Origin of the sequence: Pseudomonas sp. FP1742 (assembly GCF_030687145.1) — a bacterium.
GTDB classification, from domain to species: domain Bacteria; phylum Pseudomonadota; class Gammaproteobacteria; order Pseudomonadales; family Pseudomonadaceae; genus Aquipseudomonas; species Aquipseudomonas frederiksbergensis_D.
Genome location: NZ_CP117460.1, coordinates 5,778,774 through 5,892,099, shown reverse-complemented (window position 1 = coordinate 5,892,099; position 113,326 = coordinate 5,778,774). Strand labels below are relative to the sequence as shown.

General features: G+C 60.4%; 102 protein-coding genes and 2 pseudogenes (1 of these 104 running past the window's edge). 51 read left to right on the top strand and 53 right to left on the bottom strand.

Annotation, left to right across the window (positions count from 1 at the left end):
• Positions 1–219: 219 nt before the first annotated feature.
• Positions 220–1,365, bottom strand: a complete 1,146-nt coding sequence (locus PSH64_RS26700; RefSeq protein ID WP_305479183.1) for a Fic family protein — start codon at positions 1,363–1,365, stop codon at positions 220–222.
• Positions 1,366–1,642: 277 nt separating this feature from the next.
• Here PSH64_RS26700 and PSH64_RS26695 point away from each other — a divergent pair, with 277 nt between their 5' ends.
• From PSH64_RS26695 to PSH64_RS26665, 7 genes are all read left to right on the top strand, one after another.
• Positions 1,643–2,437 carry a YfaP family protein gene (locus PSH64_RS26695; RefSeq protein WP_305479181.1) on the top strand — a complete coding sequence of 265 codons (795 nt, stop codon included), beginning with the start codon at positions 1,643–1,645 and terminating at the stop codon, positions 2,435–2,437.
• A gap of 35 nt (positions 2,438–2,472) precedes the next feature.
• A complete protein-coding gene (locus PSH64_RS26690) occupies positions 2,473–4,194 on the top strand; it encodes a DUF2138 domain-containing protein (RefSeq protein WP_305479180.1) in 1,722 nt (573 codons plus the stop codon).
• A complete protein-coding gene (locus PSH64_RS26685) occupies positions 4,164–4,829 on the top strand; it encodes a DUF1175 family protein (protein ID WP_064620638.1) in 666 nt (221 codons plus the stop codon). Before PSH64_RS26690 ends, PSH64_RS26685 begins: the two co-directional genes overlap by 31 nt.
• 11 nt (positions 4,830–4,840) lie before the next feature.
• Entirely contained in the window at positions 4,841–9,400 is a 4,560-nt protein-coding gene (locus PSH64_RS26680) for an alpha-2-macroglobulin (protein WP_370694459.1), read from the top strand.
• A gap of 1 nt (position 9,401) precedes the next feature.
• Positions 9,402–11,021, top strand: a complete 1,620-nt coding sequence (locus PSH64_RS26675; protein ID WP_305479178.1) for a DUF2300 domain-containing protein — start codon at positions 9,402–9,404, stop codon at positions 11,019–11,021.
• Between the two features lie 3 nt (positions 11,022–11,024).
• The gene (locus PSH64_RS26670) at positions 11,025–11,831 is read left to right on the top strand and encodes a YfaP family protein (RefSeq protein ID WP_305479177.1); all 807 of its coding nucleotides are present in this window, start codon (positions 11,025–11,027) and stop codon (positions 11,829–11,831) included.
• A 322-nt stretch (positions 11,832–12,153) separates the two neighbouring features.
• Positions 12,154–13,584 (top strand): PLP-dependent aminotransferase family protein, encoded by a 1,431-nt coding sequence (locus tag PSH64_RS26665; protein ID WP_105343546.1) that lies wholly within the window; start codon positions 12,154–12,156, stop codon positions 13,582–13,584.
• Here PSH64_RS26665 and PSH64_RS26660 read toward each other — a convergent pair.
• The 16 genes from PSH64_RS26660 to PSH64_RS26585 all read right to left on the bottom strand — a co-directional run bounded on the left by PSH64_RS26660 (position 13,565) and on the right by PSH64_RS26585 (position 29,661).
• Positions 13,565–13,903 carry a hypothetical protein gene (locus PSH64_RS26660; protein WP_146114690.1) on the bottom strand — a complete coding sequence of 113 codons (339 nt, stop codon included), beginning with the start codon at positions 13,901–13,903 and terminating at the stop codon, positions 13,565–13,567. The two genes, PSH64_RS26665 and PSH64_RS26660, sit on opposite strands and share 20 nt — an antisense overlap.
• A gap of 73 nt (positions 13,904–13,976) precedes the next feature.
• Positions 13,977–14,756, bottom strand: coding sequence for a class I SAM-dependent methyltransferase (locus PSH64_RS26655; RefSeq protein ID WP_105343550.1), 780 nt, complete (start codon positions 14,754–14,756; stop codon positions 13,977–13,979).
• 106 nt (positions 14,757–14,862) lie between these two features.
• Complete coding sequence (locus PSH64_RS26650; protein WP_105343552.1) at positions 14,863–15,762, bottom strand: DMT family transporter; 900 nt, start codon at positions 15,760–15,762, stop codon at positions 14,863–14,865.
• Positions 15,763–15,826: 64 nt separating this feature from the next.
• On the bottom strand, positions 15,827–16,450 hold the full coding sequence (locus PSH64_RS26645) for a 2OG-Fe(II) oxygenase (protein ID WP_105343554.1): 624 nt from the start codon (positions 16,448–16,450) through the stop codon (positions 15,827–15,829).
• 3 nt (positions 16,451–16,453) lie between these two features.
• Positions 16,454–17,692 carry a hypothetical protein gene (locus PSH64_RS26640; protein ID WP_305479176.1) on the bottom strand — a complete coding sequence of 413 codons (1,239 nt, stop codon included), beginning with the start codon at positions 17,690–17,692 and terminating at the stop codon, positions 16,454–16,456.
• Positions 17,692–18,681 carry a hypothetical protein gene (locus PSH64_RS26635; protein ID WP_105343558.1) on the bottom strand — a complete coding sequence of 330 codons (990 nt, stop codon included), beginning with the start codon at positions 18,679–18,681 and terminating at the stop codon, positions 17,692–17,694. Before PSH64_RS26635 ends, PSH64_RS26640 begins: the two co-directional genes overlap by 1 nt.
• Positions 18,682–18,895: 214 nt before the next feature.
• A complete protein-coding gene (locus tag PSH64_RS26630; protein ID WP_181150672.1) occupies positions 18,896–19,636 on the bottom strand; it encodes an SDR family NAD(P)-dependent oxidoreductase in 741 nt (246 codons plus the stop codon).
• Positions 19,637–20,185: 549 nt separating this feature from the next.
• On the bottom strand, positions 20,186–20,932 hold the full coding sequence (locus PSH64_RS26625; protein ID WP_105343565.1) for a helix-turn-helix transcriptional regulator: 747 nt from the start codon (positions 20,930–20,932) through the stop codon (positions 20,186–20,188).
• A gap of 214 nt (positions 20,933–21,146) precedes the next feature.
• Complete coding sequence (gene ppa / locus PSH64_RS26620; protein WP_105343567.1) at positions 21,147–21,674, bottom strand: inorganic diphosphatase; 528 nt, start codon at positions 21,672–21,674, stop codon at positions 21,147–21,149.
• A 112-nt stretch (positions 21,675–21,786) separates the two neighbouring features.
• Positions 21,787–22,599, bottom strand: coding sequence for a zinc-dependent peptidase (locus tag PSH64_RS26615; RefSeq protein ID WP_105343569.1), 813 nt, complete (start codon positions 22,597–22,599; stop codon positions 21,787–21,789).
• 6 nt (positions 22,600–22,605) lie between these two features.
• The gene (locus tag PSH64_RS26610; protein ID WP_105343571.1) at positions 22,606–23,262 is read right to left on the bottom strand and encodes a DedA family protein; all 657 of its coding nucleotides are present in this window, start codon (positions 23,260–23,262) and stop codon (positions 22,606–22,608) included.
• Between the two features lie 366 nt (positions 23,263–23,628).
• The gene (locus PSH64_RS26605; RefSeq protein WP_018925733.1) at positions 23,629–24,090 is read right to left on the bottom strand and encodes an N-acetyltransferase; all 462 of its coding nucleotides are present in this window, start codon (positions 24,088–24,090) and stop codon (positions 23,629–23,631) included.
• Positions 24,091–24,203: 113 nt separating this feature from the next.
• A complete protein-coding gene (eutC, locus tag PSH64_RS26600; RefSeq protein ID WP_105343573.1) occupies positions 24,204–25,028 on the bottom strand; it encodes an ethanolamine ammonia-lyase subunit EutC in 825 nt (274 codons plus the stop codon).
• A gap of 8 nt (positions 25,029–25,036) precedes the next feature.
• Positions 25,037–26,431: an ethanolamine ammonia-lyase subunit EutB gene (locus PSH64_RS26595; protein WP_305479175.1), complete on the bottom strand. Its 1,395-nt coding sequence runs from the start codon at positions 26,429–26,431 to the stop codon at positions 25,037–25,039.
• Positions 26,432–26,549: 118 nt separating this feature from the next.
• A complete protein-coding gene (eat, locus tag PSH64_RS26590) occupies positions 26,550–27,920 on the bottom strand; it encodes an ethanolamine permease (RefSeq protein ID WP_105343577.1) in 1,371 nt (456 codons plus the stop codon).
• A 220-nt stretch (positions 27,921–28,140) separates the two neighbouring features.
• The gene (locus PSH64_RS26585; RefSeq protein ID WP_105343579.1) at positions 28,141–29,661 is read right to left on the bottom strand and encodes an aldehyde dehydrogenase family protein; all 1,521 of its coding nucleotides are present in this window, start codon (positions 29,659–29,661) and stop codon (positions 28,141–28,143) included.
• A gap of 479 nt (positions 29,662–30,140) precedes the next feature.
• Here PSH64_RS26585 and PSH64_RS26580 point away from each other — a divergent pair, with 479 nt between their 5' ends.
• The 4 genes from PSH64_RS26580 to PSH64_RS26565 all read left to right on the top strand — a co-directional run bounded on the left by PSH64_RS26580 (position 30,141) and on the right by PSH64_RS26565 (position 34,479).
• On the top strand, positions 30,141–32,054 hold the full coding sequence (locus PSH64_RS26580; protein ID WP_305479174.1) for a sigma-54-dependent Fis family transcriptional regulator: 1,914 nt from the start codon (positions 30,141–30,143) through the stop codon (positions 32,052–32,054).
• A 169-nt stretch (positions 32,055–32,223) separates the two neighbouring features.
• On the top strand, positions 32,224–33,573 hold the full coding sequence (gene mpl, locus PSH64_RS26575; RefSeq protein ID WP_305479173.1) for a UDP-N-acetylmuramate:L-alanyl-gamma-D-glutamyl-meso-diaminopimelate ligase: 1,350 nt from the start codon (positions 32,224–32,226) through the stop codon (positions 33,571–33,573).
• Positions 33,570–34,202 carry a flavin prenyltransferase UbiX gene (gene ubiX, locus PSH64_RS26570; RefSeq protein ID WP_007937469.1) on the top strand — a complete coding sequence of 211 codons (633 nt, stop codon included), beginning with the start codon at positions 33,570–33,572 and terminating at the stop codon, positions 34,200–34,202. Before mpl ends, ubiX begins: the two co-directional genes overlap by 4 nt.
• On the top strand, positions 34,195–34,479 hold the full coding sequence (locus tag PSH64_RS26565; RefSeq protein WP_105343585.1) for a YceK/YidQ family lipoprotein: 285 nt from the start codon (positions 34,195–34,197) through the stop codon (positions 34,477–34,479). Before ubiX ends, PSH64_RS26565 begins: the two co-directional genes overlap by 8 nt.
• A gap of 127 nt (positions 34,480–34,606) precedes the next feature.
• Here PSH64_RS26565 and PSH64_RS26560 read toward each other — a convergent pair whose 3' ends face one another.
• The 3 genes from PSH64_RS26560 to PSH64_RS26550 form a co-directional block, all read right to left on the bottom strand.
• Positions 34,607–35,248 carry an oxidoreductase gene (locus PSH64_RS26560; RefSeq protein WP_105343587.1) on the bottom strand — a complete coding sequence of 214 codons (642 nt, stop codon included), beginning with the start codon at positions 35,246–35,248 and terminating at the stop codon, positions 34,607–34,609.
• Between the two features lie 27 nt (positions 35,249–35,275).
• Complete coding sequence (locus PSH64_RS26555; RefSeq protein ID WP_305479172.1) at positions 35,276–36,991, bottom strand: C13 family peptidase; 1,716 nt, start codon at positions 36,989–36,991, stop codon at positions 35,276–35,278.
• 113 nt (positions 36,992–37,104) lie between these two features.
• Positions 37,105–37,560: a MaoC family dehydratase gene (locus PSH64_RS26550; RefSeq protein WP_105343591.1), complete on the bottom strand. Its 456-nt coding sequence runs from the start codon at positions 37,558–37,560 to the stop codon at positions 37,105–37,107.
• A 193-nt stretch (positions 37,561–37,753) separates the two neighbouring features.
• Here PSH64_RS26550 and PSH64_RS26545 point away from each other — a divergent pair, with 193 nt between their 5' ends.
• Genes PSH64_RS26545 through PSH64_RS26535 form a run of 3 tightly spaced genes read left to right on the top strand, consistent with a single transcriptional unit; the run spans position 37,754 to position 39,430 of the window.
• On the top strand, positions 37,754–38,116 hold the full coding sequence (locus tag PSH64_RS26545; RefSeq protein ID WP_105343593.1) for a CidA/LrgA family protein: 363 nt from the start codon (positions 37,754–37,756) through the stop codon (positions 38,114–38,116).
• Complete coding sequence (locus PSH64_RS26540) at positions 38,113–38,829, top strand: LrgB family protein (protein WP_105343595.1); 717 nt, start codon at positions 38,113–38,115, stop codon at positions 38,827–38,829. Before PSH64_RS26545 ends, PSH64_RS26540 begins: the two co-directional genes overlap by 4 nt.
• 10 nt (positions 38,830–38,839) lie before the next feature.
• A complete protein-coding gene (locus PSH64_RS26535; RefSeq protein WP_305479171.1) occupies positions 38,840–39,430 on the top strand; it encodes an LON peptidase substrate-binding domain-containing protein in 591 nt (196 codons plus the stop codon).
• A 24-nt stretch (positions 39,431–39,454) separates the two neighbouring features.
• Here PSH64_RS26535 and PSH64_RS26530 read toward each other — a convergent pair whose 3' ends face one another.
• Positions 39,455–40,771 (bottom strand): bifunctional DedA family/phosphatase PAP2 family protein, encoded by a 1,317-nt coding sequence (locus PSH64_RS26530; protein ID WP_105343598.1) that lies wholly within the window; start codon positions 40,769–40,771, stop codon positions 39,455–39,457.
• Positions 40,772–40,964: 193 nt separating this feature from the next.
• Positions 40,965–41,663: a DNA-3-methyladenine glycosylase gene (locus PSH64_RS26525; RefSeq protein ID WP_105343600.1), complete on the bottom strand. Its 699-nt coding sequence runs from the start codon at positions 41,661–41,663 to the stop codon at positions 40,965–40,967.
• A gap of 187 nt (positions 41,664–41,850) precedes the next feature.
• On the opposite strand from PSH64_RS26525, the gene PSH64_RS26520 reads away from it, so the two are divergent.
• The 13 genes from PSH64_RS26520 to PSH64_RS26460 all read left to right on the top strand — a co-directional run bounded on the left by PSH64_RS26520 (position 41,851) and on the right by PSH64_RS26460 (position 54,425).
• On the top strand, positions 41,851–43,122 hold the full coding sequence (locus tag PSH64_RS26520) for a glutamate-5-semialdehyde dehydrogenase (protein WP_305479170.1): 1,272 nt from the start codon (positions 41,851–41,853) through the stop codon (positions 43,120–43,122).
• Position 43,123: 1 nt separating this feature from the next.
• Positions 43,124–43,807, top strand: a complete 684-nt coding sequence (gene nadD, locus PSH64_RS26515) for a nicotinate-nucleotide adenylyltransferase (protein WP_105343604.1) — start codon at positions 43,124–43,126, stop codon at positions 43,805–43,807.
• Between the two features lie 72 nt (positions 43,808–43,879).
• Positions 43,880–44,374: a ribosome silencing factor gene (rsfS, locus tag PSH64_RS26510; protein ID WP_105343606.1), complete on the top strand. Its 495-nt coding sequence runs from the start codon at positions 43,880–43,882 to the stop codon at positions 44,372–44,374.
• Positions 44,375–44,383: 9 nt separating this feature from the next.
• On the top strand, positions 44,384–44,851 hold the full coding sequence (gene rlmH, locus PSH64_RS26505; RefSeq protein WP_003185785.1) for a 23S rRNA (pseudouridine(1915)-N(3))-methyltransferase RlmH: 468 nt from the start codon (positions 44,384–44,386) through the stop codon (positions 44,849–44,851).
• 10 nt (positions 44,852–44,861) lie between these two features.
• Entirely contained in the window at positions 44,862–46,757 is a 1,896-nt protein-coding gene (gene mrdA, locus PSH64_RS26500) for a penicillin-binding protein 2 (protein WP_105343608.1), read from the top strand.
• Positions 46,758–46,788: 31 nt separating this feature from the next.
• Positions 46,789–47,892 (top strand): rod shape-determining protein RodA, encoded by a 1,104-nt coding sequence (gene rodA / locus PSH64_RS26495; protein ID WP_181150679.1) that lies wholly within the window; start codon positions 46,789–46,791, stop codon positions 47,890–47,892.
• Between the two features lie 17 nt (positions 47,893–47,909).
• Positions 47,910–48,920 (top strand): lytic murein transglycosylase B, encoded by a 1,011-nt coding sequence (mltB, locus tag PSH64_RS26490; protein ID WP_105343612.1) that lies wholly within the window; start codon positions 47,910–47,912, stop codon positions 48,918–48,920.
• The gene (locus tag PSH64_RS26485; RefSeq protein WP_105343614.1) at positions 48,920–49,930 is read left to right on the top strand and encodes a septal ring lytic transglycosylase RlpA family protein; all 1,011 of its coding nucleotides are present in this window, start codon (positions 48,920–48,922) and stop codon (positions 49,928–49,930) included. The genes mltB and PSH64_RS26485 overlap by 1 nt, the downstream gene beginning before the upstream one ends.
• 181 nt (positions 49,931–50,111) lie before the next feature.
• Complete coding sequence (locus PSH64_RS26480; RefSeq protein WP_305479169.1) at positions 50,112–51,269, top strand: D-alanyl-D-alanine carboxypeptidase family protein; 1,158 nt, start codon at positions 50,112–50,114, stop codon at positions 51,267–51,269.
• An 80-nt stretch (positions 51,270–51,349) separates the two neighbouring features.
• Entirely contained in the window at positions 51,350–51,625 is a 276-nt protein-coding gene (locus PSH64_RS26475; protein ID WP_105343618.1) for a DUF493 domain-containing protein, read from the top strand.
• Positions 51,625–52,272 (top strand): lipoyl(octanoyl) transferase LipB, encoded by a 648-nt coding sequence (lipB, locus tag PSH64_RS26470; RefSeq protein WP_105343620.1) that lies wholly within the window; start codon positions 51,625–51,627, stop codon positions 52,270–52,272. The genes PSH64_RS26475 and lipB overlap by 1 nt, the downstream gene beginning before the upstream one ends.
• A 1-nt stretch (position 52,273) precedes the next feature.
• Entirely contained in the window at positions 52,274–53,296 is a 1,023-nt protein-coding gene (gene lipA, locus PSH64_RS26465) for a lipoyl synthase (RefSeq protein WP_007946663.1), read from the top strand.
• 178 nt (positions 53,297–53,474) lie between these two features.
• A complete protein-coding gene (locus PSH64_RS26460) occupies positions 53,475–54,425 on the top strand; it encodes an LD-carboxypeptidase (protein WP_105343621.1) in 951 nt (316 codons plus the stop codon).
• A gap of 116 nt (positions 54,426–54,541) precedes the next feature.
• Here PSH64_RS26460 and PSH64_RS26455 read toward each other — a convergent pair whose 3' ends face one another.
• Positions 54,542–55,864 carry a lytic murein transglycosylase gene (locus PSH64_RS26455; protein WP_105343623.1) on the bottom strand — a complete coding sequence of 441 codons (1,323 nt, stop codon included), beginning with the start codon at positions 55,862–55,864 and terminating at the stop codon, positions 54,542–54,544.
• A 242-nt stretch (positions 55,865–56,106) separates the two neighbouring features.
• On the opposite strand from PSH64_RS26455, the gene PSH64_RS26450 reads away from it, so the two are divergent.
• Positions 56,107–57,072, top strand: coding sequence for a halovibrin HvnA (locus PSH64_RS26450; RefSeq protein WP_146114691.1), 966 nt, complete (start codon positions 56,107–56,109; stop codon positions 57,070–57,072).
• 58 nt (positions 57,073–57,130) lie between these two features.
• Here PSH64_RS26450 and arfA read toward each other — a convergent pair whose 3' ends face one another.
• The 4 genes from arfA to leuS all read right to left on the bottom strand — a co-directional run bounded on the left by arfA (position 57,131) and on the right by leuS (position 61,917).
• On the bottom strand, positions 57,131–57,295 hold the full coding sequence (gene arfA / locus PSH64_RS26445; protein WP_065908951.1) for an alternative ribosome rescue factor ArfA: 165 nt from the start codon (positions 57,293–57,295) through the stop codon (positions 57,131–57,133).
• A gap of 244 nt (positions 57,296–57,539) precedes the next feature.
• Positions 57,540–58,577, bottom strand: a complete 1,038-nt coding sequence (gene holA / locus PSH64_RS26440; protein WP_105343627.1) for a DNA polymerase III subunit delta — start codon at positions 58,575–58,577, stop codon at positions 57,540–57,542.
• Positions 58,578–58,616: 39 nt separating this feature from the next.
• Positions 58,617–59,222 (bottom strand): LPS assembly lipoprotein LptE, encoded by a 606-nt coding sequence (lptE, locus tag PSH64_RS26435; RefSeq protein WP_105343629.1) that lies wholly within the window; start codon positions 59,220–59,222, stop codon positions 58,617–58,619.
• A gap of 88 nt (positions 59,223–59,310) precedes the next feature.
• Positions 59,311–61,917, bottom strand: coding sequence for a leucine--tRNA ligase (gene leuS / locus PSH64_RS26430; protein WP_105343630.1), 2,607 nt, complete (start codon positions 61,915–61,917; stop codon positions 59,311–59,313).
• 280 nt (positions 61,918–62,197) lie between these two features.
• Between leuS and PSH64_RS26425 the strand changes: the two genes are divergently transcribed.
• Positions 62,198–62,518, top strand: a complete 321-nt coding sequence (locus tag PSH64_RS26425) for a hypothetical protein (RefSeq protein WP_007937410.1) — start codon at positions 62,198–62,200, stop codon at positions 62,516–62,518.
• Positions 62,519–62,624: 106 nt separating this feature from the next.
• Entirely contained in the window at positions 62,625–63,404 is a 780-nt protein-coding gene (locus PSH64_RS26420; RefSeq protein WP_105343632.1) for a YdcF family protein, read from the top strand.
• 34 nt (positions 63,405–63,438) lie between these two features.
• Here PSH64_RS26420 and lnt read toward each other — a convergent pair whose 3' ends face one another.
• From lnt to miaB, 5 genes are all read right to left on the bottom strand, one after another.
• Positions 63,439–64,962 (bottom strand): apolipoprotein N-acyltransferase, encoded by a 1,524-nt coding sequence (gene lnt, locus PSH64_RS26415; RefSeq protein ID WP_105343634.1) that lies wholly within the window; start codon positions 64,960–64,962, stop codon positions 63,439–63,441.
• Positions 64,963–64,976: 14 nt separating this feature from the next.
• On the bottom strand, positions 64,977–65,816 hold the full coding sequence (locus PSH64_RS26410) for an HlyC/CorC family transporter (protein WP_007909641.1): 840 nt from the start codon (positions 65,814–65,816) through the stop codon (positions 64,977–64,979).
• Positions 65,817–65,821: 5 nt separating this feature from the next.
• Positions 65,822–66,316 (bottom strand): rRNA maturation RNase YbeY, encoded by a 495-nt coding sequence (gene ybeY, locus PSH64_RS26405; protein ID WP_105343636.1) that lies wholly within the window; start codon positions 66,314–66,316, stop codon positions 65,822–65,824.
• Positions 66,309–67,313 (bottom strand): PhoH family protein, encoded by a 1,005-nt coding sequence (locus PSH64_RS26400; RefSeq protein WP_105343894.1) that lies wholly within the window; start codon positions 67,311–67,313, stop codon positions 66,309–66,311. Before PSH64_RS26400 ends, ybeY begins: the two co-directional genes overlap by 8 nt.
• 216 nt (positions 67,314–67,529) lie before the next feature.
• Positions 67,530–68,858 carry a tRNA (N6-isopentenyl adenosine(37)-C2)-methylthiotransferase MiaB gene (miaB, locus tag PSH64_RS26395; protein WP_019581336.1) on the bottom strand — a complete coding sequence of 443 codons (1,329 nt, stop codon included), beginning with the start codon at positions 68,856–68,858 and terminating at the stop codon, positions 67,530–67,532.
• A gap of 134 nt (positions 68,859–68,992) precedes the next feature.
• Between miaB and PSH64_RS26390 the strand changes: the two genes are divergently transcribed.
• Positions 68,993–69,322, top strand: coding sequence for a DUF1820 family protein (locus PSH64_RS26390; protein WP_007894425.1), 330 nt, complete (start codon positions 68,993–68,995; stop codon positions 69,320–69,322).
• Between the two features lie 137 nt (positions 69,323–69,459).
• Here the strand turns inward: PSH64_RS26390 and PSH64_RS26385 are convergent, their stop codons facing one another.
• The 4 genes from PSH64_RS26385 to PSH64_RS26370 all read right to left on the bottom strand — a co-directional run bounded on the left by PSH64_RS26385 (position 69,460) and on the right by PSH64_RS26370 (position 72,992).
• A complete protein-coding gene (locus PSH64_RS26385; protein ID WP_018925768.1) occupies positions 69,460–70,014 on the bottom strand; it encodes a tetratricopeptide repeat protein in 555 nt (184 codons plus the stop codon).
• Positions 70,015–70,238: 224 nt separating this feature from the next.
• Entirely contained in the window at positions 70,239–71,522 is a 1,284-nt protein-coding gene (hemL, locus tag PSH64_RS26380; RefSeq protein ID WP_105343637.1) for a glutamate-1-semialdehyde 2,1-aminomutase, read from the bottom strand.
• A gap of 16 nt (positions 71,523–71,538) precedes the next feature.
• Positions 71,539–72,162: a thiamine phosphate synthase gene (gene thiE, locus PSH64_RS26375; protein ID WP_105343639.1), complete on the bottom strand. Its 624-nt coding sequence runs from the start codon at positions 72,160–72,162 to the stop codon at positions 71,539–71,541.
• 32 nt (positions 72,163–72,194) lie between these two features.
• Positions 72,195–72,992: a hydroxymethylpyrimidine/phosphomethylpyrimidine kinase gene (locus PSH64_RS26370; protein WP_030129523.1), complete on the bottom strand. Its 798-nt coding sequence runs from the start codon at positions 72,990–72,992 to the stop codon at positions 72,195–72,197.
• Between the two features lie 428 nt (positions 72,993–73,420).
• Between PSH64_RS26370 and PSH64_RS26365 the strand changes: the two genes are divergently transcribed.
• The 4 genes from PSH64_RS26365 (at position 73,421) to PSH64_RS26350 (ending at position 79,885) form a co-directional block, all read left to right on the top strand.
• Positions 73,421–75,778: a hybrid sensor histidine kinase/response regulator gene (locus PSH64_RS26365; protein WP_305479168.1), complete on the top strand. Its 2,358-nt coding sequence runs from the start codon at positions 73,421–73,423 to the stop codon at positions 75,776–75,778.
• Between the two features lie 95 nt (positions 75,779–75,873).
• The gene (locus tag PSH64_RS26360; protein WP_105343643.1) at positions 75,874–77,523 is read left to right on the top strand and encodes an acyl-CoA dehydrogenase family protein; all 1,650 of its coding nucleotides are present in this window, start codon (positions 75,874–75,876) and stop codon (positions 77,521–77,523) included.
• Between the two features lie 149 nt (positions 77,524–77,672).
• Positions 77,673–79,172: an AMP nucleosidase gene (gene amn / locus PSH64_RS26355; RefSeq protein ID WP_181150673.1), complete on the top strand. Its 1,500-nt coding sequence runs from the start codon at positions 77,673–77,675 to the stop codon at positions 79,170–79,172.
• Between the two features lie 71 nt (positions 79,173–79,243).
• Positions 79,244–79,885, top strand: a complete 642-nt coding sequence (locus PSH64_RS26350; protein WP_305479167.1) for a pseudouridine synthase — start codon at positions 79,244–79,246, stop codon at positions 79,883–79,885.
• Here the strand turns inward: PSH64_RS26350 and PSH64_RS26345 are convergent.
• Together PSH64_RS26345 and PSH64_RS26340 are read right to left on the bottom strand one after the other, a co-directional pair.
• Positions 79,880–80,089 carry a DUF2788 domain-containing protein gene (locus PSH64_RS26345; protein WP_007937369.1) on the bottom strand — a complete coding sequence of 70 codons (210 nt, stop codon included), beginning with the start codon at positions 80,087–80,089 and terminating at the stop codon, positions 79,880–79,882. The two genes, PSH64_RS26350 and PSH64_RS26345, sit on opposite strands and share 6 nt — an antisense overlap.
• A gap of 217 nt (positions 80,090–80,306) precedes the next feature.
• Entirely contained in the window at positions 80,307–80,786 is a 480-nt protein-coding gene (locus PSH64_RS26340) for an Lrp/AsnC family transcriptional regulator (RefSeq protein ID WP_007937367.1), read from the bottom strand.
• A 435-nt stretch (positions 80,787–81,221) separates the two neighbouring features.
• Here PSH64_RS26340 and PSH64_RS26335 point away from each other — a divergent pair, with 435 nt between their 5' ends.
• Positions 81,222–82,301 carry a DUF6515 family protein gene (locus PSH64_RS26335; protein WP_305479166.1) on the top strand — a complete coding sequence of 360 codons (1,080 nt, stop codon included), beginning with the start codon at positions 81,222–81,224 and terminating at the stop codon, positions 82,299–82,301.
• Here the strand turns inward: PSH64_RS26335 and PSH64_RS26330 are convergent.
• Both PSH64_RS26330 and PSH64_RS26325 read right to left on the bottom strand, forming a co-directional pair.
• Positions 82,295–83,194, bottom strand: a complete 900-nt coding sequence (locus tag PSH64_RS26330; RefSeq protein WP_105343648.1) for a cation diffusion facilitator family transporter — start codon at positions 83,192–83,194, stop codon at positions 82,295–82,297. The genes PSH64_RS26335 and PSH64_RS26330 overlap by 7 nt on opposite strands.
• A gap of 29 nt (positions 83,195–83,223) precedes the next feature.
• Entirely contained in the window at positions 83,224–83,643 is a 420-nt protein-coding gene (locus PSH64_RS26325; RefSeq protein WP_105343650.1) for a polyribonucleotide nucleotidyltransferase, read from the bottom strand.
• 109 nt (positions 83,644–83,752) lie between these two features.
• Here PSH64_RS26325 and hrpB point away from each other — a divergent pair, with 109 nt between their 5' ends.
• A complete protein-coding gene (hrpB, locus tag PSH64_RS26320) occupies positions 83,753–86,269 on the top strand; it encodes an ATP-dependent helicase HrpB (RefSeq protein WP_305479165.1) in 2,517 nt (838 codons plus the stop codon).
• Between the two features lie 125 nt (positions 86,270–86,394).
• On the opposite strand, the gene PSH64_RS26315 is transcribed toward hrpB, so the two are convergent.
• Positions 86,395–87,474: an endonuclease/exonuclease/phosphatase family protein gene (locus PSH64_RS26315; protein ID WP_305479164.1), complete on the bottom strand. Its 1,080-nt coding sequence runs from the start codon at positions 87,472–87,474 to the stop codon at positions 86,395–86,397.
• A 74-nt stretch (positions 87,475–87,548) separates the two neighbouring features.
• Positions 87,549–88,223, bottom strand: a complete 675-nt coding sequence (locus PSH64_RS26310; protein WP_305479163.1) for a YciC family protein — start codon at positions 88,221–88,223, stop codon at positions 87,549–87,551.
• Between the two features lie 177 nt (positions 88,224–88,400).
• Here PSH64_RS26310 and PSH64_RS26305 point away from each other — a divergent pair, with 177 nt between their 5' ends.
• The 3 genes from PSH64_RS26305 to PSH64_RS26295 all read left to right on the top strand — a co-directional run bounded on the left by PSH64_RS26305 (position 88,401) and on the right by PSH64_RS26295 (position 90,450).
• Positions 88,401–89,177, top strand: a complete 777-nt coding sequence (locus PSH64_RS26305; RefSeq protein WP_105343898.1) for a DUF2076 domain-containing protein — start codon at positions 88,401–88,403, stop codon at positions 89,175–89,177.
• A 159-nt stretch (positions 89,178–89,336) separates the two neighbouring features.
• Positions 89,337–89,816, top strand: a complete 480-nt coding sequence (locus tag PSH64_RS26300; protein ID WP_305479162.1) for an NYN domain-containing protein — start codon at positions 89,337–89,339, stop codon at positions 89,814–89,816.
• Positions 89,817–89,838: 22 nt separating this feature from the next.
• Complete coding sequence (locus tag PSH64_RS26295) at positions 89,839–90,450, top strand: PolC-type DNA polymerase III (RefSeq protein ID WP_018925784.1); 612 nt, start codon at positions 89,839–89,841, stop codon at positions 90,448–90,450.
• Between the two features lie 18 nt (positions 90,451–90,468).
• Here PSH64_RS26295 and PSH64_RS26290 read toward each other — a convergent pair whose 3' ends face one another.
• Complete coding sequence (locus tag PSH64_RS26290) at positions 90,469–90,921, bottom strand: Lrp/AsnC family transcriptional regulator (protein WP_096479505.1); 453 nt, start codon at positions 90,919–90,921, stop codon at positions 90,469–90,471.
• 163 nt (positions 90,922–91,084) lie between these two features.
• On the opposite strand from PSH64_RS26290, the gene yedA reads away from it, so the two are divergent.
• Together yedA and PSH64_RS26280 are read left to right on the top strand one after the other, a co-directional pair.
• Complete coding sequence (yedA, locus tag PSH64_RS26285) at positions 91,085–92,017, top strand: drug/metabolite exporter YedA (protein WP_105343664.1); 933 nt, start codon at positions 91,085–91,087, stop codon at positions 92,015–92,017.
• 65 nt (positions 92,018–92,082) lie between these two features.
• Entirely contained in the window at positions 92,083–93,417 is a 1,335-nt protein-coding gene (locus tag PSH64_RS26280) for a DEAD/DEAH box helicase (RefSeq protein ID WP_105343666.1), read from the top strand.
• A 124-nt stretch (positions 93,418–93,541) separates the two neighbouring features.
• Here PSH64_RS26280 and PSH64_RS26275 read toward each other — a convergent pair whose 3' ends face one another.
• A complete protein-coding gene (locus PSH64_RS26275) occupies positions 93,542–94,783 on the bottom strand; it encodes a TIGR03862 family flavoprotein (protein ID WP_181150675.1) in 1,242 nt (413 codons plus the stop codon).
• 281 nt (positions 94,784–95,064) lie between these two features.
• Complete coding sequence (locus tag PSH64_RS26270; RefSeq protein WP_305479161.1) at positions 95,065–95,985, bottom strand: histone deacetylase; 921 nt, start codon at positions 95,983–95,985, stop codon at positions 95,065–95,067.
• Positions 95,986–96,059: 74 nt separating this feature from the next.
• On the opposite strand from PSH64_RS26270, the gene PSH64_RS26265 reads away from it, so the two are divergent.
• The 3 genes from PSH64_RS26265 (at position 96,060) to PSH64_RS26255 (ending at position 98,195) form a co-directional block, all read left to right on the top strand.
• Positions 96,060–96,629, top strand: coding sequence for a GNAT family N-acetyltransferase (locus tag PSH64_RS26265; protein WP_105343671.1), 570 nt, complete (start codon positions 96,060–96,062; stop codon positions 96,627–96,629).
• Positions 96,630–96,735: 106 nt separating this feature from the next.
• Positions 96,736–97,605: an acyl-CoA thioesterase II gene (tesB, locus tag PSH64_RS26260; protein WP_105343673.1), complete on the top strand. Its 870-nt coding sequence runs from the start codon at positions 96,736–96,738 to the stop codon at positions 97,603–97,605.
• On the top strand, positions 97,602–98,195 hold the full coding sequence (locus PSH64_RS26255; RefSeq protein ID WP_305479159.1) for an HAD family hydrolase: 594 nt from the start codon (positions 97,602–97,604) through the stop codon (positions 98,193–98,195). Before tesB ends, PSH64_RS26255 begins: the two co-directional genes overlap by 4 nt.
• Before the next feature lie 140 nt (positions 98,196–98,335).
• On the opposite strand, the gene PSH64_RS26250 is transcribed toward PSH64_RS26255, so the two are convergent.
• The 3 genes from PSH64_RS26250 to PSH64_RS26240 all read right to left on the bottom strand — a co-directional run bounded on the left by PSH64_RS26250 (position 98,336) and on the right by PSH64_RS26240 (position 102,096).
• Complete coding sequence (locus tag PSH64_RS26250; protein WP_305479158.1) at positions 98,336–99,295, bottom strand: alpha/beta fold hydrolase; 960 nt, start codon at positions 99,293–99,295, stop codon at positions 98,336–98,338.
• Positions 99,295–100,188 (bottom strand): neutral zinc metallopeptidase, encoded by an 894-nt coding sequence (locus PSH64_RS26245; protein ID WP_305479157.1) that lies wholly within the window; start codon positions 100,186–100,188, stop codon positions 99,295–99,297. The genes PSH64_RS26250 and PSH64_RS26245 overlap by 1 nt, the downstream gene beginning before the upstream one ends.
• 189 nt (positions 100,189–100,377) lie before the next feature.
• Positions 100,378–102,096 (bottom strand): FAD-dependent oxidoreductase, encoded by a 1,719-nt coding sequence (locus tag PSH64_RS26240; RefSeq protein ID WP_305479156.1) that lies wholly within the window; start codon positions 102,094–102,096, stop codon positions 100,378–100,380.
• A gap of 172 nt (positions 102,097–102,268) precedes the next feature.
• Here PSH64_RS26240 and PSH64_RS26235 point away from each other — a divergent pair, with 172 nt between their 5' ends.
• From PSH64_RS26235 to PSH64_RS26220, 4 genes are all read left to right on the top strand, one after another.
• The gene (locus tag PSH64_RS26235; protein ID WP_105343680.1) at positions 102,269–103,045 is read left to right on the top strand and encodes an IclR family transcriptional regulator; all 777 of its coding nucleotides are present in this window, start codon (positions 102,269–102,271) and stop codon (positions 103,043–103,045) included.
• 245 nt (positions 103,046–103,290) lie between these two features.
• Positions 103,291–104,346, top strand: a complete 1,056-nt coding sequence (locus tag PSH64_RS26230; RefSeq protein WP_305479155.1) for a Gfo/Idh/MocA family protein — start codon at positions 103,291–103,293, stop codon at positions 104,344–104,346.
• A gap of 2 nt (positions 104,347–104,348) precedes the next feature.
• Positions 104,349–105,164, top strand: a complete 816-nt coding sequence (locus PSH64_RS26225; protein WP_305479154.1) for a sugar phosphate isomerase/epimerase — start codon at positions 104,349–104,351, stop codon at positions 105,162–105,164.
• A gap of 92 nt (positions 105,165–105,256) precedes the next feature.
• On the top strand, positions 105,257–106,135 hold the full coding sequence (locus PSH64_RS26220) for a DMT family transporter (protein ID WP_105343685.1): 879 nt from the start codon (positions 105,257–105,259) through the stop codon (positions 106,133–106,135).
• Positions 106,136–106,141: 6 nt separating this feature from the next.
• Here PSH64_RS26220 and PSH64_RS30565 read toward each other — a convergent pair.
• From PSH64_RS30565 to PSH64_RS26210, 3 genes and pseudogenes are all read right to left on the bottom strand, one after another.
• Positions 106,142–106,741, bottom strand: a pseudogene (locus PSH64_RS30565) (methyl-accepting chemotaxis protein); the annotation flags it as partial.
• A 303-nt stretch (positions 106,742–107,044) separates the two neighbouring features.
• A pseudogene (locus PSH64_RS30560) lies at positions 107,045–107,764 on the bottom strand (MCP four helix bundle domain-containing protein); the annotation flags it as partial.
• A gap of 96 nt (positions 107,765–107,860) precedes the next feature.
• On the bottom strand, positions 107,861–109,198 hold the full coding sequence (locus tag PSH64_RS26210; protein WP_105343689.1) for an MFS transporter: 1,338 nt from the start codon (positions 109,196–109,198) through the stop codon (positions 107,861–107,863).
• A 490-nt stretch (positions 109,199–109,688) separates the two neighbouring features.
• Here PSH64_RS26210 and quiC point away from each other — a divergent pair, with 490 nt between their 5' ends.
• Positions 109,689–111,590: a 3-dehydroshikimate dehydratase QuiC gene (gene quiC, locus PSH64_RS26205; RefSeq protein WP_105343691.1), complete on the top strand. Its 1,902-nt coding sequence runs from the start codon at positions 109,689–109,691 to the stop codon at positions 111,588–111,590.
• Between the two features lie 103 nt (positions 111,591–111,693).
• Positions 111,694–112,371 carry a TetR family transcriptional regulator gene (locus PSH64_RS26200; protein WP_105343693.1) on the top strand — a complete coding sequence of 226 codons (678 nt, stop codon included), beginning with the start codon at positions 111,694–111,696 and terminating at the stop codon, positions 112,369–112,371.
• Between the two features lie 53 nt (positions 112,372–112,424).
• Here the strand turns inward: PSH64_RS26200 and PSH64_RS26195 are convergent, their stop codons facing one another.
• Both PSH64_RS26195 and aroQ read right to left on the bottom strand, forming a co-directional pair.
• Entirely contained in the window at positions 112,425–113,279 is an 855-nt protein-coding gene (locus PSH64_RS26195; RefSeq protein WP_305479151.1) for a shikimate dehydrogenase, read from the bottom strand.
• 5 nt (positions 113,280–113,284) lie between these two features.
• Positions 113,285–113,326, bottom strand: partial view of a type II 3-dehydroquinate dehydratase gene (aroQ, locus tag PSH64_RS26190; protein WP_105343696.1) — the final stretch only. Its footprint extends 399 nt past the window's final position; 42 of the gene's 441 nt are visible here — the last part of the coding sequence; its start codon lies beyond the right edge, outside the window; the stop codon is at positions 113,285–113,287.

Below are 113,326 nucleotides of genomic sequence, written 5' to 3'. Positions count from 1 at the left end.
GACATGGGGGGTATGGGCAAATGAGCTGGGCCATTTGGAGCAGCAGTTCCGGGGTGACAACACACCTTGTGGCGAGGGGGCTTGCCCCCGTTGGGGCGCGCAGCGGCCCTCTAATCCAGGCGCCGCGATACATCAGACATACCGCATTCAGCAATTTGCGACTGCTTCGCAGCCGAACGGGGGCAAGCCCCCTCGCCACAGTAGTGGTGTTGATCACGATTAGTTCGTTGAGTTATCCGGATAGCTGACTTGATAGCGAGTGCTGCGCCCGCCACCGGGCAGGCGTTTCAGGCAGCCCTTCTCCAGCAGTTCGGTCAGATGACGGGTCGCGGTGGCTTTGGAAACCTTTGCCACTGCCTGGTATTGAGCTGCGCTGATTCCCTCCTCGAAACCACGCTCTGCGCCATCGAGTAAACGATTCAACACTTTGATCTGCTCAACCGACAGCTCGGACTCCCGATGTGCCTGCCAGAAGCGCGCTTTGGCCAGCACCAACTCGATCCGGTTCATGGCTTGCTGCAAACTACGCAGGAGCGTTCTTAGAAACCACTCCAGCCAATCGGTGATATCCAGCGTGGCTTTCTGGCTGGTTTCCAGCACTCGGTAATAGCCTGAACGATCCTCCAGGATGCTCGCTGACATGGCATAGAAACGGATAGCCTGAGCCTCACCCTGGGCCAGCGCCAGGTCGGTGATGGTTCGCGTGAGACGGCCATTGCCATCGTCGAAGGGGTGCAAAGTGACGAACCAGAAGTGTGCGATACCGGCCCGCAACAATGGATCGAGGCCGGCTTGATTTCGGCTGGCTTCAAACCATTTGAGGAATGTGTCCAGTTGCTGCTCAAGGCCTTGGCGAGGCGGCGCTTCGAAGTGAACGGTTGGCCTGTCGAGTCGCCCCGAAACCACTTGAATGGGCTCATCGCCGCGTAACGCGCCAACGTGGATTGGCCGGGCGGCGAAGTCTGTATCCTGATCAGGAAACACCCATTTATGCCAATCCAGTAGTCGCTCAAGCGTCAGTGCTTCAGCAAAATGCTGCGTAGCGTCGAGCATTAGTTGCGCCAGACCCTCACTGCGTTGGCTCACCTTATCGCCGTCGACCAGATTTAAACCTAACCGTCGTGCCAGTGAAGAGCGCACGGAACCAACATTAAGCTGTTCACCCTCGATAGCTGAAGACGTCACGATATTCTGCAATAACGCATCCAGTTCGTTCTGCGCGCTTAGTGAGCTACCCACGGAACTGGCCATGCCCATCAACCGACCTTGTGCCTGCACACACTCGCGTAATAACGGTGTCAGGCGCTCGGCTTGCCAGTTGAAATTTGGCCAATCAGGCCGTTGCCAGATCCAGTGAGGTGCCATGAACTCGGGTGCTCCAAGGTGAATGAGCCGAATAATAGTCTTATTCGGCTCACTTTATGAGCCGAATAAGACCGCTATTCGGCTCACGCCCAACAATCACCGTGATTTTCACCGCAAATATAGATGTATCTGATTGTTAAAAAACTGCCGAATGGCTAATCTTCGCGCCTTCTACGACCCTATATTCAGGGTCATTCTGACGAAACGCAGTTTTATCTATCTGTAACGCGCCGAGGATCGGGCGCCAGGTTTCGTTATGCATGGCAGGAGGCGTCACATGCGTTGGGTTATTTCACTGCTGATCACGCTGGTCTGCGCTCAGGTGGCGTGGGCCGAGCAGCCTACGGCCGAGTTGTCGGAACCGGTGGGCGGCTGGCGCTATCACGGTCTGCTGGACCGCAGTGAAAATCCTCGCGTCGCCTACCCCACGCCGCCCATCGACCGGGGTGTGCAGCGCAATCGCACAATGATCGAAGGCCAGCTCAAGGCCCTCGGCACCCTCCGACCACCGCACAGCCTGGCGGTGAACGGCAATCCGCTGAATCTGTACACCGACGATCAAGGGCGTTTTGCCCGGCCCTATGCGTTCGGCGCCGGTTCCAACAGCGTCGAAGTGCGCAGTTCCGAGGGCAAGTCGCTCAAGCGCGTTCAATTCTATGAAGCCAACAACCTGCGCACCCCGGCGCGGATTCGCGTGGTGCTGGGCTGGGACGACCCCAAGGCCGAACTCGACCTGCACATCATTACCCCCGACGGCCAGCACGCGTTCTGGGCCAGTCCGGCGATGAGCAACGGCGGTGGGCTGGACCCGGACGGTGTCGATGGCCCCGGCCCGGAAATGTTCACCATGACCGCGCCGATGCACGGTACCTATCTGGTTTACGTGAACTATTGGGGCAACTACGGCAGCGGCGGCTATAACTTCGATGAGAACAGCAACCAGAACGAGGTGATCACCTCGCAAATCAACCTGGTGCTCAACGAAAACACCGTCGACGAAAAACGCGAGACGTTCATCGTGCCCTTGCGGGCGATCGGCGACCTGCTGCTGGTCAAGACTTTCAACTATTAAACATCCCGCACCACGGATGAATTGGGTTTGTGAACATGAGTGATAACACGATTCCACCAGCCGCTTCCCCGGCCGCCGCACCCGCTGCCAAACCTCCTCGCCGCTGGCCAGCGCTGGTGATCGGGCTATGCCTGGTGGCCGGCGTGGCAGGCGGGTTGGGGTGGTTCCTGAACAAACCCAAGGCTCCGCCTGCGGAACTGGCCAGTGACAAACTGGGCATGAGCCGGCCGGACGGCTTGCTCGAAACCCATTCCTTGAGTCAGCTGCCCAAGGATCTGCTGGCCGTGCCGTTCCTCAAGGAAACCCTGACCGAAGATTTCGTCTTCTATTACGAAGCTCACGCCGACCGTCTCGGCTTGATCGGCAGCCTGCGGCGGATCATTTACGAGCATGACCTGAAGCTGCAGGACAGCCTGATCGAGCAGCTCTTCGATCAACCGGCGGATGTGGCGCTGTGGCGTGGGGCGGATGGGCGTCTCAAGGATTTCCTGTTGGTGATGGATCGCGGCGGACTGGCCAAGGTGCTGGAGCCGCTGGCGAAAGTGGCGCTGGATGATTCGCAGCTGAGCAAGCTCAGCGAAGTGAAAGTTGGTGCCGACACCGTCACCCTCTATCAGCTCAACTACAACGCCAGCAAGGCGTTGGTGTTCGCCTCCCATGGCGACAAGCTGGTGGTGCTGTCCAATCCGGCCAAACTCTACGATCCGGAAAACGGCGCCTTGGAGGAAACCGGCAGCGTTTCGACCAAGGCGATCGCTGCCTTGCTCAACGGCGACAAACTGTTCCCCGAAGCCTTCGGCCTGCCGCCCCGTGCGCCCGAGGTAAAACAACGCCTTTCGGTCAATTCCAGTGTTTTGGCCATGGGTTACCAGCGCTTCATCCCGAACTTCGCCGGCCTGCGTTTCGACATGGACGACAAGGGCTGGCACAGCTTCCTGGCCATGGACGAAGTGGATAACCAGCCGGATTTCGATTTCAAACCGGTCTGGCAAGCCATGCCCATGGGTGCCAGCGCCTGCGTAGCGTTGCCACTGGCCGCCGAACAACAGAAACCGTTGCTGGTGAAGCTCGGCGCCGACGAAGCCGTGGCCCAGTCCCTCACCGAACACATGGCCGGTGCCGCCGGCCTGTGCTGGTACGCCGACTCGCGGCTGTACACACCGCTGCTGGTGGCCAGCCTGAATGACGATGACGGCGCCAAACTCGACGGCGACCTGGGCAACCTGTTCAGCTCGATGGTCGGTGCTTACGAAGGCAACGTTGCCGAGCACGCGTTCCCGGTGGTCGAGAAACAGGACGGTAAAACCCATCAGTGGCAGCGTCAGGTCAGTTCCAACTTCGGTCCTTATAAGGCCAAGGATGCCGAGCAGCCAGACGCGATCACCGGCAAAGCCTTCATGCGCGTAAGCCTGGCGCGCCACGGTTCGACGCTGCTGTTCTCCCTCGACGACAAACTCGTCGACAAAGCGCTGGGCACCCTCGACAAACGCTTCCCGCCGTTGGCTGACGTGCTGCCCAAAGACCTGCTGATGCCGATCTATTTCGGCCCCGATTCCATGGCGCAACTGATGCAACAGGAAACCCTCGACAGCCTGCCGCAGGACATGGAGCCGGTGTTCTACAACGCCGCGCAAACCTACCTGATCCCGAAACTGCGCACCCTCGGCGGCTACGGCAAATATGCCCTGACCTTGCCCAAAGGCAGCGAGCCCGACGGCCACTGGCAATGGCTGCCGCTGGAGTGGAAAGCCCTGTGACCGCACTTATCCGAGGCCTTGGTCTGCTGGCGTTGCTGCTGGGGACGCGCACATTCGCCAGCGAAGCCGCCGCGCTCGACCCGCAGCAATCCCAGGTATTCCGCGCCTGGTTCGTGCGCATCGCCCAGGAACAATTGACCCAAGGCCCGAGCCCGCGCTGGTACCAGCAGGACTGCGCCGGGCTGGTGCGGTTTGCCGCCAACGAAGCGCTGAAAGTCCACGACGACAAATGGCTGCGCAGCAATGGCCTGTCCAACCGCTACCTGCCGCCGGAGTTGCAACTGAGCGATGCCCAACGCGGCCTCGCCCAGCAATGGCAGCAGGGCGGCGGCAAGGTCGGGCCCTACGTCAACGCGATCAAACTGATTCAGTTCAACAGCCATCTGGTCGGCCGTGATCTGGCCCAGGCTCGGCCTGGCGACCTGATGTTTTTCGATCAGGGCGATGACCAGCACCTGATGATCTGGATGGGCCGCTTCATTGCCTATCACACCGGCACCACTACCCCCACCGACAACGGCATGCGCTCCGCAAGCCTGCAGCAACTCATGACATGGAAGGACACCCGATGGATACCCGACGCAGCCAACCCCAACTTCATCGGCGTCTATCGACTGAACTTTCTCTCCCAATGATCGGTGCCCGCATGTTGCGCATTTGCTCAAAACTGCCTCTTTTGCTTGCGTTGGTTCTGCCTCTGTCGGCGGTCAACGCCGAAGACACCGTCGAGCCGAGCGGCTACACGCCGGTGGCCGGTGAGAGCTTTTTTCTCCTGGCCGACAGCAGTTTCGCCAGCGATGAACAGGCGGTGGTACGCCTCGAAGCGCCGGGTCGTGACTATCGCCGGTTTCGCATGGAGCCTTACGGCGGTGCGGACATTCGGGTGTATCGCATCGACAAGCCGCTGGATTTCCTCAAGCGCCAGAAGAACCTGCACCGCGTGGTCAGCGACGGCCAGTTCAAGGGCGAAGGCCTGTCGAACACCCTCGCGTACCTGTGGGACAACTGGTACCGCAAATCCCGTCGAGTGATGCAGCGGGCGTTTTCCTACGAGTCGCGCAAGCAAGTCACCGAGGAAGTGCCGGAACTGAAGATGGGCACCGCCATCGCCGCGCCAACGCCTTACGACGCTCAGCCACAATTCGCGTTGATTCCGGGTCTGCCGGTGGTCAGCCAATTCCGTTATCCGCTGTGGCAAGCCAAACCGATCCAGCCGCCTGAAGGCGTGAAACTGGTCGGTTCTTCCAGCGAGTTCGTCAGTGTCTCGCCGGGCAACGTGTACATCCCGTTGGGCAACCTGAAGCCGGGCCTGTACCTGGTGGAAGCGCTGATCGGCAAGTACCGCGCGACCACCATGGTGTTCGTTTCCAACACCGTGGCCGTGAGCAAGATTGCCGGTGATGAATTGCTGGTGTGGGCTGCGCGCAAACACGAAGGCAGTTCGGTGCCGAAGGTCAATGTGCTGTGGACCGATGGCCTGGGCGTGATGAGCAGTGGCGCCACCGATGCCGATGGTTTGCTGCGCCTGAAACACGTCAGCCCCGAGCGTTCGTTCGTGATCGGCGAAGACGAAGAGGGCGGGGTGTTCGTCTCCGAGAACTTCTATTACGACAGCGAAATCTACGACACCAAACTCTATGCCTTCACCGACCGACCGCTGTACCGGCCGGGTGATTGGGTGTCGTTGAAAATCGTCGGCCGCGAGTTCAAGAATGCCCGGGATTCCGTGGCACCGACTGCTGCCGATGTCAATGTGACGGTGCTCGATGCCACCGGCACGGCGTTGCAATCGTTGGCGTTGAAGCTCGATTCCAAGGCCGGTACTCAGGGCCGTTTCCAGTTGCCGGACAATGCGGTGGCAGGTGGTTATGAGCTGCGTTTCAGCTACAAGGATCAGGCCTACAGCAGTGCCTTCCGCGTGGCTGAGTACATCAAGCCGCACTTCGAGATTTCTCTGAACCTGGCCAAGCAGGATTACCGCACCGGCGAACCGGTCAAGGGCAGTCTGGTGTTGTTGTACCCGGACGGTAAACCAGTGGCCGACGCCAAGGTGAGCCTGAGCCTGCGCGCCCAGCAGTTGTCGATGGTCGATAACGAACTGCAATACCTGGGGCAATTCCCGGTGGAGCTGACCAGTGCCGAACTGACCACCGATGCCAAGGGCAACGCGACGCTTGACCTGCCCGCCGCCGAGAAACCGAGCCGCTACATGCTCACCGTATTCGCCAGCGATGGTGCGGCGTATCGGGTCAAGACTACCAAGGAAATCCTCATCGACCGGGGCGCCGCCAGTTTCCGCCTGAGCGCGCCGCAACGGTTCAGCGCGGTGGGCAGCAAGGTTGCCTTCAGCTATGCCAACGAAGGTGGCAGCGAGCAAAGCAAAGCGGTCAACCCGAGCAGCTACAGCTGGGTGCGACTCGAAGACCAGACCACTGGCGAAGGCAAACTTGCCGCCAAGGACAAAGGCTTCAGCCTGGCCTTCGACCGTCCGGGTACTTACAACCTGACGCTGAAGGATGATCACGGCCGCGTGCTTGGCGCGACCGGCCATTCGGTCACGGGTGATGGCGTCAAAGCGGTGCCCGGCACCGTGGAAATCGTCCTCGACAAACCCGAGTACAAGGCTGGTGACGAAGCCCTCGCGTTGATCACTTTCCCCGAGCCGGTCAGCGATGCGTTGTTGTCGCTCGAGCGCGACAAGGTCGAGGCCACGGCGTTGCTGTCCAAGGGTGGCGACTGGCTGAAGATGGAAAAACTCAGCGACACCCAATACCGCGCGCGCATCGCGGTGAAAGACAACTTCGCGCCGAACCTGACGTTCTCCGTGCTCTACACCAAGGGCGGTCAGTACAGCTTCCAGAACGCCGGTATCAAGGTGGTCGCGCCACAGATCGATGTGGCGATCACTACCGACAAAGAGGCGTATCAACCCGGCGATACCGTGTCCGTGGACCTCACCACCCAGTTCGCCGGCAAGCCGATTCCGGCGCACCTGACGGTCAGCGTGGTCGACGAAATGATCTACGCGTTGCAACCGGAAGTCGCGCCGACCATCGACCAGTTCTTCTATCACCCACGCCGTAACAACGTGCGCACCAGCGCCAGTCTGTCGTTCATCAGCTACGACGTGGCACTGCCGGGCAGTCCTGGCGCGCCGGGTAAAGCCAACCGCAGCGAGCGCGGGGTGAAAGTGCTGGAGCGGCCGCGTCGTGAGGACGTCGACACCGCCGCGTGGCAGCCGGAATTGATCACCGACGCCAACGGCAAAACCCGCTTCACCTTCAAGATGCCGGACTCCCTGACCCGCTGGCGCATTACCGCCCGGGCCATCGCCGATGACGGCCAGGTCGGGCAGAAGAAGCAATTCGTGCGCTCGGAAAAACCGCTGTACCTGAAGTGGAGCGGCCCGACCAAATTCCGCAGCGGCGACAAACCGGATCTTGGCGTATTCGCTTTCAGTCAGGCCGAGAAACCGGTCAAGGCTGAGCTGGTGATTCATTACGCCGGTGCCGAGCAACGTGTGCCGGTCACTTTGAACAACGGCATCAACTACATCCCGTTGCCGGCGTTCACATTGGCCAATGGCGATTGGACCGCCGAGCTGGTGCAGGACGGCAAAACCGCCGACGCACTGGCTGTGCGCCTGACCGCGACTGGCGAAGGCTGGCAGGTGACCCAGAGCCAAAGCCTGGACGCGGTCAGCGGCGACACGCCGTTGACCCTGCCGACGGATGCCACGGATATTCGCCTGCGTCTGGATGACAGCCCGCAAGCGGTGTTCCGCTCGGCCCTCGATGATCTGCTGAGCTATCCGTACGGCGGCGTCGAACAAACCGCCAGTCGTTTGCTGCCGCTGAGCATCGCCTATCCAACGCTGTCGTCGAATCCACAGATCCGCGATCGCTTGCGTTTGATCATGCAGAACAGCCGTCTGCGGCTGGTGCAAATGGCCGGGCCATCGGCGAGCTTCACCTGGTGGGGCTTTGACGGCGAGCCGGATGCGTTCCTCACCGCCTATGCGTACTACGCCGACTGGCACGCCAGCAAGGCGCTGGAACTGACTTTGCCGCCGGAGCATTGGCAGCGGGTGCTGGAGGTGTACGCGAAACAGGCACAGAACACGCCGCTGTTGCAGCGTGCGTTGATTCTGTCGTTTGCCAAACAGATGCAATTGCCGGTGAACACGTTGCTCAGCGGTTTGATGGATGATCTGGCGAAAGCCGGCGAGGGCAAAGCGGCGAGCGTCATGGACGATGGCGCAGAGAGCCTGGTCATGAACGATCCGGATTCGGCCTTGGGGCTGGCCAGTGCTCGGGTGCTGACCGCGTCTTTGGCGCGTCAGGCCAAGGTCAATCTGCCGCCGGCGTTCAGTCGCCAAGTGGACGCGGCGCAACAACAAGTGGCCGCCAGCGCCCAACCGTTTGTCGAAGCCCTGAACCTGTCGCTGCAAGCCTTCGATCAGGCCCACGCGCAAGCGTTGTTGCAACGTCTGTTGCCACAGCAATCGACCCTGGAACGCGCGTTGGCGCTGACCTGGTTGCAACGCAGCATCGAGCAGGCCTCTCCGACCATCGCACTGGCACCGGGTGAGGGCTGGAAGAAACGTTACAGTGATACCGGTGAGATGTATTGGACGTGGCAGGGCTCCTCGCCAGTGCCAGCGGCGTTGTCGCTGACCGGGACGCAAGAGCGCCCGCTACGCGCCATGTTGAGCTTCCAGACCAAACAACCGGCAATCGAACCGATGCCTGTGACCATCACCCGTCGCCTGTCGCGTCTGGTGCCGGGTGATGAAGCGTTCGAATTCAAACTCGAAGCGGTTGGCACCAAGCCATTGTCCAGCGACAGCCTGTACCTGGACGAAGTGATCATTACCAGCAAAGCGGCGAAACCGCTGCGCTACGGCATGCTCGAAGTGCCGCTGCCACCGGGTGCGGACGTCGAGCGCACCACGTGGGGCATCAAGCTGATGGGCAAGGCCGGCACCGAGCCGACCTCGCTGGAGAAGGCCCGTTTCGAGCCGGGGCAAATGGCCTATGCGGTGCCAGTGGATGCGCTGAGCGGCGAGTTGCGCCTGCGTCATCTGGTGCGCTTCTCGCAAAAAGGCCAGTTCAACCTGCCGCCGGTGCGTTTCACGCAGGTCTACGCGCCACAGCATCAGGCTCAGGAACAGAAACCGGCACTCGGTCAGGTCACGGTCAACTGACATGACCCGGCCTCTGGTCTGGTTACTGCTGTGTTTGATCCCTGTGCTGGCGACAGCGCAGGACGAACCGTTGCGCCTGGGCTTCAAGGGTGAATTGCTTGGGTTGAGCCGGACTCAGGTGATCTCGCGTGAGCCATTGCCCGCAGATTTGCAGACGCCGCTGGGCAGCCTGTGGAAGCTGTTTGTCTACGGTTGGCTGGTGGACACCGGCGCACGCGAGCCGGCTTATGAATGTCGCGGGCAATCGAAGGAAGAAGTTTATTGCTGCACGGTGGGCGGCACGATCGGGCGTGATCAGGCGTTGGTGAAGTCCTGCGGGTTGTACTTTGAGCCTGCACGCCTGGGCATTACCGGCACGCAGTGGCGCGAGTATTGGCAGGCGAAGCAAGCGCCGAAGTGGTTGCTGGACTTGCCGTCGTTGCAACCCCAGACCCGGGTTTCGGTGGCTGAGCTGCTGAAGGTGCTGGCCGTAATGCCCGCGCAGGATCAGGCCCGCAGGGTATTGCTCGATGTGGTGCTCAATGCCGCGGACGGCAATGTCGTGGGCGAACTCGGTGGTCGGTTGCGGGTGAAAACCTGGAGTTGGCTGGGGGATCAGGATCCTTCGTCACGCCAGGGCGGATTCGCAGGCTGGACGGCGGACGGCACGCCGATCTGGGCCGGTGGGCGCGGCACCAGCCAAATGGTGTTGCGCCATTATGGTCAGGCGCTGGCGACGGTGCTGCCCTCGTCATGGCCAGCCGAGGCTGGGAAGTGCGTAGAGGTCGGCCTGTTCGCGCGTTATCCACTGAAACGCGTGCTGTCGGGGGATCGCGTTGTAGCGCCCGGCCCTTTGCAAGGCGACTATCGCGTCGAGTTCGCCAACGGCAATCAACTCGATATCCACAGCGACGGCGAGTTGTTCTTGCTCAAAGACAAACTCATCGCCCGCCTCGATCGTGAAGAATACGTCGCCCGCGTCCTGCAGCGTGAAGCCAGGCCTGAACCCGTCGAAGCAGCCAAAGCCTTGGCCGTCGCGATCCGCACCTACCTGCTGCAAAACGCCACCCGCAATGGCGAGTGCCTGAGCATCGACGACAGCAGCAGCCGACAACGGGTTGCGCCACGTCCGGCTGCCAGCGAATCGCGCAACATCGCGGCGTGGACCAGCGATCTGGTCCTGGCCGGCACCGCCGTCACCTATCATTCCGACCTACCGGGGCCGGACAAACTCTCCTGGCAACAAGCCGTCGAACAGGCCAATGCCGGCCAACGCTATGACGCCATCCTGCTGCATGCCTATCCGCGCGCCAGCCTCAGCCGTTGGGACAACCCCGTCGCCTCCTGCGAAGCACTGCCCGCCGCGCAGGACTGGCTGCAAAACCAGCGCCGCGGCTGGCGCCAACGACTCGAAAACGAAGTTGGCTACAACGAAGTCAGCACGTTTGCGGTCTGCCGCCTGGCCTTTGGTCGTCCGTTTGTCGACCGCGAACGCCAGCGCATCTACGTGCGCGGCGTGCTGTCGTTGCAAGACCGCCTCGACCTGACCCACGAATACCTGCACCTGGCCTTCGAAGCACACCCTAACGGCCAGGATGAAACCTACATCGAAGGGCTCGCCCGCCACCTCTTGCTGGAATAGGCCATGAAACTCCGTTATCCACAGGTCTTGCTGTTCCTTTGCGCTTTTTGCGTACTGCCGGCGACATTTGCCGCCGTGAAACTTGATACGCCCATGGGAGGCTGGCGTACCGGCGCTCCTGAAGGCGATGGCGAAAACTTTCGTCAGACGGTCAATTACCCGGCTTCGTCGGTTAATACCCCGGTGGGCCAGGCCAACACGGCGCGCATTACCGGTCAGATCCAATCCACCCCCAAGAGCAATGAACCCGGCAAACTGATCGTCAACGGCGTCAGCATGCCGTTGAAAATTGACCCCGCCGGCCGTTTCGATCGCCCGTTCTCATTCCCCAAAGGCAGCAACAGCGTTGAAGTCCGCAGCCCCGATGGCCAACAACGCCACCGCACGCAGTTCCTCAATGCCAACGGCGGCGCCACCCCAGCCAAGTTGCGAGTGCTGCTGGCCTGGGACAGCGACGGCACGGATCTGGACTTGCACCTCATCACCCCCGATGGCGCACACATCTGGTACGGCGATCGTGTCGCGCCCAATGGCGCGGCGCTGGATGTGGACGTGACCACCGGCTACGGCCCGGAAATCTTCGCCATGCCGGCGCCGATCAAAGGGCAATACCTGGTGTACGTGAACTACTACGGCGGCGGGTATCGCAGTGATGACGAAGGGCAGGAAGAGGCTGTTCAACCGCTGACCACCGCGCAAGTGACGGTGATTACGGAGGAGGGGACGCCTGATGAAAAGATGGAGACGTTCCTGGTGCCGATGCGGGCGGTGGGGGAGTTGACGTTGGTTAAGGGGTTTAGTTATCCGTAAATGAGATAGTCTCGGCGCTGCTGAGACTTACCCTGGACCCAATACCTGATCATTCTCAACCGATATTTGGCAAACAGGACTTCTACCTTGATCCTTTGGATCAAAATGTCCGCTAACCCCATGAAAACCCATTCATATCCCTGAGCTTTTATCCGACGGAATAGACAAGGTGTTTTTCGAGCACTGGCGTAAACTTTGCTTACAAAAATTCCAGGTTACTATCTCGCACGCGAGTGCTTGCACGATGGCCTGTCGATCACCGGCCTGCTCTTTGCCAGGCATCAGGAAGACCATGGTGGCGGTTGTTCATTAAGGGAATGAGATGTTTGAGATAGATCGCAGCAGCAAGACGCTGTTGGTGGACCAGATCCGAAATGCAATTATTGCCCGTATTGAATCTTTCCAATGGGTTCAAGGCAGTCGGTTGCCTTCGGTCAGGGCGCTCTCCAAACAATTGGGCGTCAGTAACTTTACGGTGAGCAGCGCGTACGAGGACCTCGTGGCGCAGCACATTATCGAGTCCCGCCCCGGGGCCGGTTACTTCATTCTCGCGACCAGTCCTGCGGGAAGCCTCAAGGATCTGGACGAGTTGATTCCTCCGTCCAGCCTGCATGCGGGGTTTCTGTACCGCGCACTGGACCCTTCCCAATACGATATCCCGGTCAGTTCAGGTTACTTTCCGCCGTCCTGGCTGGCTGACGCTGTACCCGTTTCTGTTACCGGACGGCTGATACGTAACACGCTGTCTTGCAGCGTTCCGGCCCCCGCTGCGGGGAGTCAGCAATTGCGCTCGGTGATTGCGCGCAAGTTGCGAGAGGTTCAAATCGATGCCTCCAGCAACCAGATTGTGGTGACGGTGGGGGCTACTCACGCGTTCTCGCTGATTCGCAACGTCATGCTCAAGCCCGGTGATTACCTGCTGGTCGAAGACCCGAGCTACTTGTTGCTGCAGTTGAAGCTGATCAAGGGGCGGGATTTCAACATCATCACGGTGCCACGAATGGGGGACGGTCCGGATCTGGAGGCCATGGAGGCCATGCTGATCAAGTACCGGCCAAAACTGTTCCTGACCCAGACCCTGATCCACAACCCTACGGGCGGCAATACCTCCCCGGCCAAGGGGTTCAAGATTCTTTCGCTGGCCGAGAAGTATGATTTTCATATTGTTGAAGATGATATTTTCGGTTCGCTGTCCGCCAAGCAAACACTTCGACTGGCCAGCCTGGACGGTTTGAATCGCACCTTTTACATCAGCGGTTTCAGCAAGGTGCTCAGTCCTGCCCTGCGCCTTGGATATGTGGCGGCCCCACCGGCCTTTGTCGAGCGTCTGGTGGAGCAGAAGATGTACAACCTGTTGTGCGGCTCATCGATGGACGAAACCATCGTGACCTACACCCTGGAGTCCGGGCGCTATCAACATCATTTGGATGTTCTGCGCCAGCGGGTGATGCAGGAGCGTGTCAGGGCTCGGGAGTGGCTGGGCAAGGTAGGCGTGGTGTTTGATGAACCCAGCGTGGATGGTTTGTTTCTCTGGGGGCGTTTCCCCGCGCAGGTGGATATTCGCCGTCTGATCGAACGGGCCCATGACGCCCGCATCTTTCTGGCTCCAGGCTCGTTGTTCAGCAACACCCGGGATTACGATCAATATATTCGCCTGAACGTCAGCCACTGCAATGACATCCAGTTCAAGCGTTTCATCGATGCTCAGACCGGTAGCGAAATAGCCCGCGGAGTCACGGAACACAGCGTTTGAGACTTGGCCCCGGGTTAGCCTGATGCTTGTCGATCTTGCTGCCCGGCGGCGCGTCATGGGTGTCTTGCCAGCTTTTGAAGTACTCCGCCAGGGTGGCCACTTCCCCCAGGTCTTCATAGGAGTAGATGACGCCGTTGAGGATCTGGACTTCATCATTGTCGCGCAGTGATTGAATGAAAGAGTCTTCAACGATTTCCAAGCCGTTGACGGACAGGCTGATGTCATCGATCCAGAACAGCGGCTTGCCGTCCTGGTTCGACCACACCCGGGCGTCGGCGTAAAAAGATTTCAACGCTAATCCATTGGTTTTTATAGACATATCGTTAATTCCAGTTCGACGGTATTGCTGATTGATCCAGCGTGTCGCTCTTTTTCAGGCAGGTTCTGTGGGGCTATGCCTTTTTTTCAGCTCTGAAACGCAGGCGCGTGTAATCCACTGTCCATCGGCCATCGGAGTCCAGCAGGTCATTGGCCAATTCCTCCGTCACTTCCTCCAGAAAATCCGCGCGGGCTTCAACCGGCAGCACTGTCAGGTAAGGGCTACCAAAGGTTTGTATCCATTGGGCAATGGAGTAATCCAGCACCAGGGGTCGTTCGAACCAACTGATGAAGCTGACGTGAAACCCCGCGTTCTCCAGTACCCGCTGGTATTCTCCGGCGGTGGGCAGGTACCAGGGCTCAATGTCTTGCGCATCGACGGATCGGCGCTCCAGGGCGCCGTGGATCGCCCGTCGGATCAGCAGGGCATTTTCGGCACCGGCGAACTCACCGACGAAACGTCCACCGGGTTTGAGTGCCATAAAGGCCCCATGGGCGACTTGGTCGGCACGTCGCATCCAGTGCATGGCGGCGTTGCTGAACACTGCGTCGAATTCTTGGTGAAAGATCAGTTCTTCGGCATTACCCAACCTCACATCCAGGCCGCGCAAACGTGCGGCTTTCACCTGTTCCGGGCTGTAATCGAAACCCACCACCTCAGCGCCTTGCCGAGCCAGTTGCTCGCTCAGGTAGCCGTCGCCACAACCGATGTCCAAGACCCGCTCGCCAGCCTTGAGGGCCAACAGTTCCACCGCGCCGTTGGCGAGCTGAGCGACGAGACGGGCGTTGTTTTCATACTGCGAGGCGTCCCATTGTTGCTCTGAGGCGGGACGAAAAAAGCTCGAAGAAGTCATGGGCGGGTTTCCGTCTGGGTGTGGAGAGGGGGTAACAGCCGGGCTGAAAGCCCCCTCGAGGAACACGTGGATGGGAGCGCGCTGGTTAGCCGGCGCGCGACCCTGTTCAGATGCGCTTGGACAACCAGACCAGCACGATGACGATGGCGCAGACGGCCGGGGTCAGCCAGTTCCACAGCTCGCCCATCAGGAAGATCGAAAAGGCAAACGTGAAGAACGGTTGCAGCAACTGCAGTTGGCTGATGCGCTGGATACCACCCAGGGCCAGGGCGCGGTTCCATGAGAAGAAGCCCAGCAGCGAGTTGATCAGGGCCAGAAACAGCAGGGCGGCGACCCCTTGTGCAGGCAGGTTGGCGATGGTCTGGCTGTCATAGAGCCAGAGGCTGACCGGAAGCAGCACAGGCAGGCTGATGACCAGGGTCCAGCACATGACCTGCCAGCCCGGCAGTTCCTTGGAAAGTGCACCGCCCTGAGCGTAGCCAAAACCGGCCAGCAGCACGGCGCCCAGCAGCGCCAGATCGCCGATGTAGATGTCCGAGACATTCGACTTGATGACGGTGTAGGCCATCACCACCAGGAAGCCCAGGCTTGAGACCGCCCAGAACATTTTGGATGGGCGAGTGCCTGTGATGAGGGTACCGAAGATCGCAGTGGACAGCGGCAGTGCAGCGAGTACCACGCCGCCGTGGCTGACCGGAACGTATTGCATGCCGAGCGCGGTGAGGATCGGAAAGCCATAAACGATCCCGGTGGACGTCAGCAACATTCGCTTGATTTGCGAGCGGTTGGGAATCTTTGCCCGACCGATAAGCAAAAAGGGAATTGCCGCAAACGCAGCCAACACCGACCGGAAGAACCCGACTTGCAGGGCACTGAGGTCGCCGGCGAGCATTTTTGCCGCCGGCAAGGTCATGGCGAAGGCCGCGACCGAAATGAGCCCCAGGAAATAGGCTTGCAGGTCTTGATTCTTTGTTTCTTGAAAGCTGGCTACGTTGGTTTGCGTCATGGGACGTTTCCTTCTGGTTTCGCCGGTTGAACGTCCGCCCTGCAAGGGCGGACGCACCTACCGATCAGATCTGTTTGTTGTTGAGGTTGGGTTTGTCCAATGGGCTGGTGCTCAGGAAAAACACCAGGGACGAGCGTGTGCCGCTCTCTACCTTGCGCACGCCGTGTGGAATCTCGCAGCGATTGATCAGCACATCGGCATAGCCGGTTTTAAATTGCGACTCGCGGCCTTCATGCTCGATGAAAAACTCGCCGCCTTCGTATTGCTTGCCGAACTGAATCACCACGGAGTAGCGGTATTCCAGGTTGCTGTAGGTATCGATGTGCTTGCCGATGAAGTTGCCGGCTTCCAGCAGGTTGGACTGGCAGCGCCGGATAAAGCACTCGCCTTCCATGATGCCGTTGAAGAACTCACGGCTTTTTCCCGAAGAGAGGATCTCCACCACACGTTTGCCGTAGGGATCGTTGCGATACACGGGCAACTGGCCTTTTTGGTCCTCCATGAAGCGTCCCACCGCGAGAAAGTTTTCTTCGCCCACATCACCGATTTCGATGATGGTTTTGGGAATGACCTGGCACGCCGCTTCCATGTACTCCAGGTCTTCTTGAGAAAACAGCTGTGAGGCTTTGAGGGAAGCGTAGGCGTTGTTCTGCAGTTCGTGGTTCGCAGCTTGAATCGTCTCTTGCATTGCTCAGACTCCTTGAGAGGTGGACGTTGGGTACAGGCTGTTTTGGGTGTTGAGAGAAGCAGATTCCCGAGGGGTAAAAGGCTCGGCCACCCCTCGGCACAAATGGTCGCGAATCAGGTACAGCCCCGCCATGAACCCCCAGACTTCGAGGAACGGGCCATAAGGCGAGGGCTGTTGCTCGACGCTGGCGCGATAATTGGCGATATGCCGGTAATGGACGTTGGGGCGGCGGTGGTGCGCGTCGTGGTTGGGCAAGTCTTGCGGGTACACATACAAGCGCACCGGCAGATCGTAGAGCACGCACTTCAGTACCCAGGCGGCATGGGCGACGACCCCGCTTTCTGGTGGAGTACGGCCCTGGAAACGCCCCCAGGTCAGTCGGCCATAGTGGCTTTTCTCGGTGCTGTGGGCGTCCCGGTGGTAGAACCACAGGTGCTCGGTAAACAATTGCAGCCACATGGAGTGCTCGAACAACACAGCACGCGGGATCACATACATCAAGCCAAAGGCTTGCAACCCGCCTGCGGCCCACAGCAGCGTCAGCAATACGCCCCAGAACACCCAGCGAAACAGCGCTTCACGACGGTCAAGACGAACAAAGCTGTCGAGCAACGTCCCACGCCATTGGCGCATCAGGTAAACGGGGCGAAAGGGCGTGCAGCAAACCCGCCACCAGTAGACCGCTTCAGGCATCCCCGGGTAAAAACCTTGCTCGCGGATGAAGCGCTGGTCGGGATCCGTGTCAGAACACAACACGTGGATATTGTGGTGTTCGCGCACATGGCTCTGGTTATAGGTGTCCCAGTCCTGGTACAGCAGCGGCGTGGTCAGAAACAACCTGGCATAGCGCTGTGCGCGAGCCTTGTCCTTGAGCACCGCGCCGTGGGTCAAGTAGTGGAAGGTCGCTTGCATGCTGCGCAAGCGGTTAACCATCAGGACCCAGCCCACCAGTACCAGCAACACCGCCGTACCCGTGGAGAAGGCACCCTCCAGAACGGCCTGGCCGAGCATCACCAGAGCAATCATCACCGACCAGGTGAACAGCAAATGAACCACCAGAAAGCGCTCACCGTTCTCATTCATTGCGCGCTTTAACGCCTCGGGCGTGAGCGCCTGACCCTTGCCGGTCAGCCAGGTCCAGAAACCCTGGAAGGGCAGGTGGGCATAGCTGGCGCGGACATCGCCCTGTGGCCCGTACTGACAGTAGTGAGTGCATTGACCTGCACTTTCACGAGGGCTCATCAGTAAACCCTGGTCAGATAGAGGACGGGAATGGTGCTGTACAGCCAATAGAAGGGTTGCATGCGATTGTGATCCGCCCCGATGACAATCGGGTTGGTCCACTGCTGGGCAAACACCTTGCCGATGGCCGCATACTCCGCACCCTGGGCATACAGGATCTGCATCAGTTCTTCGTTGCTGCGTTGTTGATGCCAGGCCTGATAGAGCGGCAGTCGTGCACTGAAGATAGAGGCATAGTCGAGATCCTCCTCGACGATGCAGCCGTTGTCCTGATGTGCCAGGCGCTGCTGGGCCTCAGCCGTCAGTGCATGCCAGCAGTCCTCGCCACCGGCAGCTTCGGCGATCATGATCGACTCGGCGTCAGGGCCGAGAACGTCGAGGATCTTCTGCTGGCTGATTCGCAGTTTGCGAGCGAAGCCTTCGCGTGTTTCCTTGAGACGGTTCAGGGTACTGGCGTCAAACCCTTCAAAATCCCCGGCCGCCACGGCGATCCGGGCATCGATGCCATGCTTTTTCAGCACGGCTTGCAGGTCAGGCAGGGTCTTGACCACGCGTCCGGCCACCAGCCCGATGCCTTCGCCCAGATGTTCGAAGGTATAACGCAGGCGACCATTCTTGTTTTCGTAGCCGTAATCAGGGCACACCGGAGAGACTAGGGTAATGGTTTCACCGGCCAGTCCCTTGGCCAGGGCCTGGGCAAAACGCGCGACAAAGTGCGGGGCGGATTGGGTAAATGACAGGCGCTCAAAGGCCTGCTCAAGATCCACCACCAATTCGTCCGGTAGTTCTCGCATGGCGGGGTATCGCACTTTCAAGGCCGGCGTCGTGGCGGTGTTGTCGTTGATGGCACACAGCAGCAAATTCAATAGCGAAGGGCGGCTTTGGTTGATGTACGGCTTGTCCAGAATCAAGGTTTTCTTGCCTTGAGTGGAACGGACCTGCCATTGAAAGCCAGGGAACTTGGACTGAATGAAACGATAAAATGGCATGTAACGGGGAAGGCCCGTCTGGCCATCGTCCGAGTGTTGGAACTGGGCATAAACAGCTGACAACTTTGATACTTCACTTTCAATACAAAGTGCCTGTACCAAATCAGCCGGAGGTTGCTGGGAAAGTGAAATAGGTGACAGCACACGCTTGCTGATCAACTTATGTGTGAGTTTGTTTCTGACATAGTAATGGGCAAGAGATTGGCTCATGGGGTCACCGGTACGAAAGTTCCTGATCAGCAGGCATTAGTTCAATAAGATTAATATTGACGTGGGTGGGCTGATGCAGGGCCCAGAGGATCGAGTTGGCAACATCCATCGGCTCAAGCGGCGTCAGGGTGCTGTACACCCGGTCGGCTCTGGCTTGATCGCCGGCAAATTGAACCAAGGCAAATTCTGAGCGGGTTTTCCCGGGAGCGATGTTGGTCAGCCGGACCCTAGACCCCACCAGTTCGGTGCGCAGGCATTGTCCGAAGTGGTCGACAAAGGCCTTGGACGCGGCATAGACATGGCCACCGGCATAGTGATAGTGAGCGCCAATCGAAGTCAGGTTGATGATGTGCCCGCAACCGCTTTCTATCAGTTTGGGCAATACCGCCCGAGTGACATTGATCAAACCGTGGACATTGGTCTCCAGCATGGTGGATATTTGAGCGTCCGAGACTTCCAGTAACGTCCCTTGTCCCTGAAGCAAACCGGCGCTATTGATGAGTTTGCTGATAGTGGCAAATGCATCAGGAAGTTGTTTCAACTGTGTATTGAGTGAGTCGATGTCACGAACATCGCAGTTCAAGGGATAAAAACGTTCGCCCAGTTCGTCGCCAAGTGCATTGAGGCGCTCGGTTCTGCGCCCGATCCCAATTACCTTGTTTCCCTGTTCTATCAACTTTCTGGCGCAGGCCAGACCAATGCCTGATGTCACTCCGGTGACAACCACTGTTTCATCAGTGTTCAATTGAAACTCCTTTTCTATTGTATTTTTATGGGCCATTGGCGGGCTGAAGCGTGGGTGCCTTGGTGAACACCTGCAGATTAGGGAGCCTGGCGAAGGAAGTACCGGTACGGCGATGGGCGTGGGCAACGAACTGTATGGTTGCGCGACCATGACAGTTGAGGAGGGCGGTTTTTTGAGAGGGTGCTGGCGTACGGATCGATGCCTGGTGACAGGCCTTGCTTGGGGGATTGGGACAGGGTGGGATTTATTTCAGGCATTAAAAAGCCGGCTTGTGGCCGGCTTCTCGGGGACTGGCTTGGTTTATTTTTGGTAAACCGCGCCAGCCTTCAAAACGTACACCCGGATCTTGCGTCCGGCTGTGGGACTTGGCGAGAAAGTGATCTGCCTTGTCGGTGCGATCTGAGCCTTGGAAGGGTCGATGCGCAAATGTGGGGCGCAGCATACTGATTTTTTTGAGGAATTCCCAGCTTGGCGTGCGGGGTAGAGCGATGGCGCTGAGGCGTAGCAGCGCCGAACGCAGGCTTCGCCAGTTGCTACAGGGCTTCGTATTTACAGGAACGGTACGGACGGCCTGCGTTTGTTGAGCGTGGACCACCAGAACACCCATCCCAATACCCTGATGTTCTGCTTATCGATCTGCTCGGCACTGAATATCTCATCCGGGTACTCAGTACGGTTGTGACTGCGCAGCCGCAGCGCATTCCCCGGCATCCTGTGCAGGTACTTGATCCGCAGCATTCCGTCATGCTCGATCGCGTAGATCTCGCCATCGATGATCTGCGTCAACCCGCGATCAATGGCGAGGGTGGAACCGTCTTCAATTTTTTCGGCCATGCTGTTACCGATCATGTGGGTGCAGATGGCGTCGGCATGTTTGATTTCCAGGGAGTCGAGGTGGCTGTGGGGCAGGCGGATGGATTGGCCGGGGTCTTCGACGACATGGGTTTTATTGGAGCCGGGGGCGGTGGCGGTTTCTTTGAAGAACGGCAGTTCGACGTCAATGGACTCGACCACGGTGTAGACGCCGCGGATGGCCTGGGCGTCGAAGGTGTTGCCGGACTGGTCGAGTACGCGCAGGCGTGTGGACTCTTTCGGGCCTTCGCCGGTTTTCAGCCAGTCACTGTTGACGGACAACAGTCTGGCGACTTCTTCCATGCGGTAAGCGGGCACACCGCGGGTGTACCAGTTGTGGATATTTTGCGCTTCCGTGTCGAAGAAAGCGGCAAATCCTGTCGTTGTGATGTTGGCTGCTTCGAGGAGCGCTCTAAACCGTGGGCCGCTAGTGTTCTTTTTCATAAACACGAGTTTACGGGCGCAGGATGGGGGTTTGAATAAACGACCCGTTCAAATTTCGAGGGAAATTTAAGACTGGATGTAAGACGCTTTTGGTAAAAATTAAACAGGCAAACACCCAGGCCGAGCGGTTGAAAACCCCTTGTTAAAGGCGTTTCAGACGCCCACAAAAAACCCCGGATCAACCGGGGTTCTTGTTGACGCTTGCCGTGGCTTCTCAGCCTTTATAGGCAGCAGCCGACTTGGTGATCGCGGCGCGGGCGGCGTCTGCACCGTCCCAACCTTCGATCTTCACCCATTTGCCTTTTTCGAGGTCTTTGTAGTTCGCGAAGAAGTGCTCGATCTGCTGGATCAGCAGGGCTGGCAGGTCGGTGTATTCCTTCACGTCCACGTACAGCTGGGACAGCTTGTCGTGTGGAACTGCAATGACTTTGGCATCGCCGCCGCCGTCGTCGGTCATGTTCAGGATGCCGACTGGACGCGCGCGGATCACCGAACCTGGAGCAACCGGGTAAGGGGTCACGACCAGCACGTCGAGGGGATCACCGTCGTCAGCCAGGGTGTTCGGGATGTAACCGTAGTTGGCCGGGTAGAACATCGGGGTGGCCATGAAACGGTCAACGAACAGGCAATCGCTGTCTTTGTCGATTTCGTATTTGATCGGCGCGTGGTTGGCCGGGATCTCGATCGCGACGTAGATGTCGTTCGGCAGGTCTTTGCCAGCCGGAATCTTGCTGTAGCTCATTGGGCGGTGCCCCCGTTAGTTGACCAAAAATACTTGGCCGGATTGACCAAAAAGTGGCGGCGATTATAGGCATATTCTGCCAACGACGCCATGTACAGAGGTCGTAGAGACCTTAGTCATGAGCCCGATAGACCGGATCATCGGCCTGAAGTTGCGTAAGCCTTGTCAAAGGATCCTGCCGGTAAAACAGCCTCAACTGCTCGTAGACCTGTGGATAAGCCTCGTGCAGCAGATCCGGGGCGCTGAAGAAGTATTCGCTGGTGACCGCGAAAAACTCGGCGGGATTTTCCGCTGCGTAAGGGTCGATGGCGGTTTCAGCGTCCGGATTTCGCTCCAGTTGCCGGTCGAGGTCGTCGTAAGCCTCTTGCATCACCCTGGCCCAGTCGCTGACGCGCATATCGGCATGCAGCGGTGGCAGGCCATTGGCGGCGCCGTTGAGCATGTCGAGTTTATGCGCCAGTTCGTGGATCACCAGGTTGTAGCCTTCCCAGCCACCGCTGGCCATCACCCCAGGCCAGGCGAGGATGATCGGCCCTTGCTGCCAGGCTTCGCCGCTGTGTTCGCCGTCCCATTCGTGTTCGACGCCACTGGCATCGCGATGGCGCTGGGGGCTGAGGAAATCGTCGGGGTAGAGGATGATTTCGTGAAAGCCCTGATACCAGTTCAGATCGCCCAAATGCAGCAGCGGCAATTGGGCCTGGGCGGCGAGCAGCAGGCGTTGCTCCTGGTGGAGTTCGACGCCGGGCAGGGCGGTCAGGTGTTTGTCTTGCAGGAACAGCACGCAGGCTTCGCGCAGCCAGCGGTCTTCGGCCGCGCTGATGCCATCGAGAAAACTCAGGTGGTGACGCACCCGTTGCCACATGTCATCGGCAATCGGGTGCCTGGCCAGGGTGCGCCGGCGTCGCCAGGCGCTAAGGGACCACATCGTCAGTCAGCGGGGTTCGGCTTTGGACGCGGCGTTGGCGAGGCGGCTGCGGATCAGGCTGATGATCATCGGTAGCAGCGACAGCAGGATGATGCCCACCACCAGCAACGACAGGTTTTTCTTGATGAACGGTACGTTGCCGAAGAAATAACCGAGGGTTACCAGGCCGCCCACCCAGAGGATGGTGCCGAGGACGCTGAAGGCAAAGAAACGCGGGTAAGGCATTTTGCCGACGCCGGCGACGAATGGGGCAAAGGTACGGATGATTGGCATGAAACGCGCCAGGGTCACGGTTTTGCCTCCGTGCTTGTCGTAGAAGTCGTGGGTTTGCTGCAAGTAGTCGCGGCGGAAGATTTTCGAGTTCGGGTTGCTGAACAGCCGTTCGCCGACGGTACGGCCAATCAGATAGTTGGTGCTGTCACCGAGGATCGCCGCCAGCATCAGCAGGCCGCCCAGCAATACCGGGTCCATGCCGCCACCGGCCGCCACGGCCCCGGCGATGAACAGCAGGGAATCGCCCGGCAGGAACGGCATCACCACCAGACCAGTTTCGCAGAAGATCACCATAAACAGGATGGCGTAGATCCATGACCCGTAGTTAGTCACCAGCAAGTCGAGGTAAACATCGAGATGCAGGATAAGGTCGATCGGGTTGAAATCCATGGAAAGCACCTGTGGTGATGGCCCGACTCGGCAGGCCTGTGCGGATGGCTCTGCGTAAGACTACAGCAGGGTGTAATTTTTCTTACGAGCCGTGAGGTGTGGGCATTATACGGGGTGAAAAGTGAAAAACACGTCGAGTTTGTAGCGAGGAATGTCGATGGGTCGACCAGCAGTCTGTTGGCCTTGCACAATCCTTTGTGGCGAGGGGGCTTGTCGGAACGCCGCATCGCTCCGTTCGGCCGCGAAGCGGTCGTCAATCAGCAAATCAGTTTTGTCAGACAAGACGCCTGTCCGGGATTGGGAGCGCTTCGCACTCCAGCGGGGGTAAGCCCCCTCGCTGCAGGGTGCGCCTCGCCGCCAAGGTGTTTACAACTCGTCACTGATCGGCAACACGTAGTTCTTGAACTCGGTATCTTCCCTGAACCCTATGGATTCGTAGGTTTTCTGCGCGACTTCGTTGTTGCTGCTGGTGGAAACGCGCATGCGCACGGCATTGGTTTCCTTGGCCATTTTCTTCGCGGTGCGGATCAGGTTGTCGGCCACCAACTGGCGGCGGGCGTCTTCGGCGACGTAGATGTCGTTGAGGATCCACACGCGTTTGAGCGAAAGAGACGAAAAGCTCGGGTACAACTGACAGAAACCCAACAGTTTGTTGTTGTCGTCATCGGCCAGGGCCAGGTAGATCACCGACTCTTTGCGTCGCAGGCGCTTTTCGAGGAACGCCCGGGACGAGTCCGGATACGGCAGGGATCCGTAAAACTCGCGGTATTTGACGAACAACGGGGTCAGCAGGTCGAGGTGTTCGAGGGTCGCTTGAATAATCCGCATGGTAGGTCTCGTCTTCAAGTGGCTGTCTTACGTGGTGACGGCGATAGGAAACCCCTGGCGGCCGTGCATCGATCCTGCCTGAAACCGGAACAGAAACGCAATGCGGAAACGGTTCAGGCGTTCGACGGGCTGAGTAGGAAATTACCTTTCAAGTCTGCTCCTGTGTCCGACTCCAGCGTCTGAACCTGGGCTTCGTCCTTCAGACTGACCCCCGATAACTGCCGCCGACAGGCTTCGCGCATCAGATACAGCAAACGGTGTGCCGCCATGCCATAACTCAAGCCTTCGAGCCGGACATTCGAGATGCAATTGCGATAGGCATCCGTCAGTCCGACCTTGGGATTATAGGTGAAATACAACCCCAGGCTGTCCGGCGAGCTCAAGCCGGGGCGTTCGCCGATCAGTATGACCACCATTTTCGCACCGAGCAGCTCGCCAATCTCGTCGGCCACCGCCACCCGGCCCTGTTCCACCAGAATCACCGGTGACAGGGACCAACCTTCAATGGCTGTCTGTTCTTCCATGCGCGCCAGAAACGGCAAGGTGTGGCGATGAACGGCCAGTGCCGAGAGACCATCGGCCACCACTACAGCCAGATCCACCCCGCCAGGATTGGCTCGTGCGTAATCGCGCAGGGTCTGCGCCGACTCGTCACTCAACTTGCGTCCCAAATCGGGGCGCTGCAAATAGCTGTTCCGGTCCGTGGCGGCGCTGTGCAGCAGCAAGCTCTCACGTCCACGCTCGGCCAGTTGCGAACTGAGCCCCGGGTGATCGAATGGCAGGTGCACCGCGTCCCTGGCCTGTGCATGGGCATACTGGAAATCCAGCTGCGCGCGGGTCGGCATGCTGGTGCCGGTGCGACCCAGTGCAATGCGCGCCGGGGTCAGGCGACGCAGTTCCAGCAACGGGTTTTGCGGATCGAGGGGTGGCTTATCCATATAAACACTCATCCCAGTTGCGCCAATGCCTGGCGGAACGCCGGTGGCAGGCTGTTGCCGAAGTGAATCTTGCCGTCTGCCTGGGTGAAGATGCCCATCTTCGCCAGCCACTGTTCAAACTCCGGCGCCGGTTTCAGGCCCAGGGTTTGCCGGGCGTAAAGGGCGTCGTGGAATGACGTGGTCTGGTAGTTGAGCATGATGTCGTCGGAGCCGGGGATGCCCATGATGAAGTTGATCCCGGCCACGCCCAGCAAGGTCAGCAGGGTGTCCATGTCGTCCTGGTCGGCTTCGGCATGGTTGGTGTAACAGATGTCGCAACCCATGGGGACGCCCAGCAGCTTGCCGCAGAAGTGGTCTTCGAGGCCGGCGCGGATGATCTGTTTGCCGTTATAGAGGTATTCCGGGCCGATGAAGCCTACGACGGTGTTCACCAGAAACGGTTTGAAATGCCGTGCCACGGCGTAGGCGCGGGTTTCACAGGTCTGTTGATCGATGCCGTGGTGGGCGTTGGCCGACAAGGCACTGCCTTGGCCTGTCTCGAAATACATCAGGTTTTGGCCCAATGTGCCGCGATTCAGGCTCAAGCCCGCGTCGTAGCCTTCCTGTAAAACGTTGAGGTTGATGCCGAAACTGGCGTTGGCCGCTTCGGTGCCGGCAATCGACTGGAACACCAGGTCCAGCGGAACCCCGCGATTGACCGCCTCGATGGAGGTGGTGACGTGGGTCAGCACGCAGGCCTGTGTCGGAATGTCGTAGCGCTGGATGATCGCGTCGAGCATTTCCAGCATGGCGCAAATCGAAGCGATGCTGTCGGTGGCCGGGTTGATGCCGATCATCGCGTCGCCGTTACCGTACAGCAGACCGTCGAGAATGCTTGCGGCGATGCCGGCCGGTTCGTCCGTGGGATGGTTGGGTTGCAAGCGTGTCGAGAGCCGGCCACGCAGGCCCAGGGTGCCGCGGAACTTGGTGACCACGCGGATTTTCTGCGCCACCAGCACCAGGTCCTGCACGCGCATGATCTTCGACACGGCGGCGACCATTTCCGGGGTCAGGCCGGGGGCGAGGGCGCGCAGGCTCTGTTCGTTGGCGGCGTCGCTGAGCAGCCAGTCACGGAAACCGCCGACGGTGAGGTGGCTGACCGCTTTAAAAGCCTGTTTGTCGTGAGTGTCGATGATCAGTCGGGTGACCTCATCGGCCTCGTAAGGAATCAGCACTTCCTCCAGGAAGTGGGCCAGCGGGGTGTCGGCCAGGGCCATCTGCGCGGCCACCCGCTCGCCATCGTTGAGGGCTGCAACGCCGGCCAGAAAGTCCCCGGAGCGCGCCGGGCTGGCTTTGGCCATGACCTCCTTGAGGCTGTCGAAGCGGTAGGTCTGGGCGCCGACGGTATGGGCAAATACGGCCATGGGACGGTGTCCTCCTGATTCAATAAATATCTCAAATGCACCACTAACCCCTGTGGGAGCGGGTTCTGGTGCACTTCAATAGGGCAGGCGCCGGGAGTCAGCCCGGCGCCGGTGCATTTCAGACGCCTTCGAGCATCGCATCTGCCGGCGCATCGGCGCGTTGCTTGGCGGTCAGTTGGAAATACAGGTAACCGGCCACCATGAAACCGAGGAACACACAGCCGATCAGCGCGTTGAACCAGGCCATCGCCACCAGGCACACCACCGCCAGAAACAGCGCGATCCCCGGTACGATCGGGTAGCCCGGCGCGCGGAAGGTGCGCTCCAGGTTGGGTTCGGTTTTACGCAGTTTGAACAGGCTCAGCATACTGATGATGTACATCACGATGGCGCCGAATACCGACATGGTGATCATTGCAGCCGTCAGCGTCATGCCTTGCAGGTTGATCAGGCCGTCGCTGTAGATCGCCGCGATGCCGATCACGCCGCCCGCCAGGATCGCCCGGTGCGGGGTCTGGAAGCGCGAGAGCTTGGCCAACCCTTTAGGCAGGTAACCCGCGCGCGCCAGGGCGAAGAACTGCCGCGAATAGCCCAGAATGATCCCGTGGAAACTCGCCACCAGACCGAACAGGCCGATCCACACCAGCATGTGCATCCAGCTCGAATTGTTGCCGACCACGGCTTTCATCGCCTGAGGCAGCGGGTCGTTGATGTTCGACAGCTGACGCCAGTCGCCGACACCGCCGGCCATGACCATCACGCCGATGGCGAGGAACACCAGGGTCAGGATGCCACTGACATAAGCCTTGGGAATCGTGCGTTTCGGGTCCTTGGCTTCTTCGGCGGCCATGGCTGCGCCTTCAATGGCGAGGAAAAACCAAATCGCGAACGGGATGGCCGCAAAGATGCCGGGAATCGAGGCCATGCTGAATTCGTTGGCGCCCGACCAGCCGTTGAGCACGAAGTTACTGAAGCTGAAGCCTGGTGCGACCACACCCATGAACACCAGCAATTCGGCGACGGCGAGCACGGTGACCACCAGTTCGAAGGTGGCCGCGATGCTCACGCCGAGGATATTCAGGGTCATGAACACGAAATAGGCGCCAACAGCGGCGACCTTCGGGTCCAGTTCCGGGTATTGCACATTGAGGTAGGCGCCGATGGCCATGGCAATTGCCGGTGGCGCAAAGACGAATTCGATCAGGGTGGCGATGCCGGCGATCAGTCCGCCTCGTTCGCCGAAGGCCCGACGGCTGTAGGCAAACGGCCCGCCAGCGTGGGGAATGGCGGTGGTCAATTCGGTGAAACTGAAGATGAAGCAGGTGTACATCGTCGCCACCATCAATGCGGTGACGAGAAAACCCAGGGTGCCTGCGGTGCCCCAGCCGTAACTCCAGCCGAAATACTCACCGGAAATCACCAGGCCGACGGCAATGCCCCATAGATGCAGAGTGCCGAGTGTGGGTTTGAGCTGTGTTGTAGAAGTCATAGGTCCTCTCTGCGTGGTAGAAGTCATAAGTCCTCTCTGTCTTTTTTATTGTTTGATTTGTTGGACTTTCGGGTATGGCATTCAGCGTGTAGAGCGGGCGTGCAAAGCCCATGCCAGACCGGCAGAGCGATGAAGGAGGCGTTTAAGGGCACCATCGCGGGCTTGCCCGCGATGGCCTTCTGAAGGGCGATACAGAAATACCTGTATCGCCCCCCGGTTTTTAGAAGAAGCCCAACGGGTTGATGTCGTAGCTCACCAGCAGGTTTTTGGTCTGCTGATAGTGATCGAGCATCATTTTGTGGGTTTCACGCCCGACACCGGACTTTTTGTAACCGCCGAACGCGGCGTGCGCCGGGTACAGGTGGTAGCAGTTGGTCCACACGCGACCGGCCTTGATGGCGCGGCCCACGCGGTAGGCGCGGTTGATGTCGCGGGTCCAGAGGCCGGCACCCAGGCCGAACTCGGTGTCGTTGGCGATGGCCAGGGCTTCGGCTTCGTCCTTGAAGGTGGTGATGCTCACCACCGGGCCAAAGATTTCTTCCTGGAACACGCGCATTTTGTTGGTGCCCTTGAGCAGGGTCGGCTGGATGTAATACCCGGTCGCCAGGCTGCCCTCGAGTTTTTCCACCTTGCCACCGGTCAGCAGCTCGGCGCCTTCGCCCTTGGCGATGTCCAGGTACGAAAGGATTTTGTCGAATTGCTGCTCGGACGCCTGGGCGCCGACCATGGTGTCGGTGTCCAGCGGGTCGCCGCGTTTGATCTGCAGGACTTTGTTCATGACGACTTTCATGAACTCGTCATAGATCGACTCTTGCACCAGGGCGCGGGACGGGCAGGTGCAGACCTCGCCCTGGTTGAAGAACGCCAGCACCAGGCCTTCGGCGGCCTTTTCGATGAAGGTCGGTTCGGCTTGCATGATGTCTTCGAAGAAGATGTTTGGCGACTTGCCACCCAGCTCCACGGTGGACGGAATGATATTTTCGGCGGCGCATTTCATGATGTGCGAGCCGACCGGGGTCGACCCGGTGAAGGCGATCTTGGCAATGCGCTTGCTGGTGGCCAGGGCTTCCCCGGCTTCTTTGCCGAAGCCTTGCACCACGTTGAGCACGCCAGGTGGCAGCAGGTCGCCGATCAGCTCCATCAGCACAGTAATGCCCAGCGGGGTTTGCTCGGCAGGTTTGAGGACAATGCAGTTACCCGCGGCCAGGGCCGGGGCGAGTTTCCAGGCGGCCATCAGAATCGGGAAGTTCCACGGGATAATCTGCCCGACCACGCCCAGCGGTTCATGGATGTGATAGGCCACGGTGTTGCCGTCGATCTCGGCGGCGCTGCCTTCCTGGGCGCGGATGCAGCCGGCGAAGTAGCGGAAGTGGTCGGCGGCCAGCGGGATGTCGGCGTTAAGGGTTTCACGCACGGCCTTGCCGTTGTCCCAGGACTCGGTGATCGCCAGCAGTTCCAGGTTCTGTTCGATGCGATCGGCGATTTTCAGCAGCACCAGCGAGCGTGCCTGGGCGGACGTGGCGCCCCAGGCATCGGCGGCGGCATGGGCGGCGTCCAGGGCCTTTTCGATGTCTTCGGCGGTGGAACGCGGGAATTCGGCAATCGGTTGGCCGTTGACCGGCGAAGTATTGGTGAAGTACTGACCTTTGACAGGCGCGACGAACTCGCCGCCGATGTAGTTACCGTATTTGCTCTTGAACGAAACGATAGCGCCTTCAGTGCCTGGGTGAGCGTAACGCATGATGGGTTTCTCCTTGGCTTTTGTGCTTATAAGGGAGGACGCGCCAGAGCGCGGTAACAAGCGTAGAGCAAAGGTTGGGCCACCGCCTTGCAGGTCAGTTAAATCAAGGACTTGTGTGTTTTTTGTCGGACGGCTGGGCGGGGCTTGTGACGCTTGCGGTACAACCCGTGTGACACTTTGTACCGCTTGTGGCACAACCTGTGACCGATGGGTCTTGCCAGCATTGCAATGCGTCGATGGCTGGAGGATGCTGGGCCTCAAATGGCCCACAGGTAATCCTCTGTGGCGAGGGAGCTTGCGTGGCGAGGGGGCTTGCCCCCGTTGGGCAGCGAAGCAGCCCCCAAACCATTCACCTCGATTTACCAGATACACCGCATGCTCAGGATTTACGACTGCTGCGCAGCCGAACGGGGGCAAGCCCCCTCGCCACAGGAAGTGGTTATAGGTAGGCACTCACCTATCGGGGAGAATAATAAGAAATGCACGACAACCATTTGAGTCGCCATGCCCAGCAAGTGTTGACCGTGACCCAGGGCAAATCCCACCTGCACGGTCCCGGCAGCGATCCGTCCATTGCCCGTTCCTGGCTGCGTTGCCTTGAGGACTATCACCTCGACCCGGCCCTGACCATGGCGCCGACGGTGCTGGAACATGGCCGTCTCCTGGAAAGCCGCGAACGTTTGCAGCAAGTGCTGCAGATCGCCGGCAACGAAATGACCAGCCTCCACCAGCAACTCTCCGGCGCCGGCCACGCCGTGTTGCTGACCGACGCTCGCGGGGTGATCCTCAACTGCGTCACCGCGCCCGCCGAACGGAAGATTTTCGAACGCGCCGGCCTTTGGCTGGGCGCCGACTGGAGCGAAGCCTGCGAAGGTACCAACGGCATCGGCACCTGCCTGGTGGAGCGCCAGTCCCTGACCATCCACCAGGACGAACACTTTCGCGGCCGCCATACCGGCCTGACTTGCTCGGCAAGCCCGGTGTTCGATCCTCACGGTGAACTGTTGGCGGTGCTCGACGTGTCTTCGGCGCGTCACGAGGTTTCGCGGCAGAGCCAGTTTCACACCATGGCCCTGGTTAATCTGTCGGCGAAGATGATCGAGAGCTGTTATTTCCTGCGTTACTTCGACAATCAATGGCTGCTGCGTTTTCACTTGCAGGCCGAATCCGTCGGGCTGTTCAGTGAAGGGCTGCTGGCGTTCGACGGGGAAGGGCGGATCTGTGCGGTCAACCAGAGCGCGCTGAATTTGCTGGGGCATATTCGTGGCGGCCTGTTGGGCCAGCCGGTGGAGGCGTTTTTCGACTGCTCGCTGGATGAATTGCTCGGCCGCGCGAGCGCCAATGCCAGCGCCAGTTGGCCGTTGCGCACCCGAGACGGGCGGCGGCTGTTTGCGGTGTTGCGTGGGCAGCCGCGCAGCATTCCTGCGCCCGTGGTGCAGAGCCCGGCAGTGGTCGAGCGCCCACGGCTGTCGGGTATTTGCCTGGGAGACACCGCGTTGCAGGAAGACTTCCGCAAGGCCTTGCGTGTGTTCGAACGGGACGTGCCGTTGCTGATCAACGGCGAAACCGGTTCCGGCAAGGAAGCCTTCGCCAAAGCCGTGCATCAGGCCAGTCAACGGGCAGAAAAGTCTTTCGTTGCCCTCAATTGCGCGGCGATTCCCGAAAGCCTGATCGAAAGCGAGCTGTTCGGCTATCGCGGCGGAAGCTTCACCGGTGCCCGCAAGGAAGGCATGCGCGGCAAGTTGCAGCAGGCCGATGGCGGGACTTTATTCCTGGATGAAATCGGCGACATGCCGCTGAGCATGCAAACCCGGCTATTAAGGGTACTGGAAGACCGTCAGGTGGTGCCGATTGGCGGCGAACCGGAATCGGTCAATGTGCGGATCATCAGCGCCACTCACCGCAATTTGCTCGAGAGGGTGCAGGACGGCAGTTTCCGCGAGGATTTGTATTACCGGCTCAATGGGCTGGAGGTTGCCTTGCCGGCGTTGCGCGAGCGTACGGACAAATCGCAGTTGCTCGACTTTCTGCTGGCCGAAGAGGCGGGCGGGGAGACGGTATTGATTGATGCAGCGGCGCGGCAGGCCTTGCTGGATTTTGCCTGGCCGGGGAACGTGCGGCAGTTGCGCAATGTGCTGCGGACCCTGGCGGCGTTGTGTGACGGCGGTCGGATCGGGCTGGAAGATTTGCCGGCGATGATTCGTCAGGCCCGGCCGGTGACGGTGGCGACGATTGAAGAACCGTCCGAGTATCCGCTGGACGATGCCGAGCGGTTGGCGTTGCTGACGGTGCTGGAGCAGCAGCGTTGGCACATGACCCATACCGCCGAACAGCTGGGCATCAGCCGCAATACGCTTTATCGGAAGCTGCGTAAACACGGTATCGCCTGGTAAACCACGTCGCGGCCATTCGCGAGCAAGCCCGCTCCCACATTGGATTTTGTGTACACCCAAAACCTAATGTGGGAGCGGGCTTGCTCGCGAAGGCGTCCTCAAGTCAGAAACAAAGGTGCGATTTTCCCCTCCCTACGCTAACCTGCGGCCATGTTTTACGAGGTCGACTATGCACATTCATATTCTTGGTATTTGCGGCACTTTCATGGGTTCGATGGCGGTTCTGGCCAAAGAGCTGGGCCATCGCGTGACCGGCTCCGACGCCAACGTCTATCCGCCGATGAGTACTCAGCTGCAAGCCCAGGGCATTGAGTTGACCCAAGGTTACGACCCGGCGCAGCTCGATCCGGCTCCGGACCTGGTGGTGATCGGCAATGCCATGTCCCGCGGCAACCCGGCCGTCGAGTACGTGTTGAACAAAGGCCTGCCGTACGTCTCCGGCCCGCAATGGCTGGCCGATCACGTGCTGCAAGGCCGCTGGGTGCTGGCGGTTGCCGGCACGCACGGCAAGACCACCACCAGCAGCATGCTCGCCTGGGTTCTGGAACACGCCGGTATGAGCCCGGGTTTCCTGATCGGCGGCGTGCCGCAGAATTTCTCGGTGTCGGCGCGTCTGGGCGATACGCCATTCTTCGTGATTGAAGCCGACGAATACGACAGCGCATTCTTCGACAAGCGCTCCAAGTTCGTTCACTACCGCCCGCGCACGGCGATCCTGAACAATCTGGAGTTCGATCACGCGGACATCTTCCCTGATCTGGCGGCCATCGAGCGACAGTTCCACCATTTGGTGCGGACCATTCCGAGCGAAGGCCTGGTGATCCATCCGACCACAGAGCCGGCGTTGCAGCGCGTCATCGACATGGGCTGCTGGACCCCGGTGCAAACCACCGGCGCCGGCGGTCAATGGCAGGTCAAACTGCTCAGTGAAGATGGCTCGAAGTTCGAAGTGATGTTCGAAGGCGTCGCTCAAGGCGTGGTCGAGTGGGACATGACCGGTCAGCACAACGTCGCCAATGCCTTGGCCACCTTGGCCGCCGCGCGCCACGTCGGCGTCGTGCCGTCGATGGGCATTGCGGCACTGAGCGCGTTCAAAAGCGTGAAGCGGCGGATGGAAAAGGTCGCGGAAGTCCGTGGTATCACCATTTACGACGACTTCGCTCACCACCCGACCGCCATTGCCACCACCCTCGACGGTTTGCGCAAACGCATCGGCGATGCGCCGTTGATCGCGATCATCGAGCCGCGCTCCAACTCCATGAAACTCGGCGCTCACCGCGATGGCTTGCCGGAAAGCGTGGTCGATGCCGATCAGGTGATCTGGTATTCGCCGGCCAACCTCGGTTGGGACTTGGGCGCCACGGCGGCGTTGTGCACCGTGCCGTCGATTGTCAGCGATTCGCTGGAAGGCATCATCGAGCGGGTGAAGAGCCAGGCCCAGCCCGGCACCCACGTGGTGATCATGAGCAACGGCGGCTTCGGCGGCCTGCACGGCAAACTGGCCGAGGCGCTGCAATGAACAATGGTCCGGAACGCATCACGCTGGCGATGACCGGCGCTTCGGGCGCCCAGTACGGCCTGCGCCTGCTCGACTGCCTGGTGCGCGAGGACCGCGAGGTGCACTTCCTGATTTCCAAGGCCGCGCAACTGGTGATGGCCACCGAGACCGATGTCTCGCTGCCGTCCAAGCCGCAGATGATGCAAGCCTTCCTCACTGAATACACCGGCGCCGCCGCCGGGCAGATTCGGGTGTATGGCAAGGAAGACTGGATGTCGCCGGTGGCTTCGGGCTCCGGCTCGCCAGCGGCGATGGTGGTGGTGCCGTGTTCCACCGGGACTTTGTCGGCTATCGCGACCGGGGCCTGCAACAATTTAATCGAGCGGGCGGCCGACGTGACATTGAAGGAGCGCCGTCAGTTGATTCTGGTGCCGCGTGAAGCACCGTATTCGAGTATCCATCTGGAGCACATGCTCAAGCTGTCGAACATGGGCGTGACGATTCTGCCGGCGTCGCCGGGTTTCTATCATCAGCCGCAGACCATTGATGACTTGATCGACTTCGTCGTGGCGCGAATTCTCAATTTGCTGAACATTCCGCAAGACATGCTGCCGCGCTGGGGTGAACACCATTTGAGCAGTGATGAATAAGCTGCTGATCATCCTGCTGACGGTGCAACTGGCAGGCTGCGCCACGGCGCGCACCCTCGATGCCGCCAAGCCTGGAGCGCCGGTGGTGTATTCGGGAACGCGTCTGGACTTGTATGCAATGAACGGCGGGTGCTGCGCCATGGACAGATTTGGCGCAGAGGCGCCGAGTTATCCGGGCGTCGATCTACCGGCCAGTGCGTTGCTCGACACGCTGCTGTTGCCGTTGTCGTTGTTGACGGTGATTGGCGTAAGTTTTCAAGCAACGGGTGGTTTGTAGCGTTCGGCTTTGAATCGATGTTGCGCCCTTCGCGAGCAAGCCCGCTCCCACATTGGGTCTGTGTCGTGCACAAATCCAATGTGGGAGCGGGCTTGCTCGCGAAGGCGTCCATTCAGGCACTGCGCAATTATTTGCCCAGCTTGCGCAACTCATCCGACTCAACAATCCGCACGCCGTCCTGTTCTTCCAGCGCCAGGCGCCACATTGCTCGAGCCAGTTGGCAGGCTTCGATACCGTGGTATTTGCCCGGAATCAATTTCGACAACGGGCCGGCGACCCGCTCGGCCAGCCGCGGCTCGACACGCTCGCCCAATAACAGCGAAGGCCGGCAAATGGTCAGCTGCGGCCAATTCTGCGCGCGCAATGCGTGTTCCATCTCGCCTTTAACCCGGTTGTAGAAAATCGAGGATCGCCGATCGGCGCCCAAGGCGCTGATCACAATCAAGTGCCGTGCGCCCATCTCCCGTGCACGTTTGGCGAAGGCCACCACCATGTCCAGGTCCACTGCGCGAAATGCTTCTTCGGAGCCGGCCTGCTTGATGGTGGTGCCAAGGCAGCAGTAAGCGATATCCACCCGACCGTTCAATTGCGGCAAAAACACCGCAGGATCGCCGACCGGGTTTTCCAGGTGAGGATGCTCAGCCAGTGGCCGGCGTGAGGGTGCCAACACTCGTGCGATCGTTGGCTCATTGAGCAGACGGTCAAGCAAATGCTCACCGGTCAACCCGGTAGCTCCGGCAAGCAATACATGCTGAGGCGTCAAGTACATAATAATTCCCCCTTGATACTCTTCAGCTTAGTTGCTCTTTTCATCCTTGCTGATAGAGACACTTTGCAGGGCCTTTCGTGCTTGCTGCTTACGTAACAATTGCCAGTGGGCGAGCACGGTTTTCGGCGCCCAGATCTGTGGCTCGGAAGCTTCGAAGTTGTCGGCCAGCTCACGCTCGGCCACGGTGGTGCTGGCCCGTTTGAAGGCTTGCTCCAGATCGTCGGTCTGGTTCAGTGCCTGGGCAAACAAGGCATCGCCGAAATAAGTGAAGTTGGCTTCTTCCGAACAGCCGAAGGACACCCGATCGGCGCGTGATGCGGTGATGATCAGGGTGCGTTCGTCCTTGAGTGCGGGGATGAAGCCGCCGGAATAGCAAGACGAAATCACGATGATTTTGTCGCGCTTCTTCAGGGGGGCGAGGACGGCGGCGAGTTCGTCGGCCGGCAGGTCGGCCAGTTCCATGCGTGGCTGGTCGAGTACCAGTTCGTGTTCACTGGAGCCATGGCTGGTCAGGTAAATGAACAGCAAGTCTTCCGGGCCACTGCGCTCGGCCAGGGTTTGTGCGGCGCGGCGCAGGTTTTCCCGAGTGGCCATCGGCCGGTCGCCGAGGTGGTCGCGATGATTCACCAGGCGGATCTGGCCGAAAGCGCCGAAACGGCTGGCGAGCATGTTGGCGACGTAGTCGGATTCGCGCAGGAACACGCTCTGCTTGCCGTCACCGCCCAGGGTCAAGGTGTACAGCTCGACCGCCGGAGTCGAGGCCGGGACGTTGGCCAGCGCTTCGTCGAGCAAGCGGCCCTGAGCCAGCAAGCCGAGTTCCAGGGTGTCGGGCAGCAGCTTGCCGTCGGCGTCGCGCACTCGCTGACTGTTGATCCAGGTGCCGCTCAGCACCGTGCCATCGGTCAGCACCAGCGTGCCTTTGCCCTGATAGTTGTCGCCGTCGAACTGGCCGATATAGAAACTGCCATCGGCCAGGTTCAAGCGGCCCTGGCCGGTGAAGCGCCAGTCACTGAACTGACCGATGTAGTGACTGCCATCGGCGCCGATCAACTCGCCCTTGCCGTTCAGCACGCCTTCCTTGAACTGACCGATCCAGACGTCGCCATCGGCGTTTTCGTAGCGGCCCTTGCCATGCAGTTGATTGTTCTTGAACCCGCCGACATAGATATCGCCATCGGCGCTGTTGAAGGTGCCGTTGCCTTCCAGCTGGCCGTCGACGAAATGCCCGGTGAACTGATTGCCGCTGGCATCGCTGCGCTGGCCTTCGCCGTTGGGTTTGCCGTGGGCGAACTGACCCTGGTACTGGCTGCCGTCTTCGAGTTCCAGACGACCGAGCCCTGAATATTGATCGGCCTTGAATTCGCCGCGGTAGGTCATGGCGTTTTCTTTGAGGGTGCCTTCACCATCCCGTCGGCCGGCCTTGAAACCGCCGGTGTAGCTGCTGCCGGTGGTGGTCAAGGTGCCTTGACCGTCGAACAGCCCCTGCTGGAATTGCCCGCGATAGACCTCGCCGTTGCTGCCGTGCCATTCGCCCTGGCCATGCCATTGGCCTTTGTCGAAGTGGCCGGCGTACCAGCTGCCATTCGGGTAATCGATGCGACCCTCGCCTTGCAGCAAGCCGTTGACCAGGTCACCGCGATAGCGCCCGCCGTCCGGCAGACGGGCATCGGGGGGCAGCAGCGATTCGCCATCGCCACAGGCGGTGAGCAACAGGGTCAGGGCAAGGAGTGCAAGTGAGCGCATAGCGGGATCCGGGCAATTAGGCGACCGAGTATGCCGCAGCTATGTGCCCTTATACAGCTGGTAGAAAAGCAGACGGCGCGAAACAGCGTGAGCTGCTTCGCATCCGGGATGGTTTACACGAAGCAGAGGGACAGTGGCTCAGCGATATACGCCGGTTTGTCCGACCCTTCGATTTCAAGGGTGGCGGTGGCCTTGAGCAGCCACTGGCCGGGTTTCTTCTCGGTGACGTCGTTCATGTCGACCTTGAGGCGAACCCTGGAGTTGACCTTCACTGGCTGGATGAAACGCACGCTGTCCAGGCCGTAGTTGACCACCATCTTCACGCCTTGAGGCAGGATGAGGATGTCTTCCATCAGCTTGGGGATCAGCGACAGCGACAGGAAACCATGGGCGATGGTGCTGCCAAAAGGTGTTTGCGCGGCTTTGACCGGGTCGACATGGATGAACTGATAATCGCCTGTGGCTTCTGCGAACAGGTTGATGCGTTCCTGATCGATGGTGAGCCATTGGGAACATCCGAGTTCCTTGCCGACATAATCTTTGAGCTCTGCAATTGGAACATAGGGCATTGAGACTCTCCTTGGGTTCATCGGTTTTATAGTTTTCGAGTGGGGGGATCTGGCCTCCCTGCGAACCACTTTAGATCAACATGACAAATTGCTCCGGTCAACCGACCATGCTTTTGGCGAATGCCGATCCATAGCGTTGGCGTGCTTATAATGTCGCGCCCCTTCTTGGTGGGGAGAGCACGGGAGATGATGGATGTTGTTACGTGGCCTGACCTGGCTGGTGCTGTTTCAATTGCTCGGCACTGCCCTCAACCATCTGATATTGCCGGTGCTGCCCGGGCCGATCATTGGCCTGCTGTTGTTGCTGGGGTATCTGATTGCCCGCGGTCAAGTCGGCGAACCGCTGAACCTCGCCGCCAGTAGTCTGCTGCGTTACCTGCCGTTGTTGCTGGTGCCGCCGGCCGTGGGCGTGATGGTTTATGCCGCTGACATTGCCGCGGATTTCTGGGCGATCACCGGTGCGCTGGTATTGTCGCTGGTGCTGTCGATGGCCTTCGCCGGGGTGCTGATGCAGCGCCTGGTCAAGCGTCACGCTCATTCCGAGGACAGCCAATGATGTTCGATTGGCATGGCGCCTGGGCCTCGGTGATTCATCATCCGCTGTTCGGCATCGGCATTACGCTGGGTGCGTATCAGTTGGTGCTGGCGGCGTTCGAGAAAACCCGCTGGATCTTTTTGCAACCGGTGCTGGTGTCCATGTTGCTGGTCATTGGTGTGCTGGTCAGTTGTGGCCTGAGCTACACCGAATACCGCAAGAGCACCGAGATCCTCAGTATCTTGCTCGGGCCGGCCACTGTTGCGCTGGCGGTGCCGCTGTATCTCAACCTGCGGCGGATTCGACAGTTGTTCTGGCCGATATTTACTACGCTGGTGATAGGTGGCGTGGTCGCCACTGGCATGGGTGTACTGCTGGGCTGGTGGTTCGGCGCCGAACACATGATCCTGATGACCATGGCCCCCAAGTCGGTGACCTCGCCGATAGCCATGCTGGTGGCCGAGCAGATTGGTGGTGTCGCGGCACTGGCGGCGGTGTTCGTGTTGATCACCGGAGTGATCGGGGCGATCTTCGGGCCGAGTCTTTTGACCCGTCTCGGTGTCCACAGTCCGGAGGCCCGCGGTATGGCCCTGGGCATGACCGCCCACGCGGTCGGCACGGCGGTGGCCATGCAGGAAAGTGAGGAGTGCGGCGCCTTCGCGGCGCTGGCGATGAGTCTGATGGGCGTGGCCACGGCGGTGTTCCTGCCGTTGGCGGTGTCGATGGTGGTGTAAGGAAATGTCTATGAGTCTGCCGCTTTTCCCGCTGAACACAGTGCTGTTTCCGGACTGCATCCTCGACTTGCAGATATTCGAGGCGCGCTACCTGGACATGATCGGTCGCTGCATGAAACAGGGCAGTGGCTTTGGCGTGGTGTGCATTCTTGAGGGCGAAGAAGTCGGCATCGCTCCTGAAGGCTACGCACGGGTGGGGTGCGAGGCGCTGATCACCGATTTCCATCAGCAGGACAATGGCCTGTTGGGCATTCGGGTAAAGGGCGGGCGGCGTTTCCACGTAGTGCGCACCGAGGTGCAGCGCGACCAGTTGATCGTCGCCGACGTCGAGTGGCTTAAAGATGAGCCCGAGCAACCGCTACAGGATGAAGATGCCGATCTGGTGGCGCTGCTCAAGGCCTTGGCGGAACACCCGATGGTCGAAGCGCTGAGCATGGGTACCGAAGCGACAGGGCAACAGTCGCTGGCCAATCAGTTGGCGTATCTGTTGCCGTTTTCCGAGGCGGACAAGATTGACCTGCTGCAACTCGATGATCCGCAACAACGGCTGGATGCGATTCAGGCGTTGCTGAATGAATTGCAGGGTGAGTTGTTTGCCTGACGTCCGCTGCGATCTTTTGATCTTCTAATAGGCATACCGCAACAGCGCATGCGGCAAATGCCGCAACACAAAGAAACCGAACAACGCCACCAACGATGGCAACACCAGCCACCAGACCTTGGGTGGCATGGCGTTGAGCGGCGTCTGGCGTTGCGTCAGCCATAGGCTCGCCGCACACACGCATGCCGCCAACATCGCGCCGGCCAGCACATCAGTCGGCCAGTGCGCCCCCAGATACACCCGCGACAAGGCAATCGTCAGCGCCGGCAAGCAGCCGACCAATAACCAGGTCAGGCGCATACGCGGCGGTTGTCCACGACCCGCCAGCACCGCGAGCGTCAGAAACAGCGCGAACGAGCCCGAAGCATGGCCGCTGGGCATGCTGTAGCTGGTCAACGGATCGCTCAGCACTTCCGGGCGGATACGGGCGAAAAAGTGCTTGGTTGCGGTGTTGCCCAGCGCGGTGAAAAGCAACGTGCTGCCGGCGAAGATCGCATGCCGCCATTGTCGCGTCAGCAACAGCAGGGCCGTCAACAGGGCGCTGATCATAAACATGTTGCGGAATTCGCCGATCAGCGTGAACACCACCGCCACTTCATCGAGCGTCGGGCTGCGGTGTTCCTGCACCAGGGTCATTACCCCTTGATCGAGGGCGGTCAGGTGCGGGTAACCAATGAACAGTCCCGCCAGAATTAGAAAGCTCATGCCGGTGATCATCATCGTCGCCTTGCGATGACGGCGCATGCTGCTGGTAATGCTCAAGCCCACCATGACGGCGATGCTGCCCGCGACGATCCCGGCCTCGGGCCAGAAACCTTCAGGCAACGGTAAGCGAATGGCCGCACCGGTGGCCCAGCCGGGTAGCAGGTACGCAACACTCCAGCCCGCGGCGGCCAGCAGGCTGACGGCGGCGAAGCGCGGGAACGGCATGTCGAACATCCCGGCGACCATCGGCAACATTGGCCGCAACGGGCCGATAAAGCGTCCGACCAGCAGGCTGGCAATGCCATAACGCTGGAAATACGCCTCGGCCCCGGCGATCCATTCCGGATGATGACGCAACCCCGGCAGGCGCCGGATGTTCTGGTGGAAATGTCTGCCAAGAAAATACGAAACGACGTCACCCAGCACGCCGCCGAGAAAACCCAACAGCAATGTTTGACCCAGCGACAACGCGCCACTGCCGGCCAGCACCGCGACGGCAAACAGCAGCACTGTGCCAGGCACAATCAATCCGGCAATCGCCAGACATTCCACAAAAGCCACGATGAACACTGCCACGGCCAGCCACTGCGGATTGACCGTCAGCCAACCGGTCACGCTATCGAGCCATGGGCCCATAAAAACAACTCCATCGAATAATTATTTGGCCCCAAGGGCGGGCCCAATCTTCGTAACGGCACAGATTTCCTGTGGGAGCGGGCTTGCTCGCGAAGGCGGTGTGTCAGGCGACATCAATATCGCCTGGGAGGCCGTTTTCGCGAGCAAGCCCGCTCCCACATGGGTTTGCCTTTGTTTCAAGTCCGGGAAAATTTCAGGACAGCAAAAAATAGTCTCGACCTTCCACCTGGCCCCGGCGCAACGGGTTGCGGGTGCAGTACGGCGCGTAAGCCGCGTCGACGAAGCGATACATCAAATGTTCGTCGCGCCCGTGGGGGATGCCCAGGCGTGTGGTCTGGATGACGTGGCCGGGCGCAGGCCCGATGTCTTCCACCAGCAGTATTTCATGGTCGAAGCGCTTGGCGTCCCAGACCGGCACCTTCAGCCCCAGCGCCTTGCACAGCAACGTCTGTCCGGCGCACAGCTTTTGCGAGGGGCGAGGACGGCCCTGTGCATCGGGATTGTTCAGCAGCATCTGCGCCAGGCTCGCCGGCCCGCTCAGTTCATCGACCCATGGATAGGCGGATTTGATCAATACCGCGTTGCCGGGACCCTTGGCGCTGAAGTTCAGTGAGTCGCCGCCGCGGGCGTAATACATATAGATGTGGCCGCCATCCAGAAACAAAGCCTTACGCTTTTCTGTGTAACCAAGGGAGGCATGGCTACCCTTTTCTTCACAGTAATAGGCTTCGGTCTCGATGATCCGGGCGCTGAGCCACAGGTCGTCGACCCGGTGGCGGATGATTTTGCCCAGTAAATCCCGGGCCAGCGTTTGGGCGTCGCGGTCGAAAAACGCATCCGGTAGCGCTTTGGGCTGGCGCGTATCGGACGCAGGAACAGTCAGGTTGGTCATGATGAACAGCGCTTATCAGGGCTGATTGAGTCTTAATGATAACAATAAGCAGCTTAATCACGGCTGAACGTCGGCAAATTGCCCTCCATTTCGACCATCCGCCCGTCACCGCTGTTAGTCGGGGGGCGCGACAGCTATAATCTGCCGCTTTATTCTTTACCAAGCCTAGCAAAGACCTCTACAGACCATGACTGAGTCCGTTCTTGACTACATGACCCGCTTGGGTCGCGCCGCCCGCGAAGCTTCCCGCGTGATCGGTCGTGCCAGCACCGCGCAGAAAAATCGCGCCTTGCAGGCTGCCGCCAATGCGCTGGACGCTGCGCGCGCCGAGCTGGCAGCAGCCAATGAACTGGATTTGGCCGCCGGCCGCGCCAATGGTCTTGAGCCGGCCCTGCTGGAGCGCCTGGCGCTGACGCCGGCGCGCATCGACGGCATGATCGTCGGGTTGCGCCAGGTCGCGGCCCTGCCGGACCCGGTCGGCGCGATCCGTGACATGAGCTATCGGCCGTCGGGCATTCAGGTCGGCAAGATGCGCGTGCCGTTGGGCGTGATCGGGATCATCTACGAATCCCGGCCGAACGTGACCATCGATGCCGCCAGCCTGTGCCTGAAGTCCGGTAACGCGACCATCCTGCGTGGCGGCTCCGAGGCGATTCATTCCAACCGTGCCATTGCCGCCTGCATCCAGCGTGGCCTGGCCGAGGCCGATCTGCCGGCCGCCGTGGTGCAAGTGGTCGAAACCACCGACCGTGCCGCCGTGGGTGCGCTGATCACCATGCCCGAATATGTCGACGTCATCGTGCCCCGTGGCGGCCGCGGCCTGATCGAACGGGTCAGTCGCGATGCCCGCGTGCCCGTCATCAAGCACCTGGACGGCATCTGTCACGTCTACGTCGGTGCCCACGCCGATCTGCCGAAAGCCCAGCGCATCGCGTTCAACGCCAAGACTTACCGTTACGGCATCTGCGGTGCCATGGAAACCTTGCTGGTGGATCAAGCGGTCGCCAGCGCATTCCTGCCGGCGATGGCTGCCCGGTTCCGCGAAAAAGGCGTCGAGCTGCGCGGTTGCGAGCGCACCCGGGCGATCATCGAAGCCATAGCGGCCACTGAAGAAGACTGGACCACCGAGTACCTGGCGCCGATCCTGTCGATCCGCGTGGTCGACGGGCTGGATCAGGCCATCGAGCACATCAACAGGTACGGCTCCCATCACACCGACTCGATCGTCAGCGAAAACCTGGCCGACACCCGGCGTTTCGTGGCTGAAGTCGACTCGTCCTCGGTGATGATCAACACCCCGACGTGCTTCGCCGATGGCTTCGAATACGGATTGGGTGCCGAGATTGGCATTTCTACTGATAAGCTGCACGCCCGCGGCCCGGTAGGCCTCGAGGGGCTGACCTGCGAGAAGTACATCGTGGTCGGCGACGGTCAGTTGCGCGGTCAGGAGTCGCTCTGACTTGGGCGACCTAGACCCGTCAGCCCAAGTGACCGCCAGCGAGCCCCGCCGCATCGGCATATTGGGCGGGACCTTCGATCCGGTGCACATCGGCCATTTACGCGGTGCGCTGGAAGTCGCCGAATCGCTGGCGCTCGATGAGTTGCGTCTGACACCCAGTGCCAGGCCGCCCCATCGGGACAAGCCGCAGGTGTCGGCGAAGGACCGTCTGGCGATGGTCAAGTGTGCGGTGGCCGGTGTGGCGCCGTTGGTGGTGGACGCCCGCGAATTGCAGCGGGACAAACCGTCCTACACCATTGACACCCTGGAACTGATGCGGGCTGAACTGGCCGCCTCAGACCAGGTTTTTCTACTTTTGGGCTGGGACGCATTTTGCGGCCTGCCCACTTGGCACCGCTGGGAAGAGTTGCTCCAGCATTGCCACATCCTGGTGCTGCAACGCCCGGATGCCGACAGCGAACCGCCGGATGCCTTGCGCAATCTGTTGGCGGCGCGCTCGGTGAGCGACCCGCTGGCCCTCAAAGGGCCGAGCGGACAGATTGCATTCGTCTGGCAGACACCGCTCGCGGTATCCGCCACCCAGATCCGTCAACTGCTGGCCAGCGGTAAGTCGGTACGTTTCCTGGTGCCCGACGCGGTCCTGGCCTACATCGATGCGCACGGACTTTACCGTGCGTCGAACTGAAAAAGGGCGCGCTTCAAGGCACGTGAATGCGTGTAGCGAAGCGCCCGAACATACGAGCAAAACGAGTTTTATATGACTGACAAAGACGTAAACAAAGTAAAGCGCAAAGGCACGTTCAAGAGCGCTCCGCTGCCGGTAGCGGCTGACACCGGCCCGGATCTGCGTGGCGAAGAGCTGGTCAAGGTTGCCGTGGCGGCCCTGGAAGACGTCAAGGCCCAGGACATCCTGGTGATCGACGTGCGTGAAAAGCAGAGCATCACTGACTTCATGATCATCGCGACTGGTACTTCCAACCGCCAGATCGGCGCGATGCTGGATAAGGTCCGCGAAGCGGTCAAGGCCCAGGGCGTCAAGCCGTTGGGTGAAGAAGGCAAGGGCGACAGCGACTGGGTGTTGCTGGATATGGACGATGTCATCGTGCACATGATGACGGCCAGTGCTCGCCAGTTCTATGACCTGGAGCGTTTGTGGCAGGGTGCCGAGCAGAGCCGTGCCGGCAGCGCCGCGCACCACAGCCCGGAAAACACCCATGAGCATTTCATCAAGCTCAACAAAGACCAGCAATAAGGGACCGCTGTGCGACTGCGACTGATCGCCGTCGGTTCACGCATGCCCAAGTGGGTGGAAGAAGGCTGGCATGAATATGCCAAGCGTCTTCCGTCCGAGCTGGCGCTGGAACTGGTGGAAATTCCGCTCAACACCCGCGGCAAGAACGCCGACGTGGCGCGCTTTATCCGTCAGGAAGGCGAAGCCATGCTGGCCAAGGTCGGGCCGAATGAGCGCATTGTCACCCTCGAAGTCCACGGCAAGCCCTGGAGCACCGAGCAACTGGCGGTCGAACTCGATCGCTGGCGGCTGGACTCGCGCACGGTGAACTTCATGGTCGGCGGCCCCGAGGGGTTGGCGCCGGAAGTCTGTGCCCGGGCGGATCAACGCTGGTCGTTGTCGCCGTTGACGTTGCCGCACCCGCTGGTGCGGATTCTGATCGGCGAACAGCTGTATCGTGCCTGGACAGTGCTGTCCGGCCACCCTTACCACAAGTAGTTCTGCCCCCATGTCCCAGCCGATCCGCATCAAGGACCACGAAAAAGACGCCCGTCTGGTGCGTGGCCGCGTCGTGTTCGGGGCAATTGCGGTAGTCACGCTGATCGGCGTGCTGATCGCGCGGCTGTATTTTCTTCAGGTGATCCAGTACGAGTACCACTCGACCCTGTCGGAAAACAATCGCGTCCATGTGCAGCCGATTCCGCCGACTCGCGGGCTGATCTACGACCGCAATGGCGTGGTGGTGGCCGACAACCGGCCCAGCTTCAGCCTGAGCATGACCCGCGAACGTTCCGGCGACTGGCAACAAGTGCTCGATGTGATCGTCGAAGTGCTGGAGCTGACGCCCGAGGACCGGGTGATCTTCGAGAAGCGCATGCGTCAGGGGCGCCGGCCATTCGAGCCGGTGCCGATCCTGTTCGAGCTGACCGAAGAGCAGATCGCCCGCATCGCGGTGAACCAGTTCCGTCTGCCCGGCGTGGAAGTGGTTGCGCAGCTGGTGCGGCATTATCCGCAGGGCGCGCACTTTGCGCACTCGGTGGGTTACATGGGGCGGATCAACGAGAAAGAGCTCAAGTCGCTCGATCCGGTGAGTTACAGCGGCACCCATCAAATTGGTAAAACCGGCATCGAGCGCTTCTACGAGCCCGAGCTGCACGGTCAGGTGGGTTACGAAGAAGTCGAGACCAACGCTCGGGGCCGCGTATTGCGCGTGCTCAAGCGTACCGAACCGATATCCGGCAAGGACATCGTCCTGAGCCTGGACATCAAATTGCAGGAAGCCGCCGAAGCCGCGCTTGGCGGTCGCCGTGGCGCGGTGGTAGCGCTGGACCCGAAAACCGGTGAGGTGCTGGCGATGGTCAGCCAGCCGAGCTTCGACCCGAACCTGTTCGTCACCGGCATCAGTTTCAAGGCCTACTCCGAGCTGCGTGACTCCATCGACCGGCCACTGTTCAACCGCGTGCTGCGCGGTCTGTACCCGCCGGGTTCGACCATCAAGCCGGCGGTGGCGATTGCCGGCCTGGATGCGGGCGTGGTCACGGCGTCGACCCGGGTGTTCGACCCGGGTTACTACATGCTGCCCAACTACGATCACAAATACCGCAACTGGAACCGTACCGGTGACGGCTTTGTCGATCTCGACACGGCGATCATGCGTTCCAACGACACCTACTTCTATGACCTGGCGCACAAGCTGGGGATTGATCGGTTGTCGTCCTACCTGAGCAAATTCGGCATTGGCCAGAAGGTCTCCCTGGACATGTTCGAAGAGTCGCCGGGGCTGATGCCGACACGGGAATGGAAGCGCGTAACCCGTCGTCAGGCCTGGTTCCCGGGCGAGACGCTGATTCTGGGGATCGGGCAGGGCTACATGCAGTCCACTCCGTTGCAACTGGCGCAGGCCACGGCATTGGTGGCCAACAAGGGTGTCTGGAATCGTCCGCACCTGGCCAAGACCATCGAGGGCGAGAAGCCGAAGGATGAAAATCCGATGCCGGACATCATCCTGCGCGACCCGTCCGACTGGACCAAGGTCAACCACGGCATGCAGCAGGTGATGCACGGTGCCCGTGGTACGGCGCGCAAGGCGTCGATCGGCGCGCAATACCGGATTGCCGGCAAAAGTGGTACGGCCCAGGTGGTTGCGATCAAGCAGGGCGAGAAGTACGACCGCTCCAAGGTGCAGGAGCGCCACCGCGACCACGCCTTGTTCGTCGGCTTCGCGCCGGCCGACAACCCGCAAATCGTGGTGTCGGTGATGGTCGAGAACGGCGAGTCCGGTTCCGGCGTCGCCGCGCCGGTGGTGCGTCAAGTCATGGACGCCTGGCTCCTCGACCAGGACGGCCGACTGAAAGCCGAATACGCCAGCCCTATCAGTGCGGAGGCTACGGCCCGTGAAGAGTAATTTCGATCGCATTCTGTCCAGCGAGGATGTGATGCGGCGCCGTGCGACGCTGCTGCAACGCCTGCACATCGACGGCCCGCTGCTGATCCTGCTGCTGACCCTCGCTGCCGGCAGTCTGTTCGTGCTGTATTCGGCCAGCGGCAAGAGCTGGGATCTGTTGGCCAAGCAAGCGACTTCCTTCGGTATCGGCCTGGTATCGATGATCGTCATCGCCCAGTTCGAACCGCGCTTCATGGCCCGCTGGGTGCCGGTCGGTTATGTGATTGGCGTGTTGTTGCTGGTAGTCGTGGATGTCATGGGCCACAACGCCATGGGCGCCACGCGCTGGATCAACATTCCCGGGGTGATCCGCTTCCAGCCCTCGGAATTCATGAAGATCCTGATGCCGGCGACCATCGCCTGGTACCTGTCCAAGCGCACCTTGCCGCCGCAGCTCAAGCATGTAGGTGTCAGTCTGTTTCTGATCGGGCTGCCGTTCATCTTGATCGTGCGTCAGCCCGACCTCGGCACTTCTCTGCTTATTCTCGCCGGTGGTGCGTTCGTTCTGTTCATGGGCGGCCTGCGCTGGCGCTGGATTCTCAGCGTGATTGCCGCGGCAGTGCCGGTGGCGGTCGGCATGTGGTTCTTCATCATGCACGACTATCAAAAGCAGCGAATCCTGACTTTCCTCGACCCCGAGAGCGATCCGCTGGGCACAGGCTGGAACATCATTCAGTCGAAAGCGGCCATCGGCTCCGGCGGCGTCTTCGGCAAAGGCTGGTTGCTCGGCACCCAGTCGCACCTGGACTTCCTGCCGGAAAGCCACACCGACTTCATTATTGCGGTGCTGGGTGAAGAGTTCGGCCTGGTGGGGATCTGCGCATTGTTGCTGATTTACCTGTTGTTGATCGGTCGCGGGCTGGTGATTACCGCCCAGGCCCAGACATTGTTCGGCAAATTGCTCGCGGGCAGCCTGACCATGACGTTTTTTGTTTACGTTTTCGTCAACATCGGTATGGTCAGTGGCCTGTTGCCGGTGGTGGGGGTGCCGTTGCCGTTCATTAGCTACGGAGGAACTTCGCTGGTGACGCTACTGTCAGCGTTTGGGGTTTTGATGTCGATCCATACCCATCGCAAGTGGATCGCACAGGTTTGAATAAGGTGAAGATTTCAATGCAAGTAATGCGTGGCTGGGCGACTCGATACGCACCGTGGGTCGGCCTGGTGGGCATCCTTGGTTCCGTGCAGGAAGCGTTGGCCGGCGATTACGAAGGTTCACCCCAGGTGGCCGAGTTCGTCGGTGAAATGACCCGCGACTACGGCTTTGCCGGTGAACAGCTGATGGGCGTGTTCCGCGAAGCCGAGCGCAAACAGACGATTCTGGACGCGATCTCCAAACCGGCCGAACGCGTCAAGCAGTGGAAAGAATATCGCCCGATGTTCATCACCGATGCGCGTATCGCCCGTGGCGTGGACTTCTGGCGTCAGCACGAGGCGGTGCTGGCCCGTGCCGAGCAGGAATACGGCGTGCCGGCGCAGGTGATCGTCTCGATCATCGGCGTCGAGACCTTTTTTGGCCGCAATACCGGTAATTATCGGGTGATCGACGCCTTGTCGACCCTGGGTTTCGACTATCCTCCCCGTGCCGATTTCTTCCGCAAGGAATTGCGCGAATTCCTGCTGCTGGCCCGTGAAGAGCAGGTCGACCCGCTGACACTCAAAGGCTCCTACGCCGGGGCCATGGGGTTGCCGCAGTTCATGCCGAGCAGTTTTCGCGCCTATGCCGTGGATTTCGACGGTGACGGCCACATCAATATCTGGACCAACCCCGATGACGCCATCGGCAGCGTCGCCAGTTATTTCAAGCAACATGGCTGGGTCGCCGGCGAACCTGTGGTCAGCCGTGCCGATGTGCGCGGCGATCAGGTGGACGACGGGCTGACCGACGGCATCGAGCCGACGAAAACCGTCGGGGAGTTGCGGGCGCTGGGCTGGTCGAGTCATGATGCGCTGCGCGATGATATGCCGGTCACGGCTTTCCGCCTGGAAGGTGACAATGGCCCGGAATACTGGATGGGCCTGACGAATTTTTACGCGATTACGCGTTATAACCGCAGCGTGATGTACGCCATGGCTGTACATCAACTGTCTGAACAGCTGGTCCAAGCACGGGGCGTCAAGTAATGCGGGCATTGCCTATGAATAAACCCCTGAAGCTCATGGCATTCGCCGCGTTGGCGGTGCTGGTCGCCAGTTGTTCGACCAGCCGCTCACCGACTCAGAAGTCTTCCACCGCCGTTCGTTCGGTCCCTGGCCTGGATATCAACCGGGCGCACAAGGATGGCGCACCCTGGTGGGACGTCGATGTGTCGCGTATCCCGGATGCCACACCGACCCTGCATAGCGGTCCTTATAAAGCCAACCCGTACACCGTGCTGGGCAAGACTTACTTCCCGCTGCAAGAGTCCAAGCGTTACGTCGCTTCGGGCACGGCGTCCTGGTATGGCACCAAGTTTCACGGTCAGAACACCGCCAACGGTGAGGTGTATGACTTGTACGGCATGAGCGCCGCTCACAAGACATTGCCGCTGCCAAGTTACGTTCGGGTGACTAACCTGGACAACAACAAAACGGTGATTCTGCGGGTCAACGACCGTGGGCCGTTCTATTCGGACCGGATCATCGACTTGTCCTATGCGGCCGCCAAGAAGCTTGGCTACGCTGAAATCGGCACGGCGCGGGTCAAGGTCGAAGGCATCGACCCGCAAGAATGGTGGGCGCAGAAAGGTCGTCCGGCACCGTTGATGCTCAACGAGCCGCAAGTGGCGCAAAATGCCACGCCGACCGTGACGGCATCCACCGGCACCGTCGAGCAATGGACGCCACCGCCGCAGCAACACGCCGCGGCCGTTGTGCCCGTGCAGATCGATGCAAAAAAAAACGCTTCTGTACCAGCCTCTGGCCAGTATCTGCAGGTGGGCGCGTTCGCCAACCCGGACGCTGCAGAACTCCTGAGATCGAAGCTCAGCGGGATGGTGAGCGCTCCGGTGTTCATCAGCTCGATCGTGCGTAACCAGCAGACACTGCATCGGGTACGCATGGGGCCGATCGGCTCGCCAGGTGAAATCCAGCAAGTGCAGAACAGCGTGCGCCTGGCCAATCTCGGTTCGCCGAGCCTGGTCACCGCCGAGTAACACGTAGTACCTGATTGACGGTTCGCTTGCGGTTTGGGGGGCGAACCGGGTTGTTGGCTCGTTGAAGAACAAAAGCCCGGCAAGGGTTACAGAGTGAGCAACTGAATACGTGACAGCTTTTATAAAGTTGTCTGATTAGTTTTGCCCTAGGGCAGTTTCCATTAGCGATTTCGAGAGACGGATGAACATCACCACCTTTGCCAAACGCCTGTGCCTGCTAGTCCCGCTGCTCCTCTCGCCTGCCGCATTCGCGGTCGAGATGATGCCGTCGCCACCGCAACTGGCCGCCAAAGCCTATGTACTCATGGACGCCAGCAGCGGCAACGTGCTGGTAGAGAACAATGGCGACCAGCGTCTGCCCCCGGCCAGCCTGACCAAGCTGATGACCGCGTACATCGCGACCCTGGAAATCCGTCGTGGCCAGATCGGCGAAAACGATCCGGTGACCGTCAGCGAGAACGCCTGGCGTACCGGCGGTTCGCGGATGTTCATCAAGGTCGGCTCGCAAGTCACCGTCAGTGATCTGCTGCACGGCATCATCATTCAGTCGGGCAACGACGCCAGTGTTGCGCTCGCCGAGCACATCGCCGGCAGCGAAGACGCATTCGCCGACCTGATGAACAAAACCGTGGCCGATCTGGGCATGACCAACACCCACTTCATGAACCCGACCGGCCTGCCGAACCCGGAGCACTACTCGTCGGCTCACGACATGGCCGTGCTGGCTCGCGCGATCATCCACGAAGACCCGGCTCACTACGCGATCTACTCGCAGAAAGAGTTCTTCTGGAACGGCATCAAGCAGCCTAACCGCAACCTGCTGCTGTGGCGCGACAAGACTGTCGACGGTCTGAAAACCGGTCACACCGACGAAGCCGGCTACTGCATGGTGTCTTCGGCCGTACGTGATGGCATGCGCCTGATCGCCGTGGTGTTCGGCACCAACAGCGAAGTGGCTCGTGCTGCCGAAACCCAGAAATTGCTGACTTACGGTTTCCGCTTCTTCGAAACCCAGACCTTCTATCAGAAAGGCGCCGAGCTGGCTCAGGCACCTGTCTGGAAAGGCACCACCAATCAAGTCAAGGCCGGCCTGGCTCAAGACCTGACCATGACCTTGCCCAAAGGCCAGCTGAAAAAGCTCGCCGCCAGCATGACCATGACCCCGCAACTGGTTGCGCCAATCGCCAAGGGCGACGTGATTGGTAAAGTCGAAGTGAAACTGGACGACAAAGTGGTGCACAGCGCCGACCTGATCGCGCTGGACGCGGTCGACGAAGGTGGTATCTTCCGCCGCATGTGGGATAGCATCCGTCTATTCTTCTACGGCTTGTTCAACTGAATTAGTGTGGACCTGCATGGCCCCGTTCCAATCCAGAACGGGGCCATGTCCGTTGCCACGGCTTACGAGGCCGTTACGCCATGACAGACACCGAAGCAAAGGCGCCAAAAATCGAATTCCCCTGCGCGGATTACCCGATCAAGGTAATCGGCGACACCGGTGTGGGATTCAAGGACAAGATCATCGCAATCCTTGAGAAACACGCGACCGTTGATCACAACACTTTTGCCGAACGGCAGAGTACCAACGGCAAGTACACGACCATCCAGTTGCACATCATCGCCACCGGCCAGGAACAGCTGTACGACATCAACAGCGAGTTGCGGGCTACCGGTTTCGTGCACATGGTGCTGTGATGTCCGGCACGCTGGGCTTTCGCGAGCTCGGCCAGATGGCTTACGAGCCGGTCTGGCATGCCATGCAACGCTTCACCAACGAACGCGGCAGCGATGCCGCCGACGAGATCTGGCTGGTGGAACACCCGCCGGTGTTCACCCAGGGCCAGGCCGGCAAGGCTGAGCACCTGTTGCTGCCCGGGGATATTCCGGTGGTAAAGGTCGATCGCGGTGGTCAGGTGACTTACCACGGTCCGGGCCAGTTGGTGGCCTACCTGTTGCTGGATGTGCGCAAACTGGGTTTCGGCGTGCGTGATCTGGTCAGCCGCATGGAGCAATGCCTGATCGAGCTGCTGGCCAGTTACGGCGTGACCGCTGTGGCCAAGCCGGATGCGCCGGGTGTTTATGTCGATGGCGCGAAAATCGCGTCCTTGGGTCTGCGGATCCGCCACGGTTGTTCCTTTCATGGCCTGGCCCTGAACGTGGATATGAACCTGGAACCGTTTCGACGGATTAATCCCTGCGGCTATGCCGGGCTGGCGATGACCCAGCTGCGCGATCACGCAGGACCGATTGAATTTGCCGAGGTAAGTGCCCGGCTGCGCGCGCAGCTCGTCAAACACCTCGACTATGCTGAGCAGACGACCCTAACGGGCGGAATCGACTGATATGACTACTGATGCAGTGCAAACCATGATCCCGACGCTCGATGTCACCGAGCGTCCGGCCCCGCGTGCCAAGGTTGAAGCCGGCGTCAAGCTGCGCGGCGCCGAGAAGGTTGCACGCATCCCGGTGAAGATCATCCCGACTACCGAACTGCCGAAGAAACCCGACTGGATTCGCGTGCGCATCCCGGTTTCCCCGGAGGTTGACCGCATCAAGGCCCTGCTGCGCAAACACAAGCTGCACAGCGTTTGCGAAGAAGCGTCCTGCCCGAACCTGGGCGAGTGCTTCTCCGGTGGCACCGCGACCTTCATGATCATGGGTGACATCTGCACCCGTCGTTGCCCGTTCTGCGACGTTGGCCATGGCCGTCCGAAGCCACTGGACGTGAACGAGCCGGAAAGCCTGGCCATTGCCATCGCCGACCTGAAACTGAAATACGTGGTGATCACCTCGGTGGACCGTGACGACCTGCGTGACGGTGGTGCCCAGCACTTTGCCGACTGCATCCGCGAAATCCGCAAACTGTCGCCGAACGTACAGCTCGAAACCCTGGTCCCGGACTACCGTGGCCGCATGGACGTTGCGCTGGAAATCACCGCCGCCGAGCCGCCGGATGTGTTCAACCACAACCTGGAAACCGTGCCACGCCTGTACAAGGCTGCGCGCCCGGGTTCGGATTACCAGTGGTCGCTGACCCTGTTGCAACGCTTCAAGCAAATGATGCCGCACATTCCGACCAAGTCCGGCCTGATGCTGGGGCTGGGTGAGACCGACGAAGAAGTCATCGAAGTCATGAAGCGCATGCGCGAGCACGACATCGACATGCTGACCCTGGGCCAGTATCTGCAACCATCCCGCAGTCACTTGCCGGTTCAGCGCTTCGTGCACCCGGACACCTTCGCCTGGTTCGCCGAGGAAGGTTACAAGATGGGCTTCAAGAACGTCGCTTCCGGCCCGCTGGTACGCTCCTCGTACCACGCCGACGAGCAGGCGAAGCTGGTCAAGGCCGAGTTGATGTCGTCCTGATTCCGCGCTGAGAAAAAGAACACGCCCGCAAGGCTTTTAAGGCCTTGCGGGCGTTTTCATTGGCGGTGCCACAGCCTCTTCAGTCTTTTCCTGCAAACCGTGGTGCGACTGACCCTCTTTTGTTTATTTCCGTTCCTGACTACTGTGTGCTGAAGCATTCACACAGGGAGAATCATGGATGACTGCTCGACCGACCCACACCCTTTGTCCTCACGTCCCTGTTCCGGCCTTGCCGCCTGAAGGGCGGATCGGCGTCATTGCGCCTGCCGGCCCCGCTGCTCTGGACACCGATAAAGCCATTGCCTGGATGCGTGCTCGCGGCTATTCGCTACGAGTATTTCCCGGCGTTTATGAGAAAGACGGCTATCTGGCCGGCAGCGATGACGTGCGGCTCAATGACTTGCACGCGGCATTTGCCGACAGCGAGGTCGACGCCATCATCTGTCTGCGTGGCGGTTACGGTACGCCGCGTTTGCTCGATCGTATCGATTTCGAATTACTGCGCAACAACGCCAAACCGTTCATCGGCTATAGCGACGTCACTGCGCTGCATCTGGCTATCAGCCGTTACGCAGGGTTCGTGACCTTCCATGGTCCGATGCTCAATGCCGATCTGCTGGGTGACAAGCAGCAGCCCACCGAGTTTTCATTTTTCAACATGCTGCGCGGGCAGGTGAAGGCGGATAGCGTGTTGACGCATCCGCTGGCTTACCCATTGACGACCCTCTCGCCAGGCGTCGCTCACGGGCGCTTGCTGGGGGGTAATCTGTCGATGATTGCCGCGACCATGGGCACGCCTTACGAGATTGATGCCGAGGGCGCCATTCTGTTCATCGAGGACATCAACGAGCCGCTGTATCGCATCGATCGGCTGCTGACCCATTTGCGTCTGGCAGGCACGCTGCACAAGTTGCGCGGGGTTCTGGTGGGGGATGTGGCGGGTGTGGACACGATCGCGTTGGAGGGCCTGCTCAAGCAGACCTTCGCACCGTTGCGCATACCCGTGCTGGCCGGATGGCGCAGCGGGCACTGTGACCCGAACCTGACGTTGCCGATGGGGGCGTTGGTCCGGTTGGATGCGGGAAGCAAGACATTGGTGCTGGAGCAGGATGTGGTGATCAAGCGTTAGATCGTTACTGCCTGACAGTCAGTCTTCGCGGGCAAGCCCGCTCCCACAAGTTCAAAGGCGAATACCATATTCGCGTACACCTTGATCCTGTGGGAGCGGGCTTGCCCGCGACGCTTTTAACGGTTCCGCAGACTTTCGAGCAACTTGTGCGTCGGATACCCGTCCGCGGGCCAGCCAAACGACTGCTGTGCACTGCGGATCGCTTTGCGGGTATTGGCGCCGATAATCCCGTCGGGGGTGCCAGCGTCGTAGTTGCGGGCGCTCAGCAGGGTTTGCAGCTCGATTCGTTCGGTACGGCTCAGCGGCAAGTCATCTTTTGGCCATAGACCGTTGATCAGGCCGCCGCCATTGAAGCGTTCGGACAGCAGATTCACGGCCAGAGCGTAGGACGAAGAGTTGTTGTATTTGAGGATCGCGCGGAAGTTATCGAGGACCAGAAATGCCGGGCCACGATAGCCAGCCGGCAGCAGCAGGGCGGCCGACAAGTGTTCGGAACCTGGCGGAACCTGGCCGTCATTGGGCAACGTAACGCCCAGTTGCTGCCACTCGGCAACGCTTTTGCGAATCGAGCCATCGGCCAGGGCGTAATTGAAGTTGCTTGGCAGTTGCGCTTCGAAGCCCCATGGCTGGCCTTTCTGCCAGCCGGAGCTTTGCAGGTAGTGCGCGGTCGAGGCCAATGCATCAGCGGAGCTGTTCCAGATGTCACGGCGGCCATCGCCGTCGAAGTCCACGGCATGGGTGTTATAGGTCGTCGGAATGAACTGGGTCTGCCCCATGGCACCGGCCCAGGAACCGAGCATTTTCTCGGGTTCGATATCGCCCTGTTGCAGGATTTGCAGGGCAGCAATCAGCTGCGCATGAGCAAAGCCCGGACGTCGACCTTCATAGGCCAGGGTCGCCAGGGAGTTGATCACTGACTTGTTGCCCTGGAACTGACCGAAATTGCTCTCCATGCCCCACACCGCGACCAGTGCCTGGCGGTCCACGCCATAGCGCTGTTCGATGCTTTGCAGGATGTCAGCGTACTGGCTGACCAGGGCCTGACCCTTGCGTACCCGCAGCGGCGACAGCGCGCCATCGAGGTATTCCCACACCGGGCGAGTGAATTCCGGCTGGCTGCGGTCGGCATTGATTACGCTGTTGTCCACGCTGACATTGGCAAATACGCGGTCGAACAGATCGGCGCGAATACCGGCGGCCAGGGCGTCCTTGCGAAAACCCGCCTGCCATTCGGCAAAGGTCTGGGTAGGCTGGATATCGAGATCCTCACCGGTCGGAACCACTGGCGGAATGACCGCAGGGGCCGTTGCAACGGTTCGGGTCTGAAGCGGCTGGGCGTCGGCGGCGGTGGGTTTTTCCGCGCAGGCGACAAGCAGAACGAGGCTGGAGGCAGCTATCAATTGGCGAAGGTGCCAACGACGGGAAAGACAAAGGGGCATGCACAGGTCCAGAGGATACGAATCAGGTGCAGACCTTAACATGCCTGCCGAGTGAATCGGTTGCCTGGCAAACATTTGGACTGCGACTTGTCAGGTCGCTGAATAACCTAGCCCCATTTATCTCTCTCTTCAACTGTCAGATTTAGCAGCTATTCGGCCCGCAGTTTGGAGGTGTTGAATAGCCTTACGTAGGAGAAAAAACAGTTTCTACGCCTGATCATTCCTTGAAAACGAGTGCCAAGATGAAGCGATTACTTCCCTTGCTTATAGCTCTTCTGCTGGCCGGTTGTTCGGCAAGCAATCCGACTAATACCCAGGCAGCGAAAAGTCTTCAAGTAAGTGCCGGCTCGATGACAAGCAGTCCTTCTGCGACAGAGTCTGTAGCGTCCTTTTCAGCGACCATGACAGGAGCGCAGGTTGCGGCTGAGTTGGAGAAACGATATCGAGATACTCGGGATAATTGTGGCTCCGCCTCTAAGCCGGCGTTTCTTTGTACTGGCCTTTTGATGCGCGGTACGGTGCCTTCTACCCATTTTGATGCCTGGAACCCGAGCCCGACTTCGGAAGCCAATGGCGGTGTGTCTTTTACCTACTTTCGCTCTGACTACAAGGTGAAGCGACTTGCTTATACCTATGACAGTGGCTTTATTTTCTATCCAATCCTGAGCACCCCGGCGGGGAAACTGAATATAGAAATACTGTGCTTTTTTCCGGTGGATGGCTCCTCCAACGCCCGGCCGGACGGGGGCTGCGGAGCACATCCGAGATATCCGACAGTGAGCAAGAGTTGCGAGCAGCAGAACCCGATCATCGATACTGCAGCGAAGTGGGAAGCGAAATATCGGAGGGATGCTTCTACAGGTAATAAGTACGAATCGATGTGTTCATTCAACGTCCGGGACTCTGCAAATAATGCTGCAGCTTCGCGATTTCTGGAAGGCATGCGCGCTGGACGCCTCATTTCCCCTGAGGCCTTTAATACTCCCAATGACACGAAACTTAAAACGTGGGCGCAGAACATACCTGGCCAATTACCGATTCAAGCGTTTTTCTACACAAGGCCAACAGGTCTTGCGGGAGCACAGTTTTACCAACGGCGTTTCCGGGAGTTGACGGGCGTCACGATACCGATCATTTCCATTCCATTGCCTCAAACGCTGGAACAGTCCGCCACGTTTACGTTTCGTGTGGCTGATCAGACTCAGTAACAAGGATTGTCGGCAGGGAAGTTGGGGAGGTGTTGCTAGGGGCAAAGAGCGCGGGGAATCAAGCCGCCAGAAAGTAAGAAGCCTCCCAGCTATTAGACTGGAAGGCTTCGCGGCGGTAGCTGCCTTTGCCCTTGCCGGCTCGTTCCTGACGGCTGCGGAACAGTGGCTGGGCGATGATGGATTTGGCCTTGTTGGGGCCATGCCTGGATGGCTTTTTGCTCATGATGATCTCTCGCAAGTGAGTGGATATTGCGGGGCAAATCATCGGCCGAAGTTGGGGTTCTGTCTAGTCCCACATTGCGTAGGACCTTTCGCCGACCACCCTGTAGCAGCTGGCGGAGCCTGCGTTCGGCTGTGCAGCAGTCGTCAAGTCAGACAATGCAGTGTGTCAGGATGATCCCGGATTCAGGGTTTACGACTGCTTCGCAGCCGAACGCAGGCTTCGCCAGCTGCTACAGAGGGCGTGCTTACTCGGCAGGCAAGGTCAGCCGCTGGCCTGCCATCAACAACGTCAACCGGCTCAAACTCATCCACGGCGAGCCCGCCGCCTGGCCTTTGATTTGTGCGTCGATGCGTTGCGCTTCGAGCAGCAACTGCGCCCAGCGTTGCGCCGAGTAGCGCTGCAGTGCCTTGCTCATCAGCGGTTTGCGCTTGTCCCAGACCGGCGGTCGGGCCTGGCTGAAGGCTTTGTCCAGCGGCACGCCCTGGCTGTATTGCAACGACAGGTTGGCCAGCAGGCGCAGTTCACGGGCCAGCGCCCAGAGAATCACCGGTGGTTCGACACCTTCGCCGCGTAGCCCTTCGAGCATGCGCAGGGCATGAGCGGCTTCGCCGTTGAGGATCGCGTCGGTCAAACCGAAGACATCGAAGCGCGCGCTGTCGGCCACCGCCGCTTGCACGGTTTCGACCGTGATCTGGCCGCCCTCGGCCATCAGCTTGAGCTTTTCGATTTCCTGGGCGGCAGCCAGCAGGTTGCCCTCGACCCGGGCGGCGATCAGTTCGACGGCATCCTGGCTGGCGGACAGCCCGGCCTGGGACAGGCGTTGACGAATCCAGCTCGGCAACTGGTTGGTGTCCACTGGCCAGATCTGTACGAACTGGGTCTGCGGACCTTCGACCAGCGCCTTGCCCCACTTGGTTTTCTGCGCGCTACCGTCGAGCTTGGGCAGGCTGATCAGCAGCAGCGTGTCTTCGGCCGGGCGCGAGCAGTATTCGATGAGCGCGGCGGCGCCTTTGTCACCAGGTTTGCCGGAGGGCAGGCGCAGTTCCAGAAGACGTTTTTCGGCGAACAGCGACATGCTTGCACCAGCCTGCAGCAGCGTACCCCAGTCGAAACTGGCGTCGGCGGCGAAGACCTGGCGTTCATCGAAACCTTGTTGGCGAGCAGCGGCGCGAATCGCGTCGGCGGCTTCCTGACACAGCAGTGGGTCATCGCCACTGATGATGTAGACCGGCGCAAGAGCGCCTTGCAGGTGTTTGCCGAGTTGGGCGGGGGCGAGTTTCATAAGAAGAGGCGAACGGGGCGCCTGAGCGCCCCGTAAGTCTTACTGCCGGGGCAGTTCGACAGGCGACTGACGCGGAGTCTCCGCTTCAGCCTTCTGCGCCGCTTCCAGCGCGGCGGCTTCAGCCTTGGCCCGGGCGTCGGCGGTCTGTTGCAGCTGTTCCAACTGAGTCGGGGTGAGCTGTTGCAGACGCAGCATCATGCGTTGAACCAGTTCACGACGAATGTCCTTGCGGGCATCGTTGGCTTCCTGGTCGGAGCCCACCAGGTTGTTGCCGTCGTGGATGAACACCTTCTGCACTTCAAGCTTGTCGCTCAGCAGTGGCAGGTCACCCTGACCACGGATGTCGTAATTGAGCACGGTGTTCACCTGGTACTCGCCAGTACGGCCGGCACCGGCATAGCTGAGGATGCGCTGGCTTTCCTGCTCATCGGTCAGCACCAGTTTGTAAGGTGCGCCGGTGTAGACCCGGACGCCGCTGCTTTCCAGTACCTGACGCAATTGTGTCACGGTTTCGCCGTAGGCATTGCGGGCGCTCAGGTCGAGTTCCTTGATCGCCAGTTCGGTGGTGCCGGTGCCGCGCAGCTGGAAACCGCAGGCGCTCAGCAGGACAGCAAGGCCCATCACCAGCAAATTGCGTTTGATCATCTTGTTGCTCCCCTTGAAACCATGTGGGCCGGTCAAGCGACCCGAAAGGTTTTACTCGGCGCCAGGCTCACCTGGCGCCCGATCCAATTTAGCTGGCGACGATATTGACCAGTTTCCCGGGCACTACGATCACTTTGCGAATAGTCAGGCCATCGACGAAGCGCAGGACGTTTTCGTTGGCCCGTGCGGCGGCTTCGACCTCTTCGCGGCTGGCGCTGGCCGGCATTTCGATGTGGCCGCGCAGCTTGCCGTTGACCTGAATCACCAGTTGCAGGCTGTCCTGCACCAGAGCGCTTTCGTCCAGCACCGGCCAACCGGCGTCGATGACTGGGTCGGCATGACCCAGACGATGCCACAGTTCGTGGCAGATGTGCGGGGTGATCGGAGCCAGCAGCAACGTCACGGCTTCCAGGCCTTCGTGAACCAGTGCGCGATCCTGTTCGGTGCCTTGCGCGGCTTTTTCCAGCACGTTCATCAGCGTCATCACCTGGGCGATGGCGGTGTTGAATTTGTGGTTCTGGCCGACGTCGTGGCTGGCCTGCTTGATGGCCAGGTGGATCGAACGGCGAATGGCTTTCTGCTCGTCATTCAGGCTGGCGACGTCCAGTTTGCCCGGCAGGCCCTGAGTGACGTGGGCTTGAGCCAGGCGCCAGACGCGCTTGAGGAAGCGGTGCGAACCTTCTACTCCGGAGTCGGACCATTCCGCGCTCATGTCGGGTGGCGAGGCGAACATCATGAACAGGCGGCAGGTGTCTGCGCCGAACTGGTCGATCATCGACTGTGGGTCGACACCGTTGTTCTTCGACTTGGCCATTTTCTCGGTGCCGCCGATTTCTACCGGCAGACCGTCGGCGATCAGCCTGGCGCTGATGACCTTGGCCTTGCTGTCACGCTCAAGTTCGACGTCCGCCGGGTTGAACCAGGTGTAGGCGCCGTTGGCTTCGCGACGGTAGTAAGTCTCGGCGATGACCATGCCCTGGGTCAGCAGGTTCTTGAACGGCTCGTTGGAGCTTACCAGGCCTTCGTCGCGCATCAGTTTGTGGAAGAAGCGCGCGTAGAGCAGGTGAAGGATGGCGTGTTCGATACCGCCGATGTATTGATCAACCGGCAGCCAATGGTCGGCCGCGGTTTTTTCTACCAGGCCACCTTCATAGTGCGGCGAGGCGTAACGGGCGTAGTACCACGACGACTCGACGAAGGTGTCCATGGTGTCGGTTTCACGCTTGGCCGGTGCGCCGCATTTCGGGCAACTGCACTCGTAGAATTCGGGCATGCGGGCCAGCGGCGAGCCGGCGCCGTCCGGCACGACGTCTTCCGGCAACACCACGGGCAGTTGATCTTCCGGCACCGGCACATCACCGCAAGTATCGCAGTGGATGATCGGGATCGGGCAGCCCCAGTAGCGCTGACGGCTGATGCCCCAGTCGCGCAGGCGGAACTGGGTGCGCGAGGCACCGAGGTTTTTCTTGATCAGTGCGACTTCAATGGCGTCGAAAGCGCCCGCGAAGTCGAGACCGTCGAACTCACCGGAGTTGATCAGCGTGCCGTACTCGCCGTAAGCGTCCTGCCACGGGGCCGGGTTGGTGTCGCCTGCACTGGTGCGCACCACCGACTTGATCGGCAGGTTGTACTTTTGGGCGAACTCGAAATCCCGCTCGTCGTGCGCCGGAACAGCCATCACGGCGCCATCGCCGTAGTGCATCAGCACGTAGTTGGCGACCCATACCGGAAGTTTCTCCCCGGTCAGCGGGTGCTCGACGAACAGCGAAGTACGCAGGCCTTTTTTCTCTTGAGTGGCGACGTCGGCTTCAGCAACGCTGCCGCCCTTGCATTCGGCGATGAACGCTTGCAGCTCAGGGTTGTTCTGTGCGGCCAGGGTCGCCAGATGGTGTTCGGCGGCCACGGCAACGTAGGTGGCGCCCATCAGGGTGTCCGGACGGGTGGTGAAGACTTTCAGCGCGCCCGTTTCACCGATGGAATCGACGTCATACGGGAACTGCACTTCCATGCCGCGGGATTTGCCGATCCAGTTGCGCTGCATGGTCTTGACCTGTTCAGGCCAGCCAGTCAGTTCGTCGAGGCTCTCCAGCAGCTCATCCGCGTAAGCGGTGATCTTGAAGTAGTACATCGGGATTTCGCGCTTTTCGATCAGCGCGCCGGAACGCCAGCCGCGACCGTCGATCACTTGCTCGTTGGCCAGGACGGTCTGGTCGACCGGGTCCCAGTTCACGGTGCCGCTTTTTTTGTAAATCACGCCTTTTTCGAACAGGCGAGTGAACAGCCATTGTTCCCAGCGGTAGTAATCGGGCTTGCAGGTGGTCACTTCGCGCGACCAGTCCACCGCCAGGCCCAGGCTGCGCAGCTGGCTTTTCATGTAGGCGATGTTTTCGTAGGTCCATTTGGCGGGCGCTACGTTGTTCTTCATCGCGGCGTTTTCCGCCGGCATGCCGAAGGCGTCCCAGCCCATGGGTTGCAGGACGTTCTTGCCTTGCATGCGCTGGTAGCGGGAGATCACGTCGCCGATGGTGTAGTTGCGCACGTGCCCCATGTGTAGCTTGCCGCTGGGGTAAGGGAACATCGACAGGCAGTAGAAGGTCTCCTTGCCTGGCTGTTCACTGACTTCAAAGGACTTTTGCTCGTCCCAGAACGACTGGGCGGCGGCTTCGATTTCACGGGGCTGATATTGTTCGTGCATGGCTACTTTTGAACTGAATAGGGGTGGCCTAATCCTCTTCAATGCAACGCTGGACGGTGATGACGCCAAATTGGCGTTTCGGTGCCCAGGCGAGCTGGAAGTGGAGTTACAGGAAGCGCCGTAGCATACATGACCGCACTCTACCGAGGGAAACCCTGATTACACACAAGGGTGTGGCCAGTTTCCGCCCCGAGGGCCGTTGGTCGCGGCGTTCAGCCGGTTTTTTCAGTGAGGCTAAGCTCTAAAAGGGGAGTGAGTCTTATCTTCAATGAGGTGATGGATGGTTGATTCACAGCAAAAAGCTACAAAACCGGAGCTGTACGAAAGACTGATCGACCGTCTTGCAATGGCCCTGGACGCGGCCAAAACCGCTGGACGGCTTCGTGACGAGCGTCCCCTGGAGCTGGAACTGCGTGGTTTGACCCCCGCAGAGTTTGAACTGGTCAAGGCCTATCTGGACCGCAGTGAACGTGAAACGCACGGATGCTTGTCAGCAGCAGTGAAGCAACTCGAGGCACCACGTACGGCCAAGATCATCTGGCTCAAGGATAAGACACCCGGCGGAGGCGCGGTAAAGGTCCGGTCTCTGCAGTTCAAGTAAGGACACTTGAAACCATCGCATATGGTTTTTTGAAATAAAGTCCTTCCGCATTTGTTGTCGCATTGCGTTAACCCACTTAGGCTTCGGGCATCTATGGAGATGCCCGATGCCTTTTCGTTATTTCATTAAACAACTTCTATTGCCGCCCGGCATTCTTTTGCTGTTACTCGTGCTCGCCTGGTGGTGGCGCCGTTCCAGGCCGAGGCTGGCGGGAGTGTGCTTCGTTCTGGGCGTGGGCGGCTTCTGGTTGATGAGCCTGCCAGTGATGGTGGAGTGGAGTGCCCGGGCTCTGGAGCGCGAGCCGCCGCTCGTGCGCGAGGAGTGGGCCACTCTGGGCCAGCGCGCCGACGCGATTGTGGTGCTGGGTTCGGGGCGTGAGCGTGGCGACCTGGCCTGGGGTGTCGACCAGCCGACCGGCGTAGGTCTGGGGCGTGAGCGCTATGCGGCACGCCTGGCCAAGGCGTCCGGCTTGCCGATTCTGACCAGCGGTGGCCTGCATTACGGTACACCGCCCACTGAAGCGCAGTTGATGGCGGACTCGTTGCTCGATGATTTTGGCGTGACGGTGCGCTGGCAGGAAGGGCGCAGCCGCACAACCTGGGAAAATGCGCAGTTCAGCGCCCAAGTGTTGTTGCCGCAGGGAATCAAGCGAGTGGTGGTCGTGACTCAGGCGTGGCACATGCCGCGAGCGGTCTGGAGCTTTGAGCAGGCCGGATTTGAGGTGGTGCCGGCGCCAGTGGGGTTTTTAGGCGTGGACAATGCCCGGCCACTGGGTGGCTGGATGCCGGAGTTCAAATCGATCTGGCAATCGGGGCAGTTGATGAATGAGGCCGTGGGGCAGGTCGGGTATTGGATGTTCTATCGAGGCGAGCCCGTTGAGGAGTGATCATTCCCGCAGGGGAATGATCACCGGGCCTGAGTCAAACGGTCTTCGCCATTCGGTTGGCCATCAACGCCCAGCCAAACAACAGTAGGCAAATGATGATCAGCGGCCACGAACGCCATTGCAGATACGGCGTCAGGTTGTGCATCGGCACCACTTCGCCGTACAGGATGCCGCGTTCGAATTGCGGAATCCTGGCGGTGATCTGGCCAAACGGGTTGATCAGGCCGGTTACGCCGTTGTTGGTGGCCCGGATCATCCAGCGGCCCGCCTCAAGTGCGCGCATCTGCGCCATCTGCAAGTGTTGCAGCGGGCCGATCGAGGTGCCGAACCAGGTGTCGTTGCTGATGGTCAGCAGCAAATCGCTGCGGGCGGCGAGGCCGGCGGCGAATTCCGGGTAGACCACTTCATAGCAGATGTACGGCGCAATCTGATAACCCTTGGCCTGCAGCAGCGGTTGATCGGCTGGCCCGCGGGCAAAGTCGGACATCGGCAGGTCGAAGAAGGCGATCAGGCCGCGCAAGACTTCCTGCAACGGAACGTATTCGCCGAACGGCACCAGTTTTTGCTTCAGGTACGTGCCATCGCCTTCGCCGACAACGGTAATGCCGTTGAAGAAACGCTTCTCGTGATGGACTTCCTGGCGAATCGGTACGCCGGTAATCAGCGCGGATTTACGATCTGCAGCGAAGCTGCCCATCATGTTCAGATAGCCCTCGGCGGACTCCTTGAGTACCGGGACCGCCGTTTCCGGCCAGATCAGCAGGTCGACGGGTTTTGAGCTGAAACTCATGTCGCGGTATAGGGCCAACTGCGCGTTGAGCTGCGCCGGATCCCATTTCATGCTTTGTTCGATGTTGCCCTGAATCGCCGCAACACTCAGCGGCGCGCCCGAAGGGCTGGTCCAGGCATGCTGCTTGAGCGCCATGCCGGCCACCCACGGACCGGCCAGCAGCAACACACCCATGGCGATAAAGCCTTTGCGACCGCTGCGGATCAGACGCGGTGCGTTGTAGATCAGCGCGGCGGTCAGGGCCAGAGCGAAGGAAATCAGCCACATCCCGCCGACTGGCGCGAGCCCGGCCAGTGGGCCGTCGAGCTGGCTGTAACCGGAATAGAGCCATGGAAAGCCGGTGAGAAACCAGCCGCGAAAGGCTTCCTGTCCCACCCACAACGCTGCAAACGCCAGGGCATCGCCCAGCGGCGCTTCGTTACGGCGCAACCAGCGTGTCCAAATCCAGGCGGGCAGGGCGAAGAACCAGGCAATCGCGGCGGTGAAGAGCAGCATCAAGAACCCGGCCAACAGTACCGAAGCGCCGCCGAAGTTGTGAATGCTGTAGTAGATCCAACTGGTTCCGCCGGCAAACAGGCCGAAACCGAAACACCAGCCACGGCCCAGGGCCTGACGGGGGCTCAGTTCGCGCAAGCCGGCATAGAAGAAACCGACCGCCAGCAATGCCAGCGGCCAGATATCGAACGGCGCCAGGGCCAGGGTGGTAAGTGCACCGGCCGCCACGGCCAGCAGGTTACCGGGCCAGCCGGGGCGGGTTATCCAGCGCATTTCAATCCTTAGAGTTACCGAGCTATAGGTGTCAGACGCAGCAAATGAATCCGACGGCTGTCGGCGTTCAGGATGCGGAAGCGATAGGCGCCGATTTCAGTGATTTCGTTGCGTTTTGGCAAGTGCCCGAACGCGCTCATCACCAGGCCGCCAACAGTGTCGAATTCGTCGTCGGAGAATTCGCTGTCGAAGAACTCGTTGAAGTTCTCGATTGGCGTCAGGGCCTTGATCAGGAAGTCACCGCTGGGCAGCGGCTTGATGTAGCTGTCTTCTTCGACGTCATGCTCGTCTTCGATGTCGCCGACAATTTGTTCGAGCACGTCTTCGATGGTCACCAGACCCGCCACGCCGCCGTATTCGTCAATGACGATGGCCATGTGGTTATGGTTGGCGCGGAACTCGCGCAGCAGCACATTCAGGCGCTTGGACTCGGGCACGAACGTGGCCGGACGCAGCAGGTCCTTGATGTTGAAGCTGTCGCCGTTTTCCTTGAGGATCAACGGCAGCAAGTCCTTGGCCAGCAGCACGCCCATCACGTCATCGTGGCTTTCGCCGATCACCGGATAGCGGGAGTGGGCCGAGTCGACCACGGCTGGCAGGAATTCGCGGGGTGTCTGGGTCGCCTTGATGCTGATCATCTGCGAGCGCGGAACCATGATGTCCCGTACTTGCAGGTCTGCAACCTGGATGGCGCCTTCGACGATGGCCAGCGCTTCGCTGTCCAGCAACTTGTTTTGGTGTGCATCGCGCAGCAGCTCCAGCAGCTCCTGGCGGTTCTTCGGCTCGTGGGCAAAAGCCTGGGTGAGCTTACCCAGCCAGGACTTCTGCCCGTTGCTCGATCGATCTTCGCTCATAGCGATTACTCTGAATCCTTTGTTGTAACGATAGGGGATGTGTCTGTTTCGTCGTCCGCATAAGGGTCCGGATGACCCAGTTCTGCAAGCAACGTTCGTTCCAGTGCTTCCATTTCTTCGGCTTCTTCATCATCTATATGGTCGTAACCAAGCAGATGCAAGCAGCCGTGAATGACCAGATGCGCCCAATGGGCATTGAGTGCCTTGCCTTGTTCGGCGGCTTCGCGCTCGACCACGGCCACGCAGATCACCAGATCTCCCAGTAACGGGATATCGAGAAACTCGTCGGGGACCTCGGCCGGGAATGACAAAACATTTGTAGCGTAGTCTTTTTGCCTCCATGTGAAGTTCAGTTCACGGGCTTCCTCTTCATCGACCAGGCGGATGGTCATTTCGGAGTCGGCGGTACGCTGGCGCAGGGCCAATTCGCACCATTGGCGGAACTCGGCTTCGCTGGGAGCTGACGCTTCGGTAGCGAGTTGCAGATCAAGCTCAAGCATCGCGCGGGGTGTCCTTTGGCGCTGTATCGGCGGCGCGATTTTCAAAGCGTTCATAAGCCTCGACAATGCGTTGCACCAGTGGATGGCGCACCACGTCCTTGGGCTGGAAGTGGGTGAAGCTGATGCCCGGAACGTCCTTGAGCACTTCGATCACATGATGCAGCCCGGACTTGGTGCCCCGTGGCAGGTCGACCTGGGTGATGTCACCGGTGATGACCGCCGTGGAGCCGAAGCCGATCCGGGTCAGGAACATCTTCATCTGTTCGACGGTGGTGTTCTGGCTTTCGTCGAGGATGATGAAGCTGTTGTTCAGCGTGCGACCGCGCATGTAGGCCAGCGGTGCGACTTCGATCACCTGACGCTCGATCAGCTTGGCGACATATTCGAAGCCGAGCATTTCGTAGAGCGCGTCGTAGAGCGGACGCAGGTACGGGTCGATTTTTTGCGACAGGTCGCCCGGCAGGAAGCCGAGCTTTTCGCCCGCTTCAACCGCCGGACGCACCAACAGGATGCGGCGAATCTGCTCGCGTTCCAGCGCATCTACCGCGCAGGCAACGGCCAGATAGGTCTTGCCGGTACCGGCCGGGCCGATGCCGAAATTGATGTCGTTACCGAGGATTTCCTTCACATAGCGCAGTTGATTCAGGCCGCGCGGGCGAATCATGCCTTTTTTGGTGCGCAAGGCGACGGACGGTTCGGCGGGGGAGTGGTTATCCAGTTCCTCGACGGCCGATTCCTGCAGGAACAGGTGAACCATGTCCGGCGACAGCTCGGTACCCTTGGTTTCCCGGTACAGGCGACGCAGGAGGTTTTCCGCGGAGGTGGTGTGCTTGGGTTCGCCGATCAGTTCGAACTGGTTTCCGCGGTTGCGGATCTCGATGGCGAGGCGCTGTTCGATCAAGCGCAGATGCTCGTCGAATTGCCCGCACAGATTGGCGAAGCGGCGAGCCTCAAAAGGCTCGAGGATGAAACGATGTGGTTCTATGGGTGCGTTCAAGGTCGTATTTAGCCGCCCTGGGGCAATTATGATGAAATCAAGGATAACGCCAGTCGCCTGGGTGCGAAAGCTCTTAAACAGACCAATCTGATTCATGGTCGGGCGTGGTCTATGTGGGAGCGGGCTTGCTCGCGAAAGCGGTGTGTCAGTTACATTGATGTCGACTGACACTCCCTCTTCGCGAGCAAGCCCGCTCCCACAGGGGGGAATGCGCTGTTACTGGATCAACGAACCGCGCAGTGAGTGCGGTTGCGCGGCATCGATGTGCACGTCGGCGAACTGGCCGATCAGGGTCGGATTGTCACAGCGAAAGTTGACGATACGGTTATTCTCGGTACGGCCCTGGAGTTCGCCAGGGTCTTTTTTCGAATAATCGGTGACCAGAATCCGCTGAACGGAGCCCACCATTTGTCGGCTGATTTCGAACCCTTGCTGGTTCAGACGATGTTGCAGGGCATTCAGGCGTTCTTTTTTCAGCTCTTCCGGCGTTTCGTCGGCCAGATCGGCGGCCGGGGTGCCCGGGCGCTGGCTGTAGACGAACGAGTAGGAGAAGTCGAAGCCGACGTCTTCGATCAGTTTCATGGTCTGTTCGAAATCTTTCTCGGTCTCGCCGGGGAAACCGACGATGAAGTCCGAGCTGATGCAGATCCCCGGCACGGCGGCGCGCAGTTTGCGCAGTTTGGACTTGTACTCCAGCGCAGTGTGGTTGCGCTTCATCGCCGCGAGGATCCGGTCGGAGCCCGATTGCACCGGCAAGTGCAGGTGTTTCACCAGTTCCGGCACGTCGGCGTGGGCCTGGATCAGGCTGTCGGAGAACTCCAGCGGGTGCGAGGTGGTGTAGCGAATCCGGTCGATGCCATCGACCGCGGCGACCACCCGGATCAATTCCGCGAGGTCAGCCAGACGACCATCATGAGTGGTCCCGCGATAGCCGTTGACGTTCTGCCCCAGCAGGGTCACTTCACGCACGCCGTTCTCGGCCAGGTGGATGATTTCGGCAATCACGTCGTCGAACGGCCGGCTGACTTCTTCACCGCGGGTATAAGGCACCACGCAGAAGGTGCAGTACTTGCTGCAGCCTTCCATGACCGACACGTAAGCGCTCGGCCCATCGATGCGCGGTTCGGGCAGGTGGTCGAATTTTTCGATTTCCGGGAACGAGACGTCGACTTGCGGCAGTTTGGTCGCGCGCGCGGCGTCGATCATTTCCGGCAGGCGGTGCAGGGTCTGCGGGCCGAACACCACGTCGACATATGGAGCGCGATCTCGGATGGCCGCGCCTTCCTGGCTGGCCACGCAACCGCCGACGGCGATGACCATTTCCGGGTTGGCCAGCTTCAGTTCACGCCAGCGGCCGAGCTGGGAATACACCCGGTCCTGGGCGCGTTCACGGATCGAGCAGGTATTGAGCAGGATCACGTCGGCGTCTTCAGCGCGGGCGGTGACTTCCAGGGCCTGATGTTCACCCAACAGATCGACCATGCGCGAGCTGTCGTACTCGTTCATCTGGCAACCGTGGGTTTCGATGTAAAGCTTCTTGGCCATGGAAAGATTCATCACGTGATTCAAAGAACCGCGCATTATAGGGAACATGTCCCAAGGTTCCTACCGCTGCGCGTCCAGTGGCTATGCTATAGTTCGCGCCCTCATTTTTATCCCCGATGTGTTACCCGCCCACCATGACCAAACGTGAAGCTCCAATCTACAAGGTGATTTTCCTCAATCAGGGCCAGGTGTATGAAATGTATGCCAAACAGATCTATCAAAGTGATCTGTGGGGCTTCCTGGAAGTGGAAGAGTTCGTCTTTGGCGAGCGCACGCAAGTGGTCGTCGATCCGAGCGAAGAAAAGCTCAAGGCTCAGTTCGAAGGCGTTGTGCGCAGTTTTGTGCCGATGCATTCGATTGTGCGCATCGACGAGGTCGAACGCCTCGGCACCCCGAAAATCAGCGAAGCCCGCGGCGCGGTCGGCAATGTCATGCCGTTTCCGATGCCGATGCCTGAGAAGTAAGCCTCAAGACCGAGTCGCCCCCTTCGCGAGCAAGCCCGCTCCCATACGTTATCCGATGTGAACACATGATTTGTGAACACAGAGATCCAATGTGGGAGCGGGCTTGCTCGCGAAGGGGGCAAAGATCGACGCAGAAGTTAAGGCAATGGCGAAAACGGCGTACGCCCGTCGGCGCTTTGCAATTCCATCAGGTATTTACGGAAAATTTGCCCCAGCACCTGAGTGGCAACTTCCAGATCTTCGCGGGGCATTTTCTCGGCGACTTCGTCGGCGGTGTCCAGCGCGTCTTCGGCGCCGTTGACCGCGGCCATTTTCAGCACGATATACGCCTGAATGTTATTGGCCGGTACGCCTTCGCCATGGAAGAACATGGTGCCGAGTTTGAATTGCGCCTGGGCATGACCTTGCAGCGAGGCCTTTTCGAAGTAGCTCAGGGCTTTATTGAGGTCGCGCGGCACGTTTTTGCCTTCGTAGTAGAACTCACCCAACTCGTATTGCGCTTGCGCATCCCCTTCATCCGACGCTTTCTGGCAGGCGGCGAGCGCTTGCGTCAGGTCTTGCGGCTGAGTATTGAGGGTGCAGCGACCCATTGCCGGGATCAACAACGAGTTGCCGCCTGCTTGTGCGAGCGCGAGCAGGGGCTGAAGGAGCAACAGGCAGCCCAATGCAAGGGTGCGGCCGGTGCGGTTCATGGGAATCGACTTACCTCTGAGGGGCGCGCGGACCCGTCGAGGGATCCAATAAGCGCGCATTATGAAATAAGCAGGGCCAACCTTACAAAGTCTTTACTCGTTTTTCTGCTGCGCGGGGACTATATCACCCACTTTGCGGGGGATTATTGGCAGCTGAGCAGGAAAAAGGGTGCGGATGTAGGTGAAAGCTGACGCTGGCAATCGCCAACGTCAGCGTCGCAGATTTACTTCAGTGCGGCGAAGGCACGTTCGGCGGCGTCCAGCGTCAGTTTCAACTCGGTTTCGCCGTGGGCGATCGAGGTGAAGCCGGCTTCGAAGGCGCTCGGCGCCAGGTACACGCCGCCTTCGAGCATCAAGTGGAAGAAACGACCGAACAGGCCGGCATCGCTGGCCATCACATCATCGAAGGTCACGATGTCGTCCGCGCCGCTGAAGTACAGACCGAACATACCGCCGGCCTGAGTGGTCACGAACGGAATGCCGGCGGCATCGGCGCGCTGTTGCAGGCCATCGAGCAGGCGGCTGGTGTAGTCGCTCAGCTCGGCGTGGAAACCCGGACGACTGATCAGACGCAGCGTGGTCAGGCCAGCTGCCATCGCCAGCGGGTTACCCGACAATGTACCGGCCTGGTAGACCGGGCCCAGTGGCGCGATGTATTCCATGATTTTGCGTTTGCCGCCGAAGCAGCCCACGGGCATGCCACCACCGATGATCTTGCCGAAGGTGCTCAGGTCCGGTGTTACGCCGTAATAAGCTTGGGCACCGCCGAGGGCGACACGGAAACCGGTCATCACTTCGTCGAAAATCAGCACCACGCCGTGCTTGTCGCAGAGGGTCCGCAGGCCTTCGAGGAAACCCGGTGCCGGTGGGACGCAGTTCATGTTGCCGGCCACTGGCTCGACGATGATGCAGGCCACGTCCTGGCCGACTTCGGCGAGCATGGTTTCGACCGCGTCGATGTCGTTGAACGGCAGGGTCAGGGTGTGCTTGGCGAACGCCGCCGGTACACCGGCCGAGCTCGGTACGCCTTGGGTCAGTGCGCCGGAACCGGCCTTGACCAGCAGGCTGTCGGAGTGACCGTGGTAGCAGCCTTCGAACTTGATGATGCTGTCGCGGCCGGTGAAACCACGGGCCAGACGGATCGCACTCATGGTCGCTTCGGTCCCGGAGCTGACCATGCGCACCATTTCCATCGACGGCACGATCGAGCAGACCAGGTCGGCCATCTCGGTTTCCATCGCGGTCGGGGCGCCGTAGGACAAGCCGTGCTCCAACTGTTTGCGTACCGCGTCCAGCACGTCCGGGTGACTGTGGCCGAGAATCATCGGGCCCCAGGAACCGACGTAATCCACATAACGCTTGTCATCTTCGTCGGTGACGTAGGCGCCTTCGGCGTGTTTGAAGAACAACGGCGTACCGCCAACACTCTTGAACGCACGAACAGGCGAGTTCACGCCTCCGGGAATGTGTTTCTGGGCATTGGCAAACAGGGTTTCGGAACGAGACATTATTTGGCTCTCAAAATCAGGATTTGAACAATTCGTTAAAGGCGCGGGCGCGACGCGTCACTTCAGCTGTGCTGTCGGCGCCAAACAGGCCATGCACCACTGCCAGCAGATCGACCCCGTGGGCCACCAGCGGGGCGGCGTTGTCCAGGGTGATGCCGCCGATCGCGCAGACCGGCAGGTGCAGCTTGCTGCGGGCCTGGTCGAGCAGGTCGAGGCTGCATGCGGGTGCGCCGGGCTTGGTGTTGGAATTGAAGAAGCGGCCGAAGGCGACGTAACTGGCACCTTCCTTGGCGGCTTGTTCGGCGAGTTCGAGTTGCGCGTGGCAAGTCGAGCCGATGATCGCCTGCCGCCCGAGCAGTGCTCGCACCGGCATCAGCGGGCCATCGGTCTGGCCCAGGTGCACGCCGACATTCAGGCGCGCGGCCAGTTCGGCGTCGTCATTGATGATCAGTTGGGTCTTGTAGCGTTCGCACAGATCGCGCAGGGCTTCGGCCTCGCGCAGGCGCCGGGCCTCGTCGGTGCTTTTGTCGCGGTATTGCAGCAGGGTGACGCCGCCTTCGAGCGCCGCCTCCACGTACGAAAGAAATTTACCGGCCAGTAACTGGCTGTCGGTAATGGCGTACAGGCCACGTAGTTTCATCGGACAAGCCTCTGCGCTTTACGCATCAAATGTTACGAACAGAAATCCAGCGGCAGGCGGCGGGGCACGAACTGGCCTTTGCCCAGCTGTTCCGCATCTCGCAGGGTGCGCCAAGTGTAGTCAAGCGCGCTCTGTACGGCACTGACGAGATGCTCACCCTGGGCCAGGCGACCGGCGAGGGCGCTGGCCAACGTGCAACCGGAGCCGTGATAGCTGCCGGGCAGGCGCTGGCAGGTAAAGGTTTCGCGGCGACCGTCGCGGCTGTACAGACGATTGTGGATTTCGTGTTCGTCGCCATGGCCGCCGGTGATCAGCAGGTGTTTGACGAACGGCAGGAGTTTTTCCGCGCACTCGTCGGCGGTGCCTTCGGGCAGTTCGGCGAGGATGCGGGCTTCGGGAAGGTTAGGAGTGGCGATGATCGACAGCGGCAGCAAGCGTTCGCGCATGGCGTAGCCGACTTCGTCCTTGCCCAGTCGTCCGCCACCGCCGGCACGCAGCACCGGGTCGCAGACCACTGGCAAATGCGGGTGCGCTGAAAGCAGTTCGACCACGGTGTCGACCATTTCCAGGGAACCGAGCATGCCCAGTTTGACGGCGGCGACTTCGGAGTCGTTGAGCACGGCATTGGCCTGGGCCAGCACCCACTCGCGATCGAGTACGCGGAAGTCAGTGACGTTGACCGTGTCTTGCACGGTCAGGGCGGTGACGGCCGGAGCCGCATGACAACCCTGGGCAAGCAGGGCTTCGATATCTGCCTGCAAGCCGGCGCCACCACTAGGGTCGTGGCCGGAGAGACAGAGGACAACGGGGCGAGAGCTGTAGATATTCATGGTGCGCGAGCTTACCACCAAACATGTTTTTTCGGGTGTTGCGACGTCCAGTCCGGCCGATACATTGTGGCGAGGGGGCTTGCCCCCGTTGGGGTGCGAAGCGCCCCCTTTGCCTTCTGTCTGGAACACCGCGTCGGCAGATTTACGACTGCTTCGCAGCCGAACGGGGGCAAGCCCCCTCGCCACAGGGTTCATCACCCACCGGGGGCATTGTCACGACCTGATCAAGCCAACAGCTCTAGCTCAATATATAGCGCTGTAACGCTTGTTCTAGAGCCTTTGTAGGAAAAATTTCAATGGTGTTCAATGGCCACTAACGGCTATGCTAGAGTGGATCCAAACCAATAACAGGTAATACCGGTTTTACGTCTACTCAAAAGGAATGGGGGGCTTCCTGACAGAACCGGACAGGCCACGCTGGGGCTTAAATGCGCTATTTGCTGATGTTGCTGCTGTGCTTGCCCCTCCTGGCGAGCGCCGTCGAATTCGACGAGTTCACCCAGAGCCTTCCCCTGGGCCGAACGATGCAGGTTTATGAAGACGCGGGCGGTCAAGCGACCATTGCCGATGTCCGTGCGCAAGCCGCGGCCGGGCACTTCCAACCCCACGATAAAGCCACCCTCAATGCCGGTTATTCGCGTTCGGCATTCTGGTTGAAAATCGACCTGCAGTACCGTCCGACCAACCCGTCGGCGCAACGGGCCTGGTTGCTGGAGCTGGCCTATCCGCCCCTCGATCACCTTGATCTGTACTTGCCTGATGCCGGCGGCGATTATCAATTGGTCCGACAGACCGGCGATGCATTGCCGTTCGCCACACGCGAGATCCGCCAGAACAACTATCTGTTCAATCTGAACTTTGCGCCCGGGCAGGCGCAAACGGTGTACCTGAGACTGCAGAGCGAAGGCTCGATTCAGGCGCCCGTCACCTTGTGGTCGAGCACTGCTTACCTTGAAGAGCAGCCCGTGCGGCTCTACGTGCTGGGGCTGATTTACGGCGTGTTGCTGGGGATGCTGGTCTACAACCTGTTCATCTTCCTCAGCGTGCGCGACACCAGTTACCTCTATTACATCGTCTACATCGCCTCGTTCGGTTTGTATCAGCTGTCGGTGAACGGCGCGGCCGTGGAGTATTTCTGGCCGAACAATCCGTGGTGGGCCAACGCCGCCACGCCGTTCTTCATTGGCTGTTCGGGCTTGTTCGGCAGCCAGTTCGCCCGCAGCTTCTTGCAGACGGCCACCCACAGCCGCTGGCTGGACCGTGTGCTGCTGGCGCTGATTGCGTTCAGTGCGCTGGTGGTCGGGTTGTCGTTGATGACCAGTTACGCCCTGGCCCTGCGCCTGGCGACGGCATTGGCACTGGTCTTTACCGTGGCAATTTTCGCCGCCGGGATTTTCGCCTGGTGGCGCGGCTTGAGGGTGGCGCGCTACTTCATCATTGCCTGGTCGGCATTTTTGCTCGGTGGCGTCGTCAACACGATGATGGTGTTGGGTTATTTGCCCAACGTGTTTCTCACCATGTACGCCAGCCAGATCGGCTCGGCGATTGAAGTGGCGTTACTGTCCCTGGCCCTGGCCGATCGTATCAACGCGATGCGCGAGCAACAGGCACAGACGCTGTTCGATGCCGGCCAGAAGCTTGAGGTGCTGAACCAGCAACTGGCTCACAGTAACAGGCTCAAGGACGAATTCCTCGCCACCCTGACCCACGAACTGCGTACGCCCATGAACGGTGTGATCGGCTCGCTGGAGCTGATGCAGACCGTCGAGATGAACCCTGAGCTGGAGCAGTATCAGCAAACGGCCGCCGGTTCGGCGCGGGACATGATGCGCATGGTCAATGGCATCCTCACGCTGACCGAATTGCAGGCCGGCAAGCTCAAGGTCTATCCGGACACGTTCAGTTTGCGCAGCATGGTCGAGTCCTTGCGCGGGCAGTTCGATGGCAATGCGGCGAGCAAGTCGCTGGACTTCAAGGTCGAGATAGCGCCCGGGTTGCCGGATCGTCTGCACGGCGACAGCGGCAAGCTGGCGCAATGCCTGGAATGTCTGTTGGACAACGCAATCAAGTTCACCCGGATCGGCGGTCTGGCGCTGCGGGTGACGGGGAAACCGACGGAACCCGGTCGGCTGGCGTTGTCTTTTGCGGTGATCGATACCGGCATCGGTTTTACCGATTTGGGAGAGGCGACGCTGTACCAGCGCTTCTTCCAGCTTGATGGTTCAATGACCCGTGAATATGGCGGTCTGGGCGTCGGCCTGGCGATCTGTCGGCAGTTGGTCGAATTGCTCGGCGGCCGCCTGAGCCATCGTTCGGAACCGGGTCGCGGAAGCCGCTTCCAGCTGGATGTCGAATGCGACCTGTCGATGGTGGAGCCCGTCTCCTCGTTCACCCGGCAAACCACCGGCCTGCGCTTGCCCCAGGACTGCACGGTGTTGCTGGTTGATGACAACAGCATCAATCAATTGGTGATGCGTGGCATGTTGCTCAAGCTTGGTTTCCGGGTGCGCACCGCTGACAGTGGCATTGCTGCGCTCGATCACTTACAGCATGAAGCCGTTGATGCGGTGCTGCTCGATTGTCAGTTGCCGCCACTGGACGGCGCTTCTATCTGTTGCCGGATCCGCGCGTTGCCGGGGTGCAGCGAATTACCCGTGTTCATGATTGCCCTGAGCGCGGACCGAGTGCACTGCTCGAGCGACACCTTGGTCGACTACTTGAACAAACCGGTGAAATTCGAGGATTTGCAGGCGGCGCTCTATCGAAGGGTGCTCTGCCCGGCATAGGGCGAAAGCGCCGACAGTTAGGCAGATATGCCACTTTGTTCGGCCTCGGGGCGGTGCTTAACTGAAGGTCCTTGGCTGACCAAAGGAGCCCCGTCATGAACCTGCATCAGTTCGCCGAAACCCACGAAGTCACCAACCAGCCACCGTCGCTGGACGGCACCAATCTCTATCGCATCGACCTGCCGTTGCAGGAGTGGTCGCAGCGATTCGATGCCGGTTGGGCCGAGTCGCGGATCGACGCTTACGGCGCATTGGCCGGTGGGCCGTTGATGGAGGCGGGGTTTGCGGCCAATCAGAACAAACCGGTGTTCGTCAGCCATGACCGTTACGGCCATCGCATCGACCTGGTGGAATTTCACCCCGCTTATCATCAATTGATGCGCACGGCGGTGGAGCATGGCTTGACCGGGTTGCCCTGGACCGACCCGCAACCGGGTGCCCACGTGGCCCGCGCGTCCATGACGTATTTGCACAGTCAGGCAGAAGCCGGCAGCGGTTGCCCGTTGACCATGACCTTCGCCAGTGTCCCGGCGATGCGCCTGCAACCGGATCTGGCCAAACTCTGGCTGCCGAAAATCCTCGCCACCGAATACGACCCGCGCAACGTCGGCATGGCCCACAAGGCCGGGGTCACCATCGGCATGGCGATGACCGAGAAGCAGGGCGGTACCGATGTGCGGGCCAACACCACCAAGGCGTATCCGGTCGACGGCGGTGGGCCGGGGCAGGCGTATGAACTGGTGGGCCACAAATGGTTCTGTTCGGCGCCGATGTGCGATGCCTTCCTGACCCTGGCCCAGACCGACAAAGGCTTGACCTGTTTCCTGCTGCCACGTCATCGCCCGGACGACACGCGCAATCAGTTCTACATACAGCGGCTGAAGAACAAACTCGGCAACTGGTCCAATGCCTCCAGCGAGGTGGAGTTCCGCGGCACCCTGGCCTGGATGGTCGGCGAAGAGGGCCGGGGTGTTCCCACCATCATCGAGATGGTCGCCATGACCCGCTTCGATTGCATGGTCGGTTCCAGCGCGCTGATGCGCCAGGCCCTGACCCAGGCCAGCCATCACTGCGCCCACCGCAAGGTCGGTGGCAAGTTGCTCAGCGAGCAGCCCTTGATGCAAAACGTGCTGGCCGACCTCGCCCTGGAAAGCGAAGCCGCCCTGGCGTTGAGCCTGCGCATGGGCCGGGCGCTGGATCATCTGGATGACGACCACGAAGCGAAATTCGCTCGATTGGTGACGGCGGTAGGCAAGTACTGGATCTGCAAACGCGCGCCCGCGATGATCAATGAAGCGGCCGAATGCATGGGCGGCGCCGGTTATGTCGAAGAGAGCATCCTGCCGCGACTGTACCGTGAGGCGCCGGTCAACTCGACGTGGGAAGGTTCCGGCAATGTGCAGTGCCTTGACGTGTTGCGTGCGTTGTCGAAAGAACCGGGTGTACTCGATGTGCTGTTCAGCGAGTTGGGCGATGGTCATGGCGACAAGCGCCTGGCCGCGCACATCCGCCAGTTGCAGGCGGCGTTCAAGGACACCGACGACATTCAGTACCGCGCCCGCCAGCTCACCGAAGACATCGCCTTGGGACTACAGGCCAAACTATTGCTGGAGGCTGGTAATGCAGCAGTCAGCGATGCCTTCATCGCCAGCCGCCTCGGTTCGGCCGGCCGAGTATATGGAACGTTGCCGCGTGGGCTGGATGTGGAGGCGATTGTGGCGCGCTCGACCCCGCAAGGGTTTTGACGACTCCTTTGTGATCGACACAAATAAAATGTGGGAGCGGGCTTGCTCGCGAATGCGGTTGATCATCCAACAATGATGTTGACTGACAGGCCGTATTCGCGAGCAAGCCCGCTCCCACAGGGTTCCCGTGAAGCGATGATGCAGGCAAGATGAAGGTCTGCAAGTCAGAACACAGGAAGCTGATCGTGACCGAAGCGTTTATTGTCGTTCAAACCGCCGAGCAAGCCGTGGATCGGCTTGCTGTCTTGCACGAGCGTGCAACCACAGCGCTGAATCAGGCGCTCAAGCGTTATCTCAAGGACCGCGTCGAGCCGGACGCTGAACAGCGTGCTCTGTTTCGTTATCCCGAGTTGCGTCTGACCTACCTCTGCCAGGGCGAAGTCCCACAGACCACTCGCGCCTATGCCAAGGTTCAATTGCCGGGGACCTACAGCGTCACCGTCACTCATCCCCGCGCTTTTCGTAAATACCTGCTGGAACAACTTGTCCCGTTGATGCACGACTTCACCGTGACCGTGGAAGTCGGCGTCAGCCAGCAGAACATTCCTTATCCGTACGTGGTCGAGCAGGGCGATGAACTGGCCGGTTCCGGCGTTACCGCGGCGGTGCTGGCGCGAGTGTTCCCGAGTACCGATCTATCGGCCGCCACCGATGGCATTGCCGATGGCCTATACGACTGGGAAAACACCGACCCGCTGCCATTGGCCCTGTTCGATGCCGCGCGGGTGGACTTCTCCCTGCGCCGACTGGTGCATTACACCGGCAGCGACTGGCGCCATGTGCAACCGTGGATTCTGCTGACCAACTACCACCGCTACGTTGACCAGTTCATCGTTCATGGCCTGGAGCGACTGCGCAACGACCCGCGTTTTGTGCGCATGGTGTTGCCGGGCAACGTGATCATCGAAAAGAGCATGGACCATGGCGAAGCCTCGGCGATTGCTGCGGGCGTGGTCTGGCATCGTTACCAGATGCCGGCCTATCACCTGATCGCCAGCGACGGCCATGGCGTGACCCTGGTAAACATCGGTGTCGGCCCGTCCAACGCCAAGAACATCACCGACCACCTGGCGGTGCTGCGTCCGCATTGCTGGCTGATGATCGGCCACTGTGGTGGCTTGCGTCAGTCGCAGACCATTGGCGATTACGTGCTGGCCCACGCTTACATGCGCCGCGACGGGATTCTCGACCGGGTGGTGCCGCCGAACATTCCGATTCCGGCCCTGGCCGAAGTGCAGATGGCGTTGCAGCAAGCGGCGGCCAATATCACCGGTGAGAAGGGCGATGAACTGAAGAAGCGCCTGCGCACCGGTACCGTGCTGACCTACGACGACCGTAACTGGGAACTGCGTTGGGCCCAGGAACGTCCGCTGATCAACCTGTCACGCGCCGTGGCGGTGGACATGGAAAGCGGCACCATCGCCGCGCAAGGGTATCGTTTGCGGGTGCCGTACGGCACGTTGCTGTGCGTATCGGATAAACCGCTGCACAGTGAAATCAAACTGCCGGGTTCGGCCAACGCCTTCTATGAGCGCGCGGTCAGCCAGCATTTGAAAATCGGCATCGAGGCGGTGGATCTGTTGCGCACCGAACTCAACTCGCTGCACTCGCGCAAATTGCGCAGCTTCGACGAGCCGCCATTCCGCTGATTGTTCTCATGGTCATTTGACGGTTGGGGCACTAGCATTAGCAGCCCTGACCGTTAGATGTTCTTCTCGCCATGTCCCGTCCTCAACGTCCCGTTTCCCGCCGCCCTGGCGTGAAGCCTGTGTCATCTTCTTCCGCCCCGCGCCGTGTCGCCAAAGCGCCACCGGCCGAGCCGAAGCTGATTCTGTTCAACAAGCCTTTCGATGTGCTGACGCAATTCAGCGACGGCGAAGGGCGGTCGACGCTCAAGGACTTTATCGAGATTCCGGGGATTTACCCCGCAGGGCGGCTGGACCGTGACAGCGAAGGCTTGTTGCTGCTGACCAACGACGGCCAGCTTCAGGCGCGGATTGCCGACCCGAAACACAAACTGGCCAAGACTTACTGGGTGCAAGTGGAAGGTGAGCCAACCGCCGAGCAGTTGCAGCGTTTGCGCGATGGCGTTGAGTTGAACGACGGCATGACGTTGCCGGCCGAAGCGCGACAGCTTGATGAGCCTGAGCTGTGGCCACGCAACCCGCCTGTGCGTTTTCGCAAAAGCGTGCCCACCAGCTGGCTGGAATTGGTGATTCGCGAGGGACGCAACCGACAGGTACGGCGCATGACTGCGGCAGTCGGCTTGCCGACGTTGCGCCTGGTGCGGGTCAGAATTGGCGACTGGTCGATCGAAGGGCTCGATCAGGGCCAGTGGAAGGAAGTGCCGGCGCGTTTATAGAGTGCCGGATTCGATCAGGCCGATAACCACGCTTTTGATCACGAACGCAGCCACGCCCAGCCCCAGGACAAAGAACAGGATGAACGAGCCGAAGCGTCCGGCCTTGGATTTTTTTGCCAGATCCCAGACGATGAAGCCCATGAAAATGATCAGGATGCTGACCAGGCCAGTCATCATCCACTCTTCGAAAACTGCAGGATCCATCGAACATCTCCAGCGCGGGTGGGGCTAAAAGGGCGGGGGGAGTATACGCGATGGCAGATTGATGGAGCATTGACCTGCGTCGGTGTGTCGCAGCTATTCGTCGCCTGTGCCGGCCCCTTCGCGAGCAAGCCCGCTCCCACACTTGATCTCGGGTGTGCACAAAAAATGTGTTTACTGAAGATCAAATGTGGGAGCGGGCTTGCTCGCGAAGGCGGGTTCAGCTGCGCAGATGAGTCAACGGCAACTCCGTGCTGTTGAGCACCTGGTTCAACACAAAACTCGACCGCACACTCGTCACCCCCTCAATCCGGGTGAGGTGTCCCAGCAGCAGCTTCTGATAGTGATCCATGTCCGGCACCACCACCTTGAGCTGATAATCCGCATCCATTCCCGTGACCAGGCTGCATTCCAGCACTTGCGGCAAGGTGCGAATGGCGGCTTCGAAGTTTTCGAAACGCTCGGGTGTATGGCGGTCCATGCCGATCAGCACGTAGGCGGTCAGGCTCAGGCCGAGCATCTTGCGGTCCAGCAAGGCGACCTGGCGGGAGATGTAGCCGTCGTCTTCCAGTTGCTTGACCCGCCGTGAGCAAGGCGAAGGCGACAGGCCGATGCGTTCGGCCAGCTCCTGATTGGAGATGCGCGCGTCGCGCTGTAATTCCGCCAAAATACTCAGGTCGTATCGGTCGAGTTTGCTCATCAATCAGGCCTTTGTCATAACTATTGCGGCAGATTATCTATCCTGAGTTAAAAATTGCGCAAGTAATGTTTATTTGAGCAATCTTCGCAATCCTCTGCCGGTGCCCCAAGCCTATTCTTATCACCAGAATCACTGCTCGGACAAACAGTCCAGTGCGGCTCGCCCAATCAGGCCAGCTGCGGTCGCCACCCCCACCGGGGTTGTGTCGGCCCCCGAGCTACACACTGTCCAGAAGACGGCGTGAGGTGAGCCGACGTCATAAGCGTCGAGCACGGACGAAGTTCTCAAAGGGAGGCCGACGGGTCTCCCTTTTTTATTGCCTGGAATTTCTCTCCAGCCCTCAATAAATAAGTTGCGTGACTGATAACCTGTTGCAGAACCGGCCTGCGCTTTCCCAGTCTTAAGTACAGGCCCTAACCCGCAGTGAGGAAAAGCATGAAATCGCGCATCTGGCGTTTGGCCGGGGTTGGTTTGCTGTGTGTGAGTGTCACTGCGCAATCGCTTGCCGATGAGCCGCAGAACCGCGGCCCCGATGGCGGGCAGAATGGGCCTGATCATCGGGGTAATGAACAGGGTCAGGGCCATGGCGCCAGCAATCAGCCACGCCCGCAGAGCACCGAAATCATTCGTGGCGACAACAGCCGTCAGTTCGAGCGCCACGATCAGAATCAGGGCCGCCAGCCGTACGAGCCCAACAATCAGGGCGGCCAGTGGCAGAACCGTCCGCTACACGATCCAAACGTTCAGGGCGGCCAGTGGCAGAACCGCACACTGCACGACTCCAACGTTCAGGAGCGAGCGCCGCAACAACCAAGTAACAATCTGCCGATCCAGGGACGGCCCGACACCGTGCGCCAGACCCAGGAACCTCGGCGTGGCTACTATCAGGACGAACCGCGGCGTAACAATTACAACCAGCCATGGCAAACCGGGGGGCGGGAGCCGCGTCACGATGACCGTCGCTGGCCCGGTCGCCCGGAGGGGCACGGCACTGGCTGGGGCCCCGGCCCTCAGTATCGTCCGGGGTACGTGATCGACCGCTTCCCGGATCGCCACTTCCGTGTGCCGTACCGTGGCCAGGATTATTTCTATTCCGGTGGTTACTGGTATCGCCCGCAAGGCCCACGTTATGTGGTGGTTCAGCCGCCTCGCGGAATTCGGGTCAGCTACTTGCCCGATTACGCCCGTGAAGTGTGGATCGGCGGCGCGCTGCTGTTCCTGGCGGCCGGCGCGTATTACGCCTACCAGGAGAGCACTCAGGATTACGTGGTGGTCGAACCGCCCGTGCAGCCGCAACCGGCCGGCAATGGCTACGACGTGGTGGCGTATCCGGCCAACGGCCAGTCGCCGGAGGAAGTCAGCCGGGACGGTTACGAATGCTATCGCTGGGCCGTGGAGCAGAGCGGTTTCGATCCACGTGCCGTCACCTACCAACCGGCCCCGTCGGTGGTGCAAGCCTACCGCCAGGCCCAAGGCAACTGCCTGAGCAGCCGCGGTTATCAGGTGAGTTACTGAGCCCTGGCGGCGGCCTTTACCGCTTCCTGCGGGTCGGCGTGCACCAGCACTTCGGCTCGCGGGTAGGCGGCGTGAATCGCATCGGCGGCTTGATCGCTGATGCCGTGGGCGACTGACAGGGTCAATTCCCCCGGCAACTCCAGATGCAACTGGACGAACCAATGGTTCCCGGAAATCCGTGTGCGCAGATCATGGGCACCCAGAACGCCCGGCACGCTGCAGGCCAGTTCGAGCATGTGCTGGCTGACATCCGGCGGTAGTTCTTCATCCATCAGCACAGCAAAACTTTCCCGGGCGATGTGAATGGCGCTCCAGAGGATGTAGGCGGCGATCCCCAACCCGAACCAGGGGTCGACTTGATGCCAGCCAAACCCGGCCAGCACCAGAGCCACCAGGATGCTGCCGTTGAGCAGCAAGTCCGAGCGGTAATGCAAGGAGTCGGCGCGCACAGCGTTGGAGCCGGTTGCCTTGATCACCCGATGTTGCACTATCAGCAAGGCCACGGTCAGCACGAGGGAGAACACAATCACCCCGATGCTAAGCCATGGCGCACCCACCGGCTCTGGATGTTTCAACCGCTCGATCGCCTGCAAGGTGATCAGCACTGCACTGCCACCAATGAACAGTGCCTGCGCCATGCCTGCCAGTGATTCGGCCTTGCCATGCCCATAACGATGATCTTCGTCGGCCGGGCGCAAGGCATAGTGCACGGCCAACAGATTGAGCAGCGAAGTGATGCCGTCGAGGGCCGAGTCGGTCAACCCGGCGAGCATGCTCACCGAGCCGCTCAGCCACCAGGCAATGGCTTTGGCGACGATCAACGTGCACGCGACCGCCACCGAGGCGCGCGTCGCCAGCCGCAGCAGGCGGGCGTGGTCGGTAGGGGTAGTCATCAGCGCTGTGAGTCCTTCAAATGCATGAATTATGCGGCCGGTTGCAAGCCGAACATGGCCAGTTGCTGGGGGCTGCCCTTGTGCTGGATCAGGCGTGGATCGTCCAGCGGGAAGCGGCGGCCCAGTTCACTTTCCAGAATAGTCTGCAGCTTGTGGTTATCGACCTTGCCGTCGGCGCCGATCGCTTCCCTGAGTTTTTCCGGAGCCACCTGAGCGGTCCGGCCGGGCTCGAAGTAAATGGCACCCGTGGCGAAGTCTACTGCAAAGGCAATCAGGCCAGGGATGATATAGAACAACAAACCCACGGCATCCAGCGCGGCAATGGCCGGGTCGATCTTGCCGTCGATCTGGCCGCGGCGATCCGGGTAGAAAATCGAGCCGCAGGCGGTCATTTGGGTCAGCAAGGTTGCGACCAGTACACCGCCGATCAAGCGAAAGGAAGCACGCATATTAAATCTCCTGAGTCATCTGGAAACGAAGGGGCGTCTGTATGAATTAGGACCGCGACGAAGGCTAAGCAGTTCGCCGTTATACTCGTCGCTCTGTTTTGGAGCCAGCATGATTTCTTTGCCGATTGATGAAGTTTTACCCGCATTGCGTGAAGCCCTCGCTACACGCCACGAAGCCGTGCTCGAAGCACCGCCCGGCGCCGGTAAAACCACCCGGGTACCGTTGGCCTTGCTCGATGAGCCGTGGCTGGCCGGGCAGACCATTCTGATGCTCGAACCGCGCCGGTTGGCGGCGCGGGCGGCGGCGGAGCGGTTGGCCAGTGAATTGGGCGAGAAGGTCGGCGAAACCGTGGGCTACCGCATTCGTCTCGACAGCAAAGTCGGCCCCAATACCCGCATCGAAGTGGTGACCGAAGGCATCCTCACCCGGCGCCTGCAGGATGACCCGGCGCTGGAAGGCGTGGGCTTGCTGATTTTCGATGAGTTCCATGAACGCAGTCTTGATGCCGACCTGGCGTTGGCCCTGAGCCTGAACGGTCGGGAGCTGTTTCGTGACGATCAGCCACTGAAAATCCTCTTGATGTCGGCAACCCTGGAAGGCGAACGCCTGGCCGGGTTGCTGGATGACGCGCCAATCCTGCGCAGCGAAGGTCGCATGTATCCGGTGGCGATGCGCTGGGGCCGACCGTTTCAGCCCGGCGAATTCATCGAGCCGAAGGTGGTGCAGACCATTCTCGACGCACTGAACGATGAATCCGGCAGCCTGCTGGTATTTTTGCCGGGGCAGGCGGAAATTCGTCGGGTGCATCAACAACTGGCCGATGCGCTGGGCGAAGGTTCGCCGGTGTTGCTGTGCCCATTGCACGGCGAACTGGACCTGGCGGCGCAGCGTGCGGCGATTGACCCGGCGCCTGCGGGCAAGCGCAAAGTGGTGCTGGCCACCAACATCGCCGAAACCAGCCTGACCATCAATGGCGTGCGCGTGGTGATCGATGCCGGGTTGGCGCGGGTGCCGCGTTTCGACCCTGGCAGCGGCATGACTCGTCTGGATACTCAGCGCATTTCCAAGGCCAGTGCCACGCAGCGCGCGGGCCGGGCAGGGCGTTTGGAGCCCGGTGTGTGTTATCGCTTGTGGTCGCAGGATCAGCACGAGCAACTGGCGGCTTACGCCAGTGCGGAAATCCTCTCGGCGGACCTTGCCGGGCTGGCCTTGCAACTCGGTCGTTGGGGCGTGACGCCGGGGCAGTTGGTTTGGCTCGATGTGCCTCCGGCAGCGGCTTATGCACAGGCCCAGGATCTGCTTGAGCGTTTGGGTGCGCTGGAGGGAGAAGCGCTGACCCGTCATGGTCAGGCCATGGCCGAACTGCCGGCCCATCCACGGATCGCCCATTTGCTGTTGCGTGGCCAGGCGCTCGGTCTGGCCGACATGGCTTGCGATGTCGCCGCACTGCTCGGGGAGCGGGATATCTTGCGTGGCGCTGGTGCGGACCTGCACAGTCGACTGGTGCTGCTGTCCGGTGAAGAACGGGCCGCTCGCGGTGCGCAGGGCGGTGTGCAACGGGCCCGGCAACTGGCGCGGCAATATCGCGGCTACTTGCGTGGCAAAGCGACGGAGCCGGTCAGCGATCCCGGGCATCCGCGCTGGCTCGGCGCGTTGCTGGCGTTGGCTTATCCCGATCGGGTCGCCCAACAGCGGCGGGCCGGTGGCGCTGAATATCGACTGGCCAATGGTCGTGCCGCGCTGTTCGCCGAAGCGGACAGCTTGATGAAACAACCGTGGCTGGTGATCGCCGATCTGGGCAGTCGTCAGGGCCAGCGTGAAGAACGGATTTATCTGGCGACGGATTTTGATCCGGCGCTGTTCGACTCGGTGCTGGCCGAACAGGTGCGGTGCGTCGATCAACTGGATTGGGATGAGCGCGAAGGTGTGCTGCGGGCCGAGCGTCAGCGCAAGGTCGGCGAGTTGATCCTCAGCCGCGAACCGCTGACCGGGCTCGATGAAAGTGCTCGCAGTCAGGCGTTGGTGAATCTTGTGCGGCGCAAAGGTCTGGAGCTGTTGCCCTGGACGCCAGAGCTGCGTCAGTGGCAGGCGCGGGTGGCGTTGTTGCGGCAGTTGGATCTCGGCAGCCAGGGCCAGAGCGAATGGCCGGATGTCAGCGACGCTGCACTGCTCAAAAGCCTCGAACATTGGCTGATGCCGTACCTGGGTAAAGTCTCGCGTCTCAGCCACTTCGCCAGCCTGGACTTGTCGAGCATCGTTCACAACTTGCTGCCGTGGCCGTTGCCGCAACGGCTCGAAGAGCTGGCGCCGCACCATTTGAGTGTGCCGTCGGGTTCGTCGATTCGTCTGGATTACAGTGAACAGCCACCGATTCTGGCGGTGCGTTTGCAGGAGCTGTTCGGTCTGGCAGAAACCCCGCGCATTGCCGGTGGCCGGCAGGTGGTGAAATTGCATCTGCTGTCCCCGGCGCGGCGGCCAGTGCAGGTGACGCAGGACCTGGCGAACTTCTGGCGTAGTACCTACGCCGAGGTGAAGAAGGATTTGAAGGGGCGTTACCCGAAGCACTACTGGCCGGATGATCCGCTGGTGGCCGAGGCGACGGCGCGGATCAAGCCTCGTAAGTAGTCAGTTGCATCGGTGGCGCGGCATTCGCGAGCAAGCCCGCTCCCACACTGGATCTCGGTGGTACACAAATGCTGTACTCACTGAAGATCTCATGTGGGAGCGGGCTTGCTCGCGAAGCTTTTGACCTAAGGCGCGACCGGCAACAGAAACCGTGCAATCACCGGCAAGTGATCGGATATGCGCAACGTATCGTCCTGCCGCACCCGTGCTTCGACCCGTTTGATGCGCGGGCTGTAAAACAGGTAGTCGACGGTGCGGTCCGGGCCATTCAAGGTGGGGTCATTCGGGTAATGGGTCAGCCATTGCGCCCGGTCGATACCGCTGGCTTCGTTGTTGGTGGGGATCATCGGGTATTTGTCCCACAGCACATGCAGCGCGCTGTCGGCGGAGTAGGGCGTGCGTTGCTCGGCGGCAAGGCGTCGATACTGGCCCAGCGGCAACAGATTGAAGTCGCCGCCGATCAACCAGGGCGTGCCGCGGCTTTCGTACTTGTCGAGAACCTTGGCCACGGCTGTCACCTGGGTTTGCGAAGTGTCGTCGGGCTGGGTGGCGCGGTCCAGATGGGTGTTGAGCACGGCCATTTGGCCGCCTTCGCTGACTGGCAGGTATGTGACCAGCAAGGCGTTTTTCGGCTTGAACTGACGGCTGATGAAGTTGGCCGGTGCGATCGGTAATTGCAGGCGTTCGGCGTGTTCGATCTGGTAGCGGCTCAGGGTTGCCAGTTGCCGGCCAACGCTGCCGAAGATGTGCGGTTCAGGTACGAAGTCGGCTTTCCAGTCGAAGGCCTGTGCGGTGCACGGATACAGGTCGGTGACCCGATCCTGAAGCAGTTTGAACTGGTTCTGGTAGTCGCTGGCCTTGGCGCCATCATCGAGCTCCTGCAGCAGCACGATGTCCGGTTGCTCGTCACGAATCACTCGCGCCACCTCGTCGAGGCTGAAGGCCATGTCTTCAGGCGTAGGGCGCTCGTCATCTCCGGCGGCCAGATCATTCCAGAATACGTAGCGCTTGCCGGCCAGGTACTGGACGTTCCAGGTCATTACCTTCAGCGCCTGACCGCGCACCAGCGTCGGCACCTGGGCGTTGCAACTGACCGGCAGCGCTTCCTTGGCCTCGGGACGCCAGGTCAGGCTGTAGATCAGCACTGCAAACAGGCCGATGGTGATCAGCAGGCCCAGCAGGGTGTAGCGCAGTAGACGGGGCATGGCTCGGCTTATCGCGTTACAGAATTGACCCCGAGCATAACCGAGAGCAGCGCCCAAGCCCAAGGGTAGAGCGGTCAGAGCCGCTCATCAGATTTCTCGGACGCGTCGCCAATCAGCATGAACAAACGGAACAGCACCACGCTGGTGAACAGTTGCAGAAAGCTGTGAGCGCTGTCGATCAGCAGTGAGATCACCGGGTTCTGTGGCTCGGGGTAAACCGCCAGCGTCGCGCCCTTGAGCACCCACAGCGGGCCCATCACGCACAGAATACACACCAGAATGCGCATGAAATGCCCACGGGTCAGGCGCAGGCTTTCCTTCATCGCGGCCAGCGGTGCCAGGCCGCGCAGCACCAACAGGTACTCGCCGAACGCCAGCGTCACCATCAGCCAGATACCCGGCAGGAAATACAGCGACAGGCCGATAAGGATCAGCAACGTATTGAGGGCGGTCAGTACGGCGAAGCGCGGCCAAAGAGACGCGGCGGCTGCCAGCAGGTCGCGGGTGCGCGGCGATTCGCCACGGCTGCGGGCATCGAGAAACAGGATCAGCGCTGCGGTGTATAGCGGATATACCAGCAAGCCGACAATCACACTGATGCCGGCGAAACTGTCCGGCCCGGTGGAGTGGTCGACCACTTGTTGCAGCAGCGCCTCGACAATCACCAGCGGCAGGCACAGCTGCACGATCTGGCTCAGATTGCGCTTGAAGAAATACAGAGAGTCACGCAGTACATCGAACGAATTCATCAGTCGGTATCGCAGGTTGAAAGCAGTGCCTCACTTTAACCGATCAACCCCTTCGGGGCGCAAACGTAAACGTTCGGTAAAGGTCATTGAAACATCCTGTATCAGCCCCATTACTGGTGAGCACCTTATCCACGGTGGATGAGGGCAATGATTTTCTCGGCAATCTACGAGGTCGCCATGAACAGCGAAGAACAAACCCTGATCGATGGACTGTTTTCCCGGCTGCAACAGGCCGAAACGGACTCAGCCCCGCGCGACGCCCAGGCCGAGGCGCGGATCAAGGAGCACCTGACTCGCCAGCCAGCGGCGGGCTATTTCATGACCCAGGCGATTCTGGTGCAAGAGGCAGCCATCAAGAGCCTCGACGAACAGAACAAGCAACTTACCCAGCAAGTCCAGCAATTGCAGGCCGAACTGCAACAGGCCAAGGCCCAGACGGCGGCACCGGCACCGAGCAGCGGCGGCTTTTTGTCGAGCATCTTCGGCGGGGCTTCCCGTGACCCGCAACCTGCGCCAACTCAAAGCGCTGTCCCTTCAAGCGGCGGCTGGCGTGAACCGGGGCGGCCATCGTTCAGCTCGCAGCCGCCGCAGCAGAACTTCGGTGCGCCGGCTCCTCAGCAGAACTTCGGAGCGCCACCTCAGCAGAATTACGCACCGCAACAGCCTGTCGGCAGCGGTTTCCTCGGTGGGGCGCTGAAAACTGCAGCGGGCGTGGCCGGTGGCGTGATGCTGGCGCAAGGCATCAGCAGCCTGTTTCATCACAATCAGCAGCCGGAAGTGGTTGAAGTCATCAAAGAAGAACCAGCCAAGGTCAACGATCAGAGTGACAGCGATTGGGGCAATGATCAGCGCGTGGCTGACAACTCCAGCGATCAGGGCGGTTTCGTCGACACGGATTACGACGATGGAAGTTCATCGTTCTTCGGCGGCGATGATGACGACTCCTTCATCTGACCTGCCATTCGTCCGGAGCGCCATGGCGCTCCGGGCCGATTGTTCGCGGAACAATCCATCGGGCTGGCATACTGGGCGACTTTTCGGGCCTGGAGCCTGATCCAGCCCTCGCGCCTGTGCGCCAAGACCCCGCGCGCCAGCGCGCTGAGAGGATGTGCGGTGAAAAAAATCGCAGTGTTCGTCGATGTCCAGAACCTCTACTACACCGTGCGTCAGGCCTATGGCTGCCACTTCAACTACGCCGCGTTGTGGGCTGACGTCAGCAAACAGGGGCAGATCGTCGAGGCCTATGCCTATGCGATCGATCGTGGCGACAGCAAGCAGCAGCAGTTTCAGCAGATCCTGCGCAACCTCGGCTTCATCGTGAAGCTCAAGCCCTATATCCAGCGTAGCGACGGTTCGGCCAAAGGCGACTGGGACGTGGGCATCACCCTCGACATCATGGATGCCGCCGACCATGTCGACGAAGTGGTGCTGGCTTCCGGCGACGGTGATTTCGACATGCTGCTGGAGCGCATCATCGCCAAGCACGGCGTGCAGGCTGTGGCCTATGGCGTGCCGGGCCTGACGGCCAATTCGCTGATCCGCGCCGCCAGTCGTTATGTGCCGATCGAAGGCGCGTTGCTGCTCAAGAATTGATTTTTAAGGAGTTGAAACAGGTTTGGAACGCATAGCAGTCATCGACTTTGAAACCACCGGGATCTCCCCGAGCAGCAGCTGCCGGGCCACGGAAATTGCCGTGGTGATTCTTGAACAGGGGCGCATCGTCGAGCGTTACCAAAGCCTGATGAATGCCGGCGTGCGGGTGCCGGCGTTCATCGAACAACTGACCGGCATCAGCAACGCCATGCTGCGCACCGCACCCTCGGCCGAGCAGGTGATGAACGAGGTCAACGAATTCGTCGGCATCACGCCGCTGCTGGCGCACAACGCTGCGTTCGACCAGAAGTTCTGGGACTACGAGCTCGGGCGAATCAAACGTACACGCTTGCAGAACTTTGCCTGCTCGCTGTTACTCGCCCGCCGCCTGATGCCCGCCGCGCCGAACCACAAACTCGGCACCCTCACCACCTTCGCCAGCCTGCCCAATACCGGCAAGGCTCACCGGGCCATGGCCGATGCGGAAATGGCCGCCAACCTGACGGCGCATCTGGCGCAAGAGCTGCGGCAAAAGCATGGGTTGCGCGAGTTGTCCCATGATCTGTTGTGCAGCCTGCAGAAAGTGCCGGCGGCGAAGATCAATGAGCATTTGAAGCGGTATCGCGGGTTCTGACAGAAGCCCCCTGGAGAACTATTTGCCATTCCCCTCCAGTTGACCCAACGGCACGCGCTTTTCGATGGCACTCGACAACACAATCGAGGTCTTGCTGAACCCGAACGTGGCGATCCGGTTGATCAACTCTTCCAGCTCCGGCATCGAGCCCACCGCCGCTTGCATGATCACGCACGGATCGCCGGTGACGCGATGGCACTCGGTCAGCTGTGGGATTTTGATCAGTTCGTCGTAGGTTTTCTGGTTACCGTGCTGGTTCAGCCGCAGTTCGATGACGCACTGGATCGGCAGGCCGATTTTGGACAGGTCGACTTTTGCCTGGTAGCCGGTGATCACCCCGCAAGCCTCGAGTTTGGCGACGCGTTCGGCCACCGCCGGAGCGGACAGGTTCACCTTGCGCGCCAGATCGGCGTAAGACGCACGACCGTTTTCCAGCAGGGCGCTGAGGAGCATGCGGTCGTATTTGTCCATCGCGGCATTCCTGAAAAATGACTGACTTTCGAAAGCACGGTTTATAGCGCCGAACTCCGTTTTTTGAAAAGTGTACCGGCGCTATAAACAGGTTTTGTAACTTATTTTCTGTCGTTGGCCTTTCTAGAATAGCGGCTCTCCTTGTCTTGTTCTCGAGCTGCCCATGCCTGGCCTACGCCGCTTTTCCTTACCGCTGATCGCTGCTTTTTTCGCGCTGTACGTGATTTGGGGATCGACCTACCTGGTGATTCGCATCGGCGTGCAGTACTGGCCGCCGTTGTTGCTCGCCGGTATCCGCTTCGTGATCGCCGGGACATTGATGTACGCGTACCTGCGCTGGCGCGGGGCGCCGGCACCGACCTGGGCGCAATGGAAAGCGGCGGGGATCATCGGGATTTTGCTGCTGACGTGCGGTAACGGTGCGGTCAGCGTCGCCGAGCATACGGGCGTGGCCTCTGGCGTGGCTGCGTTGGCGGTGGCGACGGTGCCGCTGTTTACCTTGCTGTGCGGATATTTCTGGGGCGCGCGTAATACCCGTCTCGAATGGGCCGGGATTGTGCTCGGGCTGATCGGCATTGCCATGCTCAACCTCGGTTCCAACCTGCAATCGAGCCCATTGGGCGCGGCGTTGCTGGTGTTCGCGGCGGCGTCCTGGGCCTTCGGCTCGGTGTGGAGCAAACACTTGCCGTTGCCCCAGGGCGCGATGGCCAGTGCCGTGGAGATGCTGGTGGGCGGCGTGGTGTTGCTGATCGGCAGCGCGGTGAGTGGCGAGCGTCTGGAAAGTCTGCCGCCGATCGAAGGCTGGGCGGCGCTGGCGTACCTGACCATTTTCGGTTCGATCATCGCCTTCAACGCCTACATGTACCTGTTGAAACACGTGCGTCCGGCCGCGGCCACCAGTTATGCCTACGTCAATCCGGCGGTGGCGGTGTTGCTGGGGATCGTATTTGTCGGCGAGACCATCGGTATCGAAGAAGCACTGGCGATGGCGGTGATCATCAGTGCCGTGGTGTTGATCGGGTTGCCACAGTGGCGCCGTGGTACAGATCGGCCAGCCCCTGCCGTAGCGGTGCCGACAGAATCCCGCGCGAATTAGGGTAAACTGCGCGCCATTGCACACTTGTTTCGCACAAACGCGCTGAATTTTCCTACGGTACTCCCATGACTTTCGCCACCCTTGGCCTGATCGAACCCTTGCTGCGCGCCCTCGAGACGCTTGGCTACCAGACCCCGACGCCGGTTCAGACGCAAGCGATTCCGGCGGTGCTGGCCGGTCGCGACCTGATGGCCGCGGCCCAGACCGGCACCGGCAAAACCGCCGGTTTCGCCTTGCCGCTGCTGCAATTGCTGGCCATGGAAGGGCCGAAAGTCAGCGCCAACTCCGTGCGCGCGCTGATCCTGGTGCCGACCCGCGAACTGGCCGAGCAGGTTCACGAAGCTGTGCGCCAGTACGCCGAGAACCTGCCGTTGAGCACCTACGCGGTGTACGGCGGCGTCAGCATCAACCCGCAAATGATGAAGCTGCGCAAAGGCGTCGACCTGTTGGTGGCGACCCCGGGCCGTTTGCTCGATCTGTTCCGCCAGAACGCGCTCAAGTTCAACCAGTTGCAAACCCTGGTGCTGGACGAAGCCGATCGCATGCTCGATCTGGGCTTTTCCGAGGAGCTGGGGAATATCTATAAAGCCCTACCGAAGAAACGTCAGACGCTGCTGTTCTCCGCGACCTTCTCCGATGCGATCCGCATGCTGGCCGGGCAAATGCTCAACGACCCGCTGAGCGTCGAAGTCAGCCCGCGCAACGTGGCCGCCAACACTGTTAAACAGTGGGTAGTGACGGTGGACAAGAAGCGCAAGCCGGAGTTGTTCGTTCACTTGATGCGCAAGGGCAAGTGGAAGCAGGTGCTGGTGTTCGCCAAGACCCGCAACGGCGTAGACGCGTTGGTGGAAAAACTCCAGGGCCTGGGCGTCAATGCCGACGGCATCCACGGCGACAAACCCCAGGCAACTCGTCAGCGGGCGCTGGATCGTTTCAAGGCCAGCGAAGTGCAGATCCTTGTGGCCACCGACGTGGCTGCCCGTGGTCTGGATATCGAAGATTTGCCGTTAGTGGTCAACTTCGACCTGCCGATCGTGGCCGAGGACTACATCCACCGCATCGGTCGTACTGGCCGTGCGGGCGCAACCGGGCAGGCTATTTCGCTGGTCTGCGCTGATGAAGTGAATCAACTGTCAGCCATCGAGATGTTGACCCGTCAGACGTTGACTCGCCAGATGGAGCCGGACTTCGAACCTGAACACCGCGTGCCGGATACCGATGCCAGCGGTCAGGTGATCAAGAAGCCGAAAAAACCGAAGAAGCCCAAGACCTCCGGCGGCGGCAAGCGCAACCTGGGTAAATGGGTCGAGAGCGGTGAGGCGTCGGCGCCGGAGCCTTCGATCAAGCCGGTGCGTAAAGTGCCGGTGTTCAATACCGGGCCGCGTAAGCGCAAGCCTTGATTAAACGCTGCGCCGGTTAGACCGCTTTCGCGAGCAAGCCCGCTCCCACATTAATCGCCTTCTTCCTGAAGGACCGCGGTCGAATGTGGGAGCGGGCTTGCTCGCGAAGGACGCGCCTCGGTCTTCAGCCCTTGCGCCGCAACCACTCCACCATCCCCAACCCCGCCGCACGCCCACTGGCGAAACACGCGGTCAGCAGATAGCCGCCGGTCGGCGCTTCCCAATCGAGCATTTCCCCTGCGCAGAACACGCCGGGCAGTTGCTTGAGCATCAAACGTTCATCCATCGCCTCGAACATCACGCCGCCGGCGCTGCTGATGGCTTCGTCCAATGGCCGGGTTTTCACCAGCGTCAGCGGCAATGCCTTGATCGCTTTGGCGAGCAGTGCCGGATCGGCAAAACAGTCGGCCGGTGTCAGCTCCCGCAACAACGCCGCTTTCACGCCATCAAGCCCGAGCTGGCTGTGCAGGTGTTTGGCCATGGAACGTGAGCCGCGCGGTTTATTCAGCGCAACCTGAATTTTATCCACAGGCTTGCCCGGCAACAGGTCGAGGTGAACGGTCGCCGAGCCATGTCGATTGATCGCTTCGCGGATCGCTGCCGACAGGGCGTAGATCAAACTGCCCTCAATTCCCGTGGCAGTGATCACACACTCGCCGAGTCGCGGCACGTCGTCATTGAGGCCGATCGCGATGTTTTTCAGCGGGCTGCCGGCGAATTTGCTGACCATCAATTCGCTCCAGGCCTGCACCTCGAAGCCGCAATTGCTCGGCTGCAACGGCGCCAGTCCTACACCGCGCTGTTCCAGCGGCAGCATCCAGGCACCGTCCGACCCCAGGCGCGACCAACTGCCGCCGCCGAGGGCCAGCAGGGTCGCATCGGGTTGAATGGTTTTTTCGCCTTCGGGGCTGTCGATGCGCAAGTCACCGTTTTGATCCCAGCCAAGCCAGCGATGGCGGGTGTGGATAACTACGCCGGCATCGCGCAGGCGTTTGAGCCAGGCCCGCAATAGCGGAGCGGCTTTCATGTCGGTGGGAAACACCCGGCCGGAGCTGCCGACAAAGGTTTCGATGCCCAGGTCATGAATCCATCGGCACAAGGCTTCGGCACCGAAGGCTCGCAGCAGCGGTGCTATCTGCGGCGCCCGTTCGGCATAGCGTGAGAGAAAGGCCGGGTAGGCTTCGGAATGGGTGATGTTCATGCCGCCGACCCCAGCGAGAAGGAATTTTCGCCCCACTGAAGGCATGCCGTCGTACAGGTCGACCTTGACCCCGGCCTGGCTCAACACTTCAGCCGCCATCAAGCCGGCGGGGCCGCCGCCGATGATGGCGACGTGAGGGGGGAGGGAAGTGGAGGGCTGGGTCATGGAATGCGCTGCGGTCTGGCGGAATAAGCGCCGCATTCTAGCAGCCCCGACCCATGTGGGAGCGGGCTTGCTCGCGAAAACGGTGGGTCAGTCGATATCAATGTTGATTGTTAAATCGCCTTCGCGAGCAAGCCCGCTCCCACATTTGATCTTCGGTGTTTTCAAAGGGTGGTTAAAAAACAACCACCGCTCTGTATGCTATACCCCGCATGGGCTGCAGGCCCTTTCACTCAGGTTATCCACAGGCGGTTCCACAGGCATTGTGGGTAAAGACCCATACATCAATGACAACCTGATGACTGCCACACCCGTTGGGCGCTGTGATGGAGGATGCCATGACGGCGCGCCAGGGCCTTGCGGTCCTTGCTGTAGCCGCCACCGATCACACCGACCACCGGAATATCCCGGCCCAGGCAATGGCGCATCACGCTTTCATCGCGAGCGGCGACGCCTTCGTCGGTCAGCTTCAGATAACCCAGGGCGTCGTCCTTGTGCACATCGACACCGGCGTCGTACAGCACCAGATCCGGTTGATAGAGCGGCAGCAAATAGTTGAGCGCATCGTCCACCACCTTCAGGTAATCGGCATCGCCCATGCCCATGGGCAAGGGGATGTCCCAGTCACTTTCAGCTTTGCGTGCAGGAAAATTCTTTTCGCAGTGCAGGGAAACGGTCACCGCTTCCGGGGTGTTGTGCAGGATTCGTGCAGTCCCGTCGCCCTGATGCACATCGCAGTCGAAGATCAGCACCCGATTCACCCGGCCACTTTCCAGCAGGTAATGGCTGATCACCGCCAGGTCATTGAAGATGCAGAACCCGGCAGGATGATCGTAGTGCGCGTGGTGCGTGCCGCCGGCCAGGTGACAAGCCAAGCCATGTTCCAGCGCCTGTTCGGCCGCCAGCAGCGAGCCACCGACCGCGCGCACCGTGCGTCGGGCCAGGGCTTCGCTCCAGGGCAGGCCGAGTCGCCGCTGGTCTTCGCGGGACAACTCACCGCCCATGTAGCGTTCGATATACGCAGGGTCATGGGCGAGGGCGAGAATCTCCGCTGGGCAGAGGTTCGGGCGCAGCAGGTCGGTGTCGCGGGTCAGACCACTGTCCACCAGGTGATCGCGCAGCAGGCGAAACTTGTCCATGGGGAAACGGTGATCCGCCGGGAACTCGGGGCTGTAGTCTTCGTGGTAAATCAGTGGCAGCGACATGGCGAATTAAAGTAGGAATGAAGGAAGGATCCTACCAGCGATGTAGACTTGCGGCATGGAAAGGGGAGGACACGATGGAGCCGATACTGGAACTCGAAAGCGCACGACTGTCGTTACGGCAGTGGCATGACGAGGATTTGCCGGCGTTTGCGGCGATGTGCGCCGATCCACAGGTGATGCGTTATTTTCCGGCACCCTTGAGTCGACTGGAAAGTGCCTCGCTGATCGGGCGGGTTCGTGGGCATTTTGCCGAGCATGGTTTCGGCCTCTGGGCGCTGGAGCGCAAGGACACCGGCGCGTTCATCGGGTTTACCGGGCTGGGTGTGGTCGGCTTCGATGCGCCGTTCACTCCGGCCATCGAAATCGGCTGGCGCCTGGCCCGCGAGCACTGGGGCCTGGGTTATGCCAGTGAAGCGGCGTGGACCGCTCTGCGTTGCGGGTTTGACCGGTTGGCGCTGCAGGAGGTCGTGGCGTTCACCACCCAAACCAACCTGCCTTCGCAAAAAGTCATGCAGGCAATCGGTATGCAACATGACCCCGCCGATGACTTCGAGCACCCGCGGCTTGCCGCCGAGCATCCGCTGCGCCCGCATGTTTTGTACCGCATCACCCGTGAGCAATGGCTGCAAACCTTGCATGGATAAGCAGGCGCGGACGTTTACAATGGCCCTCATATTGAAACGGGCCATAAACTGAATCGACCGCCGCAGCCAAGACTGCGCGGCATTGCTTTGTGTGAGGAGAGTCTGAATGAGCCAAGTGTTGGAAGATCTGGTAGACCTGCTGACCCTGGAACCTATTGAAGAAAACCTGTTCCGTGGCCGCAGCCAGGACCTGGGTTTCCGTCAGTTGTTCGGCGGCCAGGTGCTCGGCCAGTCCCTATCGGCGGCCAGTCAGACCGTCGAAGAAACCCGCCATGTGCACTCGATGCACGGTTATTTCCTGCGTCCGGGCGATGCGAAGTTGCCGGTGGTGTATCAGGTCGATCGGGTGCGCGATGGCGGCAGTTTCAGTACGCGCCGGGTAACGGCGATCCAGAAGGGCAACCCGATTTTCACCTGCAGCGCCTCGTTCCAGTACGACGAAGAAGGCTTCCAGCACCAGAGCCAGATGCCGCAAGTGGTCGGCCCGGAAAATCTGCCGTCGGAATTGGAGCTCACTCAGCAGCGCGCACACCTGATCCCGGAGCACATGCGCGAAAAACTGCTGTGCCCGAAACCGATCGAATTCCGGCCGGTGACCGAAAAAGATCCCTACAACCCGCAGCCTGCCGATCCGGTCAAATACGTCTGGTTCCGCGCCGACGGTGCCTTGGCCGACATTCCGGCGCTGCACAAATACCTGCTGGCCTACGCTTCGGACTTCGGTTTGCTGACCACCTCGATGCTGCCCCACGGCAAATCGGTCTGGCAGAAAGACATGCAGGTCGCCAGCCTTGATCACGCGTTGTGGTTCCACGCCGACCTGCGCGCCGATGACTGGTTGCTGTACGCCATGGACAGCCCATGGGCCGGCAACTCGCGCGGATTTTCCCGTGGCAGCGTGTTCAACCGTGCCGGGCAACTGGTGGCCTCGGTCACTCAGGAAGGCCTGATTCGTCATCGCAAGGATTGGGCATGAGCCTGGCCGAGGTGCGGCACTGGGTGTTCGACATGGACGGCACCCTGACCGTCGCGGTGCATGATTTCGCGGCGATCCGCGTGGCGTTGGCGATTCCTGCAGAACACGACATCCTCACTCACCTCGCTGGGCTGCCGGCCGAAGAAGCAGCGGCCAAACATGCGTGGCTGCTGGAGCACGAGCGGGATCTGGCACTGGAGTCGAAGCCCGCGCCAGGCGCGGTGGAGCTGGTGCGTGAGTTGGCCGGGCGCGGTTATCGTCTGGGCATTCTCACGCGCAATGCTCGCGAGCTGGCCCATGTCACGCTGGAGGCCATCGGCCTGGCCGACTGCTTTGCGGTGGAGGATGTGCTGGGCCGAGATGAAGCACCGCCCAAACCGCATCCTGGCGGTTTACTGAAACTGGCCGAAGCCTGGAAGGTGCCGGCGAGCGAAATGGTGATGGTTGGTGATTACCGGTTCGATCTGGATTGTGGTCGGGCGGCGGGGACACGGACGGTGCTGGTGAACCTGCCGGATAATCCGTGGCCGGAATTGACCGATTGGCATGCGCGCGATTGCGTCGAGTTGCGGCAATTGCTGTCGGCTTGAGGAATGTGTTGTCGGGTTAACCGCTTTCGCGAGCAAGCCCGCTCCCACATTTGCTCGGTGTGAACACACATGTTGTGTACACCGAAATCTACTGTGGGAGCGGGCTTGCTCGCGAAGGGGCACTGCCAGGCACCGTAAACTCACTGCCCGAACAACACCTTCTGCCCCTCAGGCGAGGTAAACATCCCGTCCCCATTGTGCCCGACCCCAGGCACTTCGATGAGCTGCTGACTCAATCCTTGAGGATGGCGGCGTTTCAGATAATTGAAATAGTTGCGCCCGCGAATCAGTCGGGAAGCGCCCTGGGCTTTGGCTTCACAACTTTTATCCAGCGCTGGATGATTCTGGTCGATGTCCTGTTGCCCGAGTAAATACACGATGTCGCGCTTGATGTAGTTTTCTTCGAGTTGCGCAGGTGTTTGCCCGTCGGCATAGGCGGGCAAGTCCGTCAGGCCATACTTCCAGCGATTGAAGTTCGGACACCCAGCGTGACTGAACGCCACCGGCCGTTGCTCATTGAAGTAGGCGTACGACGAAGGATTGGCGATCACATAGCGAACTTTCACGCCCTCCGTGTCGAGGGCTGGTTGAGGGTGACCCAGCAAGGCATAACGCTGAACCACCTGAGCACCGCCGGAGTGGCCGGCGATGACGATTTGCTTCACGTCCGGAAACTGTCGCCGATCACTCAGGCGAGCGATGATTTCGTCGAGCGCCGCGTAGGAGCTCAGCGTAAACGGCGCTGTGGATAAGCCGCCGGCCATCCAGTCATTGCCCTGCCAGCGTAAAACGCTGTCGGGCACCGGGTGGCTCGCGATGTCGGTTTCGTTGAGGAACTGCGGGGCGAGCACCAGGGTGTTCGCGCTTTGCCCGGCCTGCTCGGCTGCATGCTCGGCGCTCTGGCGGTAGGTTTCAGCGTTGCGCAAACGACCATGGATGATGATCAGCACGCGTTCGATTTTTGCCGGTGTCGGGCCAATGCCCACCGCGATTTCGCCGGCGCTCAACAGCAGGCGTCCGGAACTGATCGTCTTGACGCCCTGCTCGGCAGCCTGGGTGCTTGCGCAGGTGATCAACAGAGCCAGCAGCCACTTATGCATTACAGATTCTTCGCAGCAAAGGTATCGCACTGGCCAACCTGGCCTTGCGCAAATCCGGTTTTGAACCAGCGCACCCTTTGCGCTGACGTGCCATGAGTAAACGAGTCCGGTACCACTCGGCCCTGACCTTGCTGTTGCAAGCGGTCGTCGCCGATGGCGTTGGCGGCGTTCAAGGCTTCCTCGATGTCACCGGGTTCCAGCCAGTTCAGACGCTTCTGCGCATTGTTGGCCCAGACCCCGGCCAGGCAATCGGCCTGCAGTTCCTGACGCACCAGCAAACCACCGTCGCCCTCCATTTGCCGGCCCTGCTGCCGAGCGGTCTGAATCTTCGCCGAAACGCCGAGCAAGGTCTGCACGTGGTGTCCGACTTCGTGAGCGATCACGTAGGCCTGGGCGAAATCGCCTGCGGCGGAAAAGCGTTGCGACATTTCCTGGAAGAAACTCATGTCCAGGTAGACCTTCTGGTCCGCCGGGCAATAGAACGGCCCGGTCGCCGATGTCGCCAGACCACACGCCGAGTTCACCTGATTGCTGAACAGCACCAGGGTCGGGTCTTTATATTGCCGACCGGCCTGCTGGAAAATCTGGCCCCAGGTGTCTTCGGTATCACCAAGGATCGAGCGCACGAATTCGGCCCCTTCATCATTGGCCGGTGGCGCCTTGCGGGTTTGGGGGGGGGCTGGGGCCGATTGCTCGCTCATTTGCCCAGTCAATTGACCGAGGATCTGCATCGGGTCCTGGCCGGTGATCCAGCCGATCCCGACGATCAACAGGATCGCCGTCAGGCTCAGGCCCTTGCCCCCGCCGAAGCGCATCCCGCCGCCCCCACCGCCGACATCATCGCCACGGGCATCGACCACGTTGTCGCTGCGTCGGCCTTTTTTCCAAAGCATGGGGGGAAATCCTCGTTTGAATATGGTGATGAGTGTTGCTGGTCAGTGAGAGCGGCGCCAGTCCGGTCGTCTGTCTTTTACTGCGCAGGGAATAATTCAGACTTGTATTGAACACGGATAGCCCGGCGAATTCCTTCAGGGCGACAGGTTTTTACCGAGTGGGCGAATGTTTGTCTCGGGAATCGTCGATCAAACGCACTCGATTCCGGCGATATGCCGTGCTGCGATGTAGCCGAAGGTCAGCGCCGGGCCGAGATTGATACCGCCGGCGGGATAATGCCCGCCCATGATGCTGGCCATGTCGCCGCCCGCCGCGTACAGCCCGGCAATGGCCTGGCCGGATGCGTCGAGGACTTGCGCGTGCCTGTTGACCTTGAGCCCGGTGAAGGTGCCGAAGCAGCCAGGCTGAATCTTCACAGCGTAGAACGGGCCTTGTTCAATCGGCGCGACGCACGGGTTGGGTTGCTGCAGCGCATCGCCCTGTTTGCGGTTGTAGGGCGTCGAGCCACGCCCGAATAACGGATCTTCACCGTTGCGCGCATGCCGGTTGTACTCCTCCAGCGTGCTGCGCAATCCGTTTGGGTCGATGCCACAGGCCTTGGCCAATTCCTCGACAGTGTCGCCGACCTTCAAATAGCCGCTGCGGATGAAGGATGACAGCGGCACCGGAAACGGCCGAGAGATGCCCAGGCCATAACGTCGCTGAAAACCGTGGTTGCAGATCAGCCAGGAGGCGACTTCTTCACCCTGTGGTGCGGCGGCGACCATGGCGGTCACGTAGTCGTAGTAACCGTTGGCTTCGTTGACAAAGCGGCGGCCGTTGCTCAGTACGCCGATGATCCCGGGCTTGCCGCGCTCGATGATGTGCGGGAAGTGACCGACGTGGCCATCCTTGTACGGCACTTGCGAGACCGGCGCCCAGGCCACCGGTGACGCCATGTCGGCGTTGACTCGAGCGCCGACACTTTCACCCAGTCGCAGGCCATCGCCGGTCACGCCGAGGGGCGGCAGGGCCAGGTGCTCATGACCGGTCGGTGTGCGAGGGAACAGCGCTTTGCGCCGTTCGATGTCATTGGCGAAACCGCCGGCCGCGAGCACCACGGCCTTGCGCGCATGGATGCGGATGTTGCCTTTGGCGGTGCTGACTACCGCGCCTCGCACCTGATTGTCTTCGCAAAGCAACTCGGTCACCGGTGCCGACTCCCAGAGCAAGACGCCCAGGTCATCGGCAGACTTTGCCAGCCGCGCCACCAGCGCTACACCGTTGACCAATTGCATCGCCCGCCCATGAACGGCGAGGTCGAACAGATGGCGGGTGAAGCGCCGGGTGACGTGCCAGGCCGCCGCCAGCGAGCGGGTCAGGTTGAGAAACGCCGAGAGGTCCGCACCCGCCATGATCGGCATGCCCATGAACGAAGTTTCCCGCATGGTTTTGCGAAGACGCTTGAGCAGCTTGCCGACTTTTCGCCCGTCGTAAGGCGCAGCGATCACCGACCGTCCGCCGGTGCCGGCGCCCGGCGTGTCGCCATGGATGTCGGCGATGGCGTTGCCGTCGGCGAATTGCAGGGACGTATGCTGCTCGAAGAATGCGACCATTCGCGGGCCAGCCTCGAGGAATGCGTCGATCATCGCCGGATCGTAACGCTCACCCAATTCGTGTTTCAGGTAGGTGCGCGGTTGCTCGACGTCTTCGACGATGCCGGCACGACGGGCCAGGGGATTGCACGGCACCCAGGCCCATCCGCCGGACCACGCCGTGGCGCCGCCGAATACCGGGTCTTTCTCGACCACGATCACTTTCAAGCCATGCCAGGCCGCGGTAACGGCTGCGGACAAGCCGGCCGCGCCGGAGCCGACGATCAGCACATCGCATTCGATGTCCGTATGGGAGTGAGAATCGGCTGGCATCGTTTAAAAGCTCCGGATTATTTTTAGAATTTGATTCCAGAAAATATAGGGGCTTGATTAACCTCGGCAACCACCCAAGGCGTAAAGAGGGCGGTTATCGGACAGCGGGTTCCAGATTTCGCATTACGCGGTTTGTCTTCTAGAATCGGCCAAATTTCAGGTGGAGCCTTCCATGGCCGGCAGTCAGATCGAACGGGTATTCAGCGTGCTGGAAAGCCTCACCAGTGACCCTCGCGGCCTGCCGATGCAGACGCTGGCGGAGCAACTGGACATCCCTAAAAGCGCGACTCATCGCCTGCTCGCCGAGCTGATCCGGTTGGGTTACGTGCGACAGAATCCGGAGAACCTGCGCTATCACCTGTCGACCAAACTGGTGGCGATGGGTTTTCGTTACCTGGCGAGCAGTGGCGCGGATATTGTGCAACCGGTGCTGGACCGCCTGGCCGAGGAAACCGGTGAGCTGGTGCGCCTTGGCGTTATTGAGGGCGAGCGTCAGGTCTGGATCGCCAAGTCTCAAGGCGCCCGCTCGGGGCTGCGCTACGACCCCGACATGGGCCGTGATGCGCCATTGTTCTACACCGCCTCGGGCCATGCATGGCTGGCGTGCATGAGCGATGCCGAAGCGTTGTCGCTGGTGGAACGCCAGGGTAGCGAGCGACCGAAAGACCTGGGGCCGAACGCACCACGCTCCAACATTGAATTACTGGAACGCCTGCGCCTGGCGCGCGAGCAGGGTTACGCCTGGGTCGAAGAGAGTTCGGCCGTGGGCACCTCGGCAATTGCGGCGGTGGTGCGTCACCCCGGCGACGGTCGCGTGATCGGTGTGCTGAGCATCGCCGGGCCAAGCGCGCGGATGCCGGGGGCGCGGCTGCATGAGTTGGCGCCGTTGTTATTGAAGTTTACTGAAGAGCTGTCGACGGCAAGTCTGGCGTCGGAGTTGTTCAACTAAGCCGATCTGTGTCCAGTCATTGTGGGAGCGGGCTTGCTCGCGAAAGCGGTGCGTCATGCAGCATTGATGTCGACTGACACGCCGCTTTCGCGAGCAAGCCCGCTCCCACATTTTGATCTTGTTTCGTTCCTGCAAAGTTGTGCGCTGTTCGCACGCTTATGCGGTTTGCCTATGTGAGAATATGGAATCTGGTTCTAAATTATTGGAGGTCGCCCTTCCGACAATAATCATAAGAGGACCGCACCATGACTTCGCCCCTGCGCATCGCCCTGATCGGTGCCGGCAACATGGGCCAGCAGCATTACCAGCATTTGAAAACACTGACGGAAGCGAGCTTGTGCGCGGTGGCCGATCCTGGCCCACAAGCGGCAAGTCTCGCGGCGGATTGGGGCGTGGGGTATTTCGCGGATCACCGTCAGATGCTGGAGCAGGTGAAGCCGGACGCGGTCATCGTCGCCAACCCGAACACGCTTCACGTCAGTACTGCGCTCGATTGCCTTGCGGTCGGCGTGCCGGTCTTGCTGGAAAAACCGGTGGGCGTGCACCTGGATGAAGCGCGTGAGCTGGTGGTTGCATCGAAAACCACCGGCGTCCCGGTGCTGGTCGGCCATCATCGCCGGCACAATCCGCTGATCGTCCGCGCCCATGCACTGGTGCAGGGCGGTGCTTTGGGCCAGCTGACGACGGTGGCGGCGCTCTGGCAGCTGCGCAAACCCGATAGCTATTTCGAGACGCCGTGGCGCCGCGAGCCCGGTGCGGGGATGTTGTTGACCAACCTGATTCACGACCTCGACCTGCTGCGGCATCTGTGCGGCGAAGTGCGGCAGGTGCAGGCGATCACCAGCAATGCGGTGCGCGGTTTTGCCAACGAAGATTGCGCGGCGGTGCTGCTGCAATTCGACAACGGCGCACTGGGCAGCCTGACCGGTTCCGACGCGGTGGCGGCGCCGTGGAGTTGGGAGCTGGATTCCGGGGAGAACCCGGTCTATCCGCGCCAGGCCGATCAGCCCTGTTACTTGCTGGCCGGGACGGGCGGTGCATTGAGCATTCCGCAACTCAAGCGCTGGCACTACACCGACGTCGATGGCGGATGGCATCAACCGTTGCTGGCAGAGCAGGAAAGTTTCAGCGCCGATGAAGCGTTGTGTTTGCAGTTGCAGCATTTCGTGCGTGTGGCGCGCCGGGAAGTCGAGCCGTTGGTGAGTGCTGCCGATGCTGCGCGCACCCTGGCGCTGGTTGAAGCGATTCGCGAGGCCGCGCAAACCGGTCGCGCTTGCACCCCGATGTTGATCGAGGAATGAACATGAGTGAGCGGATCTTTTCCCTGGCCAGCCTGACGGTGCTGGAGTTGTCACCACCAGAGATGGTCGAGGTCGCAGCACGGGCCGGATACAGCCATGTCGGACTACGCCTTGAACCTGCAACACCCGAAGAACATCACTTTGCGCTGGTAGCCGATGTCGGTTTACGGCGTGAGACGCTGGCGCGGCTGCGCGATACCGGTATTCGTGTGCTGGATGTTGAAATCCTGCGTCTTAAACCGCAAACCGTCGTCGCCGACTTCGAGAAGATTCTGGCGGTCGGAGCGCAATTGGGTGCCAGCGAATTGCTGGTGGCCGGTAACGATTCCGACGAACAACGACTCACCGAGAACTTCGCCCGGTTGTGTGATCTGGCGGCATCTTATGGGCTGCACCCGCATCTGGAGTTCATGCCGTGGACCGATGCCCGTGATCTTGAACAAGCGGTGCGTATCGTCGAAAGCGCTGACCGTGAAAACGGCGGGGTGTTGGTGGACGCGTTTCATTTCGACCGATCGGGTTCACGGCTGGAAGATCTGGCCAAAGTTGCCCCGTCACGGTTACGGTACACACAGTTATGCGATGTCGCGGGGCCACGGCCAACGGACATGGCGGAGATTTTGCGCCAGGCGCGTAACGAGCGACGTTTTCCGGGCGATGGCGATTGTGATCTGGCGGGGTTGTTGCAGTGCTTGCCGGCCGATATTCCGTTAAGCCTGGAGATTCCCGCCGTGAAGTTGCTGGAGCAGGGCGTGAGCGGGTTGCAGCGGGCGCAGATGGCGCTGGATAAGACCCGGGAATTGTTGGCGCGGCGGTAAGCGGTGCTGCTCCCACAGATTATCCAGTGTTCTTGTGGGAGCGTGGCTTGCCCGCGATGCTTTTGAACTCAGATGTAAAAAAAGGATTGCCAATGACCATCAGCACCCCGCTCTCCGGTGTAAACCAACCCTTCAAAGGGATTCTGCTGATTGTCGTCGCGACCTTCCTGTTTTCCAGTCACGACGCCTTGTCGAAATATCTATCGGGGTTCTATCCGATCGTCATGGTGGTCTGGGCGCGCTATGTGGTTCACACCTTGCTGATGGCCGGGATTTTTCTGCCGCAATCGGGGTTGCGCGTCCTGCGCACCAAACGGCCGTCGTTGCAGTTGCTCAGGGCGTTGTGCCTGTTGGGCACCAGTTTGTTTTTCACCACCGGTTTGCAGTACATCCCGCTGGCCGAAGCCACGGCGGTCAACTTTCTCGCTCCGGTTCTGGTCACCGCGTTGTCGGTGCCACTGCTGCGTGAGCGGGTCACCCGTGGCCAATGGATCGCGGTGATTTGCGGATTTGTCGGCGTGTTGATCATCGTCCACCCCGGCGGTGATCTGTTCACGCCAGCAGTCTTGCTGCCGCTCTGTTCGGCGTTGTTTTTCTGCTTCTATCAATTGCTCACCCGCAAGCTCAGTGAAGTCGACAGCCCGACCACCAGTAACTTCTTCGCCGGCCTGTGCAACACCTTGGTGATGAGCGCACTGGTGCCATTCTTCTGGCAGGTGCCAAGCCTTGTGCATGGATTGATGATGATTGCACTGGGCGCCTGCGGGATGACGGCACACCTGTTTCTGACCCAGGCGTTCCGCCACGCCGCCCCCGCGCTGCTGGCGCCGTTCGGCTATTGCCAGATTGTCTTTGCCGGATTGCTGGGCTGGTTGCTGTTTTCTCACACGCCGACCCTGACCACAGTGGTCGGGATCGCGGTGATTTGCTGCAGCGGGTTGGCGGCGGCATGGCAACAAAGCCGCCGCTGAGGCCGGTCAAAATCTGAAGCGCACCACCAGGTTTTGCAGGCCGGCCGCCAGTCGCGACAACTCCTGGCTGGTGGCGCTGGTCCGGGTCGCGGCGTCGGCGCTTTCCAGCGACAGGTCGCGGATGTTCAGCAGATTACGATCCACCTCACGGGCCACCTGCGCCTGTTCTTCCGAGGCACTGGCGATCACCAGGTTACGTTCATGGATCTGCTCCATCGCCCGGGTGATTTCTGCCAGCGCCAGCCCGGCCTGTTCAGCAATCGACAAGGTTTCAGCAACACGCTGACTGTTGTCGTGCATCGACATCACCACACCGTTGGTATCGCCCTGAACCCGGCCAATGATCTGTTCGATCTCCCGGGTGGATTGCTGAGTGCGATGCGCCAGCGCCCGAACTTCATCGGCCACCACCGCAAAACCACGCCCGGCTTCTCCGGCCCGCGCGGCCTCGATGGCGGCGTTGAGCGCGAGCAGGTTGGTCTGTTCGGCGATGGCGCGGATCACATCCAGCACCTTGCCGATTTCCCGGGACTGCTCGGCCAGGGTCTGAACCTGTTGCAGCGCGATGCCCGCATTGCTGCTCATCGCCTGAATCGAATCCAGGGTTTCAATCACCCGCGTCTGACCCTGGCTGGCTTGCTGCGTTGATTGGCGAGTGCTGTCGGAAGTCGACACCGCGTTGCGCGCCACTTCCTCTACCGCGACGGTCATTTCGTTGACGGCCGTGGCGGCCTGTTCGATTTCATTGTGTTGCTGTTGCAGTCGGCTGGAATCCTGCTGAGTGCTCTGATTCATCTGCAGGGCGGCGGCCGCCAGTTGAGTCGACGTACCGCTGATCAACTGCAGGGTTTCCCGCAGGCTGGTCTGCATGGCCGACAGGGCCTTGAGCAAGCGTGCGGTTTCATCGGCGCCGTGGCTGCGGATCGGTTGACTCAGGTCACCGGCGGCCACTTGTTCGGCCACGTCGACCGCCTGACGGATCGGCACAACGATGCTGCGAATCAACAGCCAGGCCAGGCACAGGGTCAGGAGCGCGACCGCGATCAGCGCACCGATCACGGTGATTTTTACCTGGTTGTAGAGCGCGTCGGCCTGGTTGGCCGAGAGGCTGACTTCGTTGGCGGAAAGCGCCATCAATTCGGCGAACTGGTCACCGGTCTGGGTCGAGTAGTCCTGGATTTTGCCATTGAGCAACGCGGTCATTTCTTCACTGCGGTTTTCCCGCGACAGCGCTTCGTATTGCGCCAGCGCCTGGCGGTAGCTGGTTACGGTGGCGACGAATTTTTCGTACGGCCCCCGGTTGTAATCACCGACCAGCGGAGTGAATTTTTCCAGCGTCTCTGCAAGCCAACCCTGCACTTGGTGCAGGCGTGTGACGGTGGCATCGAGCACCTTTGGATCGCGGTTGAGCGCCATGCGCAGGCTGAGCACGCGAATACTCAGGATGTAGTCGCGGATTTCACCCAAGTGGCGAATGCTGGGCAGGGAGACGTTTTCAGTGTGCTGGCCGGTGGCGCGAACCTGCGCGACCTGTTTAAGGGCGAACAGTCCCTGCAACAGGACCAGCAAGGCGATGACGCCGAAGCTGATCACGGCACGCTTGGCGATACTCAAGTTACCTGGCGACATGGTGTGCCTCTGTGGCTTTGAGAAAAAAGGGCTAAATGGATAAATCGCACACATAAAAAAACGCAGGCCCGGGGTCAGGCCTGCGTTGGAGGTGTATCAATCTTTTACGGTCGGAATCTTGCGCGGTGCCATGAAGTACAGCCAGGTCAGCGCGATGAAGTACATCGCCGGAATCATGGTGAACAGCACGGTGTAGTTGTTGTTGGTGACCGTCAGGATGTGGCCGACCAACTGGGTCATGAACATCCCGCCGATCGCCGCGCACATGCCGCCGAAGCCGAACACCGTACTCATCATGTGTTTAGGCGTGTAGTCCATCACCAGGCTCCAGATGTTCGCGGTCCAGGCCTGGTGCGCACCGATGGCCAGGGAGATGGCGAACACCGCGAGCCACAGGCTGCTCGAACCAGCGGCCATGACCACGCCGATGATGCAGCAGGCGAACAGGAACATGGACATCAGTCGCGCCTTGATCGGGTTGATCCCGCGACCGATCAGGAACGAAGACAGGATCCCGCCGCCGACGCTGCCGAAGTCAGCCGTGAGGTAGATGATGATCAGCGGGATGCCCATCTGGGTCACGTTGATCCCCAGGTTGTATTGCTGATTGAGGAACGGCGGCAGCCAGTACAGGTAGAACCAGAACACCGGGGCGGTGATCGAGTAGGCGAGGGCGAAAGCCCAGGTGCCACGCATGCGCAGGATTCGCGAGAACGGTACGCGGGACTGTTCCGGTTCGACTTCCTTCTGGATGTAGTCCAGTTCCGATTGTTTGACGCTCGGGTGATCTTCCGGGTTGAAGTACTTCAGACCCCAGAACAGCAACCAGATGCCGCCCAGCGCCGCCATGCACAGGAACGCAGCCTGCCAGCCCCAGGCGTGAAGGATCAGTGGCAGCAGCATCGGGGTGAACATCGCACCGACGTTGGTCCCGGCGTTGAAGATACCGGTGGCCACGGCGCGCTCGCCAGCAGGGAACCACAACCGCGTGGTTTTCACGCAGGCCGGGTAGTTGGCGGCTTCGGTCAGGCCGAGAATGAACCGGCAGACCATGAAGCCCGCCGCCGAAGTGGCCAGGCCATGAGCGCCGGTGGCCAGGCTCCAGAGCAGTACCGCGAAGAAGAACACGCGCTTCACGCCGACCCGGTCGATCAACCGGCCTTGCAGCACGAAACCGACGGCGTAGCCGACCTGGAACCAGAAGTTGATGTTGGCGTAGTCCATCGCCGTCCAGCTCAGTTCTTTTGCCAGGATCGGCTGCATGACGCCCAGGGCGGCGCGGTCGATGTAGTTCAGGGTGGTGGCGAAAAACACCAGCGCCAGCATTCCCCAACGGGTTTTGCCGACGGCCATGGCGCCGCGGATTTTGTCGCCGATACCGCCAGTGGCGACGCTTTGGGCCGAAGCCACGCGAGAGCTTTGAGAAGGAAACATGTGTGTGCCATCCGTTCAATGACTGACAAGTAAGACTTGTCGGGACTTCAAGGGCGCGTGATCAATCGATGGCGACGGGCGCGGTTGAGATTGATCGGCTGAGGTGTTCTCGTCAGGTGACGACAACGTGTTATCCAGCGAGCGGCGCGGTTCGGCCGAGGGGGCGCAAGGTTCGGATGGACGCCAGGCGAGGCGTGAGGGCGGTGGAGCAAGCAAACAAGGCGTTGAATGAGCGCATGAGCGTGTACCCGTTTTTTGAAATTTTTATGTGGTGTTCAGGGTCTTTGGTAACCGAGTCCATGGGTTCATGACCGGACTCAATGTGGTGTCGATGGTGCGCAGTGGACGAAAAATCGTCAATTCGTCAACCGCCATTTTGTTCGATAATCGCCCGCAAAACTAACTGGGTAGTACACTTTGAATTGCTGTGTGGATTCGTCAAGCCAATAATTTGCCCAACAAGAATGTCCCCACCACCGGGAGTCGACACATGCAGCGTTCCATTGCCACCGTTTCCTTGAGCGGTACCCTGCCGGAAAAACTCGAAGCCATCGCCGCCGCCGGTTTTGACGGGGTAGAGATCTTCGAGAATGACCTTCTCTATTACGACGGCAGCCCACGGGAAATCAGGCAGATGTGTGCCGATCTCGGGATCGCCATCACACTGTTCCAGCCCTTTCGGGATTTCGAAGGTTGCCGCCGCGATCGCCTGGCGCGCAATCTGGAGCGGGCCGAACGCAAGTTCGATTTGATGCAGGAACTGGGCACCGACCTGGTGCTGGTGTGCAGCAACGCTTCGGCTGACTCCATCGGCGACGAGCGGATTCTGGTCGACGACTTGCGTCTGCTCGCCGAACGGGCCGGCGCTCGGGGCCTGCGGATCGGCTACGAAGCCTTGGCCTGGGGCCGGCACGTGAACACCTGGCAGCAGGTGTGGAACATCGTTCGCCAGGCCGACCATCCGAGCCTCGGCGTGTTGCTGGACAGTTTTCATACGCTGTCGCTCAAGGGCGACCCAAGCGCCATCGCCGAGATTCCCGGCGACAAGATTTTCTTCGTGCAAATGGCCGATGCGCCGATCCTGGCCATGGACGTGCTGGAGTGGAGCCGGCATTTCCGTTGTTTCCCCGGTCAGGGCGAATTCGATCTGCCGGGGTTCCTCGCACCGATCATCAAGAGTGGCTACACCGGCCCGCTGTCGCTGGAGATCTTCAACGACGGCTTCCGCGCCGCGCCACCCCGGGCCAACGCCGCCGACGGTTTGCGTTCGTTGTTGTACCTGGAAGAGAAAACCCGCGAGCGTCTGGAGCAGGAAGCTGCGCCTGTGGCCAATCGCGACATTCTGTTCGATACCCCAGACGCCAGCGAATACAACGGCATCGAGTTTCTTGAATTCGCCGTGGACGAAAGCCTCGGCGCGAAGTTGTCCCATTGGCTGGAGCGGCTGGGTTTCGTCAAGGCCGGGCAACACCGTTCCAAGAGTGTGAGCCTGTTGCGTCAAGGCGATATCAACCTGATCCTCAACTCCGAACCTTATTCCTTCGCCCACAGTTTTTTCGAGGCTCACGGTCCGTCGCTGTGCGCCACCGCCGTGCGGGTCAAGGACAGCGCCAGTGCGCTGGCGCGGGCCGTGGCTTATAAAGGCCAGCCGTATCGCGGACTGGTAGGCCCCAATGAGCTGGAACTCGCCGCCGTGCGTGCGCCGGACGGCAGTCTGATTTACCTGGTGGACCAGGACGCCGACGTCTATGGTACCGACTTCAACCTGCAACCGACGGCCGTGGCCAGCGGTGGCCTCAAGCGCATCGACCATATGGCCATGGCACTGCCCGCCGACAGCCTCGACAGTTGGGTGCTGTTCTACAAAAGCCTGCTGGATTTCGAAGCCGACGATGAAGTGGTGCTGCCCGACCCCTATGGTCTGGTGAAGAGCCGCGCCTTGCGCAGCCGCTGCAGTTCGATTCGCCTGCCGCTGAATATTTCCGAGAACCGCAACACCGCGATCTCACACGCGCTGTCGAGTTATCGCGGTTCCGGCGTGCATCACATTGCATTCGATTGCGATGACATCTTTGCCGAAGTCAGCCGCGCCAAAGAGGCGGGCGTGCCGCTGCTGGATATCCCGCTCAACTACTACGATGACCTCGCCGCGCGCTTCGATTTCGATGACGAGTTCCTCAGCGAGCTGGCGTATTTCAACGTGCTCTACGACCGCGATGCCCAGGGTGGCGAGCTGTTTCACGTGTACACCGAGCCGTTCGAAGGGCGGTTCTTCTTTGAAATCATCCAGCGCAAAAACGGCTACGCGGGTTACGGCGCGGCCAACGTCGCCGTGCGACTGGCGGCCATGGCCAAATCCCGAACTGGTGGCGTACGTCAGACAAAGTTGTAGGAAAATCGTAAACACGGGTACAAAACCGCTGCCGCGTGACTTCCTTCACTGTACGCGGCGGCCCATAATCGCCCACTTGTGCAGTGATGGCCGTGAGCCCGCAATGACAATAATTTCAAAACTCTCCGTAGCGCCCGAAAAGCCAATTGCCGAGCCTCGCAAGAGTCGCAAGAACAACCCGGAAAAAACCCGCGAGAACATTCTTCAAGAGGCCATTGTCGAGTTCGTCCAGCAGGGGCTTTCCGGTGCGCGCGTCGATGCGATCGCCGAGCGCATCCATACCTCCAAACGCATGATCTATTACTACTTCGGCAGTAAGGAGCAGCTCTACGTCGAGGTGCTGGAGAAACTCTACGGGGATATCCGCAGCACCGAGAACCGCTTGCATCTGGCTGAACTGGCGCCAGTGGAGGCGATCCGGCGGCTGGTGGAATTCACCTTCGATCACCATGATCGCAACGTCGACTTCGTGCGTATCGTCAGCATCGAGAACATTCACAACGCCGAGTATGTGAAGCGCTCCGATGCGATCAAGGCGATGAACAACACCATCCTCGATTCACTGGGCGAGATTTTGCGTCGAGGGGCCGCAGAGGGTGTATTCCGCGCCGGTCTCGATCCGCTGGATGTGCACCTGCTGATCAGTTCGTTTTGCTTCTATCGCGTGTCGAACCGTCATACCTTTGGTGAGATCTTTCAGATCGACTTGCCGGACGAAAGTATCAAGCAGCGTCATCGGGAGATGATCTGTGAGTCGGTGTTGCGGTATCTGCAGGCCTGACACCTTCGCGGGCAAGCCTCGCTCTTACGGACGATGCTTGCCTGCGATGCTTTTCAACCATTCATGCTTTGAAAATGCGCCAGCATCCGCTGGGCATCCGGCACCACGCCGCTGAATAATTCAAACGCCTTCACCGCCTGAAACACCGCCATGTTGCCGCCATCCAGGGTACGGCAACCCAGTGCGCGAGCGTTGCGCAGCAGTTCGGTTTCCAGCGGGAAGTAAACGATCTCCGCCACCCACAACTGCGCCCGAAGCAGCTCTACCGGCACCGGCATGCCAGGCAGTTTTTTCATGCCCATCGGCGTGGTATTTACCAGCCCGTCAGCCTGACCCAGCGTGCCTGGCAAGTCGTGACCGGCCACGGCGCGGCCAAAACCGAAATGCTGATTGAGGTTGTCCGCCAAAGACTGAGCCCGGTTGTGATCCACATCGAAAATGCTCAGCAGTTGTACGCCTTCGCTCAATAGCGCGTGGGCCACCGCCGCGCCTGCGCCACCGGCGCCCATTTGCACCACACGCTCACGGGCAACGTCCTGCAGGCCGCGACGAAACCCTTCGGCGAAGCCCAGGCAATCGGTGTTGTGGCCGATGCGTTTACCGTCCTTCAACACCACCGTGTTCACCGCGCCAATGCCGCGGGCTTCCGGCGACAATTCGTCGAGCAACGGGATGATTGTCTGCTTGCATGGGAAGGTGATGTTCAGCCCGGTGAAATTCATCCGCTCGGCGGCCATCAGCAGGTCGGGCAGGGCGCCGCTGTCGAGTTTCAGCTGATCCAGGTCGATCAGTCGATACAGGTAGCGCAAACCCTGCGCATCGCCTTCGTGCTCGTGCAGCGCCGGAGTGCGGGAAGCCTGAATGCCGGCGCCGATCAGCCCGGCCAATACCACGGTGTTCTGTGTCATCACGCTTAACCTTTCAAACGTTGGCTGAAATGCTCCAGCGCCAAACG

What these genes read in the sequence shown, in the direction of transcription:
- hrpB (WP_305479165.1), top strand. Translation starts at nt 83,753, where the DNA reads ATGATTTCTTTGCCGATTGATGAAGTTTTACCCGCATTGCGTGAAGCC.
- PSH64_RS26615 (WP_105343569.1), bottom strand. Translation starts at nt 22,599, where the DNA reads ATGTGGTCCCTTAGCGCCTGGCGACGCCGGCGCACCCTGGCCAGGCAC.
- PSH64_RS26475 (WP_105343618.1), top strand. Translation starts at nt 51,350, where the DNA reads ATGACAGACACCGAAGCAAAGGCGCCAAAAATCGAATTCCCCTGCGCG.
- PSH64_RS26560 (WP_105343587.1), bottom strand. Translation starts at nt 35,248, where the DNA reads ATGTACTTGACGCCTCAGCATGTATTGCTTGCCGGAGCTACCGGGTTG.
- PSH64_RS26325 (WP_105343650.1), bottom strand. Translation starts at nt 83,643, where the DNA reads ATGCGTGCTTCCTTTCGCTTGATCGGCGGTGTACTGGTCGCAACCTTG.
- PSH64_RS26200 (WP_105343693.1), top strand. Translation starts at nt 111,694, where the DNA reads ATGACAATAATTTCAAAACTCTCCGTAGCGCCCGAAAAGCCAATTGCC.
- PSH64_RS26425 (WP_007937410.1), top strand. Translation starts at nt 62,198, where the DNA reads ATGGTTGATTCACAGCAAAAAGCTACAAAACCGGAGCTGTACGAAAGA.
- holA (WP_105343627.1), bottom strand. Translation starts at nt 58,577, where the DNA reads ATGAAACTCGCCCCCGCCCAACTCGGCAAACACCTGCAAGGCGCTCTT.
- PSH64_RS26685 (WP_064620638.1), top strand. Translation starts at nt 4,164, where the DNA reads ATGGCTGCCGCTGGAGTGGAAAGCCCTGTGACCGCACTTATCCGAGGC.
- PSH64_RS26700 (WP_305479183.1), bottom strand. Translation starts at nt 1,365, where the DNA reads ATGGCACCTCACTGGATCTGGCAACGGCCTGATTGGCCAAATTTCAAC.
- PSH64_RS26245 (WP_305479157.1), bottom strand. Translation starts at nt 100,188, where the DNA reads ATGCTTTGGAAAAAAGGCCGACGCAGCGACAACGTGGTCGATGCCCGT.
- tesB (WP_105343673.1), top strand. Translation starts at nt 96,736, where the DNA reads ATGAGCCAAGTGTTGGAAGATCTGGTAGACCTGCTGACCCTGGAACCT.
- PSH64_RS26365 (WP_305479168.1), top strand. Translation starts at nt 73,421, where the DNA reads ATGCGCTATTTGCTGATGTTGCTGCTGTGCTTGCCCCTCCTGGCGAGC.
- PSH64_RS26610 (WP_105343571.1), bottom strand. Translation starts at nt 23,262, where the DNA reads ATGGATTTCAACCCGATCGACCTTATCCTGCATCTCGATGTTTACCTC.
- PSH64_RS26625 (WP_105343565.1), bottom strand. Translation starts at nt 20,932, where the DNA reads ATGAAAAAGAACACTAGCGGCCCACGGTTTAGAGCGCTCCTCGAAGCA.
- PSH64_RS26350 (WP_305479167.1), top strand. Translation starts at nt 79,244, where the DNA reads ATGTCCCGTCCTCAACGTCCCGTTTCCCGCCGCCCTGGCGTGAAGCCT.
- ybeY (WP_105343636.1), bottom strand. Translation starts at nt 66,316, where the DNA reads ATGCTTGAGCTTGATCTGCAACTCGCTACCGAAGCGTCAGCTCCCAGC.
- PSH64_RS26410 (WP_007909641.1), bottom strand. Translation starts at nt 65,816, where the DNA reads ATGAGCGAAGATCGATCGAGCAACGGGCAGAAGTCCTGGCTGGGTAAG.
- PSH64_RS26275 (WP_181150675.1), bottom strand. Translation starts at nt 94,783, where the DNA reads ATGACCCAGCCCTCCACTTCCCTCCCCCCTCACGTCGCCATCATCGGC.
- PSH64_RS26635 (WP_105343558.1), bottom strand. Translation starts at nt 18,681, where the DNA reads ATGCCATTTTATCGTTTCATTCAGTCCAAGTTCCCTGGCTTTCAATGG.
- arfA (WP_065908951.1), bottom strand. Translation starts at nt 57,295, where the DNA reads ATGAGCAAAAAGCCATCCAGGCATGGCCCCAACAAGGCCAAATCCATC.
- PSH64_RS26270 (WP_305479161.1), bottom strand. Translation starts at nt 95,985, where the DNA reads ATGTCGCTGCCACTGATTTACCACGAAGACTACAGCCCCGAGTTCCCG.
- PSH64_RS26660 (WP_146114690.1), bottom strand. Translation starts at nt 13,903, where the DNA reads ATGTCTATAAAAACCAATGGATTAGCGTTGAAATCTTTTTACGCCGAC.
- PSH64_RS26540 (WP_105343595.1), top strand. Translation starts at nt 38,113, where the DNA reads ATGATGTTCGATTGGCATGGCGCCTGGGCCTCGGTGATTCATCATCCG.
- PSH64_RS26340 (WP_007937367.1), bottom strand. Translation starts at nt 80,786, where the DNA reads ATGAGCAAACTCGACCGATACGACCTGAGTATTTTGGCGGAATTACAG.
- PSH64_RS26695 (WP_305479181.1), top strand. Translation starts at nt 1,643, where the DNA reads ATGCGTTGGGTTATTTCACTGCTGATCACGCTGGTCTGCGCTCAGGTG.
- PSH64_RS26370 (WP_030129523.1), bottom strand. Translation starts at nt 72,992, where the DNA reads ATGAATATCTACAGCTCTCGCCCCGTTGTCCTCTGTCTCTCCGGCCAC.
- PSH64_RS26230 (WP_305479155.1), top strand. Translation starts at nt 103,291, where the DNA reads ATGACTTCGCCCCTGCGCATCGCCCTGATCGGTGCCGGCAACATGGGC.
- miaB (WP_019581336.1), bottom strand. Translation starts at nt 68,858, where the DNA reads ATGGCCAAGAAGCTTTACATCGAAACCCACGGTTGCCAGATGAACGAG.
- PSH64_RS26585 (WP_105343579.1), bottom strand. Translation starts at nt 29,661, where the DNA reads ATGCGTTACGCTCACCCAGGCACTGAAGGCGCTATCGTTTCGTTCAAG.
- PSH64_RS26640 (WP_305479176.1), bottom strand. Translation starts at nt 17,692, where the DNA reads ATGAGCCCTCGTGAAAGTGCAGGTCAATGCACTCACTACTGTCAGTAC.
- mltB (WP_105343612.1), top strand. Translation starts at nt 47,910, where the DNA reads ATGCAAGTAATGCGTGGCTGGGCGACTCGATACGCACCGTGGGTCGGC.
- PSH64_RS26665 (WP_105343546.1), top strand. Translation starts at nt 12,154, where the DNA reads ATGTTTGAGATAGATCGCAGCAGCAAGACGCTGTTGGTGGACCAGATC.
- PSH64_RS26555 (WP_305479172.1), bottom strand. Translation starts at nt 36,991, where the DNA reads ATGCGCTCACTTGCACTCCTTGCCCTGACCCTGTTGCTCACCGCCTGT.
- lptE (WP_105343629.1), bottom strand. Translation starts at nt 59,222, where the DNA reads ATGATCAAACGCAATTTGCTGGTGATGGGCCTTGCTGTCCTGCTGAGC.
- PSH64_RS26250 (WP_305479158.1), bottom strand. Translation starts at nt 99,295, where the DNA reads ATGCATAAGTGGCTGCTGGCTCTGTTGATCACCTGCGCAAGCACCCAG.
- hemL (WP_105343637.1), bottom strand. Translation starts at nt 71,522, where the DNA reads ATGTCTCGTTCCGAAACCCTGTTTGCCAATGCCCAGAAACACATTCCC.
- PSH64_RS26655 (WP_105343550.1), bottom strand. Translation starts at nt 14,756, where the DNA reads ATGACTTCTTCGAGCTTTTTTCGTCCCGCCTCAGAGCAACAATGGGAC.
- PSH64_RS26385 (WP_018925768.1), bottom strand. Translation starts at nt 70,014, where the DNA reads ATGAACCGCACCGGCCGCACCCTTGCATTGGGCTGCCTGTTGCTCCTT.
- amn (WP_181150673.1), top strand. Translation starts at nt 77,673, where the DNA reads ATGAAGGTCTGCAAGTCAGAACACAGGAAGCTGATCGTGACCGAAGCG.
- PSH64_RS26225 (WP_305479154.1), top strand. Translation starts at nt 104,349, where the DNA reads ATGAGTGAGCGGATCTTTTCCCTGGCCAGCCTGACGGTGCTGGAGTTG.
- PSH64_RS26290 (WP_096479505.1), bottom strand. Translation starts at nt 90,921, where the DNA reads ATGGACAAATACGACCGCATGCTCCTCAGCGCCCTGCTGGAAAACGGT.
- quiC (WP_105343691.1), top strand. Translation starts at nt 109,689, where the DNA reads ATGCAGCGTTCCATTGCCACCGTTTCCTTGAGCGGTACCCTGCCGGAA.
- PSH64_RS26330 (WP_105343648.1), bottom strand. Translation starts at nt 83,194, where the DNA reads ATGACTACCCCTACCGACCACGCCCGCCTGCTGCGGCTGGCGACGCGC.
- PSH64_RS26535 (WP_305479171.1), top strand. Translation starts at nt 38,840, where the DNA reads ATGAGTCTGCCGCTTTTCCCGCTGAACACAGTGCTGTTTCCGGACTGC.
- PSH64_RS26335 (WP_305479166.1), top strand. Translation starts at nt 81,222, where the DNA reads ATGAAATCGCGCATCTGGCGTTTGGCCGGGGTTGGTTTGCTGTGTGTG.
- PSH64_RS26550 (WP_105343591.1), bottom strand. Translation starts at nt 37,560, where the DNA reads ATGCCCTATGTTCCAATTGCAGAGCTCAAAGATTATGTCGGCAAGGAA.
- ubiX (WP_007937469.1), top strand. Translation starts at nt 33,570, where the DNA reads ATGAACAATGGTCCGGAACGCATCACGCTGGCGATGACCGGCGCTTCG.
- PSH64_RS26645 (WP_105343554.1), bottom strand. Translation starts at nt 16,450, where the DNA reads ATGCAAGAGACGATTCAAGCTGCGAACCACGAACTGCAGAACAACGCC.
- PSH64_RS26565 (WP_105343585.1), top strand. Translation starts at nt 34,195, where the DNA reads ATGAATAAGCTGCTGATCATCCTGCTGACGGTGCAACTGGCAGGCTGC.
- PSH64_RS26220 (WP_105343685.1), top strand. Translation starts at nt 105,257, where the DNA reads ATGACCATCAGCACCCCGCTCTCCGGTGTAAACCAACCCTTCAAAGGG.
- PSH64_RS26455 (WP_105343623.1), bottom strand. Translation starts at nt 55,864, where the DNA reads ATGCCCCTTTGTCTTTCCCGTCGTTGGCACCTTCGCCAATTGATAGCT.
- PSH64_RS26595 (WP_305479175.1), bottom strand. Translation starts at nt 26,431, where the DNA reads ATGGCCGTATTTGCCCATACCGTCGGCGCCCAGACCTACCGCTTCGAC.
- PSH64_RS26390 (WP_007894425.1), top strand. Translation starts at nt 68,993, where the DNA reads ATGACCAAACGTGAAGCTCCAATCTACAAGGTGATTTTCCTCAATCAG.
- PSH64_RS26345 (WP_007937369.1), bottom strand. Translation starts at nt 80,089, where the DNA reads ATGGATCCTGCAGTTTTCGAAGAGTGGATGATGACTGGCCTGGTCAGC.
- PSH64_RS26450 (WP_146114691.1), top strand. Translation starts at nt 56,107, where the DNA reads ATGAAGCGATTACTTCCCTTGCTTATAGCTCTTCTGCTGGCCGGTTGT.
- PSH64_RS26305 (WP_105343898.1), top strand. Translation starts at nt 88,401, where the DNA reads ATGAACAGCGAAGAACAAACCCTGATCGATGGACTGTTTTCCCGGCTG.
- PSH64_RS26605 (WP_018925733.1), bottom strand. Translation starts at nt 24,090, where the DNA reads ATGCGGATTATTCAAGCGACCCTCGAACACCTCGACCTGCTGACCCCG.
- PSH64_RS26210 (WP_105343689.1), bottom strand. Translation starts at nt 109,198, where the DNA reads ATGTTTCCTTCTCAAAGCTCTCGCGTGGCTTCGGCCCAAAGCGTCGCC.
- PSH64_RS26240 (WP_305479156.1), bottom strand. Translation starts at nt 102,096, where the DNA reads ATGCCAGCCGATTCTCACTCCCATACGGACATCGAATGCGATGTGCTG.
- PSH64_RS26460 (WP_105343621.1), top strand. Translation starts at nt 53,475, where the DNA reads ATGACTGCTCGACCGACCCACACCCTTTGTCCTCACGTCCCTGTTCCG.
- eat (WP_105343577.1), bottom strand. Translation starts at nt 27,920, where the DNA reads ATGACTTCTACAACACAGCTCAAACCCACACTCGGCACTCTGCATCTA.
- PSH64_RS26545 (WP_105343593.1), top strand. Translation starts at nt 37,754, where the DNA reads ATGTTGTTACGTGGCCTGACCTGGCTGGTGCTGTTTCAATTGCTCGGC.
- mpl (WP_305479173.1), top strand. Translation starts at nt 32,224, where the DNA reads ATGCACATTCATATTCTTGGTATTTGCGGCACTTTCATGGGTTCGATG.
- PSH64_RS26280 (WP_105343666.1), top strand. Translation starts at nt 92,083, where the DNA reads ATGACTTTCGCCACCCTTGGCCTGATCGAACCCTTGCTGCGCGCCCTC.
- eutC (WP_105343573.1), bottom strand. Translation starts at nt 25,028, where the DNA reads ATGGATAAGCCACCCCTCGATCCGCAAAACCCGTTGCTGGAACTGCGT.
- PSH64_RS26670 (WP_305479177.1), top strand. Translation starts at nt 11,025, where the DNA reads ATGAAACTCCGTTATCCACAGGTCTTGCTGTTCCTTTGCGCTTTTTGC.
- PSH64_RS26235 (WP_105343680.1), top strand. Translation starts at nt 102,269, where the DNA reads ATGGCCGGCAGTCAGATCGAACGGGTATTCAGCGTGCTGGAAAGCCTC.
- lipA (WP_007946663.1), top strand. Translation starts at nt 52,274, where the DNA reads ATGACTACTGATGCAGTGCAAACCATGATCCCGACGCTCGATGTCACC.
- PSH64_RS26195 (WP_305479151.1), bottom strand. Translation starts at nt 113,279, where the DNA reads ATGACACAGAACACCGTGGTATTGGCCGGGCTGATCGGCGCCGGCATT.
- PSH64_RS26255 (WP_305479159.1), top strand. Translation starts at nt 97,602, where the DNA reads ATGAGCCTGGCCGAGGTGCGGCACTGGGTGTTCGACATGGACGGCACC.
- rsfS (WP_105343606.1), top strand. Translation starts at nt 43,880, where the DNA reads ATGACTGACAAAGACGTAAACAAAGTAAAGCGCAAAGGCACGTTCAAG.
- mrdA (WP_105343608.1), top strand. Translation starts at nt 44,862, where the DNA reads ATGTCCCAGCCGATCCGCATCAAGGACCACGAAAAAGACGCCCGTCTG.
- PSH64_RS26530 (WP_105343598.1), bottom strand. Translation starts at nt 40,771, where the DNA reads ATGGGCCCATGGCTCGATAGCGTGACCGGTTGGCTGACGGTCAATCCG.
- PSH64_RS26690 (WP_305479180.1), top strand. Translation starts at nt 2,473, where the DNA reads ATGAGTGATAACACGATTCCACCAGCCGCTTCCCCGGCCGCCGCACCC.
- PSH64_RS26420 (WP_105343632.1), top strand. Translation starts at nt 62,625, where the DNA reads ATGCCTTTTCGTTATTTCATTAAACAACTTCTATTGCCGCCCGGCATT.
- PSH64_RS26675 (WP_305479178.1), top strand. Translation starts at nt 9,402, where the DNA reads ATGACCCGGCCTCTGGTCTGGTTACTGCTGTGTTTGATCCCTGTGCTG.
- PSH64_RS26580 (WP_305479174.1), top strand. Translation starts at nt 30,141, where the DNA reads ATGCACGACAACCATTTGAGTCGCCATGCCCAGCAAGTGTTGACCGTG.
- PSH64_RS26485 (WP_105343614.1), top strand. Translation starts at nt 48,920, where the DNA reads ATGCGGGCATTGCCTATGAATAAACCCCTGAAGCTCATGGCATTCGCC.
- PSH64_RS26265 (WP_105343671.1), top strand. Translation starts at nt 96,060, where the DNA reads ATGGAGCCGATACTGGAACTCGAAAGCGCACGACTGTCGTTACGGCAG.
- rodA (WP_181150679.1), top strand. Translation starts at nt 46,789, where the DNA reads ATGCGGCGCCGTGCGACGCTGCTGCAACGCCTGCACATCGACGGCCCG.
- thiE (WP_105343639.1), bottom strand. Translation starts at nt 72,162, where the DNA reads ATGAAACTACGTGGCCTGTACGCCATTACCGACAGCCAGTTACTGGCC.
- PSH64_RS26525 (WP_105343600.1), bottom strand. Translation starts at nt 41,663, where the DNA reads ATGACCAACCTGACTGTTCCTGCGTCCGATACGCGCCAGCCCAAAGCG.
- ppa (WP_105343567.1), bottom strand. Translation starts at nt 21,674, where the DNA reads ATGAGCTACAGCAAGATTCCGGCTGGCAAAGACCTGCCGAACGACATC.
- PSH64_RS26520 (WP_305479170.1), top strand. Translation starts at nt 41,851, where the DNA reads ATGACTGAGTCCGTTCTTGACTACATGACCCGCTTGGGTCGCGCCGCC.
- PSH64_RS26680 (WP_370694459.1), top strand. Translation starts at nt 4,841, where the DNA reads ATGTTGCGCATTTGCTCAAAACTGCCTCTTTTGCTTGCGTTGGTTCTG.
- PSH64_RS26315 (WP_305479164.1), bottom strand. Translation starts at nt 87,474, where the DNA reads ATGCCCCGTCTACTGCGCTACACCCTGCTGGGCCTGCTGATCACCATC.
- PSH64_RS26480 (WP_305479169.1), top strand. Translation starts at nt 50,112, where the DNA reads ATGAACATCACCACCTTTGCCAAACGCCTGTGCCTGCTAGTCCCGCTG.
- PSH64_RS26310 (WP_305479163.1), bottom strand. Translation starts at nt 88,223, where the DNA reads ATGAATTCGTTCGATGTACTGCGTGACTCTCTGTATTTCTTCAAGCGC.
- lipB (WP_105343620.1), top strand. Translation starts at nt 51,625, where the DNA reads ATGTCCGGCACGCTGGGCTTTCGCGAGCTCGGCCAGATGGCTTACGAG.
- PSH64_RS26650 (WP_105343552.1), bottom strand. Translation starts at nt 15,762, where the DNA reads ATGACGCAAACCAACGTAGCCAGCTTTCAAGAAACAAAGAATCAAGAC.
- leuS (WP_105343630.1), bottom strand. Translation starts at nt 61,917, where the DNA reads ATGCACGAACAATATCAGCCCCGTGAAATCGAAGCCGCCGCCCAGTCG.
- PSH64_RS26360 (WP_105343643.1), top strand. Translation starts at nt 75,874, where the DNA reads ATGAACCTGCATCAGTTCGCCGAAACCCACGAAGTCACCAACCAGCCA.
- lnt (WP_105343634.1), bottom strand. Translation starts at nt 64,962, where the DNA reads ATGCGCTGGATAACCCGCCCCGGCTGGCCCGGTAACCTGCTGGCCGTG.
- yedA (WP_105343664.1), top strand. Translation starts at nt 91,085, where the DNA reads ATGCCTGGCCTACGCCGCTTTTCCTTACCGCTGATCGCTGCTTTTTTC.